This is a genomic window from Pseudoalteromonas thalassia (assembly GCF_049257215.1).
In the GTDB taxonomy this organism is placed as follows: domain Bacteria; phylum Pseudomonadota; class Gammaproteobacteria; order Enterobacterales; family Alteromonadaceae; genus Pseudoalteromonas; species Pseudoalteromonas lipolytica_C.
Window position 1 is genome coordinate 1 of record NZ_JBMMUE010000016.1, and the last position, 101,159, is coordinate 101,159.

Genomic DNA, 101,159 nt, shown 5'->3' on the forward strand with positions numbered 1-101,159 from the left:
ATATTGAAGTATTTTACAATCGAGTTCGACTGCACAGCCACCTTGGCCATCAGTCCCCTGAAGAGTTTGAAACTAGGTATAAATCAGCAAGCTAGGTGTCTAGAATTTCAAGGGAAGATCATGTAACTGCAATTTGTTCATTTTGAGTGAGCGCACCTGTTTCTGGGCAGCGATTAGCGATTGCTACACCCTTTTTATTTCCTGCAAGCGTCATTCTATTTAGGGCATCAACAACCTCTTTACTAATTCCTTGGTAACCAAAGTCATACCAGCTAATAAGAAAGCCTCTGAGTGCTCCTAAATACCATTCATTCTCATCATCAAGCATTGCCCTCCAATTGCGAATGGCTTGTACATCTATAACTTTGCACTCGGTATCACGAACTAATGCTTGGAATCGGTTATACATATTCAGCGTATGATCAGCTGAGTACATTTCAGCATACCTTGACAAAGTTAGCCTAAACCCATGATGCACCACTGGGTCAGTGCTAAGAACCTCCTTTTGAAAACTAATAGTTGTATCTTTGTTCAAGTGCCATTTATTGGTATTGACGTCAAAGCTATAACCTGCCTTCGATACCTTTAGCTTAGGTGATGAATATAGATCTATACATTTTGCTGAGTTAACCATTATTCTTCTCCTTTCTTTCACGCTTTGCTATGGCTTCTCTAACTTTGCTGCTTAACTCTTCTTGCTCCATTAATGAAAGCTCATTGGACTGATTTGTAATATGTCTCTGGTTATAATGTGCACCCGACTGTTCACTTGAATGTCCCATTAAATGCTTTCTCATTTTGGCTTCTTTATCACTATCAATATGTTTGTGACCTTTAGCATCTAGAATGGCTAGCTCATTATTTTTATCTATTTTTTTAGAGAAAATTTCGTTCCAGTAATGTCTAAAAAAATGAGGGTGGATTACTTCAAATTTAGTCTTAACCTTTTTCAACTTCGGCACTATCGTGTTGTCAAATGTTGAAGTCGACACAGGATTACCTTGCGTTGAGCATTTTTTGTGTGTCACAAATAAGTAAGCGTGGTTATTCGCTTTGGGTATATTTGAACGATACTGCATAATATATTTGTTAACTAAATCAGCAGTCTCTTGGCTTATTCTAATTTTCCGTTCTTTAGTTTTTGTAACTGCCTGGTTGACTCTTGAATCATTAACATCATCATGAGTGCGTGATATCCAAATAGCTTTATCGCTACCTTGTAAAGTCATGTGAGTAATTTGAAGAGAAAGTAGTTCTCCTCGTCTCATTCCTGTTTTTTCTAACAGATGGAACATTAGGTAGTTCCTAAATTTTATATCCATTGTTTCAAATGGATTTTCTTTGTGCTCAAAGTGAGCAACACTCAAAAACTCTTCGACAGTTTCAACTGGAATATCTAACGCTTTACTTTTACTCAAGACATTTTTCCCCCTACCTTTCGGCCTAAATGTCTTAAACTTTTCTTCCATTTTTGAAATGGACTGATTTAAAGAACGCGTCTGCTTTTTAGATACCGCAAGTTTTGCTATGAAAACTACAAACTCAATGACCGACGTCAATCGATTGTATTGATGATTTCGCCCAACCGATGGAGCTACTTCAAGGAAAGATGGGTTTCCTGATAAGTTAATCACTTTGGAGCGGGATGACCTCTTTTGCTTGATACCCGCTTTTAAATGCAAAATATCAATTGCCATATGCGACTGGATATTCTCCATATCTTCTTCAGTTAAGAATTGACCATCTTGGAACTCGCGAAACAGATTTCTCTCTTGTTTAGTTTGCCAAGTTAGAAACCAGCGAATATGTTTTATCTTATTGGTGATCGTATTTAACGCGAGACCTTTTGAATGAAGTTTTGCGGTTACCCAAAGCGTAACGAGATCATGAGGAACATTATTTCCAGTCATTAAAACAGGATAACGTTCTCCGTTTTTTAAAATCAGTGTTTCGACATGTAAGTCAGACATAAAACAACCTTATTTCATTTAAGTTTTTAAGTAGTTTTAATCTGTTTAATGATTGAGATTTCTTTGTAAACCTTTTTTTATAATTATTTAAATCGATAAATATCAATCACTTAAAAAGCATTCGAGTAGATGTTAAGAGTGAACGATTTAAAAAAGGAACCATTTGATTAAAGTCACAGAGACTTTATGAAGGAAGATTTTTGAAGAGAAGCTTATTGCTTTTTATTAAGTTAAAGTTACTGCCCCTAATCTATTTATATACAAGTAGTTCACCATTACTCAGATAATAGTGATGGCTATTTTTAGACGTTGTATTACTTTTTCAAAATTGGCGACTGTTGGTAACTTATTCATTTTATTTTTCTTTACTGTTTTTGTTTACGTAAAGTCTTTTTTAATGATTAAAATTCAAATGTAAAGTGTAAAAAAACAAAAAACCCAGCGTTTTTGCTGGGCTTAATGATTTTTGATCTAGTTTACAAGTGTTTTTTTACACTTATTCCACTCACGGAAACTAGAACGGGATATCGTCATCAAAGTCGATTGGTGGTTCCATTGGGTTTGATGCGCCGCCTTGTGGTGCATTTTGTGGCTTAGGAGCAAAACCGCCTTGTTGTGGTGCACTGCTTTGCTGTGGAGCACCATAACCGCCACCGTATTGGTTATTGTTTTGTTGTTGCGGCGCTGACTGCTGTGGACGTTGTTGCTGTGGTGCTGGTGCAGACTGTTGCTGTGGTGCATAGCTGTTATTGCTTTGTGCTTGTTGTGAGCCACCACCGTAACCGCCACCTTGCTGTTGACCACCTTGGTAACCGCCTTGTGATTGACCACCTTGATAGCCGCCCCCCTGTTGATCGCCACCACGGCCACCTAACATTTGCATTTGACCGCCCATATCTACCACGATTTCTGTGGTGTATTTTTCTTGGCCTGATTGATCAGTCCATTTACGCGTTTGTAAACGGCCTTCAATATAAACTTGTGAGCCCTTGCGAAGATACTCACCTGCAACTTCAGCTAGTTTGCCAAATAACACAACACGGTGCCATTCAGTACGCTCTTGCATTTGCCCTGTGTTTTTATCTTTCCAGCTATCAGTCGTAGCAATGCTGATATTCGCTACACCATTGCCATTAGGCATATAACGTACTTCTGGATCTTGGCCTAAATTACCAACCAAGATAACTTTGTTCACACCGCGTGCCATGGAACTTCTCCTATAAAACGTTAGATTAAACCAGCAACTTTACGTGCTTGGTCTAGGTCAAATTCTTTGTCATTAATCTTTAAATAGCTGCGATTTTCATCACAAACAACCGTTGCTTCAATGACGCCCGGTAAAGCAACAAGACGAGAAGCAAGTGCTTGTGCTTGCTGCTCTGAACTTAATTCGGTCATTAAGCTAATTATTTTACTTCTTGGTGGGACTTGCATATTCCAAGCAATGATAAGCCATATTACCCCAACAAGTGCCGCTGCCGCAAACACTGCTTGCGCACTTAATGCTTGAGCAACATAGCCACCCAATAAACCGCCTAAAAAGGCACCAAAAAACTGCGTTGATGAGAACACCCCCATCGCAGAACCTTTCTGGTTTGCAGGGGCAATACGCGAAACAAGAGCTGGCATGGTGGCTTCTAAAAAGTTAAAAGCAATAAAGTAAACCAACATACAAATACCAATGCCAATCACCGAATCAACCCATAGCGACATGGCTAACATGCTTAACACCAGCAGTGCGATTGAACCAATGAATGCTTGTTTTTCTTTTTCTTTGCGAATAGCCACTATCATCATAGGTGCCATCAAGAAAAATGCTAAAAATAATACAGGTATGTATAAATACCAATGATGATCTGCAATTAATCCATCTTTAATAAGCTGACCTGGTAATGCTACAAATACGGTAGTTAATGTAAGATGAAGCAGCATCACCCCAAAATCAAGGCGCGCTAATTGTGGGTGTTTAATAAGTTGCTTAATGTCATCAAGTGTTGCAAGCGTGTCGCCTTTTGGGGCTTTACTAACTGCATTTGGCACTAAAAACAACACGATAAAAATACCTAAAAGCGCCAGCCCTGCAGTAAGCCAAAATACTCCTGCAACACCCCATGATGCGGCTACTATTGGCCCAAGTAACATAGCAACGGCAAAGCTCATACCAATACACATACCAATGACGGCCATTACTTTTGGACGCTGTTCATCACGACTTAGATCAGAAGCCAGTGCTAACAATGCACTGGCTATTGCGCCCATGCCTTGTAATGCACGCCCTAACGTCACCATTTGTACTGACTCAGCTGTTGCCGCTATCACAGAACCAAGCGCAAACACACAAAGACCACCAATAATGACTTTTTTACGACCAATTTTGTCCGATAACCAGCCCATAGGTATCTGTAATACAGCTTGCGTTAAACCATAAGCACCGATAGCAAAGCCAATCCATAGTGGCGAAAACCCTTCTAGCTGCTGACCATAAATTGCCAATACTGGCATCAGCATAAATAGGCCAAGCATGCGAAATGCAAATACGCTCGCCAACGAAACGGCAGCGCGTTTTTCTCGAGAGTTGAGTGAAGATGCTGTCATGAATTACTGATCTTGCTGTCTGTTAAAATGTGAGCGTGGATTCTACCACAAGCAAAAACTAAATAATCACCTGTGAGTGATGATTTTTTCTTTGATCAAGGATTAATCTTATCGCGTATTGTGAGATACTGAAAAAATAATTAGGTAACAAAACGAGATAGCATGGAAAACATTGAAGTCCGAGGCGCCCGTACGCACAATTTAAAAGACATCAGCCTAACCATTCCCCGTGATAAGCTGATAGTTATCACTGGCCTATCTGGTTCAGGAAAATCGTCTTTAGCGTTTGATACGCTTTATGCAGAAGGGCAACGTCGTTATGTTGAATCACTCTCTGCATATGCAAGGCAGTTCTTATCGCTGATGGAAAAACCCGATGTGGATCACATCGAAGGTTTATCGCCTGCAATCTCTATTGAGCAAAAATCAACCTCGCATAACCCGCGCTCAACAGTCGGAACCATCACCGAAATTTACGATTACCTACGTTTATTATTTGCCCGTGTAGGTGAGCCTCGCTGTCCTACTCACGACTTACCGCTTGCAGCACAAACTATCAGCCAAATGGTCGATACGGTTTTAGCGCTACCTGAAGGTAGCAAGCTAATGCTATTAGCACCAGTTGTGAAAGACCGAAAAGGTGAACATGTTAAGCTGCTTGAGCAACTTGCAAGCCAAGGCTTTATTCGTGCCCGTATTGATGGCGAAGTTTGTGACTTATCAGATCCACCAACCCTTGAGCTTCATAAAAAGCACACTATCGAAGTTGTGGTTGACCGCTTTAAAGTAAAAGATGGCCAACAACAGCGTTTAGCTGAATCATTCGAAACGGCGCTTGAGCTTTCAAGCGGTATAGCTCATGTAGCGGCAATGGATGACTCTCTTAGCGAAGACATGCTGTTTTCAGCTAACTTTGCTTGCCCAACCTGTGGCTATGCAATGGGCGAGCTTGAACCGCGTTTATTCTCGTTTAATAACCCAGCAGGTGCATGCCAAAGCTGTGATGGTTTAGGTGTACGTCAGTATTTTGATCCAAACCGTGTAGTGCAAAACCCAGAGCTAAGCTTGTCGGGCGGCGCAATTAAAGGATGGGACAAACGCAGCTTTTATTATTTCCAAATGCTGCAAGCCGTCGCGGAGCATTACAAGTTTGATTTAGAAGCGCCGTTTCAAAATCTGAGTAAAGAAGCACAAAAAGTTATTCTTGAAGGTTCAGGCAAGACTAAAATTGCTTTTAATTATCGCAATGACCGTGGCGATTTAATTACGCGTAACCACGAGTTTGAAGGCGTTTTAAATAATATGAACCGCCGCTACCGCGAAACAGAATCAAACTCGGTGCGCGAAGAGCTCGCTAAATACCAAACGAGCCAAGCGTGTCCAAGCTGTCATGGCTCTCGATTACGCGAAGAAGCTCGCCATGTATTTATTGGCCAAACCAATCTACCTGCCATCACCACAATGAGTATTGGTGAAAGCATGGCATTTTTTGATAGCTTAAGCCTAACTGGTCAGCGTGCCCAAATTGCCGATAAAATCCTCAAAGAAATTCGCGACCGTTTATCTTTCTTAATTAATGTAGGCCTTAATTACTTATCACTTGAGCGAAGCGCTGACACCCTCTCAGGTGGTGAAGCTCAGCGTATTCGTTTAGCAAGCCAAATTGGTGCAGGCCTTGTTGGTGTTATGTACGTACTGGATGAACCATCAATTGGTTTGCACCAACGCGATAACGACCGCTTACTAAAAACCCTTATTCACTTACGTGATTTAGGCAATACCGTCATTGTGGTTGAGCATGACGAAGATGCCATTCGCGCTGCCGATCATATTATCGATATCGGCCCGGGTGCTGGTGTTCATGGCGGCCATGTTATTGCACAAGGTACCCATGACGATATTCTAGCAAGTAAAGATTCTATCACCGGTCAGTATCTCTCTGGTGAAAAGAAAATCGAAGTACCGGCGGCTCGCCATCAAACCAACGACAAATGGCTTGAGCTATTTGGTGCCACAGGTAACAACTTAAAGAACGTTGATTTACGTATTCCATTTGGCTTAATGACCTGTATCACAGGTGTATCGGGCTCAGGTAAATCGACACTTATCAACGACACTTTATTTAAACTGGCTCATACCGAGTTAAATGGCGCAACGACCGCAGAAGCAGCACCGTATAAGTCAATTAAGGGATTGGATCATTTTGATAAAGTGATTGATATTGACCAAAGCCCAATTGGCCGTACTCCGCGCTCAAACCCTGCAACTTACACTGGTATTTTTACCGGTATTCGTGAGCTATTTGCAGGCACTCAAGAAGCCCGTTCGCGTGGTTATAAAGTCGGTCGCTTTAGCTTTAACGTTAAAGGTGGCCGTTGTGAGGCTTGCCAAGGCGATGGCGTGATCAAGGTAGAAATGCACTTTTTACCGGATGTATATGTGCCTTGTGATGTATGTAAAGGTCAGCGCTACAACCGTGAAACCCTAGAAGTACAGTACAAAGGTAAAAACATTCACCAAGTACTCGAAATGACCGTTGAAGATGCCCGTGACTACTTTGATAAAATCCCGGCCATTGCACGTAAACTGCAAACGTTAATGGATGTTGGCTTGTCGTATATTCGCTTAGGTCAAGCTGCAACAACCCTCTCAGGTGGTGAAGCACAGCGAGTGAAACTGGCTCGTGAACTTTCAAAACGCGATACCGGTAAAACACTGTATATCCTTGATGAGCCAACTACGGGTTTACACTTTGCTGATATTCAGCAATTATTAGTAGTACTGCACCGCTTACGCGATCACGGTAATACCATTGTTGTTATTGAGCATAACCTTGATGTGATCAAAACTGCTGACTGGATTGTCGATTTAGGCCCTGAAGGTGGCTCTGGCGGTGGTGAAATTTTAATTTCTGGTACACCTGAAGACGTCGCAGATTGTGAGCGTTCACACACAGGCAGGTACTTAAAACCACTACTATAAAAAGGATATTGCGTGCGTAGGTATTTAAAAATTGCAAAATGGCGCGCTAATAAACAGTTTCAACAACAGCAACGTAGCTGGCAACCTCATAAAACAAGGTTGGTTGAACGTTTACAAGCCATTTGGTTTAACTTAAGTACCGCACAAAAGCTCTATCTTTTGGCATTAAGCAGCCTGATTGTTGTGCCATCAGGCTGGTTAAGTGCCACCATCACCATTATTGCTCTTGTTATTGAATTTTGGCCTAAGTTTAATCAACTTTGGCATTCACTTGCCGGCAAGGCACTGATTTTAATCTTCTATGCTAGTATCGCTAACTTTGTGTTGGCAGGTGCAAGCGGCATAGTAAATGATGTAACCCATGTTTCTGCCAATCATTTTAACTACACACATAACTTTGCCACTCTGTTATATTTACCGCCTTGGGCGCTGGGAATAACACTAGGTACATTATTGTTATTTCAACTCTTTTTGCCTTTTTATATTTTTATTCTATTGCTGATAAAACCATTTGGCTCTGAGCGAGTTAAATTTATAAGTCAAAGCTATTCGCCGCTATTAACCGCCATCGTGCGTTTTATTTTAGCAACCGTAGTATTTATTAACTTAATTTCGTTTCTTGATGACAAGCCACCTGAAGAAGTGCTCCACAATATGGTTAGCACCTTCATAGACAGTAAAGTCATTGCCAAAGAGTCAGGTGAAGAGCAGCAAAAAGCGGTTGAAGAACTCAGTGAAAAAATTGAGCAACAAATTCCTGACATCAACGAAGAAGCTCAGGTACCTAGCCGTGATATAAACATACAAGCTGATAACGAAACGGCTGAAAATCTACGTCAGTTTTTAGATAGTAAAGGTTACTTTGAGCGCAGCAAACGCTTAATTGCCATGTTTGCTTACAGCTTTGAGGCCGATAGTTATTCGCGCTGTTTAAAGGCTGAAAACAGTAAAGCTGTTGAGCTGAATGATTACGAAATAGTGCAAGTAACCCCTGATCACAATGCTGAATATGGCTATCGATTTGAAGTCATTGCGTGTGACTCGCCAGGCGTTACCCCTGTTGCAAAGTAACGCAGTAATCCTATTTTATTAATGAGGCTTGCTGCGCTTCTGCCAGCCAGTGAAAGAATAATAGCCCTCGATAAAGCAAACCCTCAAAAATAATATGCTTTAAAACCTTATTTCGGCCCATAAGGATTGGACTTAAACCATTGAAATTATTTTAATTAAATTTTCAAAACCTTATAAATAAATCGCTTAGAACTAGATAAGCGACTCTATCCGAATTCCTCGCTATTGTAGTTTCCATCAACGGGCTACCAACCACTTTTGCCTCGTTGATAAAACCAATCAACCAATTAAGGGAATTACATTATGAGCAATTCAATTTTAAAAATGATGCCACTACTAGCAGTCGCTGCACTCGTTATTACAGCACCGAATACTTTACTAAATAATCAAGGTGCTCAAAAACTAGATCAACAGTTAGAGACATCTATAGCCGCCTCTATTGAGCAAATGAACAATAAAATTGATCACCAAATTGAACAACAGCTCAATAACTAACAGCTAGCTTGCCCAGCATGCTGGGCAAGCCTCATCAATTAACAGGCTAAAATAATGAAAACATTAACTCGATACTTGCTCATCTCATTCATTGCTGCATCAGGCTTATTAGCAAGTAGTTTTAGCATCGCTAAAAGTGCCATTTGGCAGGTAAGTAAAGGTGATGAATATATTTATCTTGCTGGTTCAATTCATATTTTACCTTCTAAAGAGCTGCCACTTCCCACTGAATTTAATCAGGCTTATAAACTGATAGATACCTTAGTGCTTGAAGCCGATGTACCTGCACCAAGCGATAGCTCGGCACAACTAACCCTGCTTAAAGCTCTTAGCTATCAAGCAGGTGAAACCTTAAGTAGCAAACTGACAGAAAAAGTTAAGCAACAATTAAAATTACAGCTTAATAGCTATGGCATGCATCTCTATGAACTGGATAGCTTTCGACCTTTTATGGTGAGCTTGCTAATCATGTCGTTAGAGTTACAAAAACAGCAGCTCTTAGGTGAAGGCGTCGATAGCTATCTTGCGAAACTGGCCAAACAAGATAATAAAAAAATAGCTTACCTTGAAACCTTAGCTTTCCAGTTAAATTTGTTTAAACAATTAGGCAATGAAGATGAGAATGCCTTTATAGAATCACTATTGGCACAAGTTTCTGACTTCCAGCAACTGTATGTTGAAATGCTCGATGCATGGCGAAATGGCGATATGCAAGCAATGGCTCAGCTTACTACCCTACCACTAAAACAACGTGATCCCCTTACTTATGAAATGTTAATTAAGCAACGTAATTTAACCTGGCTTAGTAAGATAGAGCGCTATTTTACTAATCATCAAAAAGAGCTGGTGCTCGTTGGTGCAGCCCACTTGGCTGGTGAAGATAGCTTGTTAGGCCTATTAAAAAATAAAGGCTATGTAATTAAACAGTTGAACACAGATGAGGAATAAAAAAATGGAAAAAACAGACAAAACTGCTGCCGCGCTGATGTGTTTTTTTACTGTTTTAATTGTGCTGAGTTTTTAATGAATAAAAAAATACCGCTGTTAAGCGGTATTTTTATTTCAATTATTTGTTGCAAGCTTACGGGCGAGGAATAAAACCTACCGCATCGTACACAGCTTTTAATGTTTTTTCAGCGCGAATACTCGCCTTTTCAGCACCTGATTTCATAATGCTATCAAGTAGTGATTGATCTTCACGGATCTCTTTAAAGCGCGCTTGAATTGGCTCAATCATATTAACAACCGCTGCTGCAGTGTCTTTTTTCAGGTGACCATACATTTTGTCTTCGTATTCAGGAACTAAGTCTTCGATTGAGCGCTTAGTTGCAACTGATAATAAAGTAAGTAGGTTAGATACACCTGGTTTTTCGTCACGATCAAAGTAAATACGTGCTTGTTCGTCTGAATCGGTTACTGCTTTTTTCAGTTTCTTTTCAATCTTCTTCGGCTCATCCAATAACATGATGTAACCGTTTGGATTTTCATCTGACTTAGACATTTTCTTCAGCGGATCTTGTAAGCTCATTACACGTGCGCCGAACTCAGGAATATACGGCTCAGGTAGTTTGAACACGTCACCGTATAGGTTGTTAAAACGTGTTGCGATATCACGTGTTAATTCAAGGTGTTGCTTTTGATCTTCGCCCACAGGCACTTGATCTGCTTGGTATAACAAGATATCAGCCGCTTGCAGCACTGGGTAAGAGAATAAGCCCACATTCACGTTATTCGCATGTTTAGATGACTTATCTTTAAACTGCGTCATACGATTAAGCTCACCCATTTGCGCGTAACAGTTTAATACCCAGCTCAGCTGTGCATGTTCTGGCACTTGAGATTGCACGAATAACGCAGCTTTCTCTGGGTCGATACCGCATGCAGCATATAGCGCAATACCGTCCAGCACACGCGAGCGTAATTGCTCTGGATCTTGGCGAACTGTAATGGCGTGCAAATCTACTAACATAAAGAAACTTTCGTGGTCTTCCTGTAGCTTAAGCCACTGGTTAATAGCGCCAACATAGTTGCCTATTGTCATACCACCGGTTGGCTGAATGCCACTTAACACTACTGGTTTACTCATGATGTTCCTTTATATTTTTTACTAAACTAAAAAGACGAATTTAAAATGCACTTACCTTTGGGTAAGAACGGGTATTATATCTAAGAAACTCTCGCAGAGGTACTCTGGATTGAAATCAGCGAGGTTTTCACCTTGGTTATAGCCATAACCGAGTGCAACAACGTCAACATTTGCAGCTTTTGCTGCCAAAATATCACTTTTTGAGTCGCCGATCATAACCGTTTTTTCAGGGCTGACATCGAGTTGCTGACAAGCATATTGCAATGGCTCAGGTGATGGTTTTTTTGCCATATCATCGCCACAGACAATAAACTGAAAATGACTGGTCAATGAGAGTTTATCAAGTAGCTTTTCGGTAAAACGGCGTGCCTTATTGGTGATCACCACTTTAGGAATACCAGCAAGTGCAGCAAGCCCTGTTTCTACATGTTGATAAAGCGCACTATAGTCACCCACAACGTGGTCATAGTGCTGATAAAACAAATCAATAGCACGCTCTGCAAGGGCTTCATCCAAATGCTCGCTTACTTGCATGTCGCCGCTCAAAGCACGCTTAACTAAGGTTTCAATACCATTGCCGACCCAGCTTTCTACTAGCTTTTGTGTAACAACCGGAAACGCTAAGTCGGTTAAAGTCAGGTTCATCGCAATGTATAAATCATAAACGCTATCGACCAAGGTGCCATCTAAATCGAAAAATGCCGCATCGTATTTCATTATTCAACCTTCGCAAGTTCGCTGCGCATCGCATCGATGACCGCTTTGTAATCTGGTTGATTAAAAATTGCAGAGCCTGATACAAACATATCAGCGCCCGCTTCTGCTATTTCGGCAATGTTATCAACACCGACCCCACCATCAACTTCTAAACGAATATTACGACCTGAATCATCAATAATTTTACGTGCTTGGCGGAGCTTTTCGAGAGTATGTGGAATAAAACTTTGGCCACCAAAGCCAGGGTTAACCGACATTAATAGCACTACATCAACTTTATCAAGCACATGTTCAAGGTAACTTAAACTTGTTGCAGGATTAAACACTAATCCCGCTTGGCAGCCATTATCTTTAATTAATTGCAAAGTGCGGTCTATATGCTCACTGGCTTCTGGGTGAAAACTGATAATCGACGCCCCTGCTTCAGCAAAATCAGGAATAATGCGGTCAACTGGCTTTACCATCAGATGTACATCAATTGGTGCTGTGATGCCGTAATCTCGCAGCGCTTTACAAATCATTGGTCCAAATGTGAGGTTAGGCACGTAATGGTTATCCATTACATCAAAATGTATAACGTCAGCACCACTTGCAAGAACACGATCGACATCGTCACCTAAGCGAGCAAAGTCAGCCGATAAAATTGAAGGGGCTATTAAATACTTTTGTAAGGTTTCTAACATGAGTGATCCAATAATAATTTGCTACGCTAAAGGAGCGCTTAATGTAACCTAATCGCTTACTGATTAAAACAGTACGACACAGGGTAAATACTTAGCTAAATAGTAGAAAGCCTTTAAGATCATTCGAATATAAGAACTATTAACTAGCTGACCTGCTACCTAAACCGATTAAACATGTCAAAAGCACCAAAAAATAAAACAATAATTAAACATAAAATTAACTTTAACGCGCTAATTTTATTAATTTTTTAATCAATTCAGCATGAATTAAGTTTGTTATTTGAGCAATTATTAGGTATGCTTGTCTAAATAACACAAACAAGGGTTATTCTCATGCGTGCTTTTAAAATAGGGATCTTAATCGCGTCCGCACTTACTGTTGCTACGTTTGTATCTTTTTCATCTGCCGATGAAGACAAGTTTTTAGTAACGGCGTCTGGTTGCTCATGCAATACGCTAAACGCATCATCATCTTCTGCTCAATGTATGAAAGCAGAACAAGAAACTGGATGGTTTTCTTGGTTGACTGGTGACAGCCGTAGCGCACAATTCCACTACCTCGATTTACTTGAGCTTTTAACAAGTAGCGAAGAGTCAAAGAACGTTAGTAGTTTAAGCTCAAAGTTCTAATTAGATGAGCAGCTTTATTAGTGCATTACAAAGTGTCTTTGCGGCATTTTTTGGTGTGCAGTCAGAGCAAAAACGTCAAGCAGACTTCAAAGAGCATTCACCACTGGCCATCATTGTGATTGCTGTCATTTTGTTTATTATTTTTATTGCTGCTATTTATTTCGCGGTTTCTTTGGTGCTAAATACATAGCCATCAATTCATTCACTTTATTTCGTGAACCACCCTTAGGGCTTATTGTCCGCTTCACCTTAATCTCATCAAGTGATGCTTGGCTGTAGATTTTGCGAGTCCACACTGTATCGTGATTAGAAATAAGTACAGGCGTATTATTTTCGAATGCAGCCTGCTCAGCTAAATTAGCCAAGTTAGCTTGGTCATCTAAATTAAAACCGCCTTTAGCGTAGGAAGTAAACGACGCCGTTTTACTGAGTGGTACATAGGGTGGATCACAATACACTACTGCGTTTTCAGGAATAAGCTTAAACACTTCGTCATAACCTAAGCAGGTAAAAGTTGCTTGTTGAGCTTTTTCAGCAAAGAAATTCATTTCTTTCTCTGGAAAGTATGGGCGCTTATATTTTCCAAAAGGAACATTAAAAATCCCTTTTAGGTTATAACGACATAGGCCGTTGTACCCGTGACGGTTCATGTATAAGAACAAAATTGCACGTTCATATACATCACTGCTTTGATTAAATTGAACACGGTATTCGTAGTAAGCTTCTGGGTGATTATTTAGCTCAACAAATAACTTTTTTGCATCGCTAATAAATTCATCCGGCGTGCGTTTAAGCTCTGTGTACAGGTTGATCAAATCAGCATTGATATCATTTAAAATATAATGCTTAAAGTCAGTATTGAGGAATACAGAGCCAGCGCCAACAAAAGGTTCAACTAAAGTATCAGCATCCAAACTCGCTTGTTTTAAGCGGGCATGAATATCTTCAACTAGGCTGTATTTTCCACCTGCCCATTTAAGGAAGGCTCTGGTCTTTTGCTGCATCTGCTCTTAACTTCAATTCGATATTGCGCGATTCTACACTAATCAGTTTTAATTTACTGATCCTGTGAAGCAATTTCTTGCTTAATTTTACTTATTTTTTTATAAAAAGGCTGATTTTTACGCACTTTATTCGGTAGTGTTGATAACGCATTTTTCGCGTCGTTTAAGGTGGCATAGCTACCATAAGTTACAATCCACCACACTTTGCCACCTCGCAAAGTTTGATACGTATTAACTTGCCCTTCTAATGAGTTCTCTGTAATAAACTTATCAGTGATTTCTTTTTTAGTAACAGCTAACAGCTGTATTACAAAATGCTCGTCTGGCTCTGCTAAATACCATGCATTTGCACTCACTGTCGGCGCTTTTTCAACTGTTTCTGTATTAACGGCATTATCAGCTGGAGGAGGATTTAAGGCGTCGTCAGTCAATACTGCGGCAATTTCTTCGCTACTTGGTTTGGCCTGTTGCTCTTCAGGTTTTGCACTAGCAAGACTATCAACAATTGCAGCAATATTATTTTCATGGCTTACTGCTGGAGCTTCTGACTGTTGAACTGTCACAGTATTATTATCTAGCTCTACTGACGCACTGCTCGGCTCTGATAGCGTTTCATCGCTGTTTTGTTGAGCCGCAGTAACCTTTTCTGCTGGGAGAGCCGTAGCAATAGTGGCACTCTCCTCTTGTTGATAATGTGCTTTCCACCATTGGGTCATATCTGCTTTGTACAAAAAGCCAATAATTAATAACATAGTTGTTATTAACAACAGGGTTAAATACAACGGTTTGTAGCTCTTTTCTGGAGGGCGAATATCTGCAGTTTGTTGATCAGGTTGCCATGCAAGTAATAATGCAGGATTACCATGAGCTTCTTGCAAAAAGGTTCGAAAAACAGGATCTTCTTCTACCGGAAGGCTATCGAAAAACCAACGCATCAACTGCTTACTTTCACTAAGATTAAGTGCCTCTAGGTGAATTTCAACAGCTTGTGTGAATTGCCCAACAGACTGAGATGCTATCAAAATATATAAGGTACTTGGGCTTTTCTTTGCCAGTATCTCGAGTTGATGAACCATTTCCTCAGATAAATGACGCCCGCCATCAATCACCCACAAGCAATCACCACAAGGTTGCTGCTTATACAGGTTATAAAAGTTTTCTGATAACGTTTGGGTATGATCGATAAGTGGGTTACTAAAGCTTTGTTCGAGTAGCTCTGTAAGCAGCTGTTGATCTGTCATTTTGCCAGACAATTGTACAAATGCTTTGTTAAACTCAGCGTACTTATCAGTGATGAATGTTTCTAGTAAGTAACTTTTACCTAACCCTGAAGGGCCAAGTAAGCAAATTAAATTCTGCCCATATTCAAACTGCAGAGCGATTCGATCAACTAGCGCAGCACGGCTAGGCAATATTTGCGATTGCATTAGCGCGCTATTAAATCACAAACCTGCTGATCGGTAACATCGCTTATCAGCGCGCACTGACCAAATTGGGTAGGAAGAATAAACCGGATCGTGCCTTTCTTGTTTTTCTTATCTTTACGCATATGCGTTAAAAACTGCTCGCTAGTCATTTCAGCTGGAATATCAACAGGTAAATCGTAATGAGCAATCAATTGCACTATGCGCTCAACTTCAGCTGCAGTTAAATCACCGCGAGTTTGCGCTAAACGTGCTGCTAACACCATACCAGCAGCAACAGCTTCGCCGTGTAACCAATTACCATAGCCCATTTGCGCTTCAATAGCGTGACCAAAAGTATGACCCAGGTTTAATAACGCACGCAAACCTGCTTCTTTTTCATCTTGCGCAACAATCAAGGCTTTGATTTCACAGCAACGATAAATAACATGCTGTAATGTTTGCTCATCGAGTGATTTAAGATTAGCGATATTTTGCTCTAAATAAGCAAATAGTTCTGTGTCATAGATTAAACCGTACTTGATCACTTCAGCCATGCCTGCTGCGAACTCTCGCTCAGGTAAAGTATGTAGTGATTGGGTATCGATAAAAACGGCTTGCGGTTGGTAAAACGCACCAATCATATTTTTTCCAAGCGGATGATTAACAGCGGTTTTACCACCGACTGACGAATCAACTTGTGATAGCAAGGTTGTAGGTACTTGAATAAAAGGCACACCGCGTTGATAACAGGCAGCAACAAAACCGGTTAAGTCGCCCACAACACCACCACCTAATGCAATAAGGCAGGTGTCACGACCACAGTTATGTTCGAGTAAGAATGCCGAAATTTTCTCAAACCACTCTAGTGACTTATATTGTTCACCATCAGGAATAGAAAAAGATAACGGGTTAAGATCAGCCAATGACGCCATTACATCATCAAGGTATAGAGGTGCAATGGTGTCGTTGGTGATAATGATAGGTCGACAATCGCCAATGTGTTCGCGTAATCGACCTGTGTCTTTAAGAGCAGATTGACCAATATAAATAGGATAACTTCGCTCGTCCAAATTAACAGTTAATTCAAGCATCGCTAGTTTCCTTTTTTAATTATTGGTTTTAAAAATCTAATTTCTCAATGATTTGATTAGCAACAACTTTAGCGCTTTGCTCATCAGTGCGGACAACAAAATCAGCCACTTCTTTGTATAACGGTTCGCGTTCTTCAGCTAAGCGCTCTAATACATCACGCGGTGCTTCTTCTGTTTGCAATAATGGGCGACGCTTGTCGCGCTGCGTGCGTGCAACTTGCTTTTCGATAGGTGTCTCTAGGTATACAACAATACCGCGAGCAGAAAGCTTATTACGTACTTCTTTACTGATCACAGAACCACCACCTGTTGCAAGTACAATACCTTGCATCTCAGTTAGGTCTGAAATAACAGTTTCTTCACGAAGTCGGAAGCCCTCTTCACCCTCAAGGTCGAACACCCAAGCAATATCTGCTCCTGTGCGTCGCTCGATCTCTTGATCTGAATCGAAAAATTCAAGGTGTAATTGGTCAGCAATGTGACGACCAATTGTGCTTTTGCCAGCCCCCATAGGGCCCACTAGAAATATATTACGTTTCTCAGCCATATCTTTTTAGTACAAACGAACTCTAAAATTTGAAATAAAACCCCGCCTAACGACCTGGCCCCAAAATTAAGGAGGGGATTATCTCAGTAATTGCTTGGGTATTTCAAGTCAATTAGCATAAAAAGCCATATAACGAGCAATTAAACATGCTAATTGCTCGTTGCTTAAGAAAAAATCACTTAATCCAATTGAATTTTTGGTGTTACAAAGATTAACAGCTCTTTCTTTTCATTAAACTCACTGGTGCTTTTGAATAAGGTTCCTAAATATGGAATGTCTCCAAGTACAGGAACTTTCTTCGTTGAGTTAACGATTTGCTGTTGGAAGATACCACCAAGAACAACTGTTTGGCCATTCTCTACTAACACTTGTGTTTGGATTTCTTGAGTATTAATCGCCACCGCTGAACCCGTTGGTGTTTGCACCGTATCACCGCGTGTATCTTGTGTGATAACTAGGTCTAAAATCACCTTATTGTCAGGCGTAATGTGTGGCGTTACTTCTAAACTTAATACCGCTTTTTTAAAGGTAACCGTTGTTGCACCACTTGATGCAGCTTCAACATAAGGAATTTCGGTACCTTGCTCAATACGTGCTTTTTGTTGGTTAGCCGTAGTGATGCGCGGACTTGCGATGATCTCACCTCGGTTTTCCTCTTCTAAAGCACTGAGCTCTAAATCTAAAATGGTGCCGTTAGCTAATTTGGCAACTTGTACACCAATACTTCCCGCAGGGCTTGAAATTGGTAAGTTTACATTTAATCGGTCAGCTAAACTTGGAATGTTATTGTAAGAGCCAGCACCAAACATGCCTCCAGCGCCTTCAAGAGTCCCAGAGATAGCACCGTCACTGCCTACATCGCTTATGCCCCAACGTACGCCTAAGTCTTCTTGCACGTTATCATTCACAGTAACCATACGTGATTCAATCACTACTTGCTTTACTGGAATATCAAGGGTTTCAACCATACGACGAACACTATCAATACTTTTAGAAGTATCTTTAATTAATAATGTGTTAGTACGTTTATCAACCGAAACACTGCCTCGTGAAGAAATGATGCTGTTGGTATCGGTTTTTAATAAATCAGCAAACTCTTCAGCTTTAGCATAATTAAGGCGAATATATTCACTGTATAAAGGCTCTAAATCTTCGACTTGCTGTTTAGCCTTAAGCTCTTTGGCTTCACGCGCTGCCAGTTCTTCAGATGGTGCAACCATCAAAATAGAACCATCCATGCGTTTATCCAAACCTTTAATTTTAAGCACAACATCCAAAGCCTGATCCCAAGGAACACCTTCTAGACGAAGCGTAATATTGCCTGTTACAGAGTCGCTTGTTACTAAGTTAAACTCGTTATAGCCCGCAATAATCTGTAGCACAGAGCGAATTGGAATATCTTGGAAGTTAAGGCTCATAGGACGACCTTGATATTCAATACCGCCGTCTAGGTATGCACGTTGAGTATCATCTTTTTCAACTGTTAACGTAAAGATGTTCTCTATTTGTTGGTGAGTAAATTTAAACGCAGCATTTGGCTCTACCACTATACGAGTCATTGTTCCTTCTTTGAAGGTCTCGATTTTGCTTACAACGGTACCAAAGTCAATAACGTCTAGTTCATACAGAAGCTCGTCTAAAATATCCGTATGATGGAATTCTGCAATAATTTTACCACCGCTTTCATGTACATCAATCGCAGCTTGAGTACCTTGCAAAAACACCAATAAGCGAGCTTCATCTTTTTCAGTACGACGAAAATCAATGGATTGTACAGTATTTATAAAGTTACTTGAGGCTGATAATGGATCAGTCGATTCATCACTGGCAATTGGGTTATCTGAAACATGCAGCGTGTAAACATTGTCTTTAGCTGTTGTTTTATAAATTTTCAATTTATCCAACATAACAACAACTTTTAAACCATCCGTTGTCATTGTGCTAGTGACTTGCTGAATACCTGCTTGGTTTATATTTACAGTCTGAACTTCTTTATCAACACCGACATCGTTAAATAACATTTCTATCCGAGCTGGTGCGTTATAAACCTGAACTTTAGGCTCAAATGTAAGGGCTTCATCAAAGACTAGCTGCAGCTGCGTTTCATCCTTCATGATTGGATTGTAACGCACATCATAAAGTACAGGTGCAGCGACTACCGACTGCGCTACCAGTAAGGTTAATGCAGCGAACATGTATTTTCGCATGTGCTTTAACCAAGCCATTCCTTTATGCATTTTATTTTTACCTTTTATATGATTAATCTGCACCATTTGTACCTGCCTCTAACATTTCTAGCTTGGTCAGGCGCTCTTTCCAGCAACCAGCCCCATCAGGGATTAATTCTAATAATTCAATGTAGTTGTCATGCACTTCTTTAATCTCACCATGATACAAACCAAGATAATTACCTACTGTGACACGATAAAGTGTATCGTCGGCCGCTTTAATCAATGCCCAGCTATTATCAGCTTGACCGATAGTCCCTTTCATTAATAAATTTTCAAGCGGGTACTTCTCTAGAGGCTGACGAACTCGGCTAGGATCTGGATGTAAGCAGTTTTTAACTTGTACTAAGTTGTTTTGAATAATTTCAGGTCTTGGTGCAACAAATGGGCTACGCAACTTACTGGCACTGTATTCAAAATATTCAAACTTTGCGATCTGAGGAATAGGCTCTACTTTTGGTGTAGTGCTTGCCTTTACCTGATCGATAAATTCTTTTTGCTCTGATGTATCATCGTTACATGCACTCAGTGCAAAAGTCATAATAATAACTAACGGAAGCCTTCTCATCATTTCTGAGTGCCTCCCTCATAACGATAGGTTTTAGCAACAACGCTAAAAGTAAGTTCACCATCATCAAGGGTTTGAATAGTAAAGTCATGCAAACTTACGATACGCGGTAATTGTGCAACTTTACCAACAAACTCACCAAACTCATGATATGAGCCCACAACTTCTATCTTAATTGGCAGCTCAGTGTAAAACTCTTTTTCTATTTCTGGTAACCAGCCAATTTTTAAAAACGTTAAACCACTTGTCGTGCCAACATAAGACAAATCGTCAAGTAAACCTGGTGTTTCATTAGAGGTGGGTAAGCGCTTTAATAGTTGCGAAAACTTATCTTCCATCTCAATCATTTGCTGGCGATATAAGTCTAGGTTACTCGCAACAGCATATTTAGCTTTGTAAGTATTTCTCAGCTCAGTCTCTTTGGCTACTGAACTGTGATAATTAGCTATTTCATCAGACACCAGCAAGCTATAACTAAAATAAAGCACGATTGCAGCAACAAAAGTACAACACATTACTTTTACAGCAATGGGCCAATCGCCCATATTTTCGAGCTCTATTTCGTTCCAATCTATTTCAGTTAACGATTTGATATCAAGGTTCATTGCGTACCTCACCTATTTTATCAAATGGTTTAACATAAAAATCCATATTAAAGTCACTTAGTAACCTCGACGTTTGCTCACCAGCCACAATACCTTGCATAACAGGTCGCTCTAGAAGATAAGAGCCCTGAACTTGGCGCAACATAGTCGATAGTCGATTATTAGATTCACTACGTCCCGATACATGTATGCGGTCATCACGACGTTCTAGCTTAGTTAAATAAACACCTGAAGGCACAATCTTCGCAACCTCATCCATAATTTGTGTACCAAGATTTCGATTGCTTTGTAACTCCTCAATTAAGCGCATTCGCTGCTGTAGGTTTTCTTTCTTTTTATCCAATTCGTTGATTTCACGTATGCGTTGATCAAGTAGTGCAATTTCGTTGCTTAAAAAGTTATTTTTTACATTTTGTCCTTCACGTAATCCTGAATAGAAAGAACTCAACATATACATACTTAAAAAACTCACTACAACAACAGCGAACAGCAAAGTAACAAATTTATTTTGCGATTCTTTTCGTTTTTGTTCGCGCCAAGGCAGTAGATTTATATGTGGCATGATGAAAAGCTCCTCAACGCCAATCCTGTGGCTATCGCGAACTGTGTTCTATGACGCTGTAAAATATTACGGTCTACCTTTGGAGCAATTTCTATATTTGCAAAGGGTTCAGCAACCACTGTATGTATCCCTAACTCTTCAATTAACAATCGGTCTAAGCCTTCAATCATGGCTGTGCCACCGGTTAAAACAATATAATCGACTTGGTCTTTACCGCTCGTCGTTAAGAACATTTGTACGGCACGTCTTACTTGTTGTAGCAGCGAAGTCTGAAAAGGTGCAAGTACTTCAAACGTATAATTAGGAGGTAAGTCGCCTGTGGTTTTACCTATTTCTGCTTCATCGAAGCTTTTGTTGTAATAAGCGACAATACTGTTTGTGTATTGGTCGCCACCAAAAACCTGATCCCGAGTGTAAATAGTCTCACCGGCTTGAACCACACTCACAAGCATTAGCACAGCACCAATATCTACAATTGCCACACACTTATCATAGGCATCGCTAGGCAATTGTTGGTAGTACACATCTAACGAACGGCTCAACGCGTAGCTTTCAACATCAACTACTTTAGCAGTTAGATTTGCAGCTTCTAATACACCAATGCGAGCCTCAACACTTTCTGTGCGTGCTGCAGATAAAAGTACATTAACTTTGCTCGGATCGGCTTCATTTATGGCGAGCTTTTCAAAGTCTATGTTCACTTCGTCGAGTGGGTATGGAATTAAGCTATCTGCTTCAATGGCTATTTGCGATTCTAATTCAGCATCAGTTAATGATACATCCATAAAAATAACCTTTGTGATCACAGTTTGCCCAGACACTGCAACAGCGGCACTATGGACTGTTTTAGGCAATTTTCGTTTTAATTTAGCAACAACGTTGCCGATAGCTTCAATGTCTTGAATTGAGCGTTCAGACATAGCCCCTTTTGGCATAGGTTCAATAGCTAATGCCTCAAGCCGCAAACCTGCGTCTGTCTCTTGCAACAACACTGCTTTAATGCAGTGAGATCCGATGTCGATCCCTACCATCATAGATGAAGGCTTTTTTAATAGCTGACTTAGCATGATTGCAACTTTGCCTTTGTTTTAATAATAAACAAGTTATAATTTTTATCTGAAAAAATATTATTCATTTTTTAATCAATATATACTAGCAGTCTCCGATTCTAATTGGGAGTCCATTTAGGGAAAATATAAGTGATTTTATTAAAACGAACTTTACAATTTTTTATCATTTGCTCATTCTTAGGGCTAATCACTTTAGTTGGTCTATACTATTACGTTAAACCTGACATTCCTAGCGTACAGGTTTTAAAAGACGTTCAATTACAGACACCTATGCAAGTTTTTTCACGCGATGGTTTATTGATTAATCAATTTGGTGAAAAACGCCGCATTCCCGTCACAATAGATCAAATCCCCCAACCGTTAATCGATGCAATTTTAGCGACCGAAGACAATCGTTTTTACGAACACATTGGTATAGACCCAATTGGTATCGTTCGTTCAGCCATTGTACTCATATCTACAGGTGAAAAGAAACAAGGCGCAAGTACCATAACTATGCAGCTTGCCCGTAACTTTTTCTTAACCCGAGAAAAGGCTTATATCCGTAAAGTCAAAGAGATATTCATCGCATTGCATATTGAAAGTATATTAACTAAAGATGAAATACTCGAATTATATTTAAATAAAATTGAATTGGGGAATCGTGCTTTTGGTATTGGTGCAGCAGCCCAAGTTTATTATGGCAAAGAATTAAATGAACTTACGTTAGCCCAAATGGCAATGATTGCTGGTTTACCTAAAGCTCCTTCTGCACTAAACCCAATTCGTAACCCTGTGAGAGCCAAGGCACGTCGTAATGTGGTACTTGGTCGTATGCTAACTGAAAAATATATTAGTCAGTCAGAGTATCAAGACGCCGTTAACGCGCCTATTACGGCAAAATTCCACGGTGCTGAAATTGAAGTATATGCGCCTTATATTTCTGAGATGGTTCGCGCCGAAATGGTTGAGCGTTATGGCCATGAACGAGCTTATAATACAGGCTTCAAGGTTTACACCAGTGTAGATTCAAATATCCAACAGGCGGCACAAGATGCGCTTGTAAACAACTTACATGCCTACGATATGCGCCATGGCTATAGAGGAGCAACCGCTCATTTATGGGATAGTGAAACCGACACGCCATTAACTCGAGACGCGATTTTAAACAAACTTAAAGATGTAAAAGAGTTTGGCCCTTTATTAGCTGGTGTTGTCACTCAAGTAGCTGAGCAATCAATCTCTGTTTTATTAAAAAGTGGCGAACAAGTTAATGTTGAATGGGATGGTTTAAAGTGGGCTCGTAAATATATTACGCGCTACCGCCAAAGTTTTGCACCAGAAACAGCTGGCGACATTCTCACAGCAGGCGCTCAAATTTGGTTACGTAAAAATCCAGACAATAGCTATATATTAAGCCAAATACCTGAAGCATCGAGTGCATTAGTTTCGCTTGATCCGCAAGATGGTCGAATTAAAGCTATTGTAGGTGGTTACAGCTTTGAACAAAGCCAATACAACCGTGCAGTGCAAGCAAAACGCCAAGTGGGTTCAAACATTAAACCATTCATTTATTCAGCAGCTCTTGAGAATGGTTATACACTCGCTTCTATTTTGAATGATGCACCTATTAATCAGTGGGATAAAAGCCAAGGGGTTGCATGGCGACCTAAAAACAGCCCAGCAGTTTATAATGGCCCTATTCGTATTCGCAGAGCACTGGCACAATCAAAAAACGTAATTTCTGTTCGTTTATTGCGTGGTGTTGGCCTAGAGCGCACTGCAGATCACTTGCTTAAATTTGGGTTTTTAAATAGTGATATTAATCGCAGTGAGTCGTTAGCCCTTGGTAGTGCCTCGATTACCCCGCTTGAACTTGCACGCGGTATGAGCGCCTTTGCAAACGGTGGCCACCTAATTAAGCCGTATTTTATTACTGAAATCCAAGATTCAGCAGGCAATACATTATTTAAGGCTAATCCTCAATTGGCTTGTGATAGCCCAAAACCGGCTGCCACTGTTGAGCTTGCAGCGCGCGATTCGAGCCAACTTAGCATCACTGAAACAGAGCAAATACCAGTCCAGCGTTGTGCCCCGCGTATTATTTCAAAGCAAAATGCATTCTTAATCTCGCAAGCTATGCACAGCGCCATTTGGGGCGGCGGTAGTTGGAGTCATAAAACAGGTTGGAGTGGCACCGGTTGGCGTGCTCAAGCTTTAGACCGACGCGACCTAGCTGGTAAAACAGGTACCACTAATGATTCTGTTGATACTTGGTTCAGTGGTTTTAATCGCAATGTACTAACCTCCGTATGGGTAGGTTTTGACAATCCTGGCATTACACTTGGCCGTAGTGCTAGAAATAAAAACTTAGATAATTCACAAATTTCTGGGGCTGAGTCAGGTGCAAAAACCGCACAACCAGCGTGGGTTGACTTTATGCGCGCAGCGCTTGACGGTATGCCAGAAGCTCCTATCGAACTTCCTGAAGGCTTAGTCTCGGTTCGTATTGATTTAGCAACGGGCTTATTGAGCCACAAAAATGACTATACCAGCCGCTTCGAATACTTTATTAAAGGCACTGCACCTACAAAGTATGTTACAGAAGAGCCAACAGATGTATTTGAAGAAAAACTGAGTACAGAAGAAGAACTGTTCTAATTACTATATTAGTTTTAGACAATAAAAAAGCGCCCATGGGGCGCTTTTTGCTTAGCCATTAAAACTAAGATCAGCAAAATTATTTTAAGTTATTCACCAGCCAATACAGATCTGAATGAACCCCTGCCGCGGTAACTTCTTTACCCGCTCCAGGCCCTTGGATCACTAATGCATTGTCTGTATACCACTGTGAATTAATCACAAAGATGTTATCGCCCGGTTTAAGACTTGCTAGCACATCATCTTTGCTAACATAGACTAAACCTACCTGTGCCTGAACCTTGCCATCAACAAGTGTGATAGCACCTGTGTAGCGCACTACTTTATCTTCTGCCGCAGCTTGAGCTGCTTTTTCTGTCATGAATTCATCGAGCAGCTGTTTATTCTCCAAGAAGTCTTGCCAGCTACCTGCTGCCAGTGCTGCTGGCATAAGTGGTGTTAGAGCAATGTCATCAAGCTCTAAATCTAGCCCTAAATCTCGCGCTAAAATAAGCAGTTTACGCTGCATATCTCGGCCAGATAGATCTTCACGAGGATCAGGCTCTGTGTAACCCATTTGCTGTGCTTGTAGCACTAAATCAGAAAACGGCACCTTGCCATCATAACTGCTACATAACCACGATAAAGTACCCGAGAATACCCCTTCAATACGGTTAATGCTGTCACCACTATTTTGTAAATCAGCCAAAGCAAAGTTAATCGGTAAACCTGCGCCAACACTGGTGTTATAACGCCATAACAGATTTCGCTCAGCTAATTGACTACGCAGTGCTTGATACCAATCGTTTGCAGCGGTACCCGCATATTTATTTGCACTGATCAGATGACAGTTAAGCTCTACAAAATCAGGATACAACTGACTAAAAGCCTCACTCGCTGTGATATCAATTATCACTTTATGCTCATAATCAAGCTCATTGATACGCGCTAATAATTCAGCTTTGTCGTAGCTTTGCGCTTCATTGTGCCACTGCTCCTGCCATGTTTCAGTATTTAAACCACTGGCACTAAATAGCATTTGCTTAGAGCGAAGAAGAGCAACCACCTTTACTTTATAATGGGCAGATAAACGAGCAAACTGAGCTTGAAGTTGCGATAAGAACACTTCACCCACATTACCAAGGCCAGCAACTATAATGGCCAGCTCTTGGCCTTTGTTTACCAACTTGTCATGTAGAAGAGTTAAAACATCACTATCAATTGCTTGATCATTTAAGATCAACACATAGTTATCGTCTTGTTGTACAAAACGAGGATGAATGCTTTGCTCTTTTAAAAGCGCTGTTGCTTGCTCTGCAAGAGCGCCGATATCAGCAGTCGGTGCAACTACCGCACAACCGCTTAAATTAGACTCTACAATATTGGCGCGACCCGCTAAATGGCTGACAATCTGATGAGTACTTTGACCAGGCACTAACAAGTAGGTATCACCTTCTTTAACAAAGTGATGCAAGCTGTGTTGAATTAACTGACTAAGCTCACCTACTTCACCACTACTTAGTTTATCAACGCGTAATAAATCGATGTTATCTAAGGTAGTAATAAAACGTTTTGCTTTGCTATAGCCTTCTTTTACCACTTCGGTTGGCGTGGCATCGCAATCAAAACTACTTCTAACTACGAGTTTGATTTCTGAGTCTTTTAACGGCGATAACGTCTTTGCATGCAGTACTGGGTTGCCTAAGCGCGCTAATAAGTTTGCTTGCTCACGACATACCTTGGCGTATTTAACCGCATTTTTAACCTTACGAGGGTCAGTGCTAAATACCCCTTGTGTGTCTGTCCAAATAGACACTTGTTTAGCAAAAGTATAACTGGCTAGTAATGTGGCGCTGTAATCACTGCCATTACGGCCTAAAGTAACCGTATTACCTTGGCAATCTGCGGCAATAAAGCCCGTTACTACGTTGATATGTGATTTGCTAATCGTATCACTGCATTGCTGCTGGTTTTTTTGATGTAAAAGCTGACCATCATTTAAAGTAAATAGCTGCCTTGCATCAACATCTTGTGCGGCAATACCCAACTGATTTAAGTAAGCCGCCAACAAGCGCGCCGACCACACTTCACCATGTGCAAGTAAAGGTGCTTCAAGTAACTGTTGCTGAGTAATTAATTCGTTTAATACAGCAAGTTCATCTTTTAACTGTGCCAACGCCTGTTGTTTATTTTGGCCTATAAGTAACTGCTCAATAAGCGCACGTTGATTATTATCAATAAGCAGTAGAATATCGCTAACAGCTTGGCTATCTTGCTGCTGGTAACTTTGCCAAAGCTTTACTAAAGTATCGGTTGTTTTACCCGATGCCGACACAACTACGCAGTCGCCTTGCTCCGTATTCGCTAAAACAATGTTAGCCACCGCATGATAGCGTTCTGCCGAGCTTAAGCTTGAGCCACCAAATTTATGAACAATATTTACCATTTTTCTACCACAATGCCGTATGTGCTGGCGTTAACTTAAATGACGCGTTTTGTTGTTTATCTTGCTGTGTTTGCTTAACTTCAGCTTTTGTAACTTGCTGGCCTTGACCTGGTTTTACTAAATTAAAAACACGGTCTAAATCGGCAATAAGGTCTTTTACGTCTTCAATGCCTACAGAAATACGAATAAGGGTATCACCGACACCAGCTTCAAGACGGGCTTTAGGCTCCATACCTGCGTGTGTCATCGTTGCAGGGTGACAAATCAAGCTCTCTACTCCGCCAAGCGACTCAGCAAGGCTAAAGTCTTTAAGGCTTGTTAAAAACGCTGCGGCATCGTTAATGTCGCCTTTAATATCAAAGCTCACCATGCCACCAAAACCGCGTTGCTGTGCTTTAGCAAGCTCATGCTGTGGGTGTGATGCAAGGCCTGGATAATAAACTTGGCTTACATAAGGTGAGTTTTCTAAATACTCAGCAATTGCAAAGGCATTTTCTTGGTGCTGCTTCAAACGTACATTTAAAGTACGTAAACCACGAAGGGTTAAGTAGCTATCAAATGGTGCACCAGTAATACCAATGTTATTCGCCCACCAAGCAAGCTCATCACCTAACTCTTGCGTTGCAGCAATCACCGCACCGCCAACCACATCAGAGTGACCATTAATATATTTAGTGGTTGAGTGCACAACAATATCAACACCAAACTCAATTGGGTTTTGTAATGCAGGTGATAAGAAGGTGTTATCAGCCGCAACTAAAGCACCACACTGCTTAGCAATGCTCGTAATTGCTTTAATATCAGTTAAACGCAAAATAGGGTTACTTGGCGTTTCAATCCAAATCAATTTAGGCTTTATCGATAAAATTTCTTGATGGTTTTCAGATTTGGTTAAATCCAAAACTTTTAGTTTTAATAAGCCACGCTTTTCAAGCGAAGTGAATAAACGGTAACTACCGCCATAACAGTCATGTGGAATAACCAGTGTGTCATCACTGTTTAACAGCTGAGTTGCTAAATGCACTGCAGACATACCTGTTGCAGTAATAATGCCTCTTGCACCCCCTTCAAGCTCAGCTAAGGTTTCAGCTAAGATATCGCGATTCGGATTACCACTGCGGCCATAGTCATACTGGCGTTTAGTATCAAAGTCAGCAAATGAATAGGTGGTTGATAAGTATAGAGGTGGCACAACCGCACCATGATGCTTATCGGCTTCGATGCCGTGACGAACCGCTATCGTCGCTTTATTTTTTTCACTCATTTCATCACCTATTCATAAATTGGATGTTTAGACGTCTAAAAGGTTAGATGATCGACTATGAGAAGTCAAAGTATTTATAGCTCACAATAGAAGTTTATACATTTACACTACTAGATGGCTAAATAACTAGTATTTGACTATCTTTTTTAAAGAGATAGAATTTCCGCATCTTGCGCGATGAGAAATACTAATTACCTTTACGAAGTGTTCTATTTTGAATTGGTATCTCGCGTAAATAACTGACAACCGAGGCAACGAAATAACTTATGGCTAAATGGAACGGTGAATACATTCACCCATATGCAGAACACGGTAAAAAATCAGAACAAGTAAAAAAGATTACCGTATCGATCCCACTTAATGTATTAAAAGTATTAACTGATGAACGTACACGTCGTCAGATCAATAACTTACGTCATGCGACGAATAGTGAGTTATTGTGTGAAGCTTTCCTACATGCTTTTACAGGTCAACCATTACCAAATGACGATGACCTTCGTAAAGACAACCCTGAAAAGGTGCCAGAAGAAGTTAAAAAGATTATGCAAGAAATGGGGTTAGATATCCCTGTTCTTGATTCAGAGTAAGTATTTCGGCCATCGGATCACCGCCGATAGCCACAGGCATAAAAAAACTCAGCTTAGGCTGAGTTTTTTTATTAGCGTTAATTAAGTTTAACGCATGTAATCTTCTGGCATCTCAATTTGCGCAACCCCTGACTCTACTGCCGCCTCAGCAACAGCACGAGCAATACGTGGTAATAAACGCGGGTCCATTGGCTTAGGAATGATGTACTCGGCACCAAACTCTAGTGACTCAACGCCAGCCGCTTTTAATACTTCGCTTGGTACAGACTCTTTTGCAATGCTTCGAATAGCATGTACAGCTGCAATTTTCATTTCATCATTAATTGCCGTTGCTCGCACATCTAGCGCACCACGGAAAATAAACGGGAAACAAAGCACGTTATTCACTTGGTTAGGGAAGTCTGAACGCCCCGTTGCCATAATTAAATCGTTACGTGCACTGTGTGCAACTTCTGGAGCAATCTCAGGATCTGGGTTTGAACACGCAAACACCACAGGCTTATCTGCCATCAGTTTAAGATCATCGGCAGTTAATAGATTAGGACCAGATACACCTACAAACACATCAGCATCAGCAATAACGTCTTGTAATGTACGCTTATCAGTATTGTTAGCAAATAATTGCTTATACTCATTTAAGTCATCACGACGAGTATGGATCACACCTTTACGGTCAAGCATATAGATGTGCTCACGCAGTGCGCCACATTTTATTAATAGCTCCATACAAGCAACTGCAGCTGCGCCGGCACCTAAACATACGATAATTGCATCTTCGATATCTTTACCTTGTACTTCAAGGGCATTAAGCATACCAGCAGCGGTAACAATAGCAGTGCCATGTTGGTCATCGTGGAAAACTGGAATATCGCAACGCTCGATAAGCGCTTTTTCGATTTCAAAACACTCTGGCGCTTTAATATCTTCTAGATTGATACCACCAAACGTATCAGCGATGTTAGCAACCGTATTAATGAAGTCTTCTGTTGTGCGGTGTTTTACTTCAATATCAATTGAATCAAGGCCAGCAAAACGTTTGAATAGTAACGCTTTACCTTCCATTACAGGTTTTGATGCAAGCGGGCCTAAGTTACCTAATCCTAGAATTGCGGTACCGTTTGAAATAACCGCAACCATGTTACCTTTACCTGTGTACTTATAGGCATTTGCTGGATCAGCAGCAATTTCGCGGACTGGTTCAGCCACACCTGGGCTATAAGCTAAAGCGAGATCGTTAACCGTTTCGGCTGGCTTAGTTAGTTCAACACTAATTTTACCTGGAACGGGGTGAGCGTGGTAATGTAATGCTTTTTCACGAAAATCTGACATAACGCGATAGTATCCTGCAAAAAGTTAAAAAGTGAGAGAGCTTGCATCAGTACGATACCTGTAATGTATAAAAATTCCAAGTATTATCAGGTCTATCCTGTTATAAGCTATATCGCTTAATTTTAAAGGATTTCCCAACAATTTCTGTGCATAGTTGCGATTAATAAAACATAAAAATCAACCTATTTATGGCCTTTTAAGCGCGTGTTTTTGTATTTTATATGCACGAACACTGCAAATAGCCGAAATTAGCCTAAAACAGCCATTTCAACGAATTTCACAGCATTTACTCACGAAATTATTTAAATTTATTATTTTTAATAACTTTTAGATACCAATACGCTTAATTAAGTAGTCTATTTTGAGGCAATGAAACCTTGTTGATAGCAAGGCAAAAATTTCGTTATTTAGTTGTGTTCTAAATCAGAAATTTTTAACGCAGGTAGCGACAGGTTTAATCCCTCAAAATGATTAAGTATTATTGCGGGTTGGTATACTCATTTATACAAAAAATAATATAGCCAAGGGGTGGCACTTTGTCTCTACAATTAACGACATAATGGGCATAACAGCCAGAAATAGTTATGCAAAGGAAATGAGTGAAGATGATGAGTAAGTGTCAGCGTTAATAACGAATTTTGTGAATTTTAGGCATAAAAAAAGCACCCTAAGGTGCTTCTTTTAACTAAACAGCAGAAATTACTTCTTGCTGCTAAGTGCACCGAAGCGCTTGTTGAAACGATCAACACGGCCGCCAGTGTCTAAAATCTTTTGCTTACCAGTGTAAAACGGGTGACACTCAGAACATACGTCTAAGTGGATGTCTTTACAAAGAGTTGAGCTAGTTTCGAATTTGTTACCACATGAACAAGTTGCAGTGATAGCTTCGTACTTAGGGTGAATACCTTCTTTCATAGGGAACCTCTAGTTAAGGCCGTATCGCTCTCCAAACCCGAAGTCTGGCACCATACGCAGTTAATACAATTAATAGGCCGCGTATTTTATAGCTCAAGTGACCTTGCGACAAGCTTTAAATACATATTTCGCTAAAAAATAATCAAGTGGCTTGTTGTTCAGTATTTGTTGGTAGGTTTTTAACCGTAATTTTAGTACATTATCTTTCCGTCTTTGTTTCAGTAGAGTTGTTATGCACTTTGTAGAAGTTGCCATAAAAGTCCCTTTACAGCGTACCTTCGATTATAAAGTTGAACAGCTGCTGCACAGCCCTGAGTTAAAGCCAGGCATGCGCGTTCGCGTGCCATTTGGTAGTCAAAAAAAGGTTGCAGTGGTGTTGGCTCTAAAAACATCAACCGATGTTCCCGCTGACAAAATAAAGCCGATTATAGACGTAATAGACGACACGCCAGTTTTATCTGAGCAACATTTAGCGCTTCTGAAATTCACTGCACGCTACTACTGTTATCCATTGGGTGAAACCATTCATACGGCACTTCCAGCTGCATTAAGACAAGGCGAATGCCCTGATAAAACCAGCATTAACATGGTTGAGCTGACCGAAAAAGGTGCAAAGCTGCCGTCGCTAAAAGCAAAAACCCAGTTAAGTTTATTAAAGCAGCTAGCCGAATCGGGCAAATCATCGGTTACAGAATTAAAAGCACTCGGATTTACAAAAAAAACCATCGATAGCCTGCTCGACAAACAACTGATCACTCAGTTTATCGAACATGATAACCAGTGGCAGCAACGCCCGCCGACGGTAGGTAGCAAACCTGTACTTAATAAAGAACAAGCTGTGGCGTGTACCAGCATTAATCAAGCTAGCGGCTTTACCAGCTTTTTACTTGAAGGGGTTACCGGAAGTGGTAAAACCGAAGTGTATTTGCAATGCCTAGAAGAAGTACTTAAAAAGGGCCAACAAGCCCTAGTATTAGTGCCTGAAATTGGCTTAACACCACAAACGGTTAATCGTTTTCGTCGCCGCTTTCCTGATACACCGATTATGCTCTGGCACTCCGCACTGACAGATAACGAACGCTTACAGACCTGGCGTTTCTGTGAAAAAGGCAGCTGCGCCATAGTGATCGGCACACGTTCGAGTATTTTCTTACCTTTTTTATCACTTGGCATGATCATCGTTGATGAAGAGCACGACAGCTCGTTTAAGCAACAAGATACATTGCGCTATCATGCTAGAGACCTAGCCGCTTATAGAGCATACCAGCATAATATTGTGCTCGTTCTAGGTAGTGCCACACCGGCACTTGAGACCTTACATAAAGCAATTAATAACAAATATCAGCTGTTGAGCCTCACTGAGCGCGCCCAAACCAGCACCGATAACCAGTTTCAACTAATTGACATGAAAGGTCAGCCAGAGCAAGCCGGCATTGCCCATGCTAGCCTTGCCTATATGCGCCAACATTTAGAGCGTGGCAAACAAGTAATGGTGTTTTTAAACCGTCGCGGTTTTTCGCCTACCCTTATATGTCATGAGTGTGGCTGGCTAAGTGAGTGCTCACGTTGTAGCACCAGTGCAACCTTTCATAAAGCCATTGGCCAGATGATTTGTCACCACTGTGGAGAGCAACATCAGGTGCCTCATCAATGCCCCGATTGCGGCAGCACGCAGATTTTTCCAAATGGTAAAGGTACTGAACAAATCGAAGAGTTTTTAACACAAACCTTTCCTGATATTCCGATTAGTCGTATCGACCGAGATTCAACTCGTCGTAAAGGCAGCTTAGAAAAAGCCCTTGATGATATTAACCAAGGCGGTGCGCGTATCCTCGTTGGTACGCAAATGTTAGCAAAAGGCCACCACTTTGCTGATGTTAGCCTGGTTTTAATCTTAGACGTCGACAGCGGTTTATATTCGTGCGACTTTCGCGCTACTGAGCATTTAGCGCAACTTGTCACGCAAGTGGCAGGCCGTGCTGGTCGAAGTGGTGAACCTGGGCAAGTATTATTGCAAACCCATTTTCCTGAGCATCCATTACTACAAGATTTAGTCAACAATGGCTATCAGGATTTTGCCCGCTATGCCCTGACAGAACGCGAAGAGGCTCAGCTTCCACCCATTACCAATATGGCTATGGTGCGCGCCGAAGGACATAACATTAATCAAGTGGTCGATTTTTTAACTGATTTGGTTCCTGTCCAGAACGTATCTGGTATACAATTGCTCGGTCCGATACCTGCGCCACTGGAACGTGTGGCTGGTAAGTATCGCTTTCAATTACATATTCAGGCGCAGGAACGCTCCCACTTGCACCAATATTTAGCGCAAATGGTCGACTACATAAGCACCAGCAAATTAGCGCAAAAAGTGCGTTGGAGCCTAGACGTTGATCCGATAGATATGATTTAAAGGCCAATATAAGAGTCATGGCACAACACGATTACATTAATAAAAAACCAGCAAATAGAAATAAAAAGCAGGCTCCGGCGAAAAAGCCATTTCCTATTATTCTAATTTTAATCGCGCTTATTTTAGTAGGCGGGTTTAGCTATGGCTTATGGTATATCAAACATAATGCTGACCCTGAACTTGTGGAACAACAAGCCAATCCGACTAAACAAGAAGAAACTGTTATTCCGCCACCTAAAACACCTGAATTTATCAAAGAGATTAAAGAGCACGAAGTTCAGGTTGAAGTAAAAGAGATTGAACAAAAGGGCCCGTATGTAATGCAATGCGGTTCTTTTAGAACCTTAGAGCAAGCACAAACATTAAAAGCTAAAATCGCTTTTGCCGGCTTGGTTGCCGAGGTAAAGAAAACCCAAGGCAGCAATGGTGTTTGGTATAAAGTGCGTTTAGGCCCTTACGAAACCAAACGTTTGGCCGAAAGTGATAAAAATAAACTTAAACGTATCAAAATAATGGGCTGCGGAATTTGGCTTTGGACTTGATTTTAGTTCATTCACCCATATAAACACCTCATCAATCGCTTTTTACGAGCGGCTTTGCCGCTCGATGATGAGGAATAATAATGACCACTATTGTAAGTGTACGCCGCGACGACAAGGTCGTAATTGGTGGCGACGGCCAAGTTTCACTTGGTAATACCGTAATGAAGGGCAACGCCCGCAAAGTTCGACGTCTTTATAATGGCAAAGTAATCGCTGGTTTCGCTGGCGGTACTGCTGATGCCTTCACCCTTTTCGAACGATTTGAAAGCAAACTAGAAATGCACCAAGGTAACCTGACTAAGGCAGCCGTTGAAATGGCCAAAGATTGGCGTAGTGACCGTGCACTTCGAAAACTCGAAGCACTCTTAGCAGTTGCAGACGAAACTGCGTCATTGATCATCACAGGTAACGGTGATGTTGTGCAGCCAGAAAATGACCTAATTGCGATTGGCAGTGGTGGTAACTTCGCACAATCAGCAGCCACAGCGCTTCTTGAAAACACCGACCTAAGTGCACGTGAAATTGTAGAGAAAAGCCTAACTATTGCCGGCAACATCTGCGTATTCACGAATAACTTCCAAACTATTGAAGAATTGTAATAGGAACTGCCATGTCTGAGATGACGCCAAGAGAAATCGTTCACGAGCTAGATCAACACATTATCGGCCAAGCTAAAGCTAAAAAAGCAGTTTCAATCGCGCTTCGTAATCGCTGGCGCCGTATGCAACTAAGCGACGAGCTACGCGCCGAAGTAACACCAAAAAACATTTTAATGATTGGTCCTACTGGTGTGGGTAAAACTGAAATTGCTCGCCGCCTTGCAAAACTTGCTAATGCGCCTTTCATTAAAGTTGAAGCAACCAAATTCACCGAAGTGGGCTATGTTGGTAAAGAAGTTGAAACTATCATCCGTGATTTAGTTGATATTTCAATTAAAATGACCCGCGAACAGCAAACTAAGAAGTTTAAGCACCGTGCTGAAGAAGCGGCAGAAGAGCGCATTTTAGATGCCCTACTACCACCAGCGCGCGACACCTTTGGTGAATCAAAAACTGAAGAAAACTCTTCGACTCGTCAATCTTTCCGTAAGAAATTACGTGAAGGCCAATTAGACGATAAAGAAATCGATATCGATGTTGCACAAGCTCAGCCTAATGTTGAGATCATGGCACCTCCTGGTATGGAAGAAATGACCAACCAGCTACAAAGCATGTTCCAAAACATGGGTGGCGACAAGCGCAGTAAGCGTAAGTTAAAAATTAAAGAAGCCTTCAAACTATTAGTTGAAGAAGAAGCTGCAAAACTTGTTAACCCTGAAGAGTTAAAAGAGCAAGCTATCTTCGCGGTAGAGCAAAACGGTATCGTGTTTATCGATGAAATCGATAAAATCTGTAAACGTGGTGAAGCGTCTGGCCCTGATGTTAGCCGCGAAGGTGTACAACGCGACTTACTACCATTAATCGAAGGCTCAACAGTAAGCACTAAACACGGCATGGTTAAAACTGACCACATGTTGTTTATTGCATCTGGCGCATTCCAAATGGCTAAACCATCAGACATGATCCCTGAGCTACAAGGTCGTTTACCAATCCGCGTTGAGCTTGAAGCACTAAGTGCTGATGACTTTAAACGTATCTTAACTGAGCCTCATGCTTCATTAACTGAGCAACAACGTGAGCTGTTAAAAACTGAGCAAGTTGAGGTTGAGTTTACCGATGATGCAATTGAGCGTATCGCGAAAGCGGCTTGGCAGGTAAATGAAAAAACCGAAAACATCGGTGCACGTCGCTTACACACAGTGATGGAAAAACTAATGGAAGAAATTTCATTTGATGCCTCAGAAAAAGCAGGTTCAACACTAACAATTGATGCCAATTACGTTGAACAGCATTTAGGTGCACTTGTTGAAGATGAAGACTTAAGTCGTTTCATTCTTTAATCAACAAATTAGCGTTATACTAAAAAGCCTCCAGTTGGAGGCTTTTTAGTTTATAAATCGTAGATTCGAGGCTCACATGAAAGAAGTCACTAAAGTGCATTATCACAGCGTTAGTAAAGTATTAGATGTTCATTTTGATGATCAGACTATTGCCCAATTTAGTGCTGAATTTCTGCGTGTTCACTCACCATCTGCTGAAGTACAAGGCCACGGTAATGAGCAGATGAAACTGGTGCTTGGCAAACAGCAAGTAGGAATTAGTAAAATTGAGCCGGTTGGCCATTATGCAATTCGACTGGTATTTAGCGATAATCATAATAGTGGCTTGTTTAGCTGGCATTACTTAGCTGATTTACAAGCAAATCATGATGCGCTTTGGCAACAATATCAAGCCAGAGTCACAGAGCACGAAGCCAACAAAGACAGCGTGCCAATTAAGTTTGTGCCTTAATACCTTGTCGCGGTATACACACCCAAGCAATAAAAAAAGCGCGATGACGAAACCGTCACCACGCTCTATTTATATATAAAGTATCAAGTAATTATTAAACTTTAAACTTATCGATTGCCTGATAAAGCACACGTGCTTGCTCAGACACCTCTTCGCTGGTTTGTGCATTAGTTGCCGCGTGACCCGATGCCTCTTGAGCGATATCACGAATGCGTACCACGTTTTTATTCACCTCAGAAGCCACTTGGCTTTGTTCATCAATTGCTGTGGCTATGTGAGTACTCATATCCATAATGGTTTGTACATCTTCGGTAATTGAACGCAGTAACTCACCGGCTTTGCTTGCCTGCGCCGCGCTTTCGCCACCTTGTGTACGACATTGCTGCATAATACTCACCACTTCTCGTGTGCGACCTTGTAGGGTCGAAATAATGCTCTCAATCTCTTGTGTTGAGTCTTGGGTACGCTGGGCAAGTGAACGTACTTCATCAGCAACCACCGCAAAGCCACGGCCTTGTTCACCGGCACGCGCCGCTTCAATAGCTGCATTGAGTGCTAGTAAGTTTGTTTGCTCAGCAATGCCACGAATAACGTCTAGTACAGAGCCAATGGTTTCAGCGTCTTTTTCTAACTGCGACACCACGCTAGACGCATTACCGAGTGAATCTGATAAGTGGTTTATTTGCACCACTGTAGATTCAACCTCAGAGCGGCCTTGCTGCGCGCTTAAGTTAGTTGACTCAGCTTTTTTCGCTGCGGCTTCAGTATTGTGTGAAATATCTTGAATCGTCGCCTGCATTTCGGTGGCTGCTGTGGCAACCATATCCGCTTCATGAAGCTGCTCTTGCATACCTGAGCTAGTTGCTGCAGTCGTTTCAGATAAATGTTCTGTTGCCACGTTAAGAGTACTTAGCGCGGTATTTACTTCGTAAATCAGCTTTTTAAAATCACTGATCAAGCTATTAAAGTCGATCGTCATTGTGGTGATTTCATCTTTACCCGATTGAGTAATCGACATGCTTAAGTCGTTATTACGACGAATTTCGTTAATCGTATGGTACACACGTTCGATAGGCTGAATAATTGAGCGGCTAGTAAAGTAAACTAATAGCATCACTAAAATGCTAGCAATAATAAACACAAGAATGGCAATCAACTGCGCACTAGCAGCACTCGATTCTACAAACGCTTTTGTTTGATCTGTAAGCTCTGTAACAATAGCATCACTAAGCTCAACACTGCGTTTCATCTCACCGAGCGCCCCTGATTCTAAATCAAGGCCTAAGGCAACTTGTGCATCAACTAAGGCTTTAAATTTACTTTGATAAGTCGCAAGCAAACTAAGTAACTGGTTTTCATAATTTGTATCGAACCCAGCGCTTTTAATCTCTGATCTAAAACTAGCAACTAAATCATCAAACTTGCCCATATACTTTAAATCAAAGCGCAGCATAAAGTCTTTTTCTGCACGGCGAAGCTGTAGCATTAAAGTGAGTAATTTATAGTTTTCGCGCTCGCTTAATAATGTTTCTACTTGATGCACCGCACCACGTAAATCACCATAAAGAGCATCTTTAGGGTGTAAACCTATTTTCTTTTGTAGTACCACAACCTCATTGAAGTCATCGTAATAAGTTTTCGCAAGGCGTCTAAATTCATTTAGCTTCGATGAATCCATCGACAAATCTTTCACTAACTCGTCTAGTCGCGCCATTTTATTTTTTAGCTGCGAATACTCTTTTTCAAAAAGCTCAAGGCTATCGACATCTTTGTAAAACAAAAAGTTTTTTTCATGTTTACGCATCGCAAGTTCATGAATGTCGAGCTCCTCCGCATTTTGAATTGTTTCGTTGAGCTTTAGCATCATGCGCGACTCAAAGATAATTACACACAGCATCACAATCATTGCAAGACCAACAACGAGCGCGTTTAACTGTAAACGACGCTTAATAGTTAAGTTTTGTAATACATTCATTCAAAGTGCCTTATAGAAACATGCATTTAAAGTATAGCTAAACTATTTAAAGCAGCTAATAAAAAGTAGCCTGAAAAGGCGATGCATTTTCCAATATAAGGAACCAACAAACAAACTGTATTTACTGTAAGTTAACTTTTTGCCATAAATGTTGGTGTAACTTATCTAATTTCTGCCACTGCTTTTTCCTTACCCATTCAACTAGTGGCGCGGGATCACTCGGAAAGTTCAATCTTTTATTTTGTGGTGATTGCAACCAATCATCCATCGCATAGGGGTTAAGGTAACTCATAACATGGGCAGCTCCCATGCCTAGCAGCGTTTGTGCATTAATCCCCTGCTCAAACTGCTTGCCAAGCGGCTTGAGTAAGAGCTTTTTACCTAACTGTAATGCCTCGCTTGCAAGCTCAAACCCTGCATTACCAATCACACCACCAGCGTTGGCTAAATCGTTAAGAAACCCAACTCGTGACGGCGCTCGCAGATGAATATTACCGATTGAGCAATCTTGCGCATCGGGGTGATAGCAGTAAAACTCACGCTCAGGAAAGTCCTTTAAGTAGTCGACAACACTTTCTAGGTTCTCAAATGGTAAATACACTAAGACTTTATTTTCAACCATCACAGGATTGTCATGGTGGTGACTCGCGATGAAAGGAGGAATAATATTCTCAGCATAAGGTTGCCAATGAACACCGAGATAGACATTCGCGGGGGCATAATTACGGATCAACGCACGACGAAAGAAAGCTCGGCCAAACATTGGCACTTTATCAGACAAAAATGCAGCCTGATGACTCATACCAATAACCGGAATACCTTGCTGTTTTGCTGCCCACGCTGTGATAGGTTCAAAGTCATTAAAAACCAAATCATAATGACGTAAATCTAAGCTTTTAATATCTTTAATTAGCTGCAAAGGGCGTGCATTTTTTAATGTTCTTAAACTATCAACTTGTCCTGATTTACTGGTAAATGATAAACCTCTAAATGCTCTAAAGTCGGCAAAATCAGCCATATCAAAGTAATCTTGCTCTTTGCGCCCGGAAAATACGTAGTCAACATCGACCCCTAATGCTTTAAAGGTGGTTGCCATCACGCGAGCACGGGTTATGTGTCCGTTACCTGTTCCTTGTATACCGTACAAAATTCTCATATAGATTCCACCACCATGACTGCTAAAACTGCACAACTCGACCCCATACCTGCGCCAATAATTACATCTGCAGGGTAATGCACACCGATTACCACCCGAGATGCTGCTACACCCGATGCCCAAAGAAGCCACAGCACAGTAAGCTCAGGGAAATACATGGTTAAAATAGTCGCTATAACAAATGCCCCAGCACTATGCCCCGACGGTAGGCTAAATTGGTCACTTGGCACTAAATACGCACCTTGCACTAAGCAGTCGCAAGGTCTTACCCGCGCAATTCGCTTTTTAGCTAAAAAGTAAATGGGTCGCTCAATTGCAAAGCCAACCAATATACTCATCGCAAGCTGCTGAAAATGAAGTTGTTCGGTAAACCACCAAAACCCAAGGAACAACACCACATAAAGTCCGCCATCACCGCTTTTTGATAAACCAAGCGCTGACTTTCTGAGCCAATTTGGCGAAGCGTCGTTAAACACACTTAGAAACAGCTGTTCATCCACTTTGGCCAATTTAGTAAGCATGTTGTTTGCCATGGTAAGCTCCTTGTCATACTTTGCGTCTAATTTTTATACTCATCTCAGCTTAGGCGGTAAAAATAACAATTAGGTGACGCTTTTGAGACACTAATGTTGCGATAACGAAATTCCTTTGATTTAAACGAATAAACCAGTATTAAGTCGTTGTTATTGAGTTGTATCAAGGTATACTGGGTACTAAACAGACAGTCTCTTTAGAGGATGAAAAAATGGATTACAGCACTTCTGATTTATGCGATCACTTTGCCGACGTGGTCGATGTGCTCGAGCCAATGTTTATCAATTTTGGTGGACGCCCAAGCTTTAGTGGCCGAGTGAAAACTGTTAAATGTTTTGAAAATAACGAGCTGATCCGCGATATCTTAACTACGGACGGAACCGATAGTGTGCTTTTGATCGATGGTGGTGGTTCAACCCGACGCGCACTAATAGATATTGAACTAGCAGAAATCGCCCTTGAAAATAACTGGCAAGGGATCATCGTTTACGGTGCTATTCGCCATGTTGACGAACTTGAAGAGCTAGATCTAGGCATTCAAGCAATTGCTTCTATTCCAGTTGCTGCAGACAGTGAAGGCGCAGGCGAAGATGGTATAGGCGTTAATTTTGCCGGTGTGTCTTTCTTTGATGGTGACTTTGTTTACGCCGATAGTACCGGCATTATATTATCTGCTGAAGAATTAGAGTTAGAAATAATAGAAGACTAATCTCAGTGATAAATCCCCTTAAAATTTATGATGAAGCGGCGGTAAAACATTTATGTGTCCGCCGCGCCAATGAACAAAAAGCATGGCAAGCTCTTGCTCTTCTTGATACACATGTAAACGCCTCTCAGGCTCTTATTGATGCCAAACAGTTTGGTATTCGTTACGTTTTAGTTGGCGTGTGTGAAGATATTGGGCCTCGTGCTAACCTAGGTAATGGCGGTGCACAGCAAGCATGGCTAGCTTTCTTAAAGCGCTTTTTGAATCAAACTCATAACCAATTTTTAAACCATGAGCGTGTATTGCTACTTGGTGAAGTTGCGCTTGATGATTTAAACCAACAAGCAGCTAACCTTGATAATAAAAACGACGCCGACTTAGCCAAACTACGTGAACTGTGTGGCGATATCGACACCCGTGTTGAGCAAGTACTGGCAATGATTTTTGCAGCTGGCCTTGAGCCAATTGTGATAGGTGGCGGACACAACAACTGCTTAGGTATATTACGTGCCCTTAGTAAGCAGCATGGCAAACCAGTAAACGCCATTAACTTAGACCCTCACGCTGATTTTAGAGACTGTGAAGGTCGCCATAGTGGTAATGGCTTTAGGTATGCCTACAGCGAAAATCATCTCGCTGATTATCATGTGATGGGTTTGCACGAATTTAAGAATAATCAAGCAATTATGAATGCGTTAACTCAAGCAAACTTCTCGTTTGATAGTTATCAAGACATTCAAGTTCGTCGCAATATAGACTTATCAACCGCATGTAAACAAGCACTTAATAAATTCGATAATGCCCCATTAGGCGTCGAAGTTGACTTAGACAGTATTTCGCTAATGCCAGTTAGCGCTTATACCAATTGCGGCTTTAGTGTGAGTGATGCAGAACACTTTGTGCATTTAGCAGCCAGCCAAACAACTGCTCGCTACCTTCATTTATGTGAAGGTGCACCATCACAACACCCTGTTAGTTTAGAAGCAGGCATGAACGATGCCGGCCAAATTATCACTGCCCTAGTGAATGCGTATTTGCAGGCAAGAGAGGCAAGTTAGAAAGAGGCGAGAAACGAGGTAACGACTGATTTTTGGGGAGGTCAGCTCGAAACAAGTTTCACGCCTACCTGTAGCAGCGGCTTTATGCCGCGCCCCTTAAATTGGAAGCAAGGTTTGAGATAAAACGCGATGTGACGAGTCGAACAACTCGCTAACTTTCCCCTAGAAACTCGCTAGCTTCATTACTGATGCTCTAAATGCCATTGTTTTAACCATGACACCATACCTACACTACTAAGCGGGTAATTAAAATAATAACCTTGCGCTGCATAGGTGTTTAATGACTTAATAAAATTAAGTTGTTCTAAGGTTTCCACCCCTTCACAAATCACTTTAGCATTATTTTGATTATGCATAGCCACCACCCCTGAAACGAGGCTACGTATTTGAGTTTGGTGAGCAAAATCTGCGGTAAGCGATGCTGCAACTTTAACATACTCAACATTCAAATTTGGTAGTTTAGATAGCCAAACAGGGGTATCACCTAATCCATCTACACACAGTTTAATACCTATGCTACTTAGCCTTGCAACCATGGCTTTACCTTGATCATCCAAACTCATAAATAGATCAAGCGGGCATTCAATAATTAAAGCGCCGGGCTCTAAATGATGCTCGGTGGCAATACGGTCTACAAATTCAATAAACTCTTCATGCAGCATCTCAGGACCAAACACATTAATACTGAGTGGCAGTTGCATGCCTTCCATACGTAATGCCATAGCAAGCTCTGCTGCTCGCTCAATCACATAAGCAGCAACCGGATAGCTAAGGCCTGCAACACGAATATCATCAATAAACTTGTTAGCTGCTAAGATCCCTTGTTTTGGATGCTGCCAGCGTAACAATAATTCTAAAAACTCTATCTTGTTGTCACTATTACGAACCACTGGTTGAAAATACAACTCAAGCTCACTAGCAAAATCTAGGTGCGCCAGCTCACGTAGCCTTGCTTGCTGCTCTAACTGCTCAATCATCATTTGTGGATGATATGGCACGATAGCCCGATCTGGGTTTGAATCAAGTGCAAGGTTAGCGAAAGAAATAAGGTTTTCAAAACTGTATTCAGGCTCGTTACAGCTAACGTAGCTAGCTCGCACTTTCACCTCAATAGTGCAATTTGCCACATTGAAGGGTTTTAAGGTCACTTGTTTTATTTGACTTATAAGTTGCTCATGCAAATGCTTTTGCTCCTCAAGAGAGCAAATGAAGGCAAAATTTAATCCACCTAAGTGAGCAAGCTTTTCTATATTGCCAGCGCCACTACTAATATTAAGCACTGCATCATTGTCTAATTGCTGTTTAATACGAGTAGCAGACTGAGCAAGTAATAAATCACCAAAGTCCCGACCTATATGCTGGTTAACACTTTCAAATCCCTCTAAACGCAGCATAACAAGGGCGCAGTTATGCGAGTGTTCTTCAACCCAGCTAGCAAAGCTACGTCGTAAATCGCTGCGATCTGGCAAGCCAGTTAGTGGAGTACTGTCTATTTCATCATGGTAAGGAGTATCAACTATGACTTCTTCACTTTCTTCTGGTTCTTCAAAGTTAAAAAAGCCAGACACAGATAAAACAATAACTGAAATCGCTAGCCAATACGCGGAAGTTTCGAGCAATAAGTGGGCAGAATACATAACTGTAAACGTAATCGCCGCAGCGACAGTAAAAATAATCGCTAACCAGTTATTTGTTCGAAAAGCTTGCCATAAATGAAAGCAAAGACTCATTGCTAATAAAATGATTAACCAAGGAATAGCGGAGCTGAGGATTGCCAACCCCAGCACACCATTAACAACTAAACTGAGTCTAAGTATTGGATGACGAGTGACACACAACGCACAAATCATTGCCATAAAAACGCAGCCTGCTAAAAACACTGGCACTGCATCACTACTTAAATTTACGAGCCCTACACCGTTACTCGCTAAACTGGCAATCAATGACATCTAATCCAAAAATACGTAAAAATAACTTCTAACTAAGTCTACCCAAAATCCACAGATTTAACAGTTTATTTACGCCGAATTGGTAACTTAATTGCGCAGGGTGGGATATTTGCCAGTGAGCAATATCAGCGCGTGCCCCCACTTTTAATACACCTCGATCATCAAGACCCAAGGCTTTGGCGGCATTACGTGTTACACCTGCAAGCGCATGCTCTGGCGTCATACGAAAAAGAGTACAGGCCATATTCATCATTAAATGCAATGAACACAATGGTGAAGTTCCTGGGTTGAAGTCGGTTGATATAGCAATAGGCACCTGATACTGCTGAAGTAATTCAATTGGTGGGTATTTTGTTTCGCGTAAGAAATAAAATGCCCCCGGTAACAGCACTGCCGCAGTGCCTGCTTTGGCCATTGCTTGAATGCCTGCTTCATCTAAATGTTCAATATGGTCGGCTGATAAGCCATTAAATTCAGCAACAAGTTCTGCACCATGTTGATTAGATAACTGCTCAGCATGCAACTTAACGGGTAAGTTGTGCTTTTTAGCCGCTTCAAATACACGGCGAGTTTGCTCGTTACTAAAACCGACATTTTCACAAAATGCATCAACCGCATCAGCTAAATCAGCTTCAACAACACGGTCAAGCATTTCACCACAAACAAGCTCTATGTATTCATCACTGCGGCCTTTATATTCTGGTGGTAATGCGTGAGCACCTAAAAACGTGGTTTTAACATCAATCGGGTGATTTTCACCGAGTAAACGAGCCACTTCGAGTAGCTTAATTTCGTTTTCGCAATCAAGACCATAGCCAGATTTGATCTCTACCGTAGTCACGCCTTCTGCGTATAACGCATTTAAGCGCTCTTTCGCACTGACAAATAAGGTTTCGTGGTCTGCTGCGCGCGTTGCTCGTACTGTACTTGCAATACCGCCGCCATTAGCAGCAATTTGCTCATAACTGACACCTTGCAAGCGTTGCTCGAACTCTTCAGCGCGGCTACCGGCAAACACTAAGTGAGTGTGGCAATCAATTAATCCAGGTGTTAACCATTGCCCTTTAGCTGAGATAGTCGGTGTTGCTAATGCATCAAAGTTTGGTAAGTCAGCTTGCGAACCTAACCAAGCAATTTTACCTTCTTTTACTGCGATCGCTGCATTTTCTATAGCACCGTATGGCGCATCAACTTCAGGATCCATGGTGGCAATATTGGCATCTGTGATCACTAAATCCCAGTGCATTTGGCTATCGTTCGTTGTATGCATTTTTCACCTATACTTATATCTGCTGCGAGCTTTAAAGCGCCTAATCAAATTAGCTTAAAGTTTAACAACTCATCTTGTATATACAAGAAAATTATGCCACCTTGTAACACACTGTTAACTTACCTGTGCACTTTCACAATGAGCGTCCCTAAGTTTGCGCAAATAAAAGAATATATTTTGGAAAACATTCGATCGGGTCAATGGCAAGAAAATAGCCGCGTGCCCTCAGAAAATGAATTAACCAGCCAGTTTCAGGTTAGCCGCATGACGGCCAGACGCGCGTTATCTGAACTTACAGACGCCGGTATACTAACTCGTAGCCAAGGCCAAGGGACTTTTGTAGCAAGCTTTAAGTCACAATCATCATTGCTCGAAATTAAAAACATCGCTGATGAAGTTAAAGCTCGTAACAGTGATTACAGCTGTACAATTTTAGTGATGGAATCAATACGTGCAATTGCCCCTATTGCAATTGCATTGGGCGTTGATGTAGACAGTCACGTTTATCGTAGCGTCATCGTTCACAACGAGAACGAGCAACCTCTGCAAGTAGAAGAGCGCTTTGTGAACCCGGCTCTGGCAAAAGATTACTTACAACAAGATTTCCACAGCCTAACCCCCCATGAGTATTTATCAATCAGTGCGCCATTAACTGAGGCCAGACATACGGTTGAGGCGATTATGCCTAACCAAGAAATGTGCGAATGGCTTAATCTCTACAATGAAGAGCCTTGTTTGCAAGTGATCCGCCGAACGTGGTCAGCAAATGGCATTGTAAGCTTTGCACGCTTAGTCTCACCAGGTAGTAAATACAGACTCGGCGGTCACTTAACCTTTAAAAAGTAATTAAATTGGCAATTGATAGTGAAAGTTCAGCGCCTCAATAGCCGAACCATCAATGATACGTTCGCCAGCTTCATGACTTGTAAAGGTGGGTGGTTGATTACCCAGTTCAGAGCATTTTTGCTGGTAGTAGTCCTCTTTTGTTGGATGCGCTGGGTTAACAACGTTATAAATGCTATTGGCGTTAGACCAGTTTTCAAGCACTGAAAAAATCGCCGCTATTACATCTTGCTGTTGTACCATGTTCACCACTTGCTGACTTGAGCTAGTAAGCTCTTTTCCTGCAACAAACTTACCTGGGTCGCGTTCGGGGCCTACAAGTCCCGCTAAGCGCAATGCCTTGCCACCCGCATTTAGCACTAATTGCTCCGCATCGTATAATGTTTGTTGGCGTGCTGATTGGCAGTTAATTTCTGTGCTTTCGTCGTAACAACCATTGTCAGTTGGGTAAACACCTGTCGAAGAACATAAAATAAAGCCTTTACAATTTAGGTGTTTGGCAAGTTCAAGCCCAGCTTGTAATGTATCTAAATAATTACTTTCTGAGCTGCGGCTACGCGGTGGAATTGCACACACCCACCATGCTCCTTCAAGTGATACGTCATGTTTAAGTACACCATCTTCAAGTGCAAACTGACGCTGAAAGTCATGTTCGTGATCGCGACTACGGTGTGTCCCCTGCACCTGCCACGCCAATTCCTTTGCCTTAAGACAAAGAGCTTGCCCCAACCAACCTGCACCTAGCACCACCATTTTATTATCATTCACAACCATTTAGTAACTTACCCTATGTATTTTGTAATATTTTATTAATAACTACCGTTTTGCAAAGTAGCGATTTAAGCGCAAATATGATTAGATAGATAACTCTAACCGATAATAAAAATACGTGCACCTATGTTAAACAATCTCTCTTTACGTAAAAAAATATTACTGCTGATTGGCGGGACGATTAGTGTACTACTGATCATCGCGTCTAGTTTCTTTGTTAATCATATTGCTGACCTATCTCGCAAAGCGATTCAACGCGAAGCTGATAGCTACTTACAAAGCGAACGACTATCAATGCAAGGTTACTTTGCTAAATACGGTAAAGTTGTTGAAACCTTCGTAACAAATCCGCATTTAGTAAACTGGTTTGACAACTGGACTAAACGTGATCAAAGCCTTGATAACCAACCAGGATACGACAACGTTAATCAAGATTTTGTTCGTATCAGTGGTAACGATGACAACATTCTATCGGCCTTCTTTGCATCAGCAACAACAGGCGAATACTTTAAAGAAAACGAGCGAACCACCCACTACAATGGCCAGCCTTATTACGCTTATAAACGTAGTTGGTGGCAAGATGCTTTAAAGATCAACAAACTTTATGTTGGCCCTATTTCTGTAGATTTAACCACAGGTAATGCCTCAGCGGTTGTACAACAGCCAGTTTATAATAAACAAAACAAACTTGTTGGTTTTGGTGGGGTTGATTTACAGCTCAACAATATCAACGACATGGTTGAGGCCATTCGCTTTAATGGCCAAGGTTTTGGCTTTTTACTAGATGGCAATCAAAAGGTTGTTCACTTCTCTGAGCGTACTGGCCATAAATTGTCTGTGACTGACGAAGGCCCTAATGGCAAAGAAGGCTTAGATGCTCTCGAAAAACAATTTAGCGACACATCAGGCTTTAGCGAATTAAACCGCGCGATGAAAAGCCAAAAAGATGGTAGCAGCTATGTCACATTTAAAGGTGAGCAATATTACGTTGTATACAATCGCCTTGAACTAGAAAGTCCATATCTTGATTGGTATGTCGGGATTTTGATCCCAACTAGCATGATTGATGAGCCAGTTAACGATGCGGTGATGACAACCACTACATCATTAATCATCATCCTTGCGATTATCATTGCGATGATCTTTTGGGCCACGCAAATGATCACCAAACCTCTTACAAAACTGACTTACATCATGCGTGATATCGCATCAGGCGATGGCGATTTAACACAGAAAATTGAAATTCATAGTCAGGACGAAGTTGGCCAGCTTGCTCATCATATGAACACCTTCATCGATAAATTACGTGCAATGATGCTCAACACTGCTGCGCAAGCAGAGCAGCTGAGCCAAGCAGCTAGTCAGCTGAAAATTGTATCGCAAAAAACCAATGATGAAATTCAGCAAGAAAAACAACAAGTTGATAGTGTAAGTGCCGCTGTTACTGAAATGGCATCTACAGTACTCGAAATTTCACGTAATGCGCAGCATACCAATAATGCAGCCGAAGAAGTGCAAGCCATTACAGTCGATGGCACTAAGCGCTCTACACAAGCTCAGTCAGTAATGACTGCGCTTGCAAGCCACATCGGCGAAGCATCTAAAGTAGTTGCAGGTCTTGAACAAGAAAGTGGCAACATTGGCGCTGTGATCGACGTAATCAACTCAATTGCAGAGCAAACTAACTTACTAGCACTTAATGCAGCAATTGAAGCGGCACGAGCCGGTGAGCAAGGGCGAGGCTTTGCTGTTGTGGCTGACGAAGTTCGTTCACTAGCAAGCAGAACGCAAGAGTCAACGGATGATATTCGAAATATGATCAGTCGCTTACAGCAAATTGCTCAACAAGCATCAACTATGATGCAACAGGGTCAAGAGCGTGCTGAAGGCTCCGTTGAGCAAACGCAAATTGTATTGCAAGCACTGCAAGATATCGCGCAATCAGTGACAAATGTACAAGATCAGAGTCATCAAATTGCGACTTCAACAGAACAGCAAACTGTGGTTGCAGAAGATATTAATAATAGCCTGGCGGCTATTAACCACCTTGTTAATAGCACTGCGGATCATGCTCATGAATTGGCAGATGAAGCACGTGATTTAAATGAATTGGCAGCGTCTTTAAATAAGACAGTAAATCAGTTTAAGTTATAAAGATAAATTGCCGAAGTTATTAAAAACCCGATGTCACCTGAAGATGACATCGGGTTTTTATCGTCAGCCTTCCCTGTTAATCGTGGCGCAACCGCTTTCGCGTGTTCCATAAATTCATGCCACTGTTGCTTATTCCATAAAGCAACTCCTTTGTCGGTCAATCCTTGTGTTGGTTGCGTTTGTACTTGTTCCATATAGTCACCTCCTTACGCTAGCTTCATCCTGTTTGGCTCCAAGCCTGAACTTATCCCTTGCTGTCATCTCCGTTCACTTTATCCATAAAGCGTTGCCATTGTGCGCTACTCCATAACGCTTTGTTACTTCCTTGCTGTCCTTTTTGCTGTGCTACATTGTCCATACTGTAAACTCCTTGCGGTTTATCGTCCTTTACTCCTACAGCTGCTCCTTGCTGTGTTCCCTGACTCATCCTTGCTGATTAATGAGGTAATTATCGCTTAGCGATGATATACACAGCATGAATCAAACCTGGAATGTACCCTAATAAGGTTAAAAGAATATTAATCCAGAACTGCGCACCTAAACCTACCTGTAAAAATACGCCAAGAGGTGGAATTAAAACCGATAAAATAATACGTATTAAATCCATGACTCACTCCTTGAAATCTATTAGCCCAGCCAAAGCTGGGCTAATTTAGGCTTGCTGTTATTCAGCAACAATCGTTAATTCATCGATTACTTTGCGAACGTCTTCAGCGTTTTCAGCGATACTGATTGCTAATTGCTTTTCAGCATCAGACTCAACGGTACCTTTAAGTGTTACTACACCGTTATCGGTATCAACATCTATGTCTGTACCACCTACTTCTGAGTTAAATAAATAACGTGTTGTGATTACAGTACTGATTTTCGCATCTGTTAAATCGCTTTCAGTTGAATCAGCTTTATCTGCTTTCATTTTCTTAGCCTTCATGTTTTTAACAACCGTTAGTTTGTTATCAACAGAGCTAACGCCATCTAGGCTAAGAACAAGCTCTTCAGCAAGCTCTTTATCTAATTCACTATCAACTTTACCTGTAAGTACAACCTTGCCATTCCTTACATCAGTGTTGATGTCAAAGTTGTTAAGGTTTGTGTTCATAAGAAGCACAGTTTCTGCCTTACCATCAATCCAAGCATCTTTACTTTCATTTTCCCAACTGCTTGCCTGAGCTGACATACTTGTTGTTGCACCAATTACTAAAGCGGCAATCATAGATTTGTTAAAAGTGTTCATAATCTTCTCCTTTTGATTTAAGACACTTTTACTAATGCGACTATGATGCCAACTATTTATTTGTTTAATTTCAACACCTTAAACCTTAATTCAGCGACTATTTATATTCAATTCGGTAAAGATTTACAGGCTGCTCGGTAAGAAGTTCACTATGTTGCAAAAATAACCATTTAGTTGCTGATTTTATTAATCTGTGGTTAATTTAACTAAGTAACGTTGACACTACAAAACACAACATATTGATTTATAGTAAAATAAAATTTGGCCTAAGCTTTGCTTTATTACGAATAACATAAAAATCACTTTGATAATCACAACAGGGAACTAACATGGCCGTTAAACTTGAAGATCGCCCAATCGATCAAGTAAGAGAAGAAGTAATTGATCAACTCATTTATAACTACAGTCATGCTGTTATTTCAGCTGAAGCATTTGAACGCCGCTTAGACCAAGCAATGGAAGCCACCAGCAACGAAGTACTCGTTGAACTTGTTGCTGACTTAGAGCTAAAAGCTGATATTGACTACAAATCGCAAAAGCATGCGCAATTTAAACCTCATTATGGCCACAGCAGCGATAACGAAAGTCTGCAGCTTCGTAGCATTTTGGGTTCAAATGAGCGCAGCGGCCAGTGGGTAGTGCCAAAAGAAATTCACCTTACAAATTGCTTAGGTTCAATTGAGCTAGATTTTAGCGAAGCGATTTTCCAGCACCAACATGTCACTATTTACGTGAACTGTATTTTAGGTAACGACGAAATCTATGTGCCAGAACATGTCAATGTGGTATCAAAGCTGTTCAGCGTTATTGGCAGTGTAGAGAACAGATCAGTCGCCTTAAATAAAGGCCAAGGCCCAACCATTACCATTGAAGGTAATGTATGGCTAGGCTCAGTCGAGATTTCAGTTAAACGTACCATGAAAGAAAAGTTCATCAGCTTTGCCAACAGTCTAAAAGCCAGTTGGAAAGAGATGAATAAGATGTAGTAAAAGTTGCGAGTTGCGATTATGTTAATGTAGGTCGTCATTTATGGCGACAAGATATTGCATACGTTTCATCAATGACGCGCTAAAGCACGACCTACAAGAATGCGCGCGAAATAAATTTCACGCCTACGTCAAACGTGGGAACAGCTTTAGCCGTGAATAAAGTAAAGCTGTTCGGCATTAAAAGGCCCCTACACCGTAGGCGTCACGCTTGCTTGACGCGTCTTACATACAACGCTATTCCATCAATCAATACCTGACCTACAAACAACACCGCTCGGCTTCAAACTGACAGCTGAAAGCTCACTAAACTTCACCCCCACATCAAAGACATTTAATCGCACAAAGAGGACAAGAGGCGCTGCGCTTTAGAGGAAGTAAAAAATGATCTTGAGGTTCCCTCATTCTCTTCTCATTCACTTCTCTTTGTGCAAATACTTTCAGCACTAAAGTACCTCTTACTAGGCAGGCCTTTGGTAAAGGCCTAAAACAACACCGCTCGGCTCAAAACTGACAGCTGAAAGCTGACAGCTAAAAGCTGACAGCTCTAGCTACAAGTCATTATTCCTTTCACTCGGTATATCACTGAAATACTCTACAAACTCAACTTCAAAACCTGCGGGATCGATAAAATATACATTTTTACGATATGGGTTTTCTGGACCCTGTTTATCTATTTCATAACCAGCGTCAACCAAGCGTTCAATTACGGCATTAATATCGTTTGTCACATAAGCAAAATGAGCAAGGCCCACTTGGTGCCCTGCTAAATCACGGTTTTCGTCTTCACCGTTATCGCTCAGAGCAAGATATTGGTAATCATCACCAAAGTGCAGCCATTTGCGCGGTTTGCCTGACCATGTGCTATCACCTTGGCTACGCACCCGCCAATGCGGGAACGCAGCTTTATAAAAGTGCAGCATGGCATCAACATTACTAACAACAAGGTTTACGTGCTCTAAATACATGGTAGTTTTCCTTTTTATTTTTAAACTGCCACCAAGATAAAACCTCAAGTTAAGTTCAGGTAAAGCACTTTTTCAAATAAAAAAGCCCCACAAACGTGAGGCTTTAAAAATTGAGTAGTTATTGATGAATCAGCTACCAGCAACCTGCATTTGTTCAATCAATACAGAGCCGGTTTGAATACCGCCACGGCGCTCGATATCACCACCTAAACCGACTACCGCTTTAAACATATCTTTTAAGTTACCAGCAATTGTGATTTCACTGACTGGGTATTGGATTTCGCCATTCTCAACCCAGAAACCCGCCGCGCCACGTGAGTAATCACCCGTTACAGTGTTCACACCTTGACCCATAAGCTCGGTTACTAGTAAACCTGTGCCCATAGTTTTTAAGAGTGCTTTTAAGTCAGCATGAGTTTGCTCAACTAACCAGTTATGAATACCACCAGCATGACCCGTTGGTGTCATAGACAGTTTACGTGCAGCGTAGCTTGCTAATAGATATGTTTGAAGCTCACCACCTTGAATAATTTCACGGTCGATAGTTTTTAACCCTTCCGAGTCGAATGGTGAAGAGGCTAAGCCTTTTAATAAATGTGGACGCTCAGAAATATTTACACAATCACTAAATACTTTTGTGCCTAAGCTATCCAGCAAAAAGCTCGATTTACGGTAAAGCGCGCCGCCACCAATCGCAGACACTAAATGACCGAATAGTGAGTTGGCAATATCTGCTCTGAAGATAACTGGCACTTTCATGGTACCTAGCTTTTGACTATTAAGCTTAGCCAATGTTTCTGTTGCCGCTTCGAGGCCTACTTTTGCAGCATCGTTTAAATCATCTTTATGTCGCGCTACGGTATAAGCAGAATCGCGCTGCATTTGCTCGCCATCTTTACCAATCACCATGGTGCTAATGCTATGACGCGTGCGCGGGTAACCTGCAATCATGCCATGGCTGTTGCCATAAACACGCAAACCTTGGTGAGAAGAAAAACTCGCACCGTCTGAATTTACAATACGCTCATCGGCGTTTAGTGCCGCCTGCTCTGCTTGATGGCAAAGCTCAATACCTTGCTCTGGGCTTACTTCCCACGGGTGATACAGATCTAAATCAAGTGGTGCGAATTCAAGCAGTTCTTTATCAGCGATACCATTGTATGGATCATCTGAAGTGAATTTAGCAATATCAATGGCTTTTTCGACCACTGTACGTAATGTTTTAGGGTTTAAATCAGCCGTTGAAGCAGAGCCTTTGTTATTCCCCACATAAACACTAATACCTAAGCCACCGTCTTGGTTAAACTCTATTGTTTCAACTTCGCCCATGCGCGTACTAACAGACAAACCTGACGTGCTCGACATCGCCGCTTCTGCAGCAGTAGCACCCAACTTTTTTGCATGCTCAAGTACTTCGCTTACCGCGTCTTTCACTTCAGAAATGTGTTGATAAATAGGATCTTTCATCTTGTGTGTCCTAGGTTCTGATATTTTTTATAGTGTAGCGAATGCTAACACACTGCGAGACGTGCATCAGCTAATATTAATCATTAACTAAATGACGTATAATAACGAATAGTTAAGTTTACTGAATGAGCATCCTTATGGCGAAGAAGAAAAAGCCACTTATCGAAGAAGAAATTATTTACGTATCAAAAAGCGAGTTAAAACGTGAAGCCATGCAATATCATGGTTTGGGTGCTGAAATCGCGAAAATGCCGAAAAAGCAACGCGATCGCTTACCACTCAATCACGATTTAAAAGAAGCCCTTGTTGTTTCTGATAAAGTAAGTGATAAGAGCGATGCTTACCGTCGTAACTTAAACTATATCGCAAAAGTATTACGTACTACTGAAAACGTTGATGAAATCCAAGCGATGATCGATATTATGCTCAACAAAAACAACCAAGCGGATGTTTTGATGAACAAAATCGAAACGCTACGTGATGATTTAATCAAACAAGGTGACGATCTGATCAATTCAACAATTGATCAATACCCTTCTCTTGAGCGCCAAAAAATGCGCCAGTTAGTACGCAGCGCCGCAAAAGAAGTAAAAGCTGAAAAACCAGCCAAAGCGTACAAAGAATTATTCCAGTATCTTAAAGATGCGATTATGGTTTAATTTGTATACAGAAAGCCGCTTAATGATAGTTTTGCGGCTTTTTAATAATCATTTCGGCGCTAAAACACCTTCTGCAACCCCGTAGGAACAGCTTTAGCCGTGAAGAATTTACCTATAAATAGATACAATCCCAAAAAGGGTAATCACGCACACTTTTAACAATTCCGGCCCTTAATGGGTTTGCGATGATGTACCTCGATACTCCAAGCAAATGTTCTTCGTTCCTTATTAAAGAATCATAATATCCTGGCTGCCAAATTTTTCGTTTAGAGCATGTTTGCTTGTTTATGAGATATGAACTCTTCCCTTTGACCTCTTGAATCAATCGAGCTAAAGGTACTTTATCTTGTAATTGAAATAACCAGTGTAGGTGATCAGGCATTACCACAAAACAGATAGTTTTAGCTTTAATTTCTTCTATAGCCCTTAGAGTGTTAATTAAAGCTCGTGCATTATTAAAGTCAGAGAAATAACATTTTCTATCAAGCGTTGAAGTGGTAACAGAGTAATAATGAAATGGGATTGATACCCTATGCTTTCTTAGATTTTGATAATGTGCGGTCATCCATAACCCTCCATTTATTATCTTAAATCTAGACAAAGACGTATAAGAATCAAGTTAAACCCTCGTATGAACCGCTTTAGCCGTGAACATCACGAACAAAAAAATCACCTGAACATTCCGGCGTTAATACACCTCCTAAAATCCCGTAGGAACGGCTTTAGCCGTGAACATCACGCACAACAATCATCTATCATTTCGGCGTTAAAACACCTCCTACAACCCCGTAGGAACGGCTTTAGCCGTGAACATCACGCACAACAATCATCTATCATTCCAGCGTTAATACACCTCCTACAACCCCGTAGAAACGGCTTTAGCCGTGAACATCACGTACAAAGATCACCTGAACATTTCGGCGTTAAAACACCTCCTACAATCCCGTAGGAACGGCTTTAGCCGTGAACATCACGCATAAAAATTATCTATAATTTCGGCGTTAAAACGCCTCCTACGTCAAAGCTGACAGCTCCAAACAAAAAAGGCTCTGAGCGTTCACTCAGAGCCTTTTTAAATCGATAATCAATTACCAGATTTTTACGCGATCTTCTGGTTTGATATACATCTTGTCGCCTTCTTTCACATCAAACGCCTGATAGAATTCTGGCATGTTTGAAAGAATACCGATTACACGGTAGTGGCTTGGTGAATGAGGGTCTGTCATTAGGCGGTTGCGTAACTCTTCGTCACGGTATTTACGACGCCAAATTTGTGACCATCCCATGAAGAAACGTTGATCACCCGTGTAACCATCAATCACAGGCGCTTTTTCATCACCAAGTGATAATTGGTAAGCAGTATAGGCAACTGTTAAGCCGCCTAAGTCACCAATATTTTCACCTAATGTTAGCTCACCATTTACGCTAGCATCTTCAAACGGCTTATATTCATTATACTGAGCTACTAGCTGACCTGTGCGCTCTTCAAACTGTTTAAGATCTGATTCGCTCCACCAGTTACGTAAGTTTCCGTCACCATCGTATTTCGCACCTTGGTCATCAAAACCGTGACCAAGTTCGTGGCCGATTACCGCACCGATTGCACCGTAGTTAACAGCGTCATCAGCTTCAAGGTTAAAGAAAGGCGGTTGTAAGATAGCCGCAGGGAATACGATTTCGTTGTTCACTGGGTTGTAGTAAGCGTTTACTGTTTGTGGTGTCATGTGCCACTCAGAGCGATCAACTGGCTTACCTAGTTTAGCAATCATATCGGCATATTCCCATTCGCTGTGGCGAATGTAATTACCGACTAAATCATCGCTTTTAACTTCAAGTGCTGAGTAGTCTTTCCATTTATCTGGGTAACCGATTTTTGGCGTGAACTTATCAAGCTTTTCTTTTGCAGCGACTTTTGTTTCTGGGCTCATCCACTCAAGGTTTTCAATCGCAACTGCGTAACCTCTAATTACGTTATCAACTAACTCTTCCATACGCGCTTTCGCTTCAGGTGGGAAGTTATCTTTAACGTATACTTTACCAAGCATTTCACCTAATACACCGTTTGATGCATCAACTGCTTTTTTCCAAAGCGGAGATTGCTCAGTCACACCACGAAGCGTTGTGCTGTAAAAATCAAAGTTAAGATCTACAAGCTCTTTATCTAATAGTGCAGCGTAGTTGCTCACAAAGTGGAACTTAAGGTAATTCTGCCAAGTTGCTAAGTCTGTATCCTTGTAGATACCTGCAAATTTTTCTAGGTAACTAGGTTGGCGAATGATTACCTCTTCAGTTTTGATACCTGACGCATCAAGATAAGCTGCAAAGTCAAAGTCGCCAGTAAGTTTGTTAGCATCTGCAACGCTCATCTTGTTGTAAGATTTAGTAGCATCACGACTTTCAACTCGGCTCCACTGCGCATCAGCAATGCTTGTTTCAAGATCAATAATAGCTTTAGCCGCAGATTCTGCATCTGCTACACCCGCTTTACTTAAAATAGCTGTAACATATGCTTGGTAAGCTTCACGAATTTTTGTGAATTTTTCATCGTCTTTTAGATAATAATCACGATCTGGTAAACCTAAACCAGACTGATAAACATACATCGCGTATTCGCTCGAGTTTTTTGCATCATTATTGACATAATAACCAAATGGTAAGCTACCACCTTTAATGCGAAGTTCAGCCATTAAAGCAACAAGCTCAGGCTTGCTCTTTACTGCATCAACGCTTGCAAGTACTGGCGTTAATGGTTTGATACCAGCCGCTTCACGGCCTGCTTCATCCATATAGCTGTTATAGAACGCCGCTAACTTAGCTTCATCTGACCCCGGTTTAACATTAGTGTTTGCCGCTGCCTTTTCTAGCACTTCTTTCATCGCTTTTTGCGAATCATCGTAAAGCTGAGTGAATGAACCATAGTTTGATTTATCACCTGGAATTTCTGTTTTTTCTAGCCATTCGCCGTTTACGTGATAGTAAAAGTCATCTTGTGCGCGAACAGACTTGTCCATGTTCGCCAGTTCAATACCTGAATTTAAAGGTGCTTTTGCTTCAGTGACGGCCGCAGTTGCTGGTGCTTTAGTTTCTTGTTCTTTTTCACCACAACCAACAAGACCGAGGGCTAGTGCAATACTTGCCGCGGTAAGTGTTACTTTTTTCATGGGAGTCCCGTACTAATTATTTTTTGATGTATTTATCGAAAAACTAGCAAACCTAATTAATCATTAGTTTTTCGCTTTCTCCATAATAAACCTCTCAAGCAAAACAATAAAACCGAATATGTAACAATTCTTATCAAAAAAAGATAAGCGGCATATCTGAGCGGTGGAAGGGAGAAAAGCGATAAGGTGAAGACCGTAATGGTATTCCTAACAACTCATTTAATTAGCGTATATTTCGCAAGTCGAAGTCGTTATGAGCCGATGTTTTCACACATCAGCTTTTTAATGAGATGAAGCTTTCTTAAGCTGTGCAATCCCCCAAAAAAGCACCCCTGCTCCCGTGCATGATAAGAAAAAGAACAAACCCAAGCCGACAGGCGATCCCCAAAACAAAATACTGTATAAAACTTCCATCTCTATATCCTTTATTATTATTTGAATAACACGTTATATAAGTTTTAGGAACGGCTCGTCAAGAAGCATTATCCACGCATTGCTTGAATACTCTCTAGCGCTTTAACAAGCTGTGCTCTTAGTTTTTGATAACGTATATAAACAGCCAGTACGATAGTGCCATTAATGCCAAGCTGGATAAGCCATAGGCTGTATGTTTTAAACATTACCATGTTAATCAAAGCAACGATTAGCAAAGCGCACCAAAGAATGACACAGCCAATAAAACTCACTTGCCAGTAGTGAACTTGGTGCTTCAGCTGGTTTTCTTTAAAATTAAGCATTGCATTGACATCTAGCGTTTCTGCTCGCCAAAGCTTTCGTCTTAAACGGTATGACCAAACCCCAAAACCTAAAGGAATAGGCGCTAATAGCGCAAACATAATGGTTTCATACGTATTTTTTGCCTCAAACAACATGGCGTAAATACAAAACACGGTTACCACAACACCTAATAAAGAGTCGATTAAACCTTTTAGCTTTAACTTAGTTCGCGACTTTTGTGTTTGTGCAATTAACGCCGCGCTATCCACTTTCGGGGTTGCTTGCACGAATGCCTGCTGCCACTTGGCTAATTGATCATCTGCTTCGAATTTATCCACTTTATTACTCCATTAGGCTCGCAAGTTGTTGTCTTGCTCTACTTGCACGTTTAGCAACTGCATCTTCAGACAATCCCAGCGTTTGAGCTATCTCATTTTGATTAAACCCTTCAAGCTGCAAAGCAAGCACCTGCCGGTATTTCAGTGCTAATTTACGAAGGGCAGCCATTAAATCTAAACTGTCGTCTGGTGATTTATGTGCACTTAAGGCGTGGGTGTAATTAATACTTTCAGAGCTTGCCATCTCTTTACGGTTTTGCTCTTTAATCACATGATCAACCGCTTTATTGTGAGCTATTCGGGCAATATAGGTTTTCATGCTGGCATCACCTCGAAAGGCAATATCGGGAGATGAGCCGCTACTTTCAAAAGCGCGCCAAACAGCAAGCGACATCTCTTGAATTAGCTCATCTTGCAGCGCTTGGTTTATCTCGTAGGTTGCAGCAACACGCGCCAACAACGGCGCGTATTCATTCAGCAACGAATTTATTTGAACGTCAGCTCTCACTGTACTTCCATGTTTTTATTATTATTTAAACAAACGAGTATAGGCACAAAAGAAGGTACATGCTAATACAGGCCCCACCAATAGCATAGGTAAAAGACTATAAGGGGCAACAAAGGTAACAAGCATATTAATCAAACAAAGTATGCTTAATGGTTTAATCACCGTTAATGCGGTTGTAATGCTTTCTTTTACAGCTGAAATAAGCGAAGCATTATTTAAAAGTAACAGGGGCACCACAAACATAAGCAGCATATTTATAGGGACAATTGATACAAACATAACCCCTACGCGCCAGCGCTCAACATCAACAAACTGACCAGACAATAATGCCGATAACTGCTCACTACCGATCAAAGCACTGCCAACAGCAAATTGCACCAGCGCCAGTAAAATACCCACAACAGACCAAGTCGCAACCCTGCCCCACTTCGCCCATGTTGCATTATGCCTAAATGAAAATCTCTGGTTATTATTCAGGTTAAACAACAAAGGCCATACCGTTGCCATAAGCATAGGCGCTAACCATTTTGATACGGTTAAACCAGTAGGTGCAGGCAATAGTTGCACCACACCAGGTACAATAGCGAACAGCGTCATAAGTAAAAAAAGTTTAAACGGTGCTTTTTTAAATAGCGCCCATCCTTCTTTTAACCAAAGAGTAGCACCACTAAATGGTGCGTTCATTGAATCAAGTTTTAGCGTATTCACAGTTGAGGTTGTAATCGTCATGAGTTTGTCCTTTTCGTAAAAATAGATACATAAGACACTGCCTATCGCTACCACCAAATAGAACAACTTCGTGTCATTTGCAGCTATAGACGAGACAAACTCAAAAAACCTGACAAAATATTTTTAAAAAATTAAAAATAATTTTATTTCGTTGAATTTTAAGGATAAAAAAGGGGTGGAACAAAAGTGGAACACAATTGCTAAAAATAGATATAAGCTTTTGATTTTTGGATTTTTACAGTAAGAAAATGGTGGCCCCTCCCAGACTTGAACTGGGGACCTAACGATTATGAGTCGTGTGCTCTAACCAACTGAGCTAAGGGGCCATTGTATTAGCTTTTGCTAATTTTGAGATACGTTTAGGAAGACTAACTCACTAAAGCGGGTTGCAGTATAAAAAGTTTTTGTAACCTTGTCACTAGCAAAACTCTTTATTTTAAAAATCCTTAAACTATTTGCTCAAATAGTAAACTCTTTGTTTTTTCAACGACCTTAAAGCATGTCAATTGATTTCTAGCCTCCGACATTGTTCTAGATCAAATAGCTAAATCACTAAACTCGTTAAAATAGCCGCTCAATCAATTGCGGAGTGCTGACTGTGATAAATTTACCAAGCTGGGATCAATCTTTGATCAATAAATACAATATTTCAGGGCCAAGATATACATCTTACCCCACTGCGTTGTCTCTAGCTGATGGTTATAACCAACAAGATATGATTAACGCGATTGCGGCATCGAAAAGCCGTTCTTTATCGTTGTATATCCATATCCCTTTTTGCAGTCAGCTTTGTTATTACTGTGGTTGTAATAAGGTGATCACTCGTCATCAGTCTAAAGCCGATTTATACCTCGATAATTTAGCGCTTGAGATTGCTGAGCAGGCAACGCTTTTTGCTGATTATAACGTTGAGCAACTGCATTTAGGGGGTGGTACGCCAACGTTTTTATCTGCAGAGCAAATGAGCCGCTTAATGGCGTTAGTTGAGCAGCATTTTAATTTTGCTGATGATGCTGAGCGCGGAATTGAGATTGACCCTCGCTCTTTAGCTGATGGCATGTTAGTACATCTGCGTAAGCTTGGCTTCAATCGTGTCTCGTTTGGTATTCAAGATTTTAATGATGCTGTACAGCTGGCGGTTAATCGTCCGCAAAGCGTGCAGTCAGTAAAAGGTTTAATTAGCGAGGCTCGTGAGCTTGGCTTTAAATCTATTAATGCTGATATGATTTACGGTTTGCCATTACAGACACCTGAAAGCTTTAAAGAGACGATTGCACAGCTGATTGAGCTAAATCCTGATCGCGTGTCGGTATTTAACTATGCTCATTTACCAGATAGATTTGCAGCGCAACGTAAAATTAAAGACGCTGACTTACCTTCTGCTGGCGATAAACTTACTATGTTCAAAAATACACTTGAGCAAATGTTAGCGGCGGGCTATCAGTTTATCGGTATGGATCACTTTGCTCGTAAGGATAATGAACTAGCGATTGCCCAAAATGAAGGTAAATTACACCGTAATTTCCAAGGTTACACAACACATGGTCAGTGTGACTTATTAGGTTTGGGTGTGTCGTCGATTTCGCAAATTGGCAATGCCATTTTACAAAACGAAAAAGAGTTAAAGCACTATTACAAAGCCGTGCAAGAAGGCTTTGGCAATGCAGTATGTAAAGGTGTCGCTCTCACTGATGACGATACTTTACGTGCAGCGGTGATCAAACAATTGATCTGCCAGTTTGAGCTGGATATTCCCTCAATCGAAAAACAGTTTAATATCAACTTTGCCAGCTATTTCTGTGAGGCATTGCAAGCACTGGACCCATTACTAGCTGATGGCTTGGTGTCTGTTAGCCAAAATAAGATCACAGTAACAGCCCGCGGTAATTTATTTATTCGTATTATTTGTATGTGCTTTGATGCGCACCTACAACAACAAATAAAGCAAACTCGTTTCTCACGAGTAATTTAACAACAAAAAGCAGAGCCTAGGCTCTGCTGTTTAATTAGCTTAATTCAACGATACGTCAACTTAATTAAATACTACGTTTTCGCTGCCTGGAGCTGCTTTAAACTCTTCAATAATACGTGCGCAATCTGCTTTAATCTCATCGCTATGCTGCTCTTCAGCACGCCAACGAGTGGTGTCCATTTTAAAGATCTCTTTTTTAGAGTACTTTTTACGGGCATCGTGCGTTGGCATGTCTTTTACAACTTCGTACATTTTGAATATGCCTGGGTAGCGCTCACTTAACTCAAACTCTTCTGCAAAGCTGTATTGAGAGATCAGCACCCAAATGCGTAGACAGCCTTCTGAGAACTCACATTGCTCTTCATTCATCGCACGGGCAATTAAATGAATGCTGTCGGCTAACTTTGCATTACGCTTTGCTTTTGAGTCAGCAAGCTTTAGCGCATACTCAGCTTTTTTCTTAGCGATAAGCTTATTTTGCTCTTTTAGTTTATACAGAAGTTGTCCTGCATAAAACGCAAGTCCTGCGATAATTGCCGCACCAATAACTATGGCAATAATCAAGGGTATGCTCATCGTTCATCCTCATCTTCGTCATCTAACCATTCGTTTGCTAGGTCATCAGATAAGTACTTATCGAAGTCAGATTCACCTTCATCGTATGAATCATCTTCAAAGTCATCTTCGTACTCGTCTTCGTCTTCAATACCTAGCAGTTCACATAACTCTTGGTGACGTGCGATACGACTATTGAAGTACTTAGCATCTTTACCTGTTAACAACTCACCACGTTCGTGACGCTCAACAAGCTTTAATAAGCGCTCATCATTTTCTAATGCTTCTAGCTCTTGCTCTGGTGTTAGCTCTGGCTCATTAACTTTCTTAAGCTCAACCATTGGTTTTAAGTTACGTTTCATTTCAACTTTTGGTTCAGCTTTAGGCGCAACTAATGAAACTGGCTTTTTGCTACCAACACGTTTATCTTTCGGTTGGTTATTAGCCTTTGTGTTCTCTCCCTTTTGCACGTCAGGGGCGTTTCGAGAACCTGGTTTAGCACCTTTGGTCTTTTTAACTCGCTGCTCCTTCAACGCTCGCATCTCTCTAAGTTTTTCTTTACTCAGACGTACCGGGCCATTTGATGGAATTTTACGCGACTTTTTCTTTCTACTCATATCTTGATCGTCTCACTTAAGAGGTTGTGCACAACACCTTTAGCGGCATTGTAATGCTGGCATAACCAGAAGAATTCGGTGTGCGGATGTGGTTTGTCAACATGACGAACTGCGCACTTTTCATACTCTCATATCAATCGTGTTAAGTTATTTAGCAGCTAAATATTTAAGTCGATTGGTATTAGTACAAACGGTGGCTATTGTAACAGGACAAATAAAAAGGCGGTAGAGAAAACATCTCTACCGCCTACTAATCTGAGCGCCAATAATTTGGACACTTCTCCCTTCGACTTTTAGTCTTTATTATTTTTATTATTATTTTTTATCCATTTTGTTATTTTTAAACCTTCCGTGTAGCATTCCATTTTGTTTTTATTATTAAACTTCCGTGAGCTTTTATTATTCTCGGTCAATCCTGACACTTTTTTGTTATTTCCTTTAGTACATCAAACGATGTAACCCCCTAAAGATTTGCCGCAATCACTTTCCTTATTGCTTTGTCCTTGTTGTTTTTATTGTCTCAGCGACAGTGGTTAATTTACTCATTAATAATTTTGTTACAACTAATTTATATAACTTTTCTTACAGTCAAAAGATTAAAAAACGACAATTACCTTTTAAAACAATTTGTTATATTATAAAAAAAAATAAAAATAAGATTTAGCTCACATTGAAGTGTGGGCAATGTCTCACAAGGAAGTAAGAAATTTCGATGAGATAAATATGAAAAAAAGCAGCTTGCGCTGCTTTTTTTACAATTTGTACACTTTAATGCCAATATTTACATTCGGCAATCAGACTTTAGTGTAAGCCACCTAAGTATTTTGAAAGAACTTCGATGTCTTTGTCTGTTAATTTTTTAGCGATGTCTTGCATCATGCCGTTTAGGTCATTATTGCGTGTACCATCACGGAATTTTTCAAGTTGAGACTTGATGTATTCTGGGTGTTGGAACGAAATTTTTGGGAATTTAGCAAGTGATGTACCGTTACCACGAGGACCGTGACACGCAGCACATGCTGGAATACCACGCTCTGCATCACCGGCTTTATAAAGCTGCTGACCCACTTCTACTACATCTTTAGGTGTTGAACCTTCAGACATATTTAAAGAAGAGAAGTAAGCTGCTAGGTCTTTCATGTCTTGATCGCTAAGCGGCATAGCCATACCACTCATTACTGGATCCATACGGCCTTCTTTGCCGCCAGACGTCATACCTAATTTAAACTCTTGTAATTGTTTATAGATATAATCTGCGTGTTGGCCTGCAATTTTAGGGTAGATATTAACCGGTGCATTACCGTCTGGGCCGTGACAGGCCGCACACGTTGCCGATTTCTCTTTACCTGCGTTTACATCGCCATCAAATGCTGTTGCGTTGCTTGCTGACAACGTTCCAAGCAATATAGTTAAAGATAGTGCTATTTTTTTCATGGTGAATTCTCTGTTTCCGACCCTGTATCATCTACAATATGGATGTTGTGATTTCTATATTCTACACGATAATAAATTCTCTGGCACGTTTTCTGCCCACTTTAAGCTCATAATTTATAGGGATTTGACTTAGATTAAGTTTCTATCTAGAAATTTTCCCACTATGTAACTAAATTTAGCACGCTTAAATACGCTTTTGAATGCTGCTTTAATAGTATAAAATACGCGTCTTAAGTGAATTTTAGTCACTGTTCAACATTATTTATAAAAGATTAGGAGAGCCTGTGCTCAAATCTCGTATCAAATACAATACTGCGTCCTTTGTTACTAGCGCACCTGACATCTCACGCTTGCCTGCTGATACGGGGATTGAAGTCGCGTTTGCTGGTCGCTCTAATGCGGGTAAATCAAGTGCCCTTAATACGCTAACTGATCAAAAGTTAGCACGTACCTCTAAAACGCCGGGTCGTACTCAGTTGATCAATACTTTTGAGCTTGATGCTGATAAACGCCTTATCGACTTACCTGGTTACGGCTTTGCGAAAGTGCCAATCGAAATGAAGAAGAAATGGCAAAAATCGTTAGGTGAGTACTTACAAAAGCGCCAAAGTTTGAAAGGGATTGTTATTTTAATGGATATTCGTCATCCACTAAAAGATCTTGATCGTGACTTAATTGACTGGGCCGTTGGCAGTGAGATCCCAGTACTTGCACTTTTAACTAAAGCCGACAAATTAAAACAGGGCGCACGTAAAGCACAAGTTTTACAAGTTCGCCGTGAGCTAAGTAGCTTGGAAGGTGATATTACTGTTCATGCATTTTCATCATTAAAAGGAACAGGCTTGCCAGAAGTTGCTAAAAAGCTAGATGAATGGTTCTTAGGGCCAATTGAAGTTCAAACTCCTGAATCTGAAGAAGAACCAGAAGCTTAGGCCAAGTAATAACGCTTACCTAATGACTCTATAAAGTAGCCCTGCTCGTCTGAGCAGGCTATTTCAGCCCATTGATAATAAACATTTCTCGATACTCTTGCCGCTAACCCATGTGCTAACTGTAAATAAGGTACCTGCAGATTTTCAAATTTGCGTAATTGTAGTGGTTGCGATGATGTCACTAACCAAGTGCGTTGTAGATTATCAACACAGCATAAAGCCAGCCCTTGCTCGGTCTTTTCAAAATACCAATCAACAATAACAAAAGGCACATCAATGACTGTAATCGCCATTTTCTCTACTGGCGTTTTTAAATAGTAAGTATTGGCTTCCTTACAAAGTACGGAGGCAAAAAGTTTGACCATTGCCTCCCGTTGAATTTCGCTGCCAGCATAAAACCACACTCCTTGACCATTGATCTCAATAGGCAACTGACCACAATTGTCTGGTTGCCATTGATCAAAAGGTTTATCAGGCTCTGCAAGTGCAGCTTCTAGCTCGGCAAGCGACTGCATTACTTATCTTTATCGAGCGTCAAAGAAAAAGTTACAGGAACAGCTGTTGCAATAGATGGTAAACCAGCAAGCTTTTGTAGCTGTGCAATGCCTTCTGTTACTTTGAAATCAGCTGCATTAATAATCACTGGTGAGAACGAAGAAACTGTCACATCACCATTGGGTGACATGTTTGCCAGTACATCAATCGTTAACTCTTTTTTATTGCCATGGAAGTCAAGCTCGGCTTTCAAACCAGTTAATACATGTTGTCCTGGCTTCAATGCTAATAATGATTTACTTAAATCAGCAGTTAAAACTGCATGAGGAAACTCAGCTGTTTCGAACAACAATTTAGTCATGCGCTCATTACGGATAGGAATTAGCGTTTCAACAGAGCTAAGATCGATCATTAACTTGAATTGACCTTGCTCATTCAACGTACCTGATACTTTTTTGAAATGATGCGCTTCAGCAATTGAATTCTTTTTGATAGATACAAAGCTAACCTTGCTTTGCTCATTGTTAACCTGCCAGTTTGCACTAGCAAAAGGAGCAACTAATAAACTTGATAATGATAAGGCGGCAAAGGCCACAGATTTAAACATAACGCATTCCTTCGAAGATAATAACAATCTATTAGATGGTATCACCTGCGTTAATTTGTGCAATGAATTGTATGATAAGAAGAGAAAAAACGGCTCGCTCAATAACAAGCGAGCCGGTATAGCAAACTGGGGAGAAGCTATCAATACGTTGCATCTTTTCAGATGCATCATCAACAGGATGTCCTACAGGATGAGGACGGCGCGGACTTTAACAAAGTCCGCGTTAAAAAGAAATTGCATCCGCAAAGAAAACGCTCGATTTGATAAACATATAACGAAACTCTAAAACTATCTTTTCTTGTTTACCTATAATTAACATTACATCAAGTGGTTATTTAAGGTATCGTTAAATTAATCAGAGAAAATAGCAGCATTATTAATACATGTTGATGGCAAAAACTTAGCACAAGAGTAAAAAGGAATGAAAAAATGCCTCCTAGCACTAGCTACCATCTTACTCATTTCGCTGAGCTCGCCCTGTCACGCGAAAAATAATAGCACTCAATACCCGATTGTTTTGGTACATGGGCTGTTAGGTTTTGATAGCCTATTAGGCGTTGACTATTTTCATAATATCCCCAGCACTTTATCGCTTGATGGCCACCAGGTTTTTGTTGCTGCTGTGTCAGCTGTTCACAGTTCAGAGTTTCGTGGTCAACAATTACTGGCTCAGGTTAATCATATTTTGGCACTCACGGGCGCAGAAAAGGTTAACTTAATTGGTCATAGTCAAGGAGCGCAAACGGTTCGCTATGTCGCTTCGATCTCGCCTAACTTAGTTGCCTCTGTGACCAGTATCGGGGGTGCAAACTATGGCAGTACACTTGCTGATCTTATTCGCGAAGAAATAAAACCAAACTCACCATCTGAACATTCGTTTAAGCTAGTATTTGCAGCACTAGGCAGCATGATTTCGTTACTATCAGGTCACAGTGATTTACCGCAAGATCCGTTAGCAGCATTACATAGCTTAACCAGCCAAGGAGCCTCTGTATTCAATCAAAAGTACCCAGAAGGTTTACCGCCAACGGCATGCGAGCAAGGACAAATGCTTGCCAGTAATGGGGTGTATTATTTTTCGTGGAGTGGCACAGCAGCGCTTACCAATATTCTTGATCCAACCGACTTATCTATGCTGCTTGGATCAATATTGATCGTAGGTCAAGATGATGGCCTGATTTCACGCTGTAGTAGTCACTTAGGTCATGTCATTAAAGATGATTATAAAATGAATCATTTAGATGAAATCAATCAATTTATAGGTTTGCATCATTTACGCGAAGTCGACCCTGTTGAGCTTTATCGTCAACATGTAAAAAGGTTACAAGAGTTCGGGTTATAGCAAGTTAGCAAGTTAGCAAGTTAGCAAGTTAGCAAGTTAGCAAGTTAGCAAGTTAGCAAGTTAGCAAGTCTGAATGACTTAGCTAACGCGTCAAGCAACTCGCTAACTTTACTCTTTCCCTTAGAAACTCGCTAACTTTTAACCTGATAGCTGACAACTCTCATTTATTGCAGCTATTAGTGAGCTTGTTGCCAGTTGTCACCGCTGTCGGCTTCAACAATCAGTGGCACATCAAGAGTGGCAGCTTCTGACATTAGCTTACAGATTTCAGCTTTGTAGTCGTCAACACACTCTTCTTTAATTTCGAACACTAATTCATCGTGCACTTGCATTAGAAGCTTCACTGACCCTTCAGCTTGTGCGTTTACCCACTGATGAACTTTAAGCATCGCTTTTTTGATGATATCAGCAGCAGTACCTTGCATTGGCGCATTGATAGCTGCACGCTCAGCGGCTTTGCGACGAGCACCGTTACGGGCGTTGATTTCTGGTAAATGTAAGCGACGACCAAAAATAGTCTCTACATAACCTTTATCAGCCGCTTTTTCACGGGTAGTTTCCATGTACTCAAGTACGCCCGGGAAACGCTCGAAATATTTATCAATATAATGCTGTGCTTCATGACGTGGTACATCTAACTGACGTGATAAACCAAACGCTGACATGCCATAAATTAAACCAAAGTTAACCGCTTTGGCTTTACGGCGCATATCGCTGGTAACCTCTTCAAGGCTAACGCCGAATACTTCTGCTGCGGTGGCGCTATGAACATCTAAGCCATTAGCAAACGCGGTAAGTAGGCCTTTATCTTGTGATAAGTGCGCCATGATACGCAATTCAATTTGGCTGTAATCGGCAGCGACAATTTTATGGCCAGGTGCAGCAATAAAGGCTTCACGAATACGACGACCCTCTTCCGAACGAATTGGAATATTCTGTAAGTTTGGATCCGTTGAACTTAAACGCCCCGTTGCTGTTACCGCTTGATGGTAAGAAGTATGCACACGCTTAGTGCGCTCATTCACCATTAACGGTAGTTTATCTGTGTACGTTGATTTCAGTTTCGATAAACCACGGTGTTCAATAATTACCTTAGGTAGCGGGTAATCATGAGCAAGTTCTTGCAATACTTCTTCTGCCGTCGACGGTGCACCTTTTGGTGTTTTCTTGATAACCGGAAGCTCTAGCTTTTCAAACAAGATTGCTTGCAGCTGCTTAGGTGAACCTAAGTTAAACTTTTCACCAGCCATATCATAGGCTTCTTGCTCAAGCTCTAATAAACGTTCGCCTAAACGCTGGCTGTGAGCTGCCAGCATGTTGCTATCAATTGCAACACCGGTACGTTCAATATCAGAAAGCACCGACACAAGTGGTAATTCAATGTCTTCGAATACCGATTTTAATTGGCTATCAGCATCAATTTTTGGCCATAACACTTGATGAAGACGAAGCGTTATATCTGCATCTTCAGCAGCGTATGGTGCGGCTTTTTCGAGCTCAATTTGATTAAATGTCAGCTGCTTTTTACCTTTACCAGCAATATCTTCGAAGCTGATATTTTTGTGGCCTAGGTATTTAAGTGCCAGCGAATCCATATCATGACGGCTGCCTACACTATTAAATACATACGACTCCAACATAGTGTCGTACTTAATACCCTTTAATTCAAAGCCTGCATTCGCTAATACACTTTTATCGTATTTTAGATTCTGGCCTACTTTTGCCTTGTTTTCGTCAGCTAAGATTGGGCCAATTTTTGCCATAACTGTGTCTAAGCTTAATTGCTCTGGCGCATCTGGGTAATCGTGAGCAACCGGAAGGTAAGCCGCTTCACCGGCTTTAACCGCAAAGCTCATACCAACCAATTGGGCCTGCATGTAATCAAGGCTGGTTGTTTCAGTATCGAAGGCAAAAAGCTCGGCGTCATTTAACTGCGCAACTAAGGTATCAAGCTGCTCTTCAGTTAAGATTGTTTCGTAGTGCGCATCATCCACTTTAGGTAGTTCGTTGGCTTCTGTTGGTACATCTAAATGAGTGTCAGCATCTTTAGGGTTATCAAGTAACTCAGCTAACCAACGGCGGAACTCACATTCACCATAAAGTGCAATCAGTTCATCACGGTTTGGCTCTTGTAGTTTGAAACTTTCAAGGTCCGTTTCAACTTCAACATCACATTTTATGGTTGCCAGCTCATAGCTAAGTGGCAAATGATCAAGTGCTGCAGCAAGCTTTTCACCAATCTTGCCTTTGATCTCACTAGCGTGATCAATAACACCTTGTAATGATCCGTATTTTTGTAACCATTTCACCGCCGTTTTTGGACCACAGCCATCAACACCCGGAATGTTATCGACTTTGTCACCCATTAAGGCAAGGTAATCAATGATCAGCTCAGGTCCAACACCAAACTTTTCAACCACAGTTTCTGGATCTGAGATGCTATCGGTCATTGTGTTGATAAGCGTTACATGTTCATTTACTAGCTGCGCCATATCTTTATCGCCGGTAGAGATCAGCACATGGCGCTGTTGCTCAGAGGCAATACGTGCAAATGTACCAATCACATCATCGGCTTCAACACCTTCAATACTGATAAGCGGAAAACCCATTGCTTTAATAATGTTATGTAAGGGCGCAATTTGTGTGCGTAAGTCATCCGGCATAGGTGGACGATTAGCTTTATATTCGCTGTACATATCATTTCTAAAGGTTTTTCCCTTCGCATCAAACACTACAACCATATGTGATGGATCATATTGTTTGATCAAACTCTTCAGCATATTTACAACACCGTATATAGCACCTGTCGCTTCACCTTTAGAATTAGTAAGGTGCGGTGGCGAATGATATGCACGGAATAAATAAGAAGAACCATCAACAAGAATTAGTGGATTTTCAGGGATCTGAGCCATGGTGAAATTGGATCCTAATTGAATAACATTAAATTGTTTGTAAGCATGCCATAAGGCTATGAAGAAAACGACTGTGAATTATTAACCAACAAGCGTTTAACTCAATAGCAACCTGTGGATAACTATGTAGATAACGGACACAGTTAATCCTCCCAAAATGTAAAAACACTTAGGAAAATTTTATTAAGACTATGTTTTTATTTAAAAAAGATAATGCGTGGTTCTTTTTTTATTATTTTTATCCGATGTGGAAAACGGTTTTAGCAGCGATTTACCTTGTGCTTATTCGATACCGAATTAACATCCCTTTTCATAACCGGAGGAGTATTCTAGCATAATGGATCAAAGATCATAGCGATCCTTTATACTTTTTTTTTCGTTAGCTATTTATGAAATGGCATAAACAGCCATTCATCATGCTTTGCGAGTAACTGAGCATCAAAAATTTTTTATTTTGTCGCCTGACTCGCATAATTGTTACACTAGCGTTAGTCACATTAAGGAGAGACAAAAAATGAAAAAAGTTGCTGTAATTTTAGCGGGTTGCGGTGTTTATGATGGTGCAGAAATCAACGAAGCCGTCCTAACTTTACTACACATTGCTAAAGCAGGTGCAAGCTATCAATGTTTCGCTCCTGATATTGAGCAAATGCACACTATTAATCATCTAACGGGCGAAGAAATGACTCCAAACCGTAATGTATTAGTAGAAGCGGCACGTATCGCACGTGGTGAAATAAAAGCATTAACCGAGCTTAATGTGAATGAGTTTGATGCCTTAATCGTACCAGGTGGTTTTGGTGCCGCGAAAAATTTATCTGACTTTGCAGTGAAAGGTGCTGATGCCCAAGTGCAAAATGATGTACTTACAACAGCAAAGGCCTTTGTTGATGCAAACAAAGCAGCTGGATATATGTGTATTGCACCGGCAATGTTACCAATGATCTATGGTAAAGGAGTCAAAACAACCATTGGTAATGATGCAGATACAGCAGCGGCCATTGAACAACTTGGTGGTTCACACCAAAGCTGTGCAGTTAATGATATCGTTGTTGATGAGCAACACAAAGTGGTCACGACTCCTGCATATATGCTGGCGCAAAGCATTTTAGATGCAGATGCAGGTATCGAAAAATTAGTAAATAAGGTCTTAGAACTCGTTTAATTATTTATGTTAAGGCCAGCATCTAATGCTGGCTTTTCTTGCGCTAACGCAAAAAAATGACGTTTTTTATCAAGAAAAAGCCTTTTAGATCATTTTATAAATTGTGGCTTAGCGTTATAATCGTTCTAATTTCCGTCAGATATCGTGATTGATCACGTTCAAATCGAAGTGAGCAAGGCAAAATGAAAAAACTATCAGCTGCATTATTACTGCTAGCAACAACGGCATATGCACAAGCGTATGACAACTCTTTGACTGAAGATGCTATTAAAAAGCGTCTAGCGCCAATTGGTTCTGTATATCTAGAAGGTGATAAAGCTGCGGCCGCTGCTGAGCCTACTGGCCCTCGTTCTGGTGAACAAGTTTATCAAGCAGCATGTTTTGCATGCCATGGTACTGGTGCATTAGGTGCTCCTAAATCAGCTGATGATTGGGCTCCTCGTATTGCTAAAGGTAAAGATACACTATTAGATCATGCTATCAATGGCTTCAATGCGATGCCACCAAAAGGTACATGTATGGATTGTTCTGATGAAGAAATCAGTGCTGCTATCGACTTTATGACTAGCAAGTAACAATTCAAAAACTAATACTAAGGGCTTAAATTTTTTAAGCCCTTTTTTTGTGCTCATTTTTGCTCGCCAGGCTAGCTCTGTCGCCGAATTAGCCCCACAATTAATTAGTATTTTGTTAACAACTGTTACTTGACGATCTAATAAAAAAGTGGAACTATATAGGACGATATTTAAACAATAATAAGATCTGGTTCTAAATCATTGGAAGATTCAGCAACACACATTGATAAACTAGCCCGTAAAAATGCTCGTTTAAAATCGCTTTTACAACAGTATAAGCAATCACATCACCTGCAAAATGCTCTCTTACAATTATCAGAGCAGGCCAGCACTGTTGCCGAATTAACCCTACTATATCCAGCTATTCACGAAATTTTACAAGATTTTATTCCTAGTAAGAATTTTTTCGTCGTTTTACACAATCCTGTATACGATAACCTCGAACTGTCTTATTTTGCCGATGAAAAAGATGGTTTATCGGTGCCTTTAAAATATGAGCAGTACTTTAAGGAAGGATTAACGGGGTATGTGTTTAAACACGGAGAAACCAGTTACTTTACTAAACAACAAACAGAGCTAGCCGAGCAGCAAGGTCTGTTTAAAGTATTTGGAACCCCGGCGGAGCATTGGGTGGGTGTACCTGTATACCGAGATAAAACAATCATTGGTGTAATGGTTGCACAAAGTTACGATGAACAAAATGGCTATACCGAGCAGCAAATTGAACTACTCGAAGCGATGTCGATGTACTTAGCAACAGCGATTGAGCGGGTCAAAAAACGTGAATTACTAGAATCAGAAGTAAAAATTCGTACTCGTGCACTAACGCAAAGTAACCAAGCCCTCAACGAAGAAATTCAACATCGGAAAAATGCCCTCGAGCGACAACAGATCCTGTTTAAAATCTCAGAGCTAGCTACGCTCAGTGAAAACTTAGAGGATGTTTATCTGCATGTGCATGAAATTATTAAAACAATTACATACGCAGATAATTTATATATTGCACTGTATGATGAAAACACAAACTGGTTAAGCTTTCCGTATTGTGTTGATGAATATAATAACAATGCTAAGCCACGTCCGTTTGCTAAAGGCTACAGTGAATTAGTGCTAAGTACCGAAAAATGCCAGCTTATTGATAGTAAAAGAGAGCAAGAACTGGTTAAACTTGGCATAGTTGAAAAGCCTGTTAATGTTCCCCGAGAACAAACAGCCACGAGCTGGTTAGGTGCCCCTCTTAAAACATCGCAAGGTGTTATCGGTTTAATAGTCTGCCAAGCATATAATAACAAACATGAATTTAGCCAAGATGACTGTGAGCTCATTACCTTTGTTTCACATCAAATTGCCAACGTTATCCAAGCACATTTAGCCAATCAAGCGCTTAAACAAAGCCATCAAAAGCTTGAACATAGAGTGGCCGAAAAAACCAAAGAATTACGCCAAGCTAATATGCACTTGCAAATGCAGATGGAAGAACGTAAAAAAATAGAGCAACAGCTTTATCATGATGCCCATCATGATTCTCTCACTAGTTTACCAAATCGCAGTTTATTCTTAACTCAGCTTGAGAAAACACTTCAGCACTACCAGCGCTATCCAGAACAACAATTTGCAGTGTTATTTATCGATTTAGATAAATTTAAAGACATTAATGATCAGCTTGGTCATCAAGCCGGAGATCAGTTTTTAATTAGTGTTGCAGAATCCTTTTCGCACTGTATTCGTGAGCATGATTTATTAGCGCGCTTAGGCGGCGATGAATTTGTTGTGTTGTTGACTCATCTAACAGAGCAACAGCAAGCACAAGATGTTGCTAAGCGAATTATTGAGATAATGAAAAAGCCGTTTTGTTTAAAAGGTCAATGTATTCAAAGCGGTGCGAGTATTGGTATTACTTACTCTCAACCGAGTTATAAGCACACTGATGAAATTATTCGCGATGCTGATGCTGCTATGTATTACGCTAAAAATGCAGGTCGTAATCGATTTGAATCTTTTCATCCATTGCTTAATACGTCGCTAACTCATCACGAATCAGAATCAATGCATCACTTGGATGATTTGCCAATGCACTTTAGAAGTGCAGAAATCATTACCCTTGATGAGCAACCTCACCCAGAGTCTTTACTCGAAGCATTTGGTGAACACCCTGTACTTGGCAGTACTAGCTTTGAAGTTTTGAAGAAGTTTGCGACTGATCGCGTGCAGCACTTTGAAGTTGAGCTAAAGCTCATTGAACAAGCTTTTACGTTAATCAATACGAATAATCTTAAAAAAGTATTATTCCCATGCTCAGGCTTAGTACTTGAACGCATTAATTTCAAAGTATTGACTAAGCTATTACAAGTAAATCATGCGAGCAAAATCTGTTTGCTATTTAATGAGCAAGAGATCCGTTATGCATCAGCTGTGCAAATAGAGAACTTAAAAGAGCTTATTTCTTTGGGAGTATCTATCGGCTTGAACGAATTTGCTAAAGATCGCTGTGAACTAAACCTGCTTACTGAGTTCGAGTTCGATTACTTACTGTTAAGCTCAACCTTCAGCAAACGAGTATTACAGCAAGAAAATTATCATTTACAACTGCAAGGTGTGCTGGCGATTACTAAACTGCAAAATATCCAAGTAATCGCTAAAGGGCCGTCTATTTTCAATTACCGCACCTTGCTAGAAAAGCATGGCTTGTCTTTGTTTATTGGAAAACAACGTGCGCTGGCACCATTTGATCAAGTCGTGCCAAACGCAAAGTCGATTACTTCTTAAGCATTGCTCTTAGATTAGCCACACGAGCCTGTCCTTTTTCCATACGCTCTGCTTGCGATGACGGTGGCTTTTTAGATTCAAAGGCTAGGTCATCTTGCGGTAATTCCTGTACAAAACGGCTCAACTCAGTCTCTGAGGTTTCACCAAATTGACGGCGTAACTTAGCATAGGTCATTACCAGCTCTTGCTGAGCACGCGTAATACCTACATAAGCAAGGCGACGCTCTTCTTCGACGTTATCTTCATCAATGCTCACTTGGTGCGGTAATAACCCCTCTTCCATGCCAACCATAAACACATACGGGTACTCCAAACCTTTTGAAGCATGTAGCGTTAGTAATTGTACCGCATCGGATTCGTCTTCTTCTTCGTTACGCTCAAGCATGTCACGTAAGGTCAGTTTACTGACCACTTCAGCGAGGTTCAGCGGCGGGTTGTCTGCATCACCAGTGAGCATATCAGTGATCCAACGATAAAGCTCTGAGACGTTTTTCATGCGCATTTCAGCGGCTTTTGCACTCGGTGATGACTCGTACAGATATGCTTCGTAATTAATTTGCCTAACTAATTCTTTAACTGCTTCAAGGGTGTCACCACGTACAGCGTTATCAGATAGCTCAACCACCCAACGGGCAAAACCAGCTAAAGCATTAAAACCACGGCCTTTTAGTCGATGCGCAAGCTCAGGCTCAAAACAGGCAGCAAATAAGCTGATATGTTTTTCATTAGCAAGCGTACCTAGCTTTTCCAAAGTGACCGTACCAATCTCACGGCGTGGTGTATTAACGATTCGTAAAAATGCGTTGTCGTCATCTTGGTTCACCAATAGACGTAAGTAAGCCATTATGTCTTTAATTTCTGAGCGAGAGAAAAACGACATACCACCGCTGATCTTATAAGGAATACGGTTGCTCATGAGTGCTTTTTCAAACACTCTCGCTTGGTGGTTACCACGGTATAAAATAGCGTAATCTTTATAGCTGGTGCGTTTCATAAATTTATGAGAAATGATCTCTGCCACCACTCGCTCTGATTCATGCTCTTCATCACGACAACCAATGACCTTGATAGGCTCACCATAACCAAGCTCACTAAATAGCTTTTTATCAAACTCATGAGGGTTATTGGCAATCAAAATATTCGCCGCTTTAAGAATTCGCCCAGCACTTCGGTAGTTTTGTTCAAGCTTAATCAAACGTAAGCCCGGAAAGTCTTTACTCAATAACACAAGGTTTTGTGGTCTGGCACCGCGCCATGAGTAAATTGATTGGTCGTCATCGCCTACCACGGTAAAACGAGCTCGCTCACCCACTAATAATTTAACCAGTTGATACTGACTGGTATTAGTATCTTGATACTCATCCACCAGCAAGTAACGAAAACGCTGTTGCCAACGCTCACGAGAAGTGGCGTTTTGGCTAAGTAATAAAGTGGGGATCATTATCAGATCATCAAAATCAAGCGCATTATAAGCCCGCAGTTGATTTTGATAACGCGCATACAGCTGGGCAAATAAAGCTTTTTGCGGCTCTCTGGCTTCGCGAATAGCACGCTCAGGTAGAATTAATTCGTTCTTCCAGCTGCCTATTTGCATCTTAAGCAGGTTGAGTAAGTCTTTGTCTTTTTTAAGCTCTTCTTCGGTCAGCTCAGCTAATAGCTGGTTGGTATCTTGATCATCAAACAACGAAAATCCGGGCTTAAAGCCTAAAGTGGTTAGCTCTTTTTTGATTATCTCAAGCCCGAGGGTATGAAACGTTGAAACCCATAAGCCTTTTGACTCTTGCTTGCCAAGTGTTTGCGTGACACGCTCACGCATCTCTTTTGCTGCTTTATTGGTAAAGGTTACCGCAGCAATATTGCGTGCTTGATACTCACACTTTTGCACCAAGTAAGCGATTTTATTAGTAATAACACGCGTTTTACCAGAGCCCGCACCGGCTAATACCAGACACGGCCCACTAATATACTTGACCGCTTCATCTTGTTTTGGGTTGAGTTTCATAAGCCCCTAAAGAAATTATCCAAAGACAGGACGGGCAATTTTACCGTAATCACTACACTACGCCTAGCCAATAAGGTAAGATTGTTTTTTTACGTGACTCAAGGGACGAACATGATCAACCCAGCAAAACTTGAAGAAATCGCTAAGCAAATTACTGATAACATGCCGCAAGGTGTGAAAAACCTTGCCGATACAATCGAAGGCAAAACTAAGCAAGCTATTCAAAACAAACTTGCTGAGATGGACTTTGTAAGCCGTGACGAGTTTGATATTCAAAGCCAAGTACTTATTCGTACTCGTGAAAAACTCACTGAGCTTGAAGAGAAAGTTGCATTACTTGAGCAGCAACTTGCTAGCAAACAAGACGAACAATAAAAAAGGAGAGCGAATTAGCTCTCCTTTTTTCTACTTTATTCGGTATTAGCTTTTTTCAGCCACTCGTTCAAATACACGCTTAACCGCAATACCATAGGTCTCATTAGCTTCTTCAGCACACGTCACAACCGACTCTAAGTCATTGAGGTGACCATTCGCTAAGCCATAAACCCAACCATGAATTGTTAACTCTTGGCCTTTCGCCCATGCATCTTGCACTATGTTAGTACGGCACACGTTACGTACTTGTTCAATAACGTTTAATTCTATCAGACTATTTAAACGCTCTTTTTCAGGTAATGCGTTAAGTTGTTCGATGTGTTTTTCTTTTACATCACCTACATGACGAAGCCAGTTATCAATTAAACCAAAGCTCGCTTCATTTAATACCGCTTGCACACCACCACAACCATAGTGACCGACCACCATGATGTGTTTTACTTTAAGCACTTCAACAGCATACTGCATTACTGATAAACAGTTATGATCAGTATGAACAACGACATTTGCTACATTACGGTGAACAAATAATTCACCCGGTAACAAGTCAACGATTTCATTAGCCGGTACACGCGAATCTGAACAACCGATCCACAAGTACTCTGGATTTTGCTGCATTGATAGAATTTTAAAAAACTCAGGATCATTTTCACTCGTACGCGCTGCCCAACGTCTATTATTTTCGAATAAATTTTTTAACTTTCTCATTGCGCCTCTTTACGATGTTTTAATAATTAGCTTGGATCAAGATATTCCTTGGGGTGAGCTGCTTTTCACAAAACGTACTAACCGTTACTTGATACCCTTGTTGTTGCAAATATAAAGCACGATCGAGCACGAGCCAAACTTCAATTGCCCTTCTGAACACATGTCGGACGAGTTCAACACGCTCAGTTACTCGTTTTCGTTGTTTTCCTATTGCTAAAAATTCATGATAATCAATATCTTCTGGCAGTGATAATGATTTTTTCTCAGCAGCCCACAAACAAAATGATTTAAAAGAATCAGAAAAGATCGCTTTGTTCACCGACGGGACACTAACATAGTGCTGCTCTGCCGTGATTGATTTACGCAACGCATCAAAACCAAGCCGCCATTCGACTTCAGTTTTTCGTACCTTATCAACACGACTCGGAGCAGTGACGGTTTCTTGTAGTGCCAATTTTAAATCGCGATGAGTCAACGCAAGCAGGCTTTGCTTTGCAGGCTCGCTCATTGCTTGATAATCGTTATCCGTGAATAAATGATAACAACATGGAGAAAAGCTTATTTGCAGGGTTTTAGCATCACTTGCTTGCTGCATAAATGTTTGATGCAATCGACCACAGGCGTGCAACGCAACGGCATGCTGTTGCTCTTTAAAATACCCAGTAACATCATCTGTAAGTACATTAGCTTGCGAAAACTGCATAGGTAATTGTTGTTGATTAGCACTGTGTTGACCTTGTTCACACAAATGCGCTTGTAGTTCTATGCTATGAATACTCGGTGCTCCATTAAAAGCGAGCATACGCCCTAAATGCCCTTTTCCAGCACACCATTCAAGTACAGGATACTGTGATTTCTGTAGGCTAATCGCTGCAACAAAGTCCTGTAGTTGCTCGAACTTACGTCCTTTAATGCCGTTACTGATCCAAAATGGAAACTCATCTCGGGTTTGTTGGGTTGTGGGAAGTTCGCATAACGATTGAAGCTCATCGAGCCCCTTAATTGCCTTTGCAAAATAGGCATACAACGCATTTTGGTCACTATCTAGTTCACTAACTTGTTGATCGTCAAGCGCCCATAATAAAGACGAAAGTTCAGGCCAAGGGATTGCATCATAATCAAATGCGGTACATTGCCAGTACTGGCGGGTTGAAAAAAGCAAAGTATCTAAGGCAGCAAACTGCTGAGCAAGGGTCATAACTACAAAACGACAACAAATAAAATGCAGTATAACAGTTTTTACAAGCGCAGATTACTTCTGTTCAAGTGGATATATAATGGAATGCAGGCAATGCTTAATAAAATTGCTAAAATCAGCATCCACGATAATTCTGTTCCCTCATCTTGCTGGTGTTGATACATAAAACCGGCAAACGTTTGATCAAACTCGTCTTGGCTGAGTCCATATAAGTCCGCAATCAATCGCCATTTAGCCATCGACATATTGCCGATGTTAATTCCTGGCGGCTGAATATAATTGACCAACACATCAGCTTCATGGGCAAGTTCTTGAATACTCTTATGAACCGCATAGTGCTTTTTGGTCAATGCAATCGTCTCATTCATGTTGTGTAATGCATAGCGCCAGCCTTTAATACTTGCTTGATAAAAGCGGTTAACAACATCAGGATTAGCTTTGAGCATCGACTCTGAAGTATATAAAATATCGCTATACACATTTAGACCAAACTTTTGTGGGCAGATTAATCGGTGTCCCACACCACGCAGCGTCATTGTATAAGGTTCATTGGTAACATACACTTGCACCGCATCAAGCTCACCATTAAGCCACTGCTCAATTCCTCCTTCGGCGCTTGCCTCTATTAAATGTTGATAATCTAATCCAGCTTTACGAAGCATGACTAGTAATTCGGCGTTTTCCAACGAGCTTACTTTACTGATCTTCTTACCTACAAAGTCTCGCGGCTGAAAAATATCTGAGTTATTTTTCACCATCCAACAATAAGGTGAAAACTGCAGTATGGCTCCTAAGGCAACAACTGGCGCTCCTTGTTGGCGCTTTTGCAATATGCCTGAGTGAGTAATTGCAAAGTCAGCTTTGCCACTTAACACTTTAGGGAAGGTATCAGGGTCGTTTGGATCGGCGGGTAAAATTGTTACATCAAGGCCTGCTTCTTTATAAAAGCCTTTCTGTGATGCCACATAATAGCCAGCAAATTGGAATTGATGAGTCCATTTTAATTGTAGGGTAACCTTATCCTTACTCAATGCACTCAAGCTGCACATTAAACAAAGTAACCCTAGGTAATAGCGAGTTCCACGCACGCATCATCCTTGCTTGAAAACCATCCATTAACTATAGGAAAAGCCAATAAAAAATCAAGGCTCCAAAAGGAGCCTTAAATCGGTTTTATTGATTAGCCGCTTTTACATCAGCTAACTCTTGGCCTTGAGTGGTTAAAAATTGCGTAAAACATGGGTTATTTGTTTCATCTTGAACGTTATAACCCAACCGGTTCAAGTGCTCGTTAAATACCTCATAATCACTCGGCTCAATAGCAAAGGCAGCCAGAACATTACCAATCGACCCACCATGATTGCGGTAGTGGAATAAAGTGATACTCCAATTGCTACCTAGTGTATCTAAGAAGCGCGCTAGTGCACCTGGGTATTCAGGAAACTCAAAACGTAACAGACGTTCATGCAACTGAGCCGGTGCTTTACCACCCACCATATAACGAATATGCAATTTAGCCAGCTCGTTATCTGATAGATCGCAAAACGTATAACCATTTTCAGTCAGTGCGCCTTTCAGCTCATCAAGCTCTTGTTGGCCTTGTCTCAAAGCAATACCAACAAAAATTTGTGCTTCGCCTGGTCCTGCATAACGATAGTTAAATTCGGTGATTGCACGCCCACCTAAAGAAGCGCAAAACTGCTTGAAGCTGCCCTTTTCTTCTTTGATAGTTACAGCAAGAAGTGCTTCGTTCTTTTCACCAAGCGCGGTTCGCTCAGCAACATAACGTAAACGGTCAAAGTTTAAGTTTGCACCCGATAAAATCGCAGCTACGTTTAAGCCTTTCACACCATTTTGTTGGCACCACTTCTTTAAACCCGCAGTTGATAGTGCTCCTGAAGGCTCCGCTATAGCACGGGTTGAAACAAAGATATCTTGCATTGCTGCGCAGATTTCATCGCCCGTTACAGTGACAACTTCATCACAAAACTTTTGCGCTAAACGAAAAGTTTCTGTACCGATGATTTTTACTGCTACGCCATCCGCAAAGCTGCCAACGCGGTCAAGCTCAACGGGTTTGCCAGCCTCAAGCGCAGCTTTTAAACAAGCACTCTCGTCGGCTTCAACACCAATAACTTTGATATCGGGACGTAAAGATTTAATGTACACCGCCATGCCAGCAAGTAAGCCACCGCCCCCCACAGGAATAAAGACTGCATCAAGATCATTAAGCTGTTGCATTAATTCACGGGCAACCGTACCTTGGCCAACAATCACATCAGGATCATCAAACGGTGGTACAAATACCCCATTGCGCTGCTCTGTGAGCTCTAAAGCATGGGCTTTTGCCGCATCAAAATGATGGCCGTGTAATACCACTTCACCACCTAAAGCACGCACTGCATTGACTTTAATTTCGGGTGTTGTAACTGGCATCACAATAGTTGCTTTATGCCCTAAAAAAGAGGCACTCAGTGCTACGCCTTGTGCATGATTGCCAGCTGAAGCCGTGATCACATCAGACCCTTTTGGCAGCTTGCCCAGTTTATGAAAAGCACCACGTAGCTTAAATGAATAAACCGGTTGTTGGTCTTCACGCTTTAACCACACATGATTGCCTAATCGCGCACTGAGTTCAGCCATTTCGCTGACCTCAGTGACTTTTGCAAGCGGCTCCATGTTCGCTTGGATGATAGCGCGAAAATAATCGAGCTCTTGGGACACCATAATTAACTTAGCTCCTCAAGTTTAGCTAAATCGCGCACAGCTCCTTTATCTGCGCTGGTTGCAAGTAACGCATAGGCTTTAAGTGCAGGCGATACATAGCGTTCACGATTTAATGGTTTATATGCATCTTTACCACGCGCTAATTGTTTTTGCTTACGCGCTTCTAGCTCTTCTTCGCTCAGCGCTAAAGTGATTTCACGGGTCGCGATATCAATGATTATTTTATCGCCGTTTTCAACATAGGCTATTGCACCGCCGCTTGCTGCTTCTGGCGAAACATGACCAATTGATAAGCCCGACGTACCACCTGAGAAACGACCATCTGTGATAAGCGCACACTTTTCGCCTAAACCAACCGATTTTAAGTAACTTGTTGGGTACAGCATTTCTTGCATGCCCGGACCACCTTTTGGCCCCTCGTAGCGAATAACAACCACATCACCCGCTTTTACTTCGCCATTTAAAATACCTTCTACCGAATCATCTTGTGATTCATAAACAACGGCAGGGCCTTCAAAATGTAGCATCTCTTCAACAACACCGGCGCTTTTAACAATACAGCCATCAAGGGCAAGGTTGCCCGATAACACTGCTAAGCCACCATCTTGACGAAAGGCATTTTCTACACTGCGGATACAACCGTTTTCTCGGTCATTATCAAGTTCTGGCCAGCGGCATTCTTGGCTCATTGCTTTTGTAGTTCGAATACCTGCAGGGCCCGCTTTATAGAATTTTTGCGCCACTTCGTTACTTGGATCGGTCGCGTCCCATTTAGCAACCATCTCAGCCATAGTATGACCTGCTACGTGATCAACTGATAAATCAACTAAACCAGCTTTGCCTAGCTCTCGGATGATGGCCATCATGCCACCAGCACGGTGAACATCTTCAATGTGGTATTTGTTTGTCGCGGGTGCCACTTTACATAGGAATGGTGTTTTGCGAGACAGCTCATCGATGTGCGACATATCAAAGTCTACACCTGCTTCTTGCGCCGCAGCTAATAAGTGAAGCACCGTATTTGATGAACCACCCATGGCAATATCAACCACCATCGCATTCATAAAAGCGGTGCGATTTGCAATAGCACGTGGTAATACCGCTGCATTATCTTTTTGATAATATTCACGGCATAAATCAACAATGCGTGCGCCCGCTTCAACATACAGCTGCTTACGGTCTTTATGCGTTGCAAGTGTGGTTCCGTTACCCGGTAGTGCCAGACCAATCGCTTCTAATAAACAGTTCATTGAGTTGGCAGTAAACATACCTGAACACGAGCCACAAGTAGGGCACGCTGAGCGCTCTACTTTTTCTGAATCTTCATCGCTCACAGAGGTATCAGCCCCTTTAACCATGGCATCAACCAAGTCGAGCTTGATATCGATATCAGCAAGGCGTGTTTTACCCGCTTCCATTGGCCCACCCGATACAAAGATAACTGGAATGTTTAAGCGAAGTGCTGCCAGCATCATTCCTGGGGTGATTTTGTCGCAGTTAGAAATACAGATCATGGCATCGGCACAGTGTGCATTAACCATGTATTCAACTGAGTCAGCAATTAAATCACGCGATGGCAGTGAATAAAGCATACCGCCGTGACCCATTGCGATGCCATCATCGATTGCAATGGTATTAAACTCTTTTGGTACACCACCTGCTTCGGTGATGGTTTCGGCCATTAGTTCGCTTAACTGATTAAGGTGAACGTGACCAGGAACGAACTGAGTGTATGAGTTAACAACTGCGATAATCGGCTTACCAAAGTCTTTATCTGTCATCCCCGTTGCACGCCATAGTGCGCGCGCACCTGCACGTTTGCGACCTTCTGTTGTTGTTGCACTTCTTAATTTAGCCATAATTACCTCAGTTGTTGCAGTGGCATGCCACTGACTTCCTCATTCCAAAAATTTATTTATTCGCTTAACCGTCGTTTTAGCGCTTAAGCGACCTGTTGAATTAGTTTATTCGTTGTTACATTGCCTGTTGGTGAAACTGGTTTTCAATGCTGACCTGTCTTACATCAACCAATTTATTTAACTGTGATGTTAGTAAATAAATTGGCTTATCGCTGTCGACTGTCATGGTGACATGAAAAGTTCCATCAGCCATTTCTAGGTTCATTGTTGTTAAATCAAAACCGCGATGACGAACAACGCGTAAAAAGCGCTCAACTGCGACACTTTGATTTTTTAATGTAATCGTTAGGGTGTGTTTCATTTTACTGTCTCCGTCATCATTTCATCATTGGCTGCACCTGGTGGTACGAGCGGCCATACATTTTCTTTATCATCAATACAAGCATGTAAAATGTAAGGACCTTCACTTTTCACTAACGCATCAACCGCAGCATCGACCTCTTCTGCTTTAGTGATGGTTTGACCTGGAATACCAAATACTGCCGCAAGTGCTACAAAATCAGGATTATCCGAAAGATTGGTTTCAGAATAACGACCCTCAAAAAATAGCTGTTGCCATTGACGTACCATGCCTAAACGCTGGTTATCTAAGATTAAAATTTTAACTGGTAAGTTGTTACGACGAATCGTTGCCAGCTCTTGAATGTTCATCATGATTGAGCCATCACCTGACACGGTGATCACAAAATCATTTGGGCGAGCAACTTGGGCACCGATCGCAGCCGGTAAACCAAAGCCCATAGTACCTGCACCACCACTACTTAAATGATTGCTTGGGTGGCTAAATTTCATATGCTGCGCAACCCACATTTGGTGCTGGCCAACATCACAACACACTACGCCGGTTGATGGCATTTTTTGACTTAGTTGGTTTAACAAATAAGGAGCAAATACTTTTTCGCCCGGGTAGTCGTAACGCCAAGCATGCTCTTTCATCATACTTTCGATATGAGTCAACCACTCGTCAGGTGTCACAAAACAATCAAGTTGCGGTAATGAGGTTTTTAAATCTGCCACTAACGACGCTTTTACAGGCTTGCGTTTACCTACTTCAGCAGCATCGATATCTAAGTGGATCACCTTTGCTTTTGCCGCAAACTTACTCAAGTTGCCAGTTACTCGGTCGTCAAAACGGGCGCCGATACAAACTAATACATCACATTCTTGCACCGCTAAGTTAGCCGCTTTACCGCCATGCATACCTAGCATACCTAAGTCATAATCGTAATCAGGTAACACACTACCTAACGCTTTTAAGGTTGAAACCGCAGGCATATGTGTTTTTTCTAAAAACTGCATAAGCTCGTTTTGCGCATCAGCTGCTTGTACGCCACCGCCCACGTAGGCTACTGGGCGCTGTGCTTCGCTTAAGATTTGATTTGCTATAGCAACTTGGTTCGGATCTAGTTTAGGTAAATAATCTTCTGCAGCTAGCCAAGGGTGGAATGGCACTTGCGCCATTTGGATGTCTTTGGGGATATCCACTAACACAGGGCCAGGGCGACCACTTTGTGCCAGGTGGATGGCTTCTTGCAGGATTTCGGCAAGGTCTTCTGCACGCTCAACCATGTAGCTGTGTTTTGTACACGATAGTGACATACCCAACACATCCACTTCTTGGAAAGCATCTGAGCCTATCGCAGCGGTTGGCACTTGCCCTGTTATAGCAAGTAATGGCACTGAATCCATCATCGCATCGGCAAGTGCAGTGATTAAGTTAGTTGCACCTGGGCCCGATGTTGCAAAACACACACCTAACTTACCTGTGCTACGTGCAAAGCCTACGGCCGCAAAACCTGCACCTTGCTCATGGCGTGTCAGGTAATGCTTGACTGGCGCACCGTACAAAGCGTCGTAAATAGGCATGATGGCACCACCTGGGTATCCAAAAACATCCTTAACGCCATGTTTGGCTAATAAATCGATTGTTAACTCTGCGCCTGTCATCGTAAATCCTCATTCCTCAGTGACATTGTGTATTTGCTGCGATTCAAACCCTTTAAACGAAAAAGCCCCCCGGACTATTAAGTGCGGGGGGCTTTTTAAATGCTTTACTTTTCTCCAAGCACTAACTAGCCCCCGCGGTAATAATAATCACCACGACGTTAATTAGAATAAGAGTGAGTTTGTTAGTAAGCATTATCTATAACCAAATTCTGTTCATTTGTAGCGGAAATCTAGCCATCCCGCTGCCTTTTTCTATTAGTACCGCGACAAGCCCGTTAAGTCAACATAAAAATCAATTCAAAAAAACAAGGCAAACGCGAATTTAAAGGAAAATATATGCACAAAAACAATTATTACGGATTTATTTTTCGATATCGTTCGTTTTTTGAAATTTCATACCTCGTAATAAGCCATTAAATGATTGATTAATTTTTATCTAGGATATTGCTGAATTTCTATTTGAGAGCGATTTAATTTAACGACCAACAAAAAATTAGTTTAGTATTGAAAATAACGACAGCTTAAAAGGAAAGTTATGAAACTCATTCAGCATATCAAGGTTTTGTTTTGTCTTGTTTTAGTGCTTGGCTTTAGTCAGCATGTTTTTGCAGAACCTGGCTTATGGAAGGTAGAAAAAAACGGCGTTGCCTCTTATTTATTTGGCACTGTTCATGTGGGTGATACCAACATGAAAGGCTTGCCAAACAAAGTAACTCAGGCCCTTGATAATAGTGATAAAGTCATTGTTGAAGTGGATATTAGCTCAATATCTCCTATGGAGATGCAACGTCGCTCATTGCCATTTATGATGCTAAAAGATGGTAAAACCTTACAGTCAGAATTATCGCCAGCTAACTATGCGAAACTGCAAAAGTACTTTGCTGACAAATCAATTGATATCGCAATGTTTAAGAACTTAGCGCCTTGGGCGGTTATGATTACGATGATGCAAATGGAATTTCAACGCGTTGGATTTTCAGATCAATATGGGATAGACAAACAGGTTCTTGCTTACGCTAAAGAAAATAACATTGCCGTAGGTGAGTTAGAAACTCTAGAACGACAAATGGAAATGTTTGAACACCTAGCGATCATGAACGACAAAATGATTGAGGAAACCTTTGAGCAACTCGCTGATGTCGATACCTACTTTTTAGGTCTGATTAAGGCGTGGAAGTCAGGCGATATGAAAACGTTAACCTCTTTTTATAACGAAAGTTTTGACGACTCACAATACGGTGAATTAAGTGAGCAGGTTATGCTGATTGATCGCAATAATGACTGGGTTGAGCAACTATCGACTCGCATTGGTAAAGAAAAACTGTTCATAGCTGTAGGTGCTTTACACTTACCTGAGCAACATGGTTTATTAAAACAATTAACAGATAAAGGTTTCACCATTACCCGTATCTAAATATATAAACATCAGAAAAAAGCGCCTTATGGCGCTTTTTTTGTGAAATCAGCCATCTCTAAATAGTTGTCGATGCCTGCAATTTTATCACTGGCATGATGGTTAACGTAAACCACAGTGCTGGTACCCGCGGCGCAGATTTTTTCTATTAGTAACAACACGCGTTGCCTATTCGCTTCATCAAGACCTAGGCATGGTTCATCTAAAATCAATAAACTAGGATGTTTTACCATAGCTCGCGCTATCAATAATAACCGTTGGTCGCCAAAAGAAAGCTGGCTAAATGAGCTATTTTGTTTGTCGTTTAACCCTAGTAAGGCTAACCATTTTTTAGCGATTGATAGCTGTGTTTCAGTGGCTTTTTGATAAAGACCAATACTGTCATAAAAACCCGATACGATGGTATTAAGCGCTGTTATATTAACGCGATAATCCATATGCAAGGCATTTGAAATATAACCAATATGCTGTTTAATTTGCCAGATACTCTCGCCACTGCCGCGCTGATAGCCAAACACCTTAATATCGTTGTTATAACACTGCGGGTTATCACCTGTAATTAGATTAAGTAAGCAAGTTTTACCCGAGCCGTTTTTACCCGTTAACTGCCAATGTTCACCTTGATTAATTTGCCAGTTTAGCTTTTCAAAAATAACGGTTCCGCCAAAACTTACAGAGGCATCTTTAAGTTTTACTAATGTGGGATCAGTTAAGGCTGGCGCTTGATGGTCGTTATCTGCCTCGGGCACGTTTAATTCGGTTTGCGCTAAATGTAGCAATTTAAAAAGATCTTGGCGTTGCTCTTTCGTTGGCTGCGCTAATTGGTGAGTGATCTGAGCATGTTTTATAAACGCATAATGATCAACAAAGTCAGGGATTTCACTCAACCTGTTAAGAACAAAAATCATCGTCGTGTGTTTGCTTAATTCAGCTAATAACTGATTAAGAGTTTGCAGTGCTGTTACATCTAAACCATCAAACGGTTCATCCAAAATAAGTAACTCAGGGCGTCCAATTAGCGCTTGGATCAGCATCAGCTTTCGCGTTTCACCGGTTGATAGGTCACGAAATGCATTATTCATTTTACTATCAAAATCAAATGTTTTTATGAGTAGTTCAAGTAACTCAGTATCAATGTCATGGTCGCTTCTGGCGGCCAAAATAATGTCTTTAACTGTGCTTAGCGGCGTAAGACCATCAATAATATCATCCTGATCTTTATTTAGCTCATCGGCCAATAATTGCTTTTGTCTATCAGGTGATACCACAGCAATTCGTGCAAAGTTATTGGTAAACTGGCCTTGCTCAATACGCGAGCAACCTGCAATTACAGCTGCTACTGCTGATTTTCCTGCTCCATTTTCACCTAGTAATACCCATTGCTGCGCTGCTGATACAGTTAAACTTAAATCACGTAAACGATACTCTTCATTACCCTGCCCCTTAAGGCTGGCATTAACATTAACCAACTGAACATATTGCACTATGAATCCTCATTCCGGCTTATTACTAGCCTGACGTTACAACATTCAACAAAAAAATAAAAATCGTTTAAACCTTTTTTGAGCATAGCTGCGACTAAGGTATAAAAGGTCATCAACAGGAAACAGACAATGAAAAAATTACTTTATGTAGCAGCTATTGGCTTAGCACTAACAACAACATACGCAATGGCGAAAGATTCACGTGAATTAAATCATAACTTCGCAGTGAGTGGTGCAAGCCAGCTTGAAATTGATTTTCCAGTAGGCAGCTTAGAAGTAGAAAACTATGGCGGCAGCGAAGTGGTCGTTACTGTCCGTATTGAGCCTAAAAATGATAAAGGTTGGTTTGGATCTGAGGTTGATTTATCTGATATCGAATTAAGCCATTCACAAAGCGCAGGATCGTTGAACTTAAAACTAGATAACGATGACATTCAACAAAGCTGGTATGTAAAAATGCCGAAGTCAATGGCCATTGATGTTGAGCTGGGTGTTGGTGATATTGAAATTAACGACGCTAGCAACTCGGTAGATATTGAGCTAGGCGTAGGTGCCGTTCGAATTGATAGTGCGCTTGACGACTATAAACGTATTGAACTCGATACGGGCGTTGGCGATACCAAAATTCGTGGCTTAAAAAATGATGCAAACACTAGTCGTAAAGTTGTCAGCTCTCACTCAAGCTACCGTGGTAATGGTCAATATGCTATTGACGTTGAAGTGGGTGTCGGCGACATCAAAGTAACTAACTAAATACCGGTTTATCCCTGTGAGCTCTCGGTAAATAAAATACTGAGGGCTTTTTCGACCGAGTCAGCAGAAATCGGTTTATATACGTGTAAATTAGCCCCTAGTTCATATACTCGTTGTAAATCATCATTAGAGGTGTTCGCTGTCACAACCAAGATTGGGGTTTGCTGTCCTTGCTCATTACGAATGATATCTATCGCTTTAAAACCATCCATTACGGGCATATTTAGGTCCATAAAAATTACATCATACTGAGTATGCAAGGCCATATCTGTGGCGATTAAACCATTTTCAGCAACGTCAAAACTGTAGTTAAAATGCTTAAGTATGCGACCTAGTATCGTGGCATTAAGAGGATTATCCTCAACAATTAAGCAGTTTAAAGCACCTGGCAACTTTGCAGACTGTTCTGTGCCCGGTGAACTTACGAAGTTAAGATTTATAACCACTTTGGCGCCTTGTGGCTGCGCATTAAAAAATTGAATGTCGCCATTTAATGCTTTAACAATGTGCTTGACTCGCAGTAGCCCTGTTTTTAAGCCTTGAAAATGTTGCTCAGTTCTATTTTCATTATCTTGTATATCTGAGGGTAATTCGTCAAACCCCTTACCATTATCTTGCACTTCTAATAGCAGGCGTTGCTTGCCTTGATTAGTCGCTGTAATTGCTATTCGCCCTTGCACCGGCGTAAATTTAACCGCGTTATTTATCAATTCAGCAACGACTTGTTGTAACCGCGGATGATCAGTAATGAATTCGCTATTAAGCGAATCAGATAAACTGACGCTTAGAGTAATCTTTTTCTCGTGACAAGCGTATTCATAGGGTGCAATCGCTTGTTTTAATGTTTCTAACAAGTTGCCTTGGTCAAGTTTAGGTTGCCACTGGCCTGTGGTCATTTCTTGTAAATCAAGCAACTCATCTAACATCACCACCAAGCGATTAGCACAATATAGTGCTTGTTGCTGAGCCAGCTTTTGCTCTTCTTTAATATCAAGAGACTCTATGGATGCTGTTAATCCTTGTAAAGGTGTTCTAAATTCATGACTAGTGCGAGCAATAAAACGCTCTCTCGTTTTATTTGCCTGTTCTGCATAATCTTTTTGTTCTTTATAACTTGTAAGTGCTTTTGTGATTAGATTCTCCATTGGTTTAAAAACAAATAGTAACTCAATGAGTAGTAATACCATTGCAATAACCCAAAACATCATTTCGAGAACGGCAAGTAGTGTGACCTTATGCACTGACTTTTGCTCCAAGAGCTTTACGGCTTGATCTAATTTTGTAAGTAAGGCTTCAAGCTGATTACTGGCAAATAGTGAGCTGTCTATTTCTAAATAATTTTCGCGGCTATTGAGAAGTAACTGGGCTTTACTGATGTAGCGTTTAACGTGGGCATCAAGAGCTGTGGGCGGTAAGAAGTAGTGAGCCTGTAATGATTCGTTTAGATAAATATAATCACCTTCACTATCTTGCTGAATTAAAAACTGGTGACCTGCAATAAACTGATCGACCGCCTGCTCTAGCAATCGACGATGTTGTTGCTGAAAGCTATCAGCTTCATGATAAATTAACGCATTACCGTAAAGAGCTATCTTTTGCGAAAGCATGCGCTGTTTACCTGCAATGTTAATCACTTTCGCATCTCCCTTTTGCACATACAAAAGGGTTTGGATCAACGCCGCTGAAGTTGATATCAAAATTGCTATCGCTAACAATCCGAAGCGATATCTTCTGCGTATATCTGTGACTAACTTAAACATGTTTTACTCGTTTATTTTTAGAGTAATTGTAGATCATATAATGCAATAAAGCCCACTCAAGGTGGGCTTTAAATATCAGCTAAATAGGTAAATTAATTTACCTATTTTCAAGTCGGTTATAATCAAACAAACCAAATTCGACGCCGCGATACTCTTTCGCTACACGATGTAAAATATCGCTGTATTGCCAAAACTGTGGATGCGTGCGACGAATAGCAAACTCACTTTTTAGCTCTCTGTAGGCAGCTTCATCTGTTATTTTTGCAAGCCCAGATGCAAAAGCAGCAACCTGTTGTTCATTGTGTAAATACCAAATTGCTTCTGGGTAATCACCTATAAATCCAGGCACAATTGTTACGGTATCTTCATCATAAGCACGCTGACCTTCTTCATTCAATAAGCTCGAGATATTGTAATGAGCATTATGGTGGATCAAGGTGTAGGCTTTATGTTTATCACCGCTGTCTTTGACCAACACAAACGAAATTTGTGGCAGCAAGTTAACTGCTTTAACAGGAAGATCGTTAATTTTCGCCAGTGGTTCAGGCACTTTCGTATAGTCATAGCGAGGACTCAAAATTGGTTTGAGCTTCTCTTTGAGCATATTATAAAGTTCAGACTGTTGATCTGCGGTTTTATATTCTATGCCTGTAGGCTGACTAAACGACAACTCATCTTCAAAGAAACTCGTTAGGCTAGGTGGCGATTTACGATACCACTGTGCTTTAATTTCTTTACGTTTAGCTTCTGGTAATAATGCAAGGTAGTTTGCTTCACCTTCTAAGCGTAAAAAGTCCATATACAAACGAGTTAATAACTGATGACCAATGTTGCCATACACATCAAAACCCGCCACCAGCAAATAATGAATACGTTCAAATAACGCGTAGTCGAGTATCCAAGTGGTCTTTGGCTCTTGACCTATCCACCCTTTAACAACCGTTGCGCTATCGAAATGACGAAATACCGTCAGCGCTGCATTTTGGTTATGACCATCACCTTGCCAAAGTAAATCGGTTGTGAGGTGCTGACCGTTGGCAAACATCTTATTTGCCAGTGCAACTTTGGCAGACAAGTATTTGTTTTGGCGTTTTGAATACTTCACCCAGCTAGAAATCGGCAAAGCATTACTTTCTTCTTCTGCAGGCAAGGCTAGCGCATCTTCATGTTGTAACAACATTTCACCGACTTTCGGTGTCGCCGCCATTTCAGGCTTCGCAAAACCTACCCAGAACTGATCGTTAATCACGTTTAACGCAATTTGACCACGACAAACAGGCCCTTTAATAAAGCCCATAATAATAAGCTCAGCTTCATCAAGCATAAATTGATAACGCGAGTTTACTGGAATTGCAGCAAAGGCTTTAAACGGGTTTGATGCCACTTCAGGCTTATAACTTGGTAGCTTGTTTACTTGATAATCAGCTTCAATAAATTGTGAATGTAAGCGTGCAAGCTTTTCGTCATTTAATGCTAAAGGTAAATGTGTTTTCGCTAAAATAGTCGAACGGTCATGCATTAAACGATAATAAACTCGCTCAACTTTAGGGTCTTCATATGGGCGACGGGTGCTAATGTGTTTGATCTCTTCACCCGGCGGCGTCGAAGAGCGCACCAACTTAAAGTAGCTATGTTTATCGCCATGCTCAGGGAAATAAATATGCGCTAAGTACCAGTGTTCATAAATATAGCGAGCGGCAAGCTGATGCTTTAAACCATCTTGATTTAAGAATGCTTCCCAGCGTTCAACTTGTTTTAGTACGTCCTTTTCAGGAGGATCGATATGAGCAAGATAGCCGCCTTTTCTAAGCCACTTAGCCAGATGCTGAAACTCTTCAGTTGAAATACCAGGCAACCCATAAGGCATACCGCTGTGCGGGTTATCCTTAGCAAATGAGTCAAACTCACTCATTGTGGTACATGTTTGCTCACGATCGAGTGAAAAATCAAACTCATCGCCTAAAATAGCTTGCTTAGGCAATGGGCTACTTTGCTTAAGCACTAAGGCATTGTAAAGCACGCTTCCGGTAAGGTTTGCCTCTGCTGTTTGGATTCTTTCATTGAGTACTGGAGTGAAACCTTTCTCACGCCACTGAGCGGTCGTTGTCGCATCAAATAGTAAGCGACTAGGCTCTTGCGCTAATAATCGTGTGCCGTCATAAACACGCTCTTTACTCAAACCACGGTCGATACCTTCTACAGAAGATAGCTTGAGCTGACACGGTGCGTCATAACAGCCATGACACACCACACAACGAGTATCAAGAACAGGCTTTACATCATTTAAAAACTCAGCCCCTTCTAAGGTTGATGCAGCAACAACACGCTCTCTTGGTTGCTCTTCACCAAACAATTTATCATAGTGTGCTGCACCTAAATAAGCACAGCCACTTAACAGAATGAGACCAAATACGGTAGTGAGGAGTTTTCTCATCCTTCCTCCTCGATATCTTCAATGTCATCACCTAAATCGAAGGTTGGCATCATATCTACTTGCGGCGACACAAAGGTTTGGTCGTTGTCGCAGCTAAGCATAGCGCTTAATAGTGGCCCACGAACTAAACTCAGTTGCGCGCTGTGCTCACCATCAATTAATACTTGATAATCATCATTTAACGCTTCAAGACGGTATTCATTAATGGCAATTGCGACACTGCTATCAACAGCTGGGTTTTGGCAAAGCTGTGCGAGTAACTCTTCGCTAAGTGTTACATGTAATAATAAATCTGGAGATTCGATATCGCGGCTGTGAAGATTTTCATCGAAATAAAAAAGTGGAAGGGTTAAATCGCTATTTTGCTCTAATTCCATGTGCTTTTCTCTACATCAAAATGACTTTCAATTGTACGAGTATAGCAAACTATAAGTTCAATAATTAGCGAAAGTTATCAGCCGTTAGCAGCTTAATCACTACTAACTAGCTGAAGATAAAAAAAGCAGAAAAAACAACTACCAAGGTAGCGTTTCGCCATTTGAATGCCAAAACCCACCAGTGTTGCTTAGGTTTAATTCATCAATACGCTTAATGAGCCGCTCTGCCGCAGTTTCGGGGCTTATGTCGCCGGCAAAATTAACCATTTGCGTTTGTACAAAGCCCGGATGAAATAACCCTACTGCAATTTCTTTCTCTTTTAGCTCATGGGCCAAACTAACACTGGCGGCATTAAGTGCTGCTTTTGACATCCGATAGCCAATGTAACCGCCCGAGCTATTATCTGCAATTGAGCCCATGCGAGATGTGATCATCGCCACTTTGGCATCAATACCTAAGCTTTGCAGTAATGCATGAGTAATGCGAATTGGTGCGATACTGTTAACGCTGATTTGCTTTTCGATGGCAGCAAAGTCCATGTCAGCTAATGTTTCGTTATGAAAAATACCGGCGTTATTAACCAAAATATCAATTTTGTCGCCGTGTAAGTAGTTGGCAAGTGTTGCAACATCATCGGCGTTAGATACATCAATGTCGCTAATAATTTTTACATCGAGTGCTTGTAACTCTTCGCTTGGAGTGCGAACTACTGCACTAACACGGTAACCTTGAGCTAAATACTGTTTACAAAAATTAAGGCCAATACCTTTATTGGCCCCTGTAACCACCACATGCTTAGTCATCAATCTGCTCCTTAGTTGGCTTTTCTATACCCAAACCACCTCAAGGTGCGAGTTTCTGTATCTTCAGGTGGTTTGAGTATATATATACCTTGGGACAGATTGGCAAAAACCAAGGGCTTAAGTTAATTCATCAATGGTTGACTTAAGAATGGAAAATACGGCCCCTTGGGGATCAGTAATAACACTAAAGCGTCCAACATCTGGGATGTCTGTTGCTGGCACACAAATAGCCCCATTAAGCTGCGTTGCTTTGGCAACTGCCTGATCGCAATCTGCTACCGCAAAATACGGCATCCAATGAGATGGAATGTCATCGGGCCATTCGTTGGTCATTTCAAGCATGCCTGCAATCGGTTGCTCATCGATGGTAAATAAGGTGTAGTCCATGCCCTCCATGGGTTTCACCTCAAACTGCCACCCAAATAACTGACAATAAAAGTCGCGACTTTTTTGCATGTCTTTCGACACAAGCTCAAACCAGTAAGGCAGGTTTAGCTCTTGCACTCGTTTAGCCCCGATATGCTCACCCGCTTGCCATAAGGCAAATGTTGCACCGCCCGGTTCTTGCAGCATCACCATGCGGCCTGCTGTCATTACATCATGTGGCCCTGCCAAAACCGTTGCACCTAATGATTTTGCAAGCTCTGTGCTTTGGTCAACATCATCAACAGCAATATATAATAACCAATGGGTTGGCATCTCGCTCATACTTGCTGGCAGTTGATACATAGCGGCAATATCATCACCTTGCTTTTGCAGCATGGTGTAATACATATCTTCGCCTATTGGCTGATCGTCAAAACCCCAGTCAAAAAGTTGCGTATAAAATTGCTTTGCAGCTTGCCAGTCTTTCGCGCATAACTCGGCCCAACAGAAAGTACCTGCTGGGTGTTTTGTATTTATTTTTGTCATGGCTGTTCCTCCTTGGTTAAACTTAAGCAACAATCGCAAAATTTACCAATCAAACCAAACAATAGTTGTGGTATTTCGTTGAAGTACGTAATTTTGCCTTAGCTAAAACAGACAATGAACAGCGCTAGCAACGCTAAGTTACAGAGACAAAAATGCCGCTAAAAAAGCGGCATTGCAATAATTAATTAGTGATGATGGCCATGCTCACCTTTGAGCTGATTACCTTGCGCATCATAAAAACCGCTCGCACCATGTTCAACAAAACCTTGGTTAATCATTTTGGCTAAAAATGGATCGCTTTCATTATCACCGATATCTGCGTAATCGGTTGTTTGATAGTTATCCCATTTCGCAAACTCTGCCTGCACATTTTGTTGATTATGATTGCTGGCTGTTAACACAATCTCTCGGCTATAGCTGGGTGTTGAAATTCGAAGTGATTTTAGTAATTTTTGATTAGCAAGCCAGCTTAGCTCTACTTTGCTTTGGCCTTGCTGCTGGGTGTAATACTCTGTTAGCTCACAACCTTCACCGGTGCTTTTTTGGTGCGTCATAGAGGCTAAAAATTTATCGCTTACTAACTGATATTTGCTACTCCAATCTTGCTCACCTTGAACTTCAGATGGTTGATACTCAATACCACGCTGTGCGTCTTGGAAGTAACGAATTGGGCGAACTTGTTGATTACGTAACTGTTGCCACAGCTCAATAAACTGTGGATTTTGCTTAGCCACCTGATGTGGTGTACGCCAAAGTGTAAAAGTATTTTCAGTCTGCTGCTTATTAGCAACAATAGCTGTAGTGACTTTGTAGTCAGCTTGCGTGTAACCTGTGTTCATATCGCATTGCCCAGCAACGGCTAATGGGCTTAGTAATGAGGCAATTAAGATAGCTACTTTCACGGGATTCTCTTTATATTTGATTGTTAATTAACTGATTAAGTCAGGGAGGCTCAAAGCCTCCCAATAACTCATTACTGTGCTAATTTAGCATCGGCTTGCTTAACAAGGTCGGCGGCATAATCCATCACGTGGAAAATAAGGCTTTGCTCATTAGTACCTGTTACTAAATGTGCACCTGGGCCCACTGCATACACGCCCACATCTTCTGCTGCATGTGTTTCAGAACCAAGTGGTACAACAGCTTCTTGATGGAAGCCTGGTGTGGTTGTATCAACATCAGTTAAATCAACACGACCGGTCACTGGCGCAAAGTCATAACCTACATCAGCATCTGTTTCGTCACCTAAGTCGCGGAAACCGCCACCATTGGTATAACCAACGGTTGTGTATGGCATGTTATCTGCGGCAAGTGATGGCTCATCACTACCAACTGGTACCACTTTACCTAAGATTGGGTTACCACGTTTTGGGTAGCCTGCAATGGTAAATACGTGGCTGTGGTCAGCTGTTACGATGATTAACGTGTCTTCGATGCTGGTTTTATCAAGAGCAACTTGTACAGCTTTTGATAACTCAACAGTATCGCTCAATGCATTATAGGCATTACCTGCGTGGTGAGCATGGTCAATACGTCCTGCTTCAACAGTTAAGAAGAAGCCTTTGTCGTTGTTATCTAATACATCAATTGCTTTTGCTGTCATTTCAGAAAGTGACGGCTCACCCGCTACGTCGTTCGCGCGATCTGCTTCGTATTGCATGTGAGTTTCATTAAATAAACCAAATACACGTTCAGTCGTATCAGTATTGATTGCATCAAAACCGGCTTGGTCCATCACATACTGACCTGCAGGATATTTAGCTTTCCATTCAGCTGTTAGGTCGCGACCATCCGTACGGTCACCTTCTACCGAGCTCACTGCATCGGCTGAGTTATAAGCTGCATCTTTAGGTAAGAAATGACGACGACCGCCGCCCATCACAACTTCTAAGCCATCAACATCTAGGCCTTCGTAACGAGCTTCGAGGTTTGCTTCAAAGTTAACTAATTGCGATGCAATATCTTCACAACCTGCTGCCACTGCTGCTTCTGGCATATCAGATACGTCTTCCCAGTTACGGTCAGCCGATTTTGCATACGTTGCTGCAGGCGTTGCGTGAGTGATACGCGCTGTAGATACAATACCTGTCGACTTACCCGCGATCTCTGCCAGCTCAGTGGCAGTAACTAGCTCATTACCCGCAACCGTTGCACAGTTACCGCGTTCGATATTTTCATCTACACCAATCACACCTGCATCAGTTTTTACACCTGACGCCATTGCCGTCATCGTACCCGCTGAATCTGGTGTTTGTGCGTCAACGTTATAGGTTTTAGCAAAACCAGAGAATGGTAGTTTTTCAAAGCTAAGTTGGTGCTCTTCACCCAACTTACCTTCTAGCTGACCTGCCATAATACGCGCAGCTGTTACGGTCGAAATACCCATGCCGTCACCAACAAATAGAATCACGTTTTTCGCTTTACCTGACTCTTTTACAACTGCAGCAATATTTTCTTCGCTAGTAGCAACTTTAACTTGTGCTGACTTAAACCAGTCATTGTCAGTCAGTGGCGCTAATTGCGATGCAGTTAACGAGGTTGCCGGTGCATTACATGACACTGTTGTATCAGTTACTTCTGCTGAGTCTAGCTCACCATTATCGTTGCTATCTGCACCTGTTAGGGTTTCTGTACCACCGTTTACACACTGCTCAGAACCAACCGCTAGAGTATTTTCAACAGTCAGTGTTTTTGTTGAGCTTTTATCGTCATCATCAGAGCAGCCTGCTAATGCCACTACTACAGCAAGAGAAATTAAATTTAGTTTTTTCATCGTCGTCGCCATTATTCTTCAATTAGTTCTAGAGCTTGGTTAATGATGTGGAAAATTACGTTTTGCTCCACAACGCCTTGTGCTAGTTGCGCACCGGGACCTTTTGCATGCAGTGAAATATCTTCACCTGCGTGGGTCTCTGAACCTAATGGCACTGTTGCTTCTTGGTGATAACCAGGTGCAGTTGTATCAACCCCCGTTAAATCAACACGACCTGCAAATGGAGCCTCGTTGTAAGATACTTCCGCATTGGTTTCATCACCTAAATCGCGAAAGCCTAAACCATTGGCGTAACCAACGGTGGTGTATGGCATACCATCTGCTGCTAGGCTTGGTTCTTCACTGCCAACGGCTACTACTTTACCTAAAATTGGGTTACCACGTTTTGGATAGCCTGCAATAGTGAATACGTGACTGTGGTCAGCTGTTACTAGGATAAGTGTTTCTTCAGGGTTAGTATTTTCAACTGCTGTTTGCACCGCTTTAGCAAATTCAACAGTATCGCTTAGTGCATTAAAAGCGTTGCCCGCATGGTGACCATGGTCGATACGACCCGACTCAACCGTTAAGAAAAAGCCTTTTTCGTTGTTCTTTAAGATATCAATTGCTTTGCCAGTCATTGCAGATAATGACGGCTCCCCCGCTACATCGTTAGCGCGGTCTGCTTCGTATTGCATGTGTGATTCATTGAATAATGCAAATACACGCTTGGTATCAGCATTGAGCGTATCGAAGCCAGCTTGGTCCATTACGTACTTGCCATCAGGATACATTTCTTGCCATTCAGCAGTTAGATCACGCTCATCCGTACGGTCACCTTCGACTTCACTCACTGCATCAGCTGAGTTGAATGCCGCATCTTTCGGTAAGAAGTGACGACGACCACCGCCCATCACCACTTCAAGGCCGTCTACATCAGTACCTACGAAGCGTGCTTCAAGGTTCTTCTCGAAATTAACAAGTTGTGAGGCAATGTCTTCACAACCTGCTTCTACTGCATCAGCAGGCATATCAGATACGTCTTCCCAGTTACGGTCAGCTGATTTTGCATAGGTTGCAGCTGGTGTTGCGTGGGTGATACGGGCTGTTGAAATAACGCCTGTTGCTAGACCTTTGATTTCTGCAAGTTCCGTAGCAGTGATTAATTCATTACCTGCAACTGTTGCACACTTGCCACGCTCAATGTTTTCGTTAACACCAATTACACCTACATCAGTTTTAACGCCAGAAATAATCGCTGTCATTGTGCCTGCAGAGTCAGGTGTTTGCGCATCAACGTTGTAGGTTTTGATTTGCGCCGAGTAAGGGAACTCTTCAAAGCTTAATAAGCCTTCTTCACCCGACTTACCTTCCATTTGACCTGCCATGATACGTGACGCAGTTAGCGTTGAGATACCCATACCATCGCCAACAAATAGAATGACATTTTTAGCTTTAAACGTTTGCTCAGCCTGAGCTGCCGCTTCTTTTTTTGTTAATGTAGCTTCAGCGGCACTATACCAATCATTTTGTTTTTGACTGTCTGGTAACACACCTGCATTGGCCGTCGCTGACAATGCCAACGTTAAACCAATTGCAGTCGCAATTTTATTAATTTTCATCGTTACGTTCCGTTAGTACGTTATTTTTAAGAGTTTGGAGCTAATTAAGCTGCGCTTGGTTAATTAGCGCAGCCATCCTATGAGTGTTTTGTTACTGAAAAAGTGACTTTTCATGACAAAATGATGAAACCAAAAAAAGCAGCGCAAGAAGGTAAGTAATTAGTTTTAGTGGAAATAAATAGGCTAGTTGCTAGATATGAGTTAGCGAATTTGCGAGGGTAAATTTAAAGGGGCGAGGTCAAGCCTAATCAGAGCAAAGGTTATTTGAGTTGATAAAAGAGCAGGTTTATATGGATTGTGTTGGGTTTCGCTTCGCTCAAACCAACCTACCCGAACAATGAACAGGGTAAATCCGAGTGAATACACTCAACTAAACAACCATATCGATCTAATCTGACGGCTGATAGCTTTTCTACAGGCATTAAAAAAGGCCGCCTAGGGCGACCTTTTTATAAGCTGTGAAGCTCTATCTGTTGATATTACTCAACGATAGATGCAACAACACCAGCACCAACTGTACGGCCACCTTCACGGATAGCGAAGCGTAAACCTTCGTCCATCGCGATTGGGCAGATTAACTCTACAGTCATCTTGATGTTGT

The 101,159-nt window shown here is 41.3% G+C and carries 88 protein-coding genes and 1 tRNA gene; 28 read left to right on the forward strand and 61 right to left on the reverse strand.

What is annotated here, in order from left to right:
* Positions 1-118: 118 nt before the first annotated feature.
* The 4 genes from AAEU31_RS16610 to AAEU31_RS16625 all read right to left on the reverse strand — a co-directional run bounded on the left by AAEU31_RS16610 (position 119) and on the right by AAEU31_RS16625 (position 4,565).
* Positions 119-634 carry a hypothetical protein gene (locus AAEU31_RS16610; protein ID WP_421967796.1) on the reverse strand — a complete coding sequence of 172 codons (516 nt, stop codon included), beginning with the start codon at positions 632-634 and terminating at the stop codon, positions 119-121.
* Positions 627-1,970, reverse strand: coding sequence for a tyrosine-type recombinase/integrase (locus AAEU31_RS16615; protein ID WP_421967797.1), 1,344 nt, complete (start codon positions 1,968-1,970; stop codon positions 627-629). The genes AAEU31_RS16610 and AAEU31_RS16615 overlap by 8 nt, the downstream gene beginning before the upstream one ends.
* Positions 1,971-2,484: 514 nt before the next feature.
* Entirely contained in the window at positions 2,485-3,177 is a 693-nt protein-coding gene (ssb, locus tag AAEU31_RS16620; protein ID WP_135922730.1) for a single-stranded DNA-binding protein, read from the reverse strand.
* Positions 3,178-3,197: 20 nt separating this feature from the next.
* Complete coding sequence (locus AAEU31_RS16625) at positions 3,198-4,565, reverse strand: MFS transporter (RefSeq protein WP_135922731.1); 1,368 nt, start codon at positions 4,563-4,565, stop codon at positions 3,198-3,200.
* Positions 4,566-4,727: 162 nt separating this feature from the next.
* Between AAEU31_RS16625 and uvrA the strand changes: the two genes are divergently transcribed.
* The 4 genes from uvrA to AAEU31_RS16645 all read left to right on the forward strand — a co-directional run bounded on the left by uvrA (position 4,728) and on the right by AAEU31_RS16645 (position 10,061).
* The gene (uvrA, locus tag AAEU31_RS16630; protein WP_138557070.1) at positions 4,728-7,547 is read left to right on the forward strand and encodes an excinuclease ABC subunit UvrA; all 2,820 of its coding nucleotides are present in this window, start codon (positions 4,728-4,730) and stop codon (positions 7,545-7,547) included.
* A 12-nt stretch (positions 7,548-7,559) separates the two neighbouring features.
* Positions 7,560-8,618: a hypothetical protein gene (locus AAEU31_RS16635; RefSeq protein ID WP_138557071.1), complete on the forward strand. Its 1,059-nt coding sequence runs from the start codon at positions 7,560-7,562 to the stop codon at positions 8,616-8,618.
* A gap of 303 nt (positions 8,619-8,921) precedes the next feature.
* Positions 8,922-9,113, forward strand: a complete 192-nt coding sequence (locus AAEU31_RS16640) for a hypothetical protein (RefSeq protein WP_135922734.1) — start codon at positions 8,922-8,924, stop codon at positions 9,111-9,113.
* Between the two features lie 54 nt (positions 9,114-9,167).
* Positions 9,168-10,061: a TraB/GumN family protein gene (locus AAEU31_RS16645; RefSeq protein WP_421967798.1), complete on the forward strand. Its 894-nt coding sequence runs from the start codon at positions 9,168-9,170 to the stop codon at positions 10,059-10,061.
* A gap of 133 nt (positions 10,062-10,194) precedes the next feature.
* Here the strand turns inward: AAEU31_RS16645 and trpS are convergent, their stop codons facing one another.
* Genes trpS through rpe form a run of 3 tightly spaced genes read right to left on the reverse strand, consistent with a single transcriptional unit; the run spans position 10,195 to position 12,599 of the window.
* Positions 10,195-11,199 carry a tryptophan--tRNA ligase gene (gene trpS / locus AAEU31_RS16650; protein ID WP_063699907.1) on the reverse strand — a complete coding sequence of 335 codons (1,005 nt, stop codon included), beginning with the start codon at positions 11,197-11,199 and terminating at the stop codon, positions 10,195-10,197.
* 51 nt (positions 11,200-11,250) lie between these two features.
* Positions 11,251-11,916, reverse strand: a complete 666-nt coding sequence (locus tag AAEU31_RS16655) for a phosphoglycolate phosphatase (RefSeq protein ID WP_421967799.1) — start codon at positions 11,914-11,916, stop codon at positions 11,251-11,253.
* A complete protein-coding gene (gene rpe / locus AAEU31_RS16660) occupies positions 11,916-12,599 on the reverse strand; it encodes a ribulose-phosphate 3-epimerase (RefSeq protein WP_421967800.1) in 684 nt (227 codons plus the stop codon). The genes AAEU31_RS16655 and rpe overlap by 1 nt, the downstream gene beginning before the upstream one ends.
* Positions 12,600-12,932: 333 nt before the next feature.
* Here rpe and AAEU31_RS16665 point away from each other — a divergent pair, with 333 nt between their 5' ends.
* Together AAEU31_RS16665 and AAEU31_RS16670 are read left to right on the forward strand one after the other, a co-directional pair.
* Entirely contained in the window at positions 12,933-13,229 is a 297-nt protein-coding gene (locus AAEU31_RS16665; RefSeq protein WP_421967801.1) for a hypothetical protein, read from the forward strand.
* A gap of 4 nt (positions 13,230-13,233) precedes the next feature.
* A complete protein-coding gene (locus AAEU31_RS16670) occupies positions 13,234-13,419 on the forward strand; it encodes a DUF2970 domain-containing protein (RefSeq protein ID WP_135922739.1) in 186 nt (61 codons plus the stop codon).
* Here AAEU31_RS16670 and AAEU31_RS16675 read toward each other — a convergent pair.
* The 9 genes from AAEU31_RS16675 to AAEU31_RS16715 all read right to left on the reverse strand — a co-directional run bounded on the left by AAEU31_RS16675 (position 13,382) and on the right by AAEU31_RS16715 (position 22,307).
* Positions 13,382-14,233 (reverse strand): Dam family site-specific DNA-(adenine-N6)-methyltransferase, encoded by an 852-nt coding sequence (locus AAEU31_RS16675; RefSeq protein WP_138557075.1) that lies wholly within the window; start codon positions 14,231-14,233, stop codon positions 13,382-13,384. The two genes, AAEU31_RS16670 and AAEU31_RS16675, sit on opposite strands and share 38 nt — an antisense overlap.
* Positions 14,234-14,286: 53 nt before the next feature.
* Positions 14,287-15,660 carry an AAA family ATPase gene (locus tag AAEU31_RS16680; RefSeq protein ID WP_421967802.1) on the reverse strand — a complete coding sequence of 458 codons (1,374 nt, stop codon included), beginning with the start codon at positions 15,658-15,660 and terminating at the stop codon, positions 14,287-14,289.
* Positions 15,660-16,730 (reverse strand): 3-dehydroquinate synthase, encoded by a 1,071-nt coding sequence (gene aroB, locus AAEU31_RS16685; protein ID WP_421967803.1) that lies wholly within the window; start codon positions 16,728-16,730, stop codon positions 15,660-15,662. Before aroB ends, AAEU31_RS16680 begins: the two co-directional genes overlap by 1 nt.
* Before the next feature lie 28 nt (positions 16,731-16,758).
* Positions 16,759-17,277: a shikimate kinase AroK gene (gene aroK / locus AAEU31_RS16690; RefSeq protein WP_036973192.1), complete on the reverse strand. Its 519-nt coding sequence runs from the start codon at positions 17,275-17,277 to the stop codon at positions 16,759-16,761.
* A 179-nt stretch (positions 17,278-17,456) separates the two neighbouring features.
* Positions 17,457-19,484 (reverse strand): type IV pilus secretin PilQ, encoded by a 2,028-nt coding sequence (locus tag AAEU31_RS16695; RefSeq protein WP_421967832.1) that lies wholly within the window; start codon positions 19,482-19,484, stop codon positions 17,457-17,459.
* Positions 19,485-19,536: 52 nt separating this feature from the next.
* Complete coding sequence (locus AAEU31_RS16700) at positions 19,537-20,073, reverse strand: pilus assembly protein PilP (RefSeq protein ID WP_199527377.1); 537 nt, start codon at positions 20,071-20,073, stop codon at positions 19,537-19,539.
* Positions 20,073-20,678, reverse strand: a complete 606-nt coding sequence (locus AAEU31_RS16705; protein WP_135922744.1) for a type IV pilus inner membrane component PilO — start codon at positions 20,676-20,678, stop codon at positions 20,073-20,075. Before AAEU31_RS16705 ends, AAEU31_RS16700 begins: the two co-directional genes overlap by 1 nt.
* On the reverse strand, positions 20,668-21,240 hold the full coding sequence (locus tag AAEU31_RS16710; RefSeq protein ID WP_135922745.1) for a PilN domain-containing protein: 573 nt from the start codon (positions 21,238-21,240) through the stop codon (positions 20,668-20,670). The genes AAEU31_RS16705 and AAEU31_RS16710 overlap by 11 nt, the downstream gene beginning before the upstream one ends.
* On the reverse strand, positions 21,228-22,307 hold the full coding sequence (locus AAEU31_RS16715) for a pilus assembly protein PilM (RefSeq protein ID WP_421967804.1): 1,080 nt from the start codon (positions 22,305-22,307) through the stop codon (positions 21,228-21,230). The genes AAEU31_RS16710 and AAEU31_RS16715 overlap by 13 nt, the downstream gene beginning before the upstream one ends.
* Before the next feature lie 132 nt (positions 22,308-22,439).
* On the opposite strand from AAEU31_RS16715, the gene AAEU31_RS16720 reads away from it, so the two are divergent.
* Positions 22,440-24,950, forward strand: coding sequence for a penicillin-binding protein 1A (locus tag AAEU31_RS16720; RefSeq protein ID WP_421967805.1), 2,511 nt, complete (start codon positions 22,440-22,442; stop codon positions 24,948-24,950).
* 79 nt (positions 24,951-25,029) lie between these two features.
* Here the strand turns inward: AAEU31_RS16720 and metL are convergent, their stop codons facing one another.
* Together metL and metB are read right to left on the reverse strand one after the other, a co-directional pair.
* The gene (metL, locus tag AAEU31_RS16725) at positions 25,030-27,375 is read right to left on the reverse strand and encodes a bifunctional aspartate kinase/homoserine dehydrogenase II (protein ID WP_421967806.1); all 2,346 of its coding nucleotides are present in this window, start codon (positions 27,373-27,375) and stop codon (positions 25,030-25,032) included.
* 4 nt (positions 27,376-27,379) lie between these two features.
* Positions 27,380-28,639 carry a cystathionine gamma-synthase gene (gene metB, locus AAEU31_RS16730; RefSeq protein ID WP_421967807.1) on the reverse strand — a complete coding sequence of 420 codons (1,260 nt, stop codon included), beginning with the start codon at positions 28,637-28,639 and terminating at the stop codon, positions 27,380-27,382.
* Positions 28,640-28,905: 266 nt separating this feature from the next.
* Here metB and metJ point away from each other — a divergent pair, with 266 nt between their 5' ends.
* Positions 28,906-29,226, forward strand: a complete 321-nt coding sequence (metJ, locus tag AAEU31_RS16735) for a met regulon transcriptional regulator MetJ (protein ID WP_054563330.1) — start codon at positions 28,906-28,908, stop codon at positions 29,224-29,226.
* An 87-nt stretch (positions 29,227-29,313) separates the two neighbouring features.
* On the opposite strand, the gene AAEU31_RS16740 is transcribed toward metJ, so the two are convergent.
* Together AAEU31_RS16740 and rpmE are read right to left on the reverse strand one after the other, a co-directional pair.
* Positions 29,314-30,555 (reverse strand): malic enzyme-like NAD(P)-binding protein, encoded by a 1,242-nt coding sequence (locus AAEU31_RS16740; protein WP_421967808.1) that lies wholly within the window; start codon positions 30,553-30,555, stop codon positions 29,314-29,316.
* Between the two features lie 699 nt (positions 30,556-31,254).
* On the reverse strand, positions 31,255-31,470 hold the full coding sequence (gene rpmE, locus AAEU31_RS16745) for a 50S ribosomal protein L31 (RefSeq protein WP_036973208.1): 216 nt from the start codon (positions 31,468-31,470) through the stop codon (positions 31,255-31,257).
* Between the two features lie 232 nt (positions 31,471-31,702).
* Between rpmE and priA the strand changes: the two genes are divergently transcribed.
* From priA to AAEU31_RS16770, 5 genes are all read left to right on the forward strand, one after another.
* Positions 31,703-33,883 (forward strand): primosomal protein N', encoded by a 2,181-nt coding sequence (gene priA, locus AAEU31_RS16750; protein WP_253038167.1) that lies wholly within the window; start codon positions 31,703-31,705, stop codon positions 33,881-33,883.
* Positions 33,884-33,900: 17 nt separating this feature from the next.
* A complete protein-coding gene (locus tag AAEU31_RS16755) occupies positions 33,901-34,425 on the forward strand; it encodes an SPOR domain-containing protein (RefSeq protein WP_135922752.1) in 525 nt (174 codons plus the stop codon).
* 80 nt (positions 34,426-34,505) lie between these two features.
* Complete coding sequence (hslV, locus tag AAEU31_RS16760; protein WP_008115012.1) at positions 34,506-35,024, forward strand: ATP-dependent protease subunit HslV; 519 nt, start codon at positions 34,506-34,508, stop codon at positions 35,022-35,024.
* An 11-nt stretch (positions 35,025-35,035) separates the two neighbouring features.
* Positions 35,036-36,364 carry an ATP-dependent protease ATPase subunit HslU gene (hslU, locus tag AAEU31_RS16765; protein ID WP_135922753.1) on the forward strand — a complete coding sequence of 443 codons (1,329 nt, stop codon included), beginning with the start codon at positions 35,036-35,038 and terminating at the stop codon, positions 36,362-36,364.
* Between the two features lie 76 nt (positions 36,365-36,440).
* Positions 36,441-36,815, forward strand: a complete 375-nt coding sequence (locus AAEU31_RS16770; protein WP_135922754.1) for a gamma-butyrobetaine hydroxylase family protein — start codon at positions 36,441-36,443, stop codon at positions 36,813-36,815.
* Between the two features lie 94 nt (positions 36,816-36,909).
* Here AAEU31_RS16770 and AAEU31_RS16775 read toward each other — a convergent pair whose 3' ends face one another.
* From AAEU31_RS16775 to AAEU31_RS16785, 3 genes are all read right to left on the reverse strand, one after another.
* Positions 36,910-38,790, reverse strand: a complete 1,881-nt coding sequence (locus AAEU31_RS16775; RefSeq protein ID WP_421967809.1) for a methyl-accepting chemotaxis protein — start codon at positions 38,788-38,790, stop codon at positions 36,910-36,912.
* Between the two features lie 121 nt (positions 38,791-38,911).
* A complete protein-coding gene (locus tag AAEU31_RS16780) occupies positions 38,912-39,946 on the reverse strand; it encodes an MJ1255/VC2487 family glycosyltransferase (protein WP_421967810.1) in 1,035 nt (344 codons plus the stop codon).
* Entirely contained in the window at positions 39,943-40,479 is a 537-nt protein-coding gene (locus AAEU31_RS16785) for a phosphatase PAP2 family protein (protein WP_235403923.1), read from the reverse strand. The genes AAEU31_RS16780 and AAEU31_RS16785 overlap by 4 nt, the downstream gene beginning before the upstream one ends.
* A gap of 212 nt (positions 40,480-40,691) precedes the next feature.
* Between AAEU31_RS16785 and rraA the strand changes: the two genes are divergently transcribed.
* Complete coding sequence (rraA, locus tag AAEU31_RS16790; RefSeq protein ID WP_135922757.1) at positions 40,692-41,189, forward strand: ribonuclease E activity regulator RraA; 498 nt, start codon at positions 40,692-40,694, stop codon at positions 41,187-41,189.
* Positions 41,190-41,194: 5 nt separating this feature from the next.
* A complete protein-coding gene (locus tag AAEU31_RS16795; RefSeq protein WP_281547207.1) occupies positions 41,195-42,244 on the forward strand; it encodes a formimidoylglutamase in 1,050 nt (349 codons plus the stop codon).
* A gap of 182 nt (positions 42,245-42,426) precedes the next feature.
* Here AAEU31_RS16795 and AAEU31_RS16800 read toward each other — a convergent pair whose 3' ends face one another.
* Positions 42,427-44,100: an EAL domain-containing protein gene (locus AAEU31_RS16800; RefSeq protein WP_421967833.1), complete on the reverse strand. Its 1,674-nt coding sequence runs from the start codon at positions 44,098-44,100 to the stop codon at positions 42,427-42,429.
* 121 nt (positions 44,101-44,221) lie between these two features.
* Positions 44,222-45,463 carry an imidazolonepropionase gene (gene hutI, locus AAEU31_RS16805; protein ID WP_421967811.1) on the reverse strand — a complete coding sequence of 414 codons (1,242 nt, stop codon included), beginning with the start codon at positions 45,461-45,463 and terminating at the stop codon, positions 44,222-44,224.
* Positions 45,464-45,601: 138 nt separating this feature from the next.
* Here hutI and hutC point away from each other — a divergent pair, with 138 nt between their 5' ends.
* Positions 45,602-46,309 carry a histidine utilization transcriptional repressor HutC gene (gene hutC / locus AAEU31_RS16810; protein WP_421967812.1) on the forward strand — a complete coding sequence of 236 codons (708 nt, stop codon included), beginning with the start codon at positions 45,602-45,604 and terminating at the stop codon, positions 46,307-46,309.
* Here the strand turns inward: hutC and AAEU31_RS16815 are convergent, their stop codons facing one another.
* Positions 46,310-47,080 carry a Rossmann-fold NAD(P)-binding domain-containing protein gene (locus tag AAEU31_RS16815; RefSeq protein WP_421967813.1) on the reverse strand — a complete coding sequence of 257 codons (771 nt, stop codon included), beginning with the start codon at positions 47,078-47,080 and terminating at the stop codon, positions 46,310-46,312. It abuts the gene before it with no gap.
* 123 nt (positions 47,081-47,203) lie between these two features.
* Between AAEU31_RS16815 and AAEU31_RS16820 the strand changes: the two genes are divergently transcribed.
* Complete coding sequence (locus AAEU31_RS16820; RefSeq protein WP_421967814.1) at positions 47,204-49,231, forward strand: methyl-accepting chemotaxis protein; 2,028 nt, start codon at positions 47,204-47,206, stop codon at positions 49,229-49,231.
* On the opposite strand, the gene AAEU31_RS16825 is transcribed toward AAEU31_RS16820, so the two are convergent.
* The 3 genes from AAEU31_RS16825 to AAEU31_RS16835 form a co-directional block, all read right to left on the reverse strand.
* A complete protein-coding gene (locus AAEU31_RS16825) occupies positions 49,216-49,425 on the reverse strand; it encodes a hypothetical protein (protein WP_135922764.1) in 210 nt (69 codons plus the stop codon). The two genes, AAEU31_RS16820 and AAEU31_RS16825, sit on opposite strands and share 16 nt — an antisense overlap.
* A gap of 254 nt (positions 49,426-49,679) precedes the next feature.
* On the reverse strand, positions 49,680-49,838 hold the full coding sequence (locus tag AAEU31_RS16830) for a YqaE/Pmp3 family membrane protein (RefSeq protein WP_064971745.1): 159 nt from the start codon (positions 49,836-49,838) through the stop codon (positions 49,680-49,682).
* A gap of 57 nt (positions 49,839-49,895) precedes the next feature.
* Positions 49,896-50,465, reverse strand: a complete 570-nt coding sequence (locus AAEU31_RS16835) for a BON domain-containing protein (RefSeq protein ID WP_421967815.1) — start codon at positions 50,463-50,465, stop codon at positions 49,896-49,898.
* Positions 50,466-50,794: 329 nt separating this feature from the next.
* Here AAEU31_RS16835 and AAEU31_RS16840 point away from each other — a divergent pair, with 329 nt between their 5' ends.
* Complete coding sequence (locus tag AAEU31_RS16840) at positions 50,795-51,451, forward strand: LiaF domain-containing protein (RefSeq protein WP_135922766.1); 657 nt, start codon at positions 50,795-50,797, stop codon at positions 51,449-51,451.
* A gap of 551 nt (positions 51,452-52,002) precedes the next feature.
* On the opposite strand, the gene AAEU31_RS16845 is transcribed toward AAEU31_RS16840, so the two are convergent.
* Both AAEU31_RS16845 and pmbA read right to left on the reverse strand, forming a co-directional pair.
* Positions 52,003-52,419 (reverse strand): VOC family protein, encoded by a 417-nt coding sequence (locus AAEU31_RS16845; protein WP_135922767.1) that lies wholly within the window; start codon positions 52,417-52,419, stop codon positions 52,003-52,005.
* A 129-nt stretch (positions 52,420-52,548) separates the two neighbouring features.
* Positions 52,549-53,886 (reverse strand): metalloprotease PmbA, encoded by a 1,338-nt coding sequence (pmbA, locus tag AAEU31_RS16850; RefSeq protein ID WP_135922768.1) that lies wholly within the window; start codon positions 53,884-53,886, stop codon positions 52,549-52,551.
* Between the two features lie 137 nt (positions 53,887-54,023).
* Between pmbA and yjgA the strand changes: the two genes are divergently transcribed.
* Positions 54,024-54,545, forward strand: a complete 522-nt coding sequence (gene yjgA, locus AAEU31_RS16855; protein ID WP_135922769.1) for a ribosome biogenesis factor YjgA — start codon at positions 54,024-54,026, stop codon at positions 54,543-54,545.
* A gap of 112 nt (positions 54,546-54,657) precedes the next feature.
* Here the strand turns inward: yjgA and AAEU31_RS16860 are convergent, their stop codons facing one another.
* The 6 genes from AAEU31_RS16860 to AAEU31_RS16885 all read right to left on the reverse strand — a co-directional run bounded on the left by AAEU31_RS16860 (position 54,658) and on the right by AAEU31_RS16885 (position 60,324).
* Positions 54,658-55,110, reverse strand: a complete 453-nt coding sequence (locus tag AAEU31_RS16860) for an REP-associated tyrosine transposase (protein ID WP_135922770.1) — start codon at positions 55,108-55,110, stop codon at positions 54,658-54,660.
* Positions 55,111-55,633: 523 nt separating this feature from the next.
* A complete protein-coding gene (locus AAEU31_RS16865; RefSeq protein ID WP_421967816.1) occupies positions 55,634-57,706 on the reverse strand; it encodes a M13 family metallopeptidase in 2,073 nt (690 codons plus the stop codon).
* 482 nt (positions 57,707-58,188) lie between these two features.
* Complete coding sequence (locus AAEU31_RS16870) at positions 58,189-58,761, reverse strand: hypothetical protein (protein ID WP_421967817.1); 573 nt, start codon at positions 58,759-58,761, stop codon at positions 58,189-58,191.
* 4 nt (positions 58,762-58,765) lie between these two features.
* On the reverse strand, positions 58,766-59,269 hold the full coding sequence (locus AAEU31_RS16875) for an RNA polymerase sigma factor (protein ID WP_421967818.1): 504 nt from the start codon (positions 59,267-59,269) through the stop codon (positions 58,766-58,768).
* A gap of 21 nt (positions 59,270-59,290) precedes the next feature.
* A complete protein-coding gene (locus AAEU31_RS16880; protein WP_421967819.1) occupies positions 59,291-59,998 on the reverse strand; it encodes a hypothetical protein in 708 nt (235 codons plus the stop codon).
* A 249-nt stretch (positions 59,999-60,247) separates the two neighbouring features.
* A tRNA-Ile gene (locus AAEU31_RS16885) sits at positions 60,248-60,324 on the reverse strand.
* Between the two features lie 272 nt (positions 60,325-60,596).
* On the opposite strand from AAEU31_RS16885, the gene hemN reads away from it, so the two are divergent.
* Positions 60,597-61,970 (forward strand): oxygen-independent coproporphyrinogen III oxidase, encoded by a 1,374-nt coding sequence (hemN, locus tag AAEU31_RS16890; protein ID WP_421967820.1) that lies wholly within the window; start codon positions 60,597-60,599, stop codon positions 61,968-61,970.
* A gap of 60 nt (positions 61,971-62,030) precedes the next feature.
* Here the strand turns inward: hemN and AAEU31_RS16895 are convergent, their stop codons facing one another.
* The 3 genes from AAEU31_RS16895 to AAEU31_RS16905 all read right to left on the reverse strand — a co-directional run bounded on the left by AAEU31_RS16895 (position 62,031) and on the right by AAEU31_RS16905 (position 64,576).
* Positions 62,031-62,546: a DUF2489 domain-containing protein gene (locus AAEU31_RS16895; protein WP_135922776.1), complete on the reverse strand. Its 516-nt coding sequence runs from the start codon at positions 62,544-62,546 to the stop codon at positions 62,031-62,033.
* The gene (gene yihI, locus AAEU31_RS16900) at positions 62,543-63,142 is read right to left on the reverse strand and encodes a Der GTPase-activating protein YihI (RefSeq protein ID WP_135922777.1); all 600 of its coding nucleotides are present in this window, start codon (positions 63,140-63,142) and stop codon (positions 62,543-62,545) included. Before yihI ends, AAEU31_RS16895 begins: the two co-directional genes overlap by 4 nt.
* Before the next feature lie 801 nt (positions 63,143-63,943).
* Positions 63,944-64,576 (reverse strand): c-type cytochrome, encoded by a 633-nt coding sequence (locus AAEU31_RS16905; protein WP_135922778.1) that lies wholly within the window; start codon positions 64,574-64,576, stop codon positions 63,944-63,946.
* 284 nt (positions 64,577-64,860) lie between these two features.
* Between AAEU31_RS16905 and yihA the strand changes: the two genes are divergently transcribed.
* Positions 64,861-65,508, forward strand: a complete 648-nt coding sequence (gene yihA / locus AAEU31_RS16910) for a ribosome biogenesis GTP-binding protein YihA/YsxC (protein WP_135922779.1) — start codon at positions 64,861-64,863, stop codon at positions 65,506-65,508.
* Here the strand turns inward: yihA and AAEU31_RS16915 are convergent.
* Positions 65,505-66,023 carry a DUF1285 domain-containing protein gene (locus AAEU31_RS16915; RefSeq protein ID WP_421967821.1) on the reverse strand — a complete coding sequence of 173 codons (519 nt, stop codon included), beginning with the start codon at positions 66,021-66,023 and terminating at the stop codon, positions 65,505-65,507. The genes yihA and AAEU31_RS16915 overlap by 4 nt on opposite strands.
* Positions 66,023-66,610: a YceI family protein gene (locus AAEU31_RS16920; RefSeq protein ID WP_281547195.1), complete on the reverse strand. Its 588-nt coding sequence runs from the start codon at positions 66,608-66,610 to the stop codon at positions 66,023-66,025. The genes AAEU31_RS16915 and AAEU31_RS16920 overlap by 1 nt, the downstream gene beginning before the upstream one ends.
* 421 nt (positions 66,611-67,031) lie before the next feature.
* Here AAEU31_RS16920 and AAEU31_RS16925 point away from each other — a divergent pair, with 421 nt between their 5' ends.
* Positions 67,032-67,952, forward strand: coding sequence for a lipase family alpha/beta hydrolase (locus tag AAEU31_RS16925; RefSeq protein ID WP_421967822.1), 921 nt, complete (start codon positions 67,032-67,034; stop codon positions 67,950-67,952).
* Positions 67,953-68,128: 176 nt separating this feature from the next.
* Here the strand turns inward: AAEU31_RS16925 and polA are convergent, their stop codons facing one another.
* Positions 68,129-70,864, reverse strand: a complete 2,736-nt coding sequence (gene polA, locus AAEU31_RS16930; protein ID WP_421967823.1) for a DNA polymerase I — start codon at positions 70,862-70,864, stop codon at positions 68,129-68,131.
* A gap of 514 nt (positions 70,865-71,378) precedes the next feature.
* On the opposite strand from polA, the gene elbB reads away from it, so the two are divergent.
* The 3 genes from elbB to AAEU31_RS16945 all read left to right on the forward strand — a co-directional run bounded on the left by elbB (position 71,379) and on the right by AAEU31_RS16945 (position 75,370).
* Entirely contained in the window at positions 71,379-72,029 is a 651-nt protein-coding gene (elbB, locus tag AAEU31_RS16935; protein ID WP_135922784.1) for an isoprenoid biosynthesis glyoxalase ElbB, read from the forward strand.
* Positions 72,030-72,211: 182 nt separating this feature from the next.
* Positions 72,212-72,604: a c-type cytochrome gene (locus AAEU31_RS16940; RefSeq protein ID WP_062568504.1), complete on the forward strand. Its 393-nt coding sequence runs from the start codon at positions 72,212-72,214 to the stop codon at positions 72,602-72,604.
* A gap of 201 nt (positions 72,605-72,805) precedes the next feature.
* A complete protein-coding gene (locus tag AAEU31_RS16945) occupies positions 72,806-75,370 on the forward strand; it encodes a bifunctional diguanylate cyclase/phosphodiesterase (RefSeq protein WP_199527138.1) in 2,565 nt (854 codons plus the stop codon).
* On the opposite strand, the gene rep is transcribed toward AAEU31_RS16945, so the two are convergent.
* Positions 75,360-77,372, reverse strand: a complete 2,013-nt coding sequence (rep, locus tag AAEU31_RS16950; RefSeq protein WP_138557993.1) for a DNA helicase Rep — start codon at positions 77,370-77,372, stop codon at positions 75,360-75,362. The genes AAEU31_RS16945 and rep overlap by 11 nt on opposite strands.
* A 111-nt stretch (positions 77,373-77,483) precedes the next feature.
* Between rep and ubiK the strand changes: the two genes are divergently transcribed.
* Positions 77,484-77,747, forward strand: coding sequence for a ubiquinone biosynthesis accessory factor UbiK (gene ubiK, locus AAEU31_RS16955; protein WP_036971505.1), 264 nt, complete (start codon positions 77,484-77,486; stop codon positions 77,745-77,747).
* Positions 77,748-77,792: 45 nt separating this feature from the next.
* Here the strand turns inward: ubiK and can are convergent, their stop codons facing one another.
* The 7 genes from can to ilvG all read right to left on the reverse strand — a co-directional run bounded on the left by can (position 77,793) and on the right by ilvG (position 86,246).
* A complete protein-coding gene (gene can, locus AAEU31_RS16960; protein WP_135922787.1) occupies positions 77,793-78,455 on the reverse strand; it encodes a carbonate dehydratase in 663 nt (220 codons plus the stop codon).
* 19 nt (positions 78,456-78,474) lie between these two features.
* Positions 78,475-79,653, reverse strand: a complete 1,179-nt coding sequence (locus tag AAEU31_RS16965; protein WP_421967824.1) for a methyltransferase — start codon at positions 79,651-79,653, stop codon at positions 78,475-78,477.
* Positions 79,654-79,694: 41 nt separating this feature from the next.
* The gene (locus tag AAEU31_RS16970) at positions 79,695-80,702 is read right to left on the reverse strand and encodes an ABC transporter substrate-binding protein (protein WP_421967834.1); all 1,008 of its coding nucleotides are present in this window, start codon (positions 80,700-80,702) and stop codon (positions 79,695-79,697) included.
* A gap of 124 nt (positions 80,703-80,826) precedes the next feature.
* Positions 80,827-82,380, reverse strand: a complete 1,554-nt coding sequence (gene ilvA / locus AAEU31_RS16975; protein WP_253038152.1) for a threonine ammonia-lyase, biosynthetic — start codon at positions 82,378-82,380, stop codon at positions 80,827-80,829.
* A 2-nt stretch (positions 82,381-82,382) separates the two neighbouring features.
* Positions 82,383-84,239, reverse strand: a complete 1,857-nt coding sequence (gene ilvD, locus AAEU31_RS16980) for a dihydroxy-acid dehydratase (RefSeq protein ID WP_295511623.1) — start codon at positions 84,237-84,239, stop codon at positions 82,383-82,385.
* Positions 84,240-84,354: 115 nt separating this feature from the next.
* Entirely contained in the window at positions 84,355-84,600 is a 246-nt protein-coding gene (ilvM, locus tag AAEU31_RS16985; RefSeq protein WP_135922791.1) for an acetolactate synthase 2 small subunit, read from the reverse strand.
* Positions 84,597-86,246, reverse strand: a complete 1,650-nt coding sequence (gene ilvG, locus AAEU31_RS16990; protein ID WP_135922792.1) for an acetolactate synthase 2 catalytic subunit — start codon at positions 86,244-86,246, stop codon at positions 84,597-84,599. The genes ilvM and ilvG overlap by 4 nt, the downstream gene beginning before the upstream one ends.
* Before the next feature lie 535 nt (positions 86,247-86,781).
* Here ilvG and AAEU31_RS16995 point away from each other — a divergent pair.
* Entirely contained in the window at positions 86,782-87,660 is an 879-nt protein-coding gene (locus AAEU31_RS16995; protein WP_421967825.1) for a TraB/GumN family protein, read from the forward strand.
* Between the two features lie 26 nt (positions 87,661-87,686).
* Here the strand turns inward: AAEU31_RS16995 and modF are convergent, their stop codons facing one another.
* A complete protein-coding gene (modF, locus tag AAEU31_RS17000; protein WP_421967826.1) occupies positions 87,687-89,144 on the reverse strand; it encodes a molybdate ABC transporter ATP-binding protein ModF in 1,458 nt (485 codons plus the stop codon).
* A gap of 129 nt (positions 89,145-89,273) precedes the next feature.
* Here modF and AAEU31_RS17005 point away from each other — a divergent pair, with 129 nt between their 5' ends.
* Positions 89,274-89,897 (forward strand): toast rack family protein, encoded by a 624-nt coding sequence (locus AAEU31_RS17005; protein ID WP_421967827.1) that lies wholly within the window; start codon positions 89,274-89,276, stop codon positions 89,895-89,897.
* Positions 89,898-89,905: 8 nt separating this feature from the next.
* On the opposite strand, the gene AAEU31_RS17010 is transcribed toward AAEU31_RS17005, so the two are convergent.
* The 9 genes from AAEU31_RS17010 to AAEU31_RS17050 all read right to left on the reverse strand — a co-directional run.
* The gene (locus AAEU31_RS17010; RefSeq protein ID WP_421967828.1) at positions 89,906-91,657 is read right to left on the reverse strand and encodes a hybrid sensor histidine kinase/response regulator; all 1,752 of its coding nucleotides are present in this window, start codon (positions 91,655-91,657) and stop codon (positions 89,906-89,908) included.
* A 97-nt stretch (positions 91,658-91,754) separates the two neighbouring features.
* Positions 91,755-94,091: a fatty acid cis/trans isomerase gene (locus AAEU31_RS17015; protein ID WP_421967829.1), complete on the reverse strand. Its 2,337-nt coding sequence runs from the start codon at positions 94,089-94,091 to the stop codon at positions 91,755-91,757.
* Positions 94,088-94,468 carry a hypothetical protein gene (locus AAEU31_RS17020; RefSeq protein WP_135922798.1) on the reverse strand — a complete coding sequence of 127 codons (381 nt, stop codon included), beginning with the start codon at positions 94,466-94,468 and terminating at the stop codon, positions 94,088-94,090. Before AAEU31_RS17020 ends, AAEU31_RS17015 begins: the two co-directional genes overlap by 4 nt.
* Positions 94,469-94,606: 138 nt before the next feature.
* Positions 94,607-95,272: an SDR family oxidoreductase gene (locus AAEU31_RS17025; RefSeq protein WP_235383207.1), complete on the reverse strand. Its 666-nt coding sequence runs from the start codon at positions 95,270-95,272 to the stop codon at positions 94,607-94,609.
* Positions 95,273-95,389: 117 nt separating this feature from the next.
* On the reverse strand, positions 95,390-96,184 hold the full coding sequence (locus AAEU31_RS17030; protein ID WP_138558003.1) for a VOC family protein: 795 nt from the start codon (positions 96,182-96,184) through the stop codon (positions 95,390-95,392).
* 185 nt (positions 96,185-96,369) lie between these two features.
* The gene (locus AAEU31_RS17035; protein ID WP_421967830.1) at positions 96,370-97,086 is read right to left on the reverse strand and encodes a hypothetical protein; all 717 of its coding nucleotides are present in this window, start codon (positions 97,084-97,086) and stop codon (positions 96,370-96,372) included.
* A 71-nt stretch (positions 97,087-97,157) separates the two neighbouring features.
* Entirely contained in the window at positions 97,158-98,957 is a 1,800-nt protein-coding gene (locus AAEU31_RS17040) for an alkaline phosphatase (protein ID WP_421967831.1), read from the reverse strand.
* An 11-nt stretch (positions 98,958-98,968) separates the two neighbouring features.
* The gene (locus AAEU31_RS17045; protein WP_138558976.1) at positions 98,969-100,558 is read right to left on the reverse strand and encodes an alkaline phosphatase; all 1,590 of its coding nucleotides are present in this window, start codon (positions 100,556-100,558) and stop codon (positions 98,969-98,971) included.
* A gap of 479 nt (positions 100,559-101,037) precedes the next feature.
* On the reverse strand, positions 101,038-101,159 hold a 122-nt coding region (locus AAEU31_RS17050; protein WP_498049592.1), incomplete at its 5' end, for an EF-Tu C-terminal domain-related protein.

What these genes read in the sequence shown, in the direction of transcription:
- AAEU31_RS16615 (WP_421967797.1), bottom strand. Translation starts at nt 1,970, where the DNA reads ATGTCTGACTTACATGTCGAAACACTGATTTTAAAAAACGGAGAACGT.
- AAEU31_RS16755 (WP_135922752.1), top strand. Translation starts at nt 33,901, where the DNA reads ATGGCACAACACGATTACATTAATAAAAAACCAGCAAATAGAAATAAA.
- AAEU31_RS16695 (WP_421967832.1), bottom strand. Translation starts at nt 19,484, where the DNA reads ATGCGAAAATACATGTTCGCTGCATTAACCTTACTGGTAGCGCAGTCG.
- metL (WP_421967806.1), bottom strand. Translation starts at nt 27,375, where the DNA reads ATGGTAAATATTGTTCATAAATTTGGTGGCTCAAGCTTAAGCTCGGCA.
- priA (WP_253038167.1), top strand. Translation starts at nt 31,703, where the DNA reads ATGCACTTTGTAGAAGTTGCCATAAAAGTCCCTTTACAGCGTACCTTC.
- trpS (WP_063699907.1), bottom strand. Translation starts at nt 11,199, where the DNA reads ATGAGTAAACCAGTAGTGTTAAGTGGCATTCAGCCAACCGGTGGTATG.
- AAEU31_RS16785 (WP_235403923.1), bottom strand. Translation starts at nt 40,479, where the DNA reads ATGGCAAACAACATGCTTACTAAATTGGCCAAAGTGGATGAACAGCTG.
- AAEU31_RS16800 (WP_421967833.1), bottom strand. Translation starts at nt 44,100, where the DNA reads ATGGCAATGATTTGTGCGTTGTGTGTCACTCGTCATCCAATACTTAGA.
- AAEU31_RS16825 (WP_135922764.1), bottom strand. Translation starts at nt 49,425, where the DNA reads ATGGAACAAGTACAAACGCAACCAACACAAGGATTGACCGACAAAGGA.
- AAEU31_RS16680 (WP_421967802.1), bottom strand. Translation starts at nt 15,660, where the DNA reads ATGCAATCGCAAATATTGCCTAGCCGTGCTGCGCTAGTTGATCGAATC.
- polA (WP_421967823.1), bottom strand. Translation starts at nt 70,864, where the DNA reads ATGGCTCAGATCCCTGAAAATCCACTAATTCTTGTTGATGGTTCTTCT.
- AAEU31_RS16880 (WP_421967819.1), bottom strand. Translation starts at nt 59,998, where the DNA reads ATGACGATTACAACCTCAACTGTGAATACGCTAAAACTTGATTCAATG.
- AAEU31_RS17045 (WP_138558976.1), bottom strand. Translation starts at nt 100,558, where the DNA reads ATGAAAATTAATAAAATTGCGACTGCAATTGGTTTAACGTTGGCATTG.
- ilvA (WP_253038152.1), bottom strand. Translation starts at nt 82,380, where the DNA reads ATGGTGTCCCAAGAGCTCGATTATTTTCGCGCTATCATCCAAGCGAAC.
- AAEU31_RS16780 (WP_421967810.1), bottom strand. Translation starts at nt 39,946, where the DNA reads ATGAGAATTTTGTACGGTATACAAGGAACAGGTAACGGACACATAACC.
- pmbA (WP_135922768.1), bottom strand. Translation starts at nt 53,886, where the DNA reads ATGAAAGATCCTATTTATCAACACATTTCTGAAGTGAAAGACGCGGTA.
- rpmE (WP_036973208.1), bottom strand. Translation starts at nt 31,470, where the DNA reads ATGAAAGAAGGTATTCACCCTAAGTACGAAGCTATCACTGCAACTTGT.
- can (WP_135922787.1), bottom strand. Translation starts at nt 78,455, where the DNA reads ATGAGAAAGTTAAAAAATTTATTCGAAAATAATAGACGTTGGGCAGCG.
- AAEU31_RS16840 (WP_135922766.1), top strand. Translation starts at nt 50,795, where the DNA reads ATGGCCGTTAAACTTGAAGATCGCCCAATCGATCAAGTAAGAGAAGAA.
- AAEU31_RS16915 (WP_421967821.1), bottom strand. Translation starts at nt 66,023, where the DNA reads ATGCAGTCGCTTGCCGAGCTAGAAGCTGCACTTGCAGAGCCTGATAAA.
- AAEU31_RS16740 (WP_421967808.1), bottom strand. Translation starts at nt 30,555, where the DNA reads ATGTCAGATTTTCGTGAAAAAGCATTACATTACCACGCTCACCCCGTT.
- AAEU31_RS16970 (WP_421967834.1), bottom strand. Translation starts at nt 80,702, where the DNA reads ATGTGCAGCTTGAGTGCATTGAGTAAGGATAAGGTTACCCTACAATTA.
- rpe (WP_421967800.1), bottom strand. Translation starts at nt 12,599, where the DNA reads ATGTTAGAAACCTTACAAAAGTATTTAATAGCCCCTTCAATTTTATCG.
- AAEU31_RS16920 (WP_281547195.1), bottom strand. Translation starts at nt 66,610, where the DNA reads ATGTTTAAATCTGTGGCCTTTGCCGCCTTATCATTATCAAGTTTATTA.
- AAEU31_RS16940 (WP_062568504.1), top strand. Translation starts at nt 72,212, where the DNA reads ATGAAAAAACTATCAGCTGCATTATTACTGCTAGCAACAACGGCATAT.
- AAEU31_RS16835 (WP_421967815.1), bottom strand. Translation starts at nt 50,465, where the DNA reads ATGAACACTTTTAACAAATCTATGATTGCCGCTTTAGTAATTGGTGCA.
- ssb (WP_135922730.1), bottom strand. Translation starts at nt 3,177, where the DNA reads ATGGCACGCGGTGTGAACAAAGTTATCTTGGTTGGTAATTTAGGCCAA.
- AAEU31_RS16815 (WP_421967813.1), bottom strand. Translation starts at nt 47,080, where the DNA reads ATGGTTGTGAATGATAATAAAATGGTGGTGCTAGGTGCAGGTTGGTTG.
- AAEU31_RS16655 (WP_421967799.1), bottom strand. Translation starts at nt 11,916, where the DNA reads ATGAAATACGATGCGGCATTTTTCGATTTAGATGGCACCTTGGTCGAT.
- yjgA (WP_135922769.1), top strand. Translation starts at nt 54,024, where the DNA reads ATGGCGAAGAAGAAAAAGCCACTTATCGAAGAAGAAATTATTTACGTA.
- AAEU31_RS17025 (WP_235383207.1), bottom strand. Translation starts at nt 95,272, where the DNA reads ATGACTAAGCATGTGGTGGTTACAGGGGCCAATAAAGGTATTGGCCTT.
- AAEU31_RS16965 (WP_421967824.1), bottom strand. Translation starts at nt 79,653, where the DNA reads ATGACCCTTGCTCAGCAGTTTGCTGCCTTAGATACTTTGCTTTTTTCA.
- hutI (WP_421967811.1), bottom strand. Translation starts at nt 45,463, where the DNA reads ATGCATACAACGAACGATAGCCAAATGCACTGGGATTTAGTGATCACA.
- aroB (WP_421967803.1), bottom strand. Translation starts at nt 16,730, where the DNA reads ATGCTTGAATTAACTGTTAATTTGGACGAGCGAAGTTATCCTATTTAT.
- AAEU31_RS17030 (WP_138558003.1), bottom strand. Translation starts at nt 96,184, where the DNA reads ATGACAAAAATAAATACAAAACACCCAGCAGGTACTTTCTGTTGGGCC.
- AAEU31_RS17020 (WP_135922798.1), bottom strand. Translation starts at nt 94,468, where the DNA reads ATGGAATTAGAGCAAAATAGCGATTTAACCCTTCCACTTTTTTATTTC.
- elbB (WP_135922784.1), top strand. Translation starts at nt 71,379, where the DNA reads ATGAAAAAAGTTGCTGTAATTTTAGCGGGTTGCGGTGTTTATGATGGT.
- AAEU31_RS16715 (WP_421967804.1), bottom strand. Translation starts at nt 22,307, where the DNA reads ATGCTAAGTCAGCTATTAAAAAAGCCTTCATCTATGATGGTAGGGATC.
- AAEU31_RS16700 (WP_199527377.1), bottom strand. Translation starts at nt 20,073, where the DNA reads ATGAGAAGGCTTCCGTTAGTTATTATTATGACTTTTGCACTGAGTGCA.
- AAEU31_RS16845 (WP_135922767.1), bottom strand. Translation starts at nt 52,419, where the DNA reads ATGTATTTAGAGCACGTAAACCTTGTTGTTAGTAATGTTGATGCCATG.
- rraA (WP_135922757.1), top strand. Translation starts at nt 40,692, where the DNA reads ATGGATTACAGCACTTCTGATTTATGCGATCACTTTGCCGACGTGGTC.
- AAEU31_RS17010 (WP_421967828.1), bottom strand. Translation starts at nt 91,657, where the DNA reads ATGTTTAAGTTAGTCACAGATATACGCAGAAGATATCGCTTCGGATTG.
- metJ (WP_054563330.1), top strand. Translation starts at nt 28,906, where the DNA reads ATGGCTAAATGGAACGGTGAATACATTCACCCATATGCAGAACACGGT.
- AAEU31_RS17015 (WP_421967829.1), bottom strand. Translation starts at nt 94,091, where the DNA reads ATGAGAAAACTCCTCACTACCGTATTTGGTCTCATTCTGTTAAGTGGC.
- AAEU31_RS17005 (WP_421967827.1), top strand. Translation starts at nt 89,274, where the DNA reads ATGAAAAAATTACTTTATGTAGCAGCTATTGGCTTAGCACTAACAACA.
- AAEU31_RS16705 (WP_135922744.1), bottom strand. Translation starts at nt 20,678, where the DNA reads ATGAACCTTGATATCAAATCGTTAACTGAAATAGATTGGAACGAAATA.
- AAEU31_RS16905 (WP_135922778.1), bottom strand. Translation starts at nt 64,576, where the DNA reads ATGAAAAAAATAGCACTATCTTTAACTATATTGCTTGGAACGTTGTCA.
- AAEU31_RS16830 (WP_064971745.1), bottom strand. Translation starts at nt 49,838, where the DNA reads ATGGATTTAATACGTATTATTTTATCGGTTTTAATTCCACCTCTTGGC.
- hslU (WP_135922753.1), top strand. Translation starts at nt 35,036, where the DNA reads ATGTCTGAGATGACGCCAAGAGAAATCGTTCACGAGCTAGATCAACAC.
- rep (WP_138557993.1), bottom strand. Translation starts at nt 77,372, where the DNA reads ATGAAACTCAACCCAAAACAAGATGAAGCGGTCAAGTATATTAGTGGG.
- aroK (WP_036973192.1), bottom strand. Translation starts at nt 17,277, where the DNA reads ATGGCTGAGAAACGTAATATATTTCTAGTGGGCCCTATGGGGGCTGGC.
- ilvG (WP_135922792.1), bottom strand. Translation starts at nt 86,246, where the DNA reads ATGACAGGCGCAGAGTTAACAATCGATTTATTAGCCAAACATGGCGTT.
- AAEU31_RS16645 (WP_421967798.1), top strand. Translation starts at nt 9,168, where the DNA reads ATGAAAACATTAACTCGATACTTGCTCATCTCATTCATTGCTGCATCA.
- AAEU31_RS16770 (WP_135922754.1), top strand. Translation starts at nt 36,441, where the DNA reads ATGAAAGAAGTCACTAAAGTGCATTATCACAGCGTTAGTAAAGTATTA.
- AAEU31_RS16860 (WP_135922770.1), bottom strand. Translation starts at nt 55,110, where the DNA reads ATGACCGCACATTATCAAAATCTAAGAAAGCATAGGGTATCAATCCCA.
- metB (WP_421967807.1), bottom strand. Translation starts at nt 28,639, where the DNA reads ATGAGTGAAAAAAATAAAGCGACGATAGCGGTTCGTCACGGCATCGAA.
- AAEU31_RS16710 (WP_135922745.1), bottom strand. Translation starts at nt 21,240, where the DNA reads ATGCCACATATAAATCTACTGCCTTGGCGCGAACAAAAACGAAAAGAA.
- yihI (WP_135922777.1), bottom strand. Translation starts at nt 63,142, where the DNA reads ATGAGTAGAAAGAAAAAGTCGCGTAAAATTCCATCAAATGGCCCGGTA.
- ilvD (WP_295511623.1), bottom strand. Translation starts at nt 84,239, where the DNA reads ATGGCTAAATTAAGAAGTGCAACAACAACAGAAGGTCGCAAACGTGCA.
- AAEU31_RS16820 (WP_421967814.1), top strand. Translation starts at nt 47,204, where the DNA reads ATGTTAAACAATCTCTCTTTACGTAAAAAAATATTACTGCTGATTGGC.
- AAEU31_RS16675 (WP_138557075.1), bottom strand. Translation starts at nt 14,233, where the DNA reads ATGCAGCAAAAGACCAGAGCCTTCCTTAAATGGGCAGGTGGAAAATAC.
- ubiK (WP_036971505.1), top strand. Translation starts at nt 77,484, where the DNA reads ATGATCAACCCAGCAAAACTTGAAGAAATCGCTAAGCAAATTACTGAT.
- AAEU31_RS16925 (WP_421967822.1), top strand. Translation starts at nt 67,032, where the DNA reads ATGAAAAAATGCCTCCTAGCACTAGCTACCATCTTACTCATTTCGCTG.
- uvrA (WP_138557070.1), top strand. Translation starts at nt 4,728, where the DNA reads ATGGAAAACATTGAAGTCCGAGGCGCCCGTACGCACAATTTAAAAGAC.
- AAEU31_RS16895 (WP_135922776.1), bottom strand. Translation starts at nt 62,546, where the DNA reads ATGAGCATACCCTTGATTATTGCCATAGTTATTGGTGCGGCAATTATC.
- AAEU31_RS16640 (WP_135922734.1), top strand. Translation starts at nt 8,922, where the DNA reads ATGAGCAATTCAATTTTAAAAATGATGCCACTACTAGCAGTCGCTGCA.
- hslV (WP_008115012.1), top strand. Translation starts at nt 34,506, where the DNA reads ATGACCACTATTGTAAGTGTACGCCGCGACGACAAGGTCGTAATTGGT.
- AAEU31_RS16865 (WP_421967816.1), bottom strand. Translation starts at nt 57,706, where the DNA reads ATGAAAAAAGTAACACTTACCGCGGCAAGTATTGCACTAGCCCTCGGT.
- AAEU31_RS17040 (WP_421967831.1), bottom strand. Translation starts at nt 98,957, where the DNA reads ATGAAAAAACTAAATTTAATTTCTCTTGCTGTAGTAGTGGCATTAGCA.
- AAEU31_RS16665 (WP_421967801.1), top strand. Translation starts at nt 12,933, where the DNA reads ATGCGTGCTTTTAAAATAGGGATCTTAATCGCGTCCGCACTTACTGTT.
- AAEU31_RS16670 (WP_135922739.1), top strand. Translation starts at nt 13,234, where the DNA reads ATGAGCAGCTTTATTAGTGCATTACAAAGTGTCTTTGCGGCATTTTTT.
- AAEU31_RS16610 (WP_421967796.1), bottom strand. Translation starts at nt 634, where the DNA reads ATGGTTAACTCAGCAAAATGTATAGATCTATATTCATCACCTAAGCTA.
- ilvM (WP_135922791.1), bottom strand. Translation starts at nt 84,600, where the DNA reads ATGAAACACACCCTAACGATTACATTAAAAAATCAAAGTGTCGCAGTT.
- AAEU31_RS16625 (WP_135922731.1), bottom strand. Translation starts at nt 4,565, where the DNA reads ATGACAGCATCTTCACTCAACTCTCGAGAAAAACGCGCTGCCGTTTCG.
- AAEU31_RS16775 (WP_421967809.1), bottom strand. Translation starts at nt 38,790, where the DNA reads ATGAATGTATTACAAAACTTAACTATTAAGCGTCGTTTACAGTTAAAC.
- AAEU31_RS16995 (WP_421967825.1), top strand. Translation starts at nt 86,782, where the DNA reads ATGAAACTCATTCAGCATATCAAGGTTTTGTTTTGTCTTGTTTTAGTG.
- hutC (WP_421967812.1), top strand. Translation starts at nt 45,602, where the DNA reads ATGAGCGTCCCTAAGTTTGCGCAAATAAAAGAATATATTTTGGAAAAC.